This is a genomic window from Dechloromonas sp. H13, assembly GCF_009469615.1.
GTDB lineage: Bacteria > Pseudomonadota > Gammaproteobacteria > Burkholderiales > Rhodocyclaceae > Azonexus.
In genome coordinates this window covers 1-111088 of sequence record NZ_SSXX01000002.1, presented here as the reverse complement: position 1 = coordinate 111088, position 111088 = coordinate 1, and the positions used below count along the sequence as shown (strand labels likewise).

107 protein-coding genes and 1 other RNA gene (1 of these 108 cut by a window edge) are annotated in these 111088 nt (G+C 66.4%); 40 read left to right on the top strand and 68 right to left on the bottom strand.

All coding sequences use genetic code 11. The annotated features are described in order from the left end of the window. From GH660_RS04980 to rpe, 6 genes are all read right to left on the bottom strand, one after another. On the bottom strand, positions 1-482 hold the 5' portion of the coding sequence (locus GH660_RS04980) for an amino acid ABC transporter permease (protein ID WP_153145499.1). It extends 256 nt beyond the left edge of the window; the window shows 482 of its 738 coding nt (coding positions 1-482); the start codon lies at positions 480-482; its stop codon lies off the left edge, out of view. 70 nt (positions 483-552) lie between these two features. After that, positions 553-1617 (bottom strand): asparaginase, encoded by a 1065-nt coding sequence (locus tag GH660_RS04975; protein ID WP_153145498.1) that lies wholly within the window; start codon positions 1615-1617, stop codon positions 553-555. Positions 1618-1648: 31 nt separating this feature from the next. Beyond that, positions 1649-2548: a glutamate/aspartate ABC transporter substrate-binding protein gene (locus GH660_RS04970; protein ID WP_153145497.1), complete on the bottom strand. Its 900-nt coding sequence runs from the start codon at positions 2546-2548 to the stop codon at positions 1649-1651. A gap of 270 nt (positions 2549-2818) precedes the next feature. Then, positions 2819-4306, bottom strand: coding sequence for an anthranilate synthase component I (gene trpE / locus GH660_RS04965; RefSeq protein ID WP_153145496.1), 1488 nt, complete (start codon positions 4304-4306; stop codon positions 2819-2821). Between the two features lie 123 nt (positions 4307-4429). Next, positions 4430-5110 carry a phosphoglycolate phosphatase gene (locus GH660_RS04960; protein WP_153145495.1) on the bottom strand — a complete coding sequence of 227 codons (681 nt, stop codon included), beginning with the start codon at positions 5108-5110 and terminating at the stop codon, positions 4430-4432. 3 nt (positions 5111-5113) lie between these two features. Then, positions 5114-5815, bottom strand: a complete 702-nt coding sequence (gene rpe / locus GH660_RS04955) for a ribulose-phosphate 3-epimerase (protein ID WP_153145494.1) — start codon at positions 5813-5815, stop codon at positions 5114-5116. Positions 5816-5851: 36 nt separating this feature from the next. On the opposite strand from rpe, the gene apaG reads away from it, so the two are divergent. Next, the gene (apaG, locus tag GH660_RS04950; protein WP_153145493.1) at positions 5852-6235 is read left to right on the top strand and encodes a Co2+/Mg2+ efflux protein ApaG; all 384 of its coding nucleotides are present in this window, start codon (positions 5852-5854) and stop codon (positions 6233-6235) included. Beyond that, entirely contained in the window at positions 6202-6828 is a 627-nt protein-coding gene (locus GH660_RS04945; protein ID WP_368666109.1) for a class I SAM-dependent methyltransferase, read from the top strand. Before apaG ends, GH660_RS04945 begins: the two co-directional genes overlap by 34 nt. Here the strand turns inward: GH660_RS04945 and ydiK are convergent. The 4 genes from ydiK to GH660_RS04925 form a co-directional block, all read right to left on the bottom strand. Further along, entirely contained in the window at positions 6825-7892 is a 1068-nt protein-coding gene (gene ydiK, locus GH660_RS04940) for an AI-2E family transporter YdiK (RefSeq protein ID WP_153145491.1), read from the bottom strand. The two genes, GH660_RS04945 and ydiK, sit on opposite strands and share 4 nt — an antisense overlap. A gap of 10 nt (positions 7893-7902) precedes the next feature. Beyond that, on the bottom strand, positions 7903-9129 hold the full coding sequence (gene argJ / locus GH660_RS04935; RefSeq protein ID WP_153145490.1) for a bifunctional glutamate N-acetyltransferase/amino-acid acetyltransferase ArgJ: 1227 nt from the start codon (positions 9127-9129) through the stop codon (positions 7903-7905). A gap of 52 nt (positions 9130-9181) precedes the next feature. Then, a complete protein-coding gene (gene secA, locus GH660_RS04930; RefSeq protein WP_153145489.1) occupies positions 9182-11893 on the bottom strand; it encodes a preprotein translocase subunit SecA in 2712 nt (903 codons plus the stop codon). 98 nt (positions 11894-11991) lie between these two features. Beyond that, the gene (locus GH660_RS04925; RefSeq protein ID WP_228276367.1) at positions 11992-12900 is read right to left on the bottom strand and encodes a M23 family metallopeptidase; all 909 of its coding nucleotides are present in this window, start codon (positions 12898-12900) and stop codon (positions 11992-11994) included. Positions 12901-12911: 11 nt separating this feature from the next. On the opposite strand from GH660_RS04925, the gene GH660_RS04920 reads away from it, so the two are divergent. Next, positions 12912-13346 carry a DciA family protein gene (locus tag GH660_RS04920; protein ID WP_153145488.1) on the top strand — a complete coding sequence of 145 codons (435 nt, stop codon included), beginning with the start codon at positions 12912-12914 and terminating at the stop codon, positions 13344-13346. Here GH660_RS04920 and GH660_RS04915 read toward each other — a convergent pair. From GH660_RS04915 to GH660_RS04795, 25 genes are all read right to left on the bottom strand, one after another. Further along, positions 13333-13521 (bottom strand): hypothetical protein, encoded by a 189-nt coding sequence (locus tag GH660_RS04915; protein WP_153145487.1) that lies wholly within the window; start codon positions 13519-13521, stop codon positions 13333-13335. The two genes, GH660_RS04920 and GH660_RS04915, sit on opposite strands and share 14 nt — an antisense overlap. Before the next feature lie 4 nt (positions 13522-13525). Next, complete coding sequence (gene lpxC, locus GH660_RS04910; RefSeq protein ID WP_153145486.1) at positions 13526-14440, bottom strand: UDP-3-O-acyl-N-acetylglucosamine deacetylase; 915 nt, start codon at positions 14438-14440, stop codon at positions 13526-13528. A gap of 80 nt (positions 14441-14520) precedes the next feature. Continuing rightward, positions 14521-15705: a cell division protein FtsZ gene (ftsZ, locus tag GH660_RS04905; protein WP_153145485.1), complete on the bottom strand. Its 1185-nt coding sequence runs from the start codon at positions 15703-15705 to the stop codon at positions 14521-14523. Positions 15706-15742: 37 nt separating this feature from the next. Next, positions 15743-16972 carry a cell division protein FtsA gene (gene ftsA, locus GH660_RS04900; protein WP_153145484.1) on the bottom strand — a complete coding sequence of 410 codons (1230 nt, stop codon included), beginning with the start codon at positions 16970-16972 and terminating at the stop codon, positions 15743-15745. Positions 16973-16976: 4 nt separating this feature from the next. After that, on the bottom strand, positions 16977-17717 hold the full coding sequence (locus GH660_RS04895) for a cell division protein FtsQ/DivIB (RefSeq protein ID WP_153145483.1): 741 nt from the start codon (positions 17715-17717) through the stop codon (positions 16977-16979). A gap of 8 nt (positions 17718-17725) precedes the next feature. Beyond that, positions 17726-18643, bottom strand: coding sequence for a D-alanine--D-alanine ligase (locus GH660_RS04890; RefSeq protein WP_153145482.1), 918 nt, complete (start codon positions 18641-18643; stop codon positions 17726-17728). Beyond that, the gene (gene murC / locus GH660_RS04885; RefSeq protein WP_153145481.1) at positions 18640-20031 is read right to left on the bottom strand and encodes a UDP-N-acetylmuramate--L-alanine ligase; all 1392 of its coding nucleotides are present in this window, start codon (positions 20029-20031) and stop codon (positions 18640-18642) included. Before murC ends, GH660_RS04890 begins: the two co-directional genes overlap by 4 nt. Continuing rightward, the gene (gene murG / locus GH660_RS04880) at positions 20028-21086 is read right to left on the bottom strand and encodes an undecaprenyldiphospho-muramoylpentapeptide beta-N-acetylglucosaminyltransferase (protein ID WP_153145480.1); all 1059 of its coding nucleotides are present in this window, start codon (positions 21084-21086) and stop codon (positions 20028-20030) included. Before murG ends, murC begins: the two co-directional genes overlap by 4 nt. Continuing rightward, positions 21083-22246 (bottom strand): putative lipid II flippase FtsW, encoded by a 1164-nt coding sequence (ftsW, locus tag GH660_RS04875; protein ID WP_153145479.1) that lies wholly within the window; start codon positions 22244-22246, stop codon positions 21083-21085. The genes murG and ftsW overlap by 4 nt, the downstream gene beginning before the upstream one ends. Further along, the gene (gene murD / locus GH660_RS04870) at positions 22243-23595 is read right to left on the bottom strand and encodes a UDP-N-acetylmuramoyl-L-alanine--D-glutamate ligase (RefSeq protein WP_153145478.1); all 1353 of its coding nucleotides are present in this window, start codon (positions 23593-23595) and stop codon (positions 22243-22245) included. Before murD ends, ftsW begins: the two co-directional genes overlap by 4 nt. A gap of 3 nt (positions 23596-23598) precedes the next feature. Continuing rightward, positions 23599-24702 carry a phospho-N-acetylmuramoyl-pentapeptide-transferase gene (gene mraY, locus GH660_RS04865; RefSeq protein ID WP_153145477.1) on the bottom strand — a complete coding sequence of 368 codons (1104 nt, stop codon included), beginning with the start codon at positions 24700-24702 and terminating at the stop codon, positions 23599-23601. After that, a complete protein-coding gene (gene murF / locus GH660_RS04860; protein WP_153146175.1) occupies positions 24702-26060 on the bottom strand; it encodes a UDP-N-acetylmuramoyl-tripeptide--D-alanyl-D-alanine ligase in 1359 nt (452 codons plus the stop codon). The genes mraY and murF overlap by 1 nt, the downstream gene beginning before the upstream one ends. Next, positions 26060-27526: a UDP-N-acetylmuramoyl-L-alanyl-D-glutamate--2,6-diaminopimelate ligase gene (locus GH660_RS04855; protein WP_153145476.1), complete on the bottom strand. Its 1467-nt coding sequence runs from the start codon at positions 27524-27526 to the stop codon at positions 26060-26062. Before GH660_RS04855 ends, murF begins: the two co-directional genes overlap by 1 nt. Further along, positions 27523-29271, bottom strand: a complete 1749-nt coding sequence (locus tag GH660_RS04850; RefSeq protein WP_153145475.1) for a penicillin-binding protein 2 — start codon at positions 29269-29271, stop codon at positions 27523-27525. The genes GH660_RS04855 and GH660_RS04850 overlap by 4 nt, the downstream gene beginning before the upstream one ends. Next, positions 29271-29564: a cell division protein FtsL gene (gene ftsL / locus GH660_RS04845; protein ID WP_153145474.1), complete on the bottom strand. Its 294-nt coding sequence runs from the start codon at positions 29562-29564 to the stop codon at positions 29271-29273. Before ftsL ends, GH660_RS04850 begins: the two co-directional genes overlap by 1 nt. After that, complete coding sequence (gene rsmH, locus GH660_RS04840) at positions 29564-30490, bottom strand: 16S rRNA (cytosine(1402)-N(4))-methyltransferase RsmH (protein ID WP_153145473.1); 927 nt, start codon at positions 30488-30490, stop codon at positions 29564-29566. The genes ftsL and rsmH overlap by 1 nt, the downstream gene beginning before the upstream one ends. Continuing rightward, on the bottom strand, positions 30487-30933 hold the full coding sequence (mraZ, locus tag GH660_RS04835; protein WP_153145472.1) for a division/cell wall cluster transcriptional repressor MraZ: 447 nt from the start codon (positions 30931-30933) through the stop codon (positions 30487-30489). The genes rsmH and mraZ overlap by 4 nt, the downstream gene beginning before the upstream one ends. A 409-nt stretch (positions 30934-31342) precedes the next feature. After that, positions 31343-32047, bottom strand: coding sequence for a DsbC family protein (locus GH660_RS04830; protein ID WP_153145471.1), 705 nt, complete (start codon positions 32045-32047; stop codon positions 31343-31345). A gap of 9 nt (positions 32048-32056) precedes the next feature. Further along, the gene (locus GH660_RS04825) at positions 32057-33220 is read right to left on the bottom strand and encodes a UbiH/UbiF family hydroxylase (RefSeq protein ID WP_153145470.1); all 1164 of its coding nucleotides are present in this window, start codon (positions 33218-33220) and stop codon (positions 32057-32059) included. A 42-nt stretch (positions 33221-33262) separates the two neighbouring features. Beyond that, positions 33263-33577 carry a hypothetical protein gene (locus GH660_RS04820; RefSeq protein ID WP_153145469.1) on the bottom strand — a complete coding sequence of 105 codons (315 nt, stop codon included), beginning with the start codon at positions 33575-33577 and terminating at the stop codon, positions 33263-33265. 53 nt (positions 33578-33630) lie between these two features. Beyond that, positions 33631-33927 (bottom strand): HU family DNA-binding protein, encoded by a 297-nt coding sequence (locus tag GH660_RS04815; RefSeq protein WP_153145468.1) that lies wholly within the window; start codon positions 33925-33927, stop codon positions 33631-33633. A gap of 217 nt (positions 33928-34144) precedes the next feature. Continuing rightward, on the bottom strand, positions 34145-34765 hold the full coding sequence (locus GH660_RS04810; protein WP_228276366.1) for a NapC/NirT family cytochrome c: 621 nt from the start codon (positions 34763-34765) through the stop codon (positions 34145-34147). A gap of 17 nt (positions 34766-34782) precedes the next feature. Next, the gene (locus GH660_RS04805) at positions 34783-35229 is read right to left on the bottom strand and encodes a nitrate reductase cytochrome c-type subunit (protein ID WP_153145467.1); all 447 of its coding nucleotides are present in this window, start codon (positions 35227-35229) and stop codon (positions 34783-34785) included. A gap of 71 nt (positions 35230-35300) precedes the next feature. Further along, a complete protein-coding gene (gene napA, locus GH660_RS04800) occupies positions 35301-37814 on the bottom strand; it encodes a nitrate reductase catalytic subunit NapA (RefSeq protein ID WP_153145466.1) in 2514 nt (837 codons plus the stop codon). Further along, on the bottom strand, positions 37811-38068 hold the full coding sequence (locus GH660_RS04795) for a chaperone NapD (protein WP_153145465.1): 258 nt from the start codon (positions 38066-38068) through the stop codon (positions 37811-37813). The genes napA and GH660_RS04795 overlap by 4 nt, the downstream gene beginning before the upstream one ends. A gap of 286 nt (positions 38069-38354) precedes the next feature. Between GH660_RS04795 and ahpC the strand changes: the two genes are divergently transcribed. Then, complete coding sequence (ahpC, locus tag GH660_RS04790; protein ID WP_153145464.1) at positions 38355-38918, top strand: alkyl hydroperoxide reductase subunit C; 564 nt, start codon at positions 38355-38357, stop codon at positions 38916-38918. Between the two features lie 108 nt (positions 38919-39026). Beyond that, the gene (gene ahpF / locus GH660_RS04785) at positions 39027-40580 is read left to right on the top strand and encodes an alkyl hydroperoxide reductase subunit F (RefSeq protein WP_153145463.1); all 1554 of its coding nucleotides are present in this window, start codon (positions 39027-39029) and stop codon (positions 40578-40580) included. Between the two features lie 55 nt (positions 40581-40635). Here ahpF and GH660_RS04780 read toward each other — a convergent pair whose 3' ends face one another. The 5 genes from GH660_RS04780 to GH660_RS04760 all read right to left on the bottom strand — a co-directional run bounded on the left by GH660_RS04780 (position 40636) and on the right by GH660_RS04760 (position 44603). Beyond that, a complete protein-coding gene (locus tag GH660_RS04780) occupies positions 40636-41637 on the bottom strand; it encodes a catalase family peroxidase (protein WP_153145462.1) in 1002 nt (333 codons plus the stop codon). Positions 41638-41666: 29 nt separating this feature from the next. Beyond that, entirely contained in the window at positions 41667-42470 is an 804-nt protein-coding gene (locus tag GH660_RS04775) for an anti-sigma factor (RefSeq protein ID WP_153145461.1), read from the bottom strand. Next, positions 42467-42967, bottom strand: coding sequence for an RNA polymerase sigma factor (locus GH660_RS04770; RefSeq protein WP_153145460.1), 501 nt, complete (start codon positions 42965-42967; stop codon positions 42467-42469). The genes GH660_RS04775 and GH660_RS04770 overlap by 4 nt, the downstream gene beginning before the upstream one ends. A 6-nt stretch (positions 42968-42973) precedes the next feature. Then, entirely contained in the window at positions 42974-43369 is a 396-nt protein-coding gene (locus GH660_RS04765; RefSeq protein ID WP_153145459.1) for a hypothetical protein, read from the bottom strand. Positions 43370-43451: 82 nt separating this feature from the next. Further along, positions 43452-44603, bottom strand: coding sequence for a class I SAM-dependent methyltransferase (locus GH660_RS04760; RefSeq protein ID WP_153145458.1), 1152 nt, complete (start codon positions 44601-44603; stop codon positions 43452-43454). Positions 44604-44746: 143 nt separating this feature from the next. On the opposite strand from GH660_RS04760, the gene GH660_RS04755 reads away from it, so the two are divergent. Beyond that, on the top strand, positions 44747-45268 hold the full coding sequence (locus GH660_RS04755) for a DsrE family protein (protein WP_153145457.1): 522 nt from the start codon (positions 44747-44749) through the stop codon (positions 45266-45268). Between the two features lie 29 nt (positions 45269-45297). Here GH660_RS04755 and rnpB read toward each other — a convergent pair. Further along, an RNA gene (gene rnpB, locus GH660_RS04750) (RNase P RNA component class A) lies at positions 45298-45675 on the bottom strand. Between the two features lie 284 nt (positions 45676-45959). Here rnpB and GH660_RS04745 point away from each other — a divergent pair. Continuing rightward, the gene (locus tag GH660_RS04745) at positions 45960-46844 is read left to right on the top strand and encodes a transglutaminase family protein (RefSeq protein WP_153145456.1); all 885 of its coding nucleotides are present in this window, start codon (positions 45960-45962) and stop codon (positions 46842-46844) included. 28 nt (positions 46845-46872) lie between these two features. Beyond that, positions 46873-47133, top strand: a complete 261-nt coding sequence (gene infA / locus GH660_RS04740) for a translation initiation factor IF-1 (protein ID WP_153145455.1) — start codon at positions 46873-46875, stop codon at positions 47131-47133. A gap of 55 nt (positions 47134-47188) precedes the next feature. Here infA and GH660_RS04735 read toward each other — a convergent pair whose 3' ends face one another. Next, entirely contained in the window at positions 47189-47659 is a 471-nt protein-coding gene (locus GH660_RS04735; RefSeq protein ID WP_153145454.1) for an Lrp/AsnC family transcriptional regulator, read from the bottom strand. A 133-nt stretch (positions 47660-47792) separates the two neighbouring features. Here GH660_RS04735 and leuA point away from each other — a divergent pair, with 133 nt between their 5' ends. From leuA to GH660_RS04710, 5 genes are all read left to right on the top strand, one after another. After that, positions 47793-49487: a 2-isopropylmalate synthase gene (gene leuA, locus GH660_RS04730; RefSeq protein WP_153145453.1), complete on the top strand. Its 1695-nt coding sequence runs from the start codon at positions 47793-47795 to the stop codon at positions 49485-49487. A gap of 120 nt (positions 49488-49607) precedes the next feature. After that, positions 49608-49949 carry a hypothetical protein gene (locus tag GH660_RS04725; RefSeq protein WP_153145452.1) on the top strand — a complete coding sequence of 114 codons (342 nt, stop codon included), beginning with the start codon at positions 49608-49610 and terminating at the stop codon, positions 49947-49949. 110 nt (positions 49950-50059) lie between these two features. Then, positions 50060-50500 carry a glycine zipper 2TM domain-containing protein gene (locus GH660_RS04720; protein WP_153145451.1) on the top strand — a complete coding sequence of 147 codons (441 nt, stop codon included), beginning with the start codon at positions 50060-50062 and terminating at the stop codon, positions 50498-50500. An 83-nt stretch (positions 50501-50583) separates the two neighbouring features. Continuing rightward, positions 50584-50949 carry a hypothetical protein gene (locus tag GH660_RS04715; RefSeq protein WP_153145450.1) on the top strand — a complete coding sequence of 122 codons (366 nt, stop codon included), beginning with the start codon at positions 50584-50586 and terminating at the stop codon, positions 50947-50949. A gap of 57 nt (positions 50950-51006) precedes the next feature. After that, on the top strand, positions 51007-51585 hold the full coding sequence (locus GH660_RS04710; RefSeq protein ID WP_153145449.1) for a hypothetical protein: 579 nt from the start codon (positions 51007-51009) through the stop codon (positions 51583-51585). Between the two features lie 47 nt (positions 51586-51632). On the opposite strand, the gene GH660_RS04705 is transcribed toward GH660_RS04710, so the two are convergent. After that, positions 51633-52418, bottom strand: a complete 786-nt coding sequence (locus tag GH660_RS04705; protein ID WP_153145448.1) for a DUF3025 domain-containing protein — start codon at positions 52416-52418, stop codon at positions 51633-51635. A gap of 13 nt (positions 52419-52431) precedes the next feature. Next, complete coding sequence (pyrC, locus tag GH660_RS04700; protein ID WP_228276407.1) at positions 52432-53466, bottom strand: dihydroorotase; 1035 nt, start codon at positions 53464-53466, stop codon at positions 52432-52434. Positions 53467-53554: 88 nt separating this feature from the next. On the opposite strand from pyrC, the gene GH660_RS04695 reads away from it, so the two are divergent. After that, positions 53555-54046, top strand: a complete 492-nt coding sequence (locus GH660_RS04695) for a heme-binding protein (protein ID WP_153145446.1) — start codon at positions 53555-53557, stop codon at positions 54044-54046. A gap of 38 nt (positions 54047-54084) precedes the next feature. On the opposite strand, the gene rsmI is transcribed toward GH660_RS04695, so the two are convergent. Continuing rightward, positions 54085-54921 (bottom strand): 16S rRNA (cytidine(1402)-2'-O)-methyltransferase, encoded by an 837-nt coding sequence (gene rsmI, locus GH660_RS04690; protein WP_153145445.1) that lies wholly within the window; start codon positions 54919-54921, stop codon positions 54085-54087. Positions 54922-54931: 10 nt separating this feature from the next. On the opposite strand from rsmI, the gene GH660_RS04685 reads away from it, so the two are divergent. From GH660_RS04685 to GH660_RS04655, 7 genes are read left to right on the top strand one after another with little or no spacing between them, the layout of a single operon-like run. Continuing rightward, a complete protein-coding gene (locus GH660_RS04685; RefSeq protein ID WP_153145444.1) occupies positions 54932-55294 on the top strand; it encodes a YraN family protein in 363 nt (120 codons plus the stop codon). Then, a complete protein-coding gene (locus GH660_RS04680) occupies positions 55272-55637 on the top strand; it encodes an HIRAN domain-containing protein (RefSeq protein ID WP_153145443.1) in 366 nt (121 codons plus the stop codon). The genes GH660_RS04685 and GH660_RS04680 overlap by 23 nt, the downstream gene beginning before the upstream one ends. A 41-nt stretch (positions 55638-55678) precedes the next feature. After that, positions 55679-56269 (top strand): phosphoheptose isomerase, encoded by a 591-nt coding sequence (locus GH660_RS04675; RefSeq protein ID WP_153145442.1) that lies wholly within the window; start codon positions 55679-55681, stop codon positions 56267-56269. Then, positions 56266-56931 carry a BON domain-containing protein gene (locus GH660_RS04670; RefSeq protein WP_153145441.1) on the top strand — a complete coding sequence of 222 codons (666 nt, stop codon included), beginning with the start codon at positions 56266-56268 and terminating at the stop codon, positions 56929-56931. Before GH660_RS04675 ends, GH660_RS04670 begins: the two co-directional genes overlap by 4 nt. A 33-nt stretch (positions 56932-56964) precedes the next feature. Further along, a complete protein-coding gene (locus tag GH660_RS04665; protein ID WP_153145440.1) occupies positions 56965-57348 on the top strand; it encodes a DUF6394 family protein in 384 nt (127 codons plus the stop codon). Between the two features lie 13 nt (positions 57349-57361). Further along, a complete protein-coding gene (locus tag GH660_RS04660; protein WP_153145439.1) occupies positions 57362-59083 on the top strand; it encodes a TrkA family potassium uptake protein in 1722 nt (573 codons plus the stop codon). 60 nt (positions 59084-59143) lie between these two features. Further along, positions 59144-59692, top strand: coding sequence for an NADPH-dependent FMN reductase (locus tag GH660_RS04655; RefSeq protein ID WP_153145438.1), 549 nt, complete (start codon positions 59144-59146; stop codon positions 59690-59692). 24 nt (positions 59693-59716) lie between these two features. Here GH660_RS04655 and GH660_RS04650 read toward each other — a convergent pair whose 3' ends face one another. From GH660_RS04650 to GH660_RS04605, 10 genes are read right to left on the bottom strand one after another with little or no spacing between them, the layout of a single operon-like run. Then, positions 59717-60139, bottom strand: a complete 423-nt coding sequence (locus tag GH660_RS04650; protein WP_153145437.1) for a nuclear transport factor 2 family protein — start codon at positions 60137-60139, stop codon at positions 59717-59719. 1 nt (position 60140) lies between these two features. Continuing rightward, complete coding sequence (locus GH660_RS04645; RefSeq protein WP_153145436.1) at positions 60141-60896, bottom strand: SDR family oxidoreductase; 756 nt, start codon at positions 60894-60896, stop codon at positions 60141-60143. After that, positions 60893-61414 (bottom strand): DUF3833 domain-containing protein, encoded by a 522-nt coding sequence (locus GH660_RS04640; protein WP_153145435.1) that lies wholly within the window; start codon positions 61412-61414, stop codon positions 60893-60895. The genes GH660_RS04645 and GH660_RS04640 overlap by 4 nt, the downstream gene beginning before the upstream one ends. Beyond that, on the bottom strand, positions 61411-62634 hold the full coding sequence (locus GH660_RS04635; protein ID WP_153145434.1) for an MFS transporter: 1224 nt from the start codon (positions 62632-62634) through the stop codon (positions 61411-61413). Before GH660_RS04635 ends, GH660_RS04640 begins: the two co-directional genes overlap by 4 nt. Position 62635: 1 nt before the next feature. Beyond that, on the bottom strand, positions 62636-63172 hold the full coding sequence (locus GH660_RS04630) for a chalcone isomerase family protein (protein WP_153145433.1): 537 nt from the start codon (positions 63170-63172) through the stop codon (positions 62636-62638). After that, positions 63141-64325 carry a cyclopropane-fatty-acyl-phospholipid synthase family protein gene (locus tag GH660_RS04625; RefSeq protein ID WP_153145432.1) on the bottom strand — a complete coding sequence of 395 codons (1185 nt, stop codon included), beginning with the start codon at positions 64323-64325 and terminating at the stop codon, positions 63141-63143. The genes GH660_RS04630 and GH660_RS04625 overlap by 32 nt, the downstream gene beginning before the upstream one ends. Then, positions 64322-65089: a DUF1365 domain-containing protein gene (locus GH660_RS04620; RefSeq protein ID WP_153145431.1), complete on the bottom strand. Its 768-nt coding sequence runs from the start codon at positions 65087-65089 to the stop codon at positions 64322-64324. Before GH660_RS04620 ends, GH660_RS04625 begins: the two co-directional genes overlap by 4 nt. Before the next feature lie 7 nt (positions 65090-65096). Next, positions 65097-66407, bottom strand: a complete 1311-nt coding sequence (locus tag GH660_RS04615) for an NAD(P)/FAD-dependent oxidoreductase (RefSeq protein ID WP_153145430.1) — start codon at positions 66405-66407, stop codon at positions 65097-65099. A gap of 10 nt (positions 66408-66417) precedes the next feature. Then, positions 66418-67218: a GTP cyclohydrolase FolE2 gene (gene folE2 / locus GH660_RS04610; protein ID WP_153145429.1), complete on the bottom strand. Its 801-nt coding sequence runs from the start codon at positions 67216-67218 to the stop codon at positions 66418-66420. Between the two features lie 27 nt (positions 67219-67245). Continuing rightward, the gene (locus GH660_RS04605; protein WP_153145428.1) at positions 67246-67803 is read right to left on the bottom strand and encodes a glutathione peroxidase; all 558 of its coding nucleotides are present in this window, start codon (positions 67801-67803) and stop codon (positions 67246-67248) included. Between the two features lie 107 nt (positions 67804-67910). On the opposite strand from GH660_RS04605, the gene GH660_RS04600 reads away from it, so the two are divergent. The 3 genes from GH660_RS04600 (at position 67911) to GH660_RS04590 (ending at position 70600) form a co-directional block, all read left to right on the top strand. Continuing rightward, positions 67911-68816 (top strand): MerR family transcriptional regulator, encoded by a 906-nt coding sequence (locus GH660_RS04600; protein WP_153145427.1) that lies wholly within the window; start codon positions 67911-67913, stop codon positions 68814-68816. 161 nt (positions 68817-68977) lie between these two features. Next, positions 68978-69466 carry a D-glycero-beta-D-manno-heptose 1-phosphate adenylyltransferase gene (rfaE2, locus tag GH660_RS04595; RefSeq protein ID WP_153145426.1) on the top strand — a complete coding sequence of 163 codons (489 nt, stop codon included), beginning with the start codon at positions 68978-68980 and terminating at the stop codon, positions 69464-69466. Positions 69467-69487: 21 nt separating this feature from the next. Continuing rightward, positions 69488-70600 (top strand): GGDEF domain-containing protein, encoded by a 1113-nt coding sequence (locus tag GH660_RS04590; RefSeq protein ID WP_153145425.1) that lies wholly within the window; start codon positions 69488-69490, stop codon positions 70598-70600. Between the two features lie 6 nt (positions 70601-70606). On the opposite strand, the gene GH660_RS04585 is transcribed toward GH660_RS04590, so the two are convergent. The 3 genes from GH660_RS04585 to GH660_RS04575 form a co-directional block, all read right to left on the bottom strand. Then, positions 70607-72502, bottom strand: coding sequence for a potassium transporter Kup (locus GH660_RS04585; RefSeq protein WP_153145424.1), 1896 nt, complete (start codon positions 72500-72502; stop codon positions 70607-70609). A gap of 105 nt (positions 72503-72607) precedes the next feature. Next, positions 72608-73069 (bottom strand): single-stranded DNA-binding protein, encoded by a 462-nt coding sequence (gene ssb / locus GH660_RS04580; RefSeq protein ID WP_153145423.1) that lies wholly within the window; start codon positions 73067-73069, stop codon positions 72608-72610. A gap of 12 nt (positions 73070-73081) precedes the next feature. Next, positions 73082-74293, bottom strand: coding sequence for an MFS transporter (locus GH660_RS04575; protein ID WP_153145422.1), 1212 nt, complete (start codon positions 74291-74293; stop codon positions 73082-73084). A gap of 156 nt (positions 74294-74449) precedes the next feature. On the opposite strand from GH660_RS04575, the gene GH660_RS04570 reads away from it, so the two are divergent. Next, entirely contained in the window at positions 74450-76795 is a 2346-nt protein-coding gene (locus tag GH660_RS04570) for a fatty acid cis/trans isomerase (protein WP_153145421.1), read from the top strand. Here the strand turns inward: GH660_RS04570 and GH660_RS04565 are convergent, their stop codons facing one another. Then, positions 76796-77752, bottom strand: a complete 957-nt coding sequence (locus tag GH660_RS04565) for a TerC family protein (protein WP_153145420.1) — start codon at positions 77750-77752, stop codon at positions 76796-76798. A 325-nt stretch (positions 77753-78077) separates the two neighbouring features. Between GH660_RS04565 and GH660_RS04560 the strand changes: the two genes are divergently transcribed. The 4 genes from GH660_RS04560 to GH660_RS04545 are packed head-to-tail and all read left to right on the top strand — an operon-like array spanning position 78078 to position 81878. Next, entirely contained in the window at positions 78078-79076 is a 999-nt protein-coding gene (locus tag GH660_RS04560) for a sulfate ABC transporter substrate-binding protein (RefSeq protein WP_153145419.1), read from the top strand. Further along, entirely contained in the window at positions 79076-79951 is an 876-nt protein-coding gene (gene cysT, locus GH660_RS04555; RefSeq protein ID WP_153145418.1) for a sulfate ABC transporter permease subunit CysT, read from the top strand. Before GH660_RS04560 ends, cysT begins: the two co-directional genes overlap by 1 nt. Then, positions 79948-80811, top strand: coding sequence for a sulfate ABC transporter permease subunit CysW (gene cysW / locus GH660_RS04550; RefSeq protein ID WP_153145417.1), 864 nt, complete (start codon positions 79948-79950; stop codon positions 80809-80811). Before cysT ends, cysW begins: the two co-directional genes overlap by 4 nt. Further along, a complete protein-coding gene (locus GH660_RS04545; protein ID WP_153145416.1) occupies positions 80811-81878 on the top strand; it encodes a sulfate/molybdate ABC transporter ATP-binding protein in 1068 nt (355 codons plus the stop codon). Before cysW ends, GH660_RS04545 begins: the two co-directional genes overlap by 1 nt. A 12-nt stretch (positions 81879-81890) precedes the next feature. On the opposite strand, the gene GH660_RS04540 is transcribed toward GH660_RS04545, so the two are convergent. Further along, positions 81891-82319 (bottom strand): CZB domain-containing protein, encoded by a 429-nt coding sequence (locus tag GH660_RS04540; RefSeq protein ID WP_194266230.1) that lies wholly within the window; start codon positions 82317-82319, stop codon positions 81891-81893. 166 nt (positions 82320-82485) lie between these two features. Here GH660_RS04540 and hemA point away from each other — a divergent pair, with 166 nt between their 5' ends. The 4 genes from hemA to grxD are packed head-to-tail and all read left to right on the top strand — an operon-like array spanning position 82486 to position 86027. Next, complete coding sequence (gene hemA, locus GH660_RS04535) at positions 82486-83736, top strand: glutamyl-tRNA reductase (protein ID WP_153145414.1); 1251 nt, start codon at positions 82486-82488, stop codon at positions 83734-83736. A 36-nt stretch (positions 83737-83772) separates the two neighbouring features. Then, a complete protein-coding gene (gene prfA, locus GH660_RS04530) occupies positions 83773-84867 on the top strand; it encodes a peptide chain release factor 1 (protein WP_153145413.1) in 1095 nt (364 codons plus the stop codon). Positions 84868-84869: 2 nt separating this feature from the next. Further along, positions 84870-85691, top strand: a complete 822-nt coding sequence (gene prmC, locus GH660_RS04525; RefSeq protein ID WP_153145412.1) for a peptide chain release factor N(5)-glutamine methyltransferase — start codon at positions 84870-84872, stop codon at positions 85689-85691. Positions 85692-85703: 12 nt separating this feature from the next. Beyond that, complete coding sequence (gene grxD / locus GH660_RS04520; RefSeq protein ID WP_153145411.1) at positions 85704-86027, top strand: Grx4 family monothiol glutaredoxin; 324 nt, start codon at positions 85704-85706, stop codon at positions 86025-86027. 65 nt (positions 86028-86092) lie between these two features. Here the strand turns inward: grxD and GH660_RS04515 are convergent, their stop codons facing one another. Then, the gene (locus GH660_RS04515) at positions 86093-86443 is read right to left on the bottom strand and encodes a carboxymuconolactone decarboxylase family protein (protein ID WP_153145410.1); all 351 of its coding nucleotides are present in this window, start codon (positions 86441-86443) and stop codon (positions 86093-86095) included. A 252-nt stretch (positions 86444-86695) separates the two neighbouring features. Between GH660_RS04515 and GH660_RS04510 the strand changes: the two genes are divergently transcribed. Genes GH660_RS04510 through GH660_RS04495 form a run of 4 tightly spaced genes read left to right on the top strand, consistent with a single transcriptional unit; the run spans position 86696 to position 94872 of the window. Then, a complete protein-coding gene (locus GH660_RS04510) occupies positions 86696-87889 on the top strand; it encodes an efflux RND transporter periplasmic adaptor subunit (protein ID WP_153145409.1) in 1194 nt (397 codons plus the stop codon). 6 nt (positions 87890-87895) lie between these two features. Beyond that, on the top strand, positions 87896-91084 hold the full coding sequence (locus tag GH660_RS04505) for an efflux RND transporter permease subunit (RefSeq protein WP_153145408.1): 3189 nt from the start codon (positions 87896-87898) through the stop codon (positions 91082-91084). After that, positions 91077-92495: an efflux transporter outer membrane subunit gene (locus GH660_RS04500; protein WP_153145407.1), complete on the top strand. Its 1419-nt coding sequence runs from the start codon at positions 91077-91079 to the stop codon at positions 92493-92495. Before GH660_RS04505 ends, GH660_RS04500 begins: the two co-directional genes overlap by 8 nt. A gap of 4 nt (positions 92496-92499) precedes the next feature. Next, positions 92500-94872 (top strand): mechanosensitive ion channel family protein, encoded by a 2373-nt coding sequence (locus tag GH660_RS04495; RefSeq protein ID WP_153145406.1) that lies wholly within the window; start codon positions 92500-92502, stop codon positions 94870-94872. Here GH660_RS04495 and GH660_RS04490 read toward each other — a convergent pair. The 5 genes from GH660_RS04490 to GH660_RS04470 all read right to left on the bottom strand — a co-directional run bounded on the left by GH660_RS04490 (position 94861) and on the right by GH660_RS04470 (position 105537). Beyond that, a complete protein-coding gene (locus GH660_RS04490) occupies positions 94861-98508 on the bottom strand; it encodes a translocation/assembly module TamB domain-containing protein (RefSeq protein ID WP_153145405.1) in 3648 nt (1215 codons plus the stop codon). The genes GH660_RS04495 and GH660_RS04490 overlap by 12 nt on opposite strands. A 1-nt stretch (position 98509) precedes the next feature. Next, positions 98510-100144 (bottom strand): autotransporter assembly complex family protein, encoded by a 1635-nt coding sequence (locus GH660_RS04485; RefSeq protein ID WP_153145404.1) that lies wholly within the window; start codon positions 100142-100144, stop codon positions 98510-98512. A gap of 146 nt (positions 100145-100290) precedes the next feature. After that, the gene (locus tag GH660_RS04480; RefSeq protein ID WP_153145403.1) at positions 100291-100857 is read right to left on the bottom strand and encodes a YSC84-related protein; all 567 of its coding nucleotides are present in this window, start codon (positions 100855-100857) and stop codon (positions 100291-100293) included. A gap of 115 nt (positions 100858-100972) precedes the next feature. Next, a complete protein-coding gene (locus tag GH660_RS04475; protein ID WP_153145402.1) occupies positions 100973-103018 on the bottom strand; it encodes a site-specific recombinase in 2046 nt (681 codons plus the stop codon). A gap of 11 nt (positions 103019-103029) precedes the next feature. Then, entirely contained in the window at positions 103030-105537 is a 2508-nt protein-coding gene (locus GH660_RS04470; protein ID WP_228276365.1) for a DUF3141 domain-containing protein, read from the bottom strand. A 113-nt stretch (positions 105538-105650) separates the two neighbouring features. Here GH660_RS04470 and GH660_RS04465 point away from each other — a divergent pair, with 113 nt between their 5' ends. Continuing rightward, the gene (locus GH660_RS04465) at positions 105651-106637 is read left to right on the top strand and encodes a phosphate acetyltransferase (protein ID WP_153145401.1); all 987 of its coding nucleotides are present in this window, start codon (positions 105651-105653) and stop codon (positions 106635-106637) included. 70 nt (positions 106638-106707) lie between these two features. Here the strand turns inward: GH660_RS04465 and ppk2 are convergent, their stop codons facing one another. After that, complete coding sequence (gene ppk2, locus GH660_RS04460) at positions 106708-107523, bottom strand: polyphosphate kinase 2 (RefSeq protein ID WP_153145400.1); 816 nt, start codon at positions 107521-107523, stop codon at positions 106708-106710. 62 nt (positions 107524-107585) lie between these two features. Continuing rightward, the gene (gene fabI / locus GH660_RS04455; RefSeq protein ID WP_153145399.1) at positions 107586-108368 is read right to left on the bottom strand and encodes an enoyl-ACP reductase FabI; all 783 of its coding nucleotides are present in this window, start codon (positions 108366-108368) and stop codon (positions 107586-107588) included. 241 nt (positions 108369-108609) lie between these two features. Here fabI and GH660_RS04450 point away from each other — a divergent pair, with 241 nt between their 5' ends. Then, positions 108610-109989, top strand: coding sequence for a DUF3300 domain-containing protein (locus GH660_RS04450; RefSeq protein WP_153145398.1), 1380 nt, complete (start codon positions 108610-108612; stop codon positions 109987-109989). Between the two features lie 12 nt (positions 109990-110001). Continuing rightward, positions 110002-110898, top strand: a complete 897-nt coding sequence (locus GH660_RS04445) for a DUF2950 domain-containing protein (protein WP_153145397.1) — start codon at positions 110002-110004, stop codon at positions 110896-110898. The last annotated feature ends 190 nt before the right edge of the window (positions 110899-111088 follow it).

Genomic DNA, 111088 nt, shown 5'->3' with positions numbered 1-111088 from the left:
GGCAGCAGGACGAAGCGGTAGGTCTGCGGCAGCGTGAAGCCGAGGGCCAGGCCAGCGTTCTTCTGGCCCTTGGGCAGCGAGTTGATGCCGGCGCGCACCTGCTCGGCGACCCGGGCACTGGTAAACAGCGCGAGGCAGATCATCGAGGCGAGGAATTGCTGCAGCAGCGGATTCGACTGCTTGTAGAGGTTGCCGAGGCTTTCCGGCAGCAGTTCCGGCAACACGAAATACCAGATGAACAACTGCACCAGCAGCGGTATGTTGCGGAACAGTTCGACGTAGCCGGTGGCAAAACCGGCCAGCGCCCTGTTCGGCACCGTGCGCAGCACGCCGATCAGCGCGCCGAGCAGCAGCGCCAGCACCCAGGCGGTCAACGACAGCCCGATGGTCATTTTGAAGCCGGCCAGCATCCAGCCCAGATAGGTGTCGTCGCCGCTCGCGCTAGGCTGCAGGAAGACGCCCCAGTTCCATTGATAGCTCATGGAGGGATCCCTCGATTGTTGTGATCGGTCCGGGGCGCGCCGCTGGCCCGCCCCGGCGTTGCGTTTGCGCTCAGTATTCCCAAAAGATGCGCTGGAGTTCCTTGCTGTCCTGCGTTTTCGTCATCGCCACGGCGGCCAGGATGCGCGCCTTCTGCGGATTGAGGTCGTGCGCCACCACCCAGTCGTACTGGTCGTCCGGTTGCTCGGCATTGCGGATGACGAAGCCGCCGGCATTGACGTGCGAGGAGCGGATGATCTGCACGCCCTGGCCGCGCAGGTCGCGCAGCGCCGGCACGACGCGGTTGCTCACCGAGCCGTTGCCGGTCCCGGCGTGGATGATCGCCTTGGCGCCCTTCTCGGCGAAGGCGCGGTAGGCGGTGTCGGTCACGTTGCCGTAGCCGTAGGCGATCTCGACCGGCGCCAGGACGTCGATCTTCTCGATGTCGAACTCGGAATTCACAGTGTGGCGCTTGGCCGGCAGGCGGAACCAGTAGTTCTTCCCTTCGACGACCATGCCGAGCGGCCCCCACGGACTCTTGAAGGCCTCGGTGCGGATGTTGACCATCTTGGAAACGTCGCGCCCGCTGTTCAGCTCATCGTTCATCGCCACCAGCACGCCCTTGCCGCGCGCATCCTGGCTGGCGGCGACGCCGACCGCGTTGAACAGGTTGAGCGTGCCGTCGGCCGACATCGCCGTGCCGGGCCGCATCGAGCCGACGATGACGATCGGCTTGTCGGTGCGCACCACCAGGTTGAGGAAGTAGGCGGTTTCCTCCAGCGTGTCGGTGCCGTGGGTGACGACGATGCCGTCGACGTCGCCCTGCTTGGCCAGCGCCGCGACGCGCTTGCCGAGGGTGACGAGGTGCTCGTTGGTGAAGCTCTCGGAAGCGATCTGGAAGACCTGCTCGCCGCGCACCTGGGCGACGTCGGCGAGCGTCGGAATGCCGGCGATCAGCTTGTCGACCGGCACCTTGGCGGCCTGGTAAGTGGCGCTCTTGGCGGCATCGGCGCCGGCCCCGGCGATCGTGCCGCCGGTGGCCAGGATGACGACGTTGGGCTTGTCGGCGAAGGCCGGGACGGCTGCCAGGAAGCCGGCGGCGGCCAGCAGGCAGCGTGCAATGAAACGATTCAGCATGACTGTTCTCCTTGGGGAAGGGGTGCGTTGTTTACTCGAACGCCTTGTCGTTAGGTGCCTTGTACAGGGCCTTCATCTCGTCCGACAGCGGCATGCTCAGGTTCAGCCCCTTGGGCGGGATCGGGTTCATGAACCACTTGGCGTAGATCTTCTCGGCATCGCCCGAGGTCATCGCCTTGCTCAGCGCGGCATCGATGATCTTCTTGAATTCCGGGTCGTCCTTCCGGAGCATGCAGCCGTAGGCTTCCTTGGACTGGGCGGTGCCGGTGACGATCCAGTCGCCCGGCTTCTTGGCCTTGGCCATTTCGCCGTAGAGCAGCGCGTCGTCCATCATGAAGGCGACGGCACGCCCGGTTTCCAGCGTCAGGAAGGCTTCGCCGTGGTCCTTGGCGGAAATGATGTTCATCTTCAGCTGCTTCTCTTCGTTCATCTTCCGGAGCAGCCGCTCGGAGGTGGTGCCGGCGGTGGTGACGACGTTCTTGCCGGCGAGGTCGGGGAAGTCCTTGATGCCGGAGTCCTTCTTGGTCATCAGCTTGGTGCCGATGACGAAGATGGTGGTCGAGAAGCCGACCTGCTTCTGGCGTTCGAGGTTGTTGGTGGTCGAACCGCATTCGATGTCGATGGTGCCGTTCTGGACCAGGGTGATGCGATTGGCCGAGGTGACCGGCATCAGCTTGGTGTCGAGCTTGGCGAGCTTCAACTGTTCCTTGACGCCGTCGACGGCTTTCAGCATCAGTTCCTGCGAGTAGCCGATGACCTGCTGCTGGTCGTTGTAGTACGAGAACGGAATCGAGGATTCGCGGTGACCCAGCGTGATCGTGCCGGTGTCCTTGATTTTCTTGACGGTGAGGGATTCCTGGGCATGCGCCGGCACGACGGCGGCAGTCCCGAGGATGGCAGCGAATGCAGCGGCAAAGGCGAGGCGGTTCATGTCATCTCCAGTCAGTAAGGAAGCCGGCGGTCGGCTTCGACGGGAAATACATTGCAGGGGGCATGCCAGGAAAATCGGCCGCACAAAAAAACCCAGGCGATTGATTTTTCAACGATTTATTTCGACCACCCGGCGCAAGGCGCCGGATTTCCGACTGCCGGCCGGATCCTGCCCTCGGATTTCCGACACCTGCCGCCTGCTGCGGTCGACGTAAAAAAACCGCCCATTTTCACGGGCGGTTCTTCATTTACGCGCGGCGCTGGTTGGGGATCAGTCGATCCGAGTATCCAGCCCCTGCTCGGCGAGTTCGGCGGCCCGCAGGACGGCACGGGCCTTGTTCTGGGTTTCGGTCCATTCCGAATTGGGGTCGGAGTCGGCGACGATGCCGGCGCCGGCCTGGACGTGCAGCTTGCGGTCCTTGACGACGGCGGTGCGGATGGCGATCGCCAGGTCCATGTCGCCGTTGAACCCCAGGTAGCCGACGGCGCCGGCGTAGATGCCGCGCTTGACCGGCTCCAGCTCGTCGATGATCTCCATCGCCCGCACCTTCGGCGCGCCGGACACGGTGCCGGCCGGGAAGGTCGCCTTCAGCACGTCGAGCGCGTCGAGCCCCGGCTGCAGCTTGCCTTCGACGTTGGAGACGATGTGCATCACGTGCGAGTAACGCTCGACGATCATGTTCTCGGTCAGCTTGACCGTGCCGACCCGCGCGACGCGGCCGCAGTCGTTGCGCCCGAGGTCGAGCAGCTGAGTGTGCTCGGCACGCTCCTTCTCGTCGGCCAGCAGTTCGGCGGCCAGCGCCGCATCTTCTTCCGGCGAGGCGCCGCGCTTGCGGGTGCCGGCGATCGGCCGGACGGTGACGCGCTCGCCTTCGAGGCGGACCAGGATCTCCGGCGAGGCGCCGACGACGTGGAAATCCTCGAAGTCGAAATAGAACATGTAGGGCGACGGGTTGAGGCTGCGCAGCGTCCGGTAGAGCGCCAGCGGGCTGGCGTTGAACGGCTTGGTCATGCGCTGCGACAGGACGACCTGCATGATGTCGCCCTCGGTGATGTACTCCTTGGCCTTCCTGACCGCCTGCTTGAAGGCGCCTTCACCGAAGATGGAGACGGCGGCTTCCGACGGCACCGGCTGTTCGGCCTGGATGACGACCGGCGTGCGCAGCTTGCCGAGCAATTCCTTGAGCCGCGCCCGCGCCTTGTGCCAGGCGCCGGGGAAGCCGGGTTCGGCATAGACGATCAGCGTCAGCTTGCCGGACAGGTTGTCGACGACGGCGATTTCCTCGGACAGCAGGAGGCCGATGTCGGGCGTGCCGATTTCGTCCGGCTTGTGGGTGCGGGTCAGCCGCGTCTCGACGTAGCGCACGGTGTCGTAGCCGAAGCAGCCGACCAGGCCACCGCAGAAGCGTGGCAGGCCCGACGTCGGCGGCGCCCGGAAGCGCTGCATGAACTTGCCGATGAAGTCGAGCGGATTGGTGTCGTCCTCGCGCTCGGCGATGCGGTTGCCGGTCAGCACCAGTACCTGGTGGCCATTGACGACGATGCGCGTCGACGCGGCGAGGCCGATGATCGAGTAGCGGCCGAAGCGTTCGCCGCCCTGCACCGATTCGAGCAGGTAGGAATAGTGGCCGCCGTTGGCGCCGCTGGTCAGCTTGAGGTAGATGGAAAGCGGCGTGTCGAGGTCGGCGAACGTTTCCAGCGTGACGGGAATACGGTTGTAGCCTTGCGCGGCAAGCGCGTTGAATTCGGTTTCGGTCATGGGGAAGCCTCGAAAATGACGGGGGTGTCGCGGTCTGGTGCGTTGCGCCGGGCGGGCGCGCGAAGGGAGATCAGGGGCGCCAGCGACGCCAACCTTGCCATTCGTTCCAGAGTCGCAGCGTTGTCATTTGTGCTTGAGGTCTTTGAAGGTGAGGGCCTGCCGGTAGGCGGCAAGCAGATCGGATACTAGCGCATCGCAATCGGCACTGTCCACCGGCTTGCCCTCGTTGTAGCCGTAGGGCACGCAGAAGGCCGGACAGCCGGCGGCGCGGGCGGCGTGGATGTCGTTTTCCGAATCGCCGACATGCAGGTTGCGGTCGGGCCGCACGTTGAAGATGCGGCAGGCATGGAGGATGGGCTCCGGATGCGGCTTCTTGTTCGGCGTGGTGTCGCCGGAGACGACGAGGTCGAAATAGTCGGCGAGGCCCATGCGCTCGAGCAGCGCCTCGGTAAACATGCCCGGCTTGTTGGTGACGACGCCCATCTTCACGCCACTGGCCTGCCACGCCTGCAGGCCTTCGCGGACGCCGGGGTAAATCAGGGTGAATTTGCCGTTGACCGCAGCATAGTGGCGCTTGAATGATTCGATGGCGGCGTGCAGCTTTTCGGCGCTCGGTGGCTGCTCGTGGGTCAGGCAACGTTCGACGAGGACGGCCATGCCCTTGCCGACGAAGCTGTGGACTTCGGCCTGCGTGCGCGGCGGCGCGCCGACTTCTTCGAGCATCAGGCGACAGCCCTCGGCGAGGTCGGCAATGGTGTCGAGCAGCGTGCCGTCGAGATCGAAGGTGACGGACTGGAAGTGCATGGCTCAGACTTTCGCCAGTTCAGCGCGCAGGGCATCGATGATGCTGTTGTAGCGCTGCGGATCGCTGTCCTTGCCGGCGCCGTAGACGGCCGAACCGGCAACGAAGGCATCGACCCCGGCGCGGGCGATCTCGGCAATGTTCGCCGTATTCACGCCGCCATCGATCTCCAGGCGGATGCGCCGGCCGCTTTCCTTCTCGTAGGCATCCAGTTTCGCCCTTGCCTGGCGCGCCTTGGCCAGCGTGCCGGGAATGAATTTCTGGCCGCCGAAGCCGGGGTTGACGCTCATCAGGAGCACGACGTCGATCTTGTCGAGGACATAGTCCATGTAATCGAGCGGGGTGGCCGGGTTGAAGACGAGGCCGCCCTGGCAGCCGTGGTCGCGGATCAGCGCCAGGCTGCGGTCGATGTGCTCGCTGGCTTCGGGGTGGAAGGTGATGATGTTGGCGCCGGCCTTGGCGAAGTCGGGGATGATGCGGTCGAGCGGCTTGACCATCAGGTGCACATCGATCGGGGCGGCGGTGCACGGGCGAATGGCTTCGCAGACGAGGGGGCCGATGGTTAGGTTGGGAACATAATGGTTGTCCATCACGTCGAAGTGGATCCAGTCGGCCCCCGAGGCGATGACGTTGCTGACTTCCTCGCCCAGCTTCGCAAAATTCGCGGACAGGATGCTCGGGGCGATGATGTAATCTCTGGCTGACATGATGCTTCCCTCAACAAGAACAGACGAAATTATCCCATGCCCGACGCCAACAAATACCAGATCGAAGTCCTGCCGGTGGCGCAGTTCATTCCCGACCAGTCCGACCCGGACGAGAACCGCTACCTGTTCGCCTACACCATCACCATCAGGAACGTCGGCGCAGTGCCGGCGCAACTGATTTCGCGCCACTGGATCATCACCGACGCCCACGACGAGGTGCAGGAAGTGCGCGGCCTCGGCGTCGTCGGCAAGCAGCCGCTGCTCAAGCCCGGCGAAAGCTTCCAGTACACCAGCGGTTCGGCGCTGAGCACGCCGGTCGGCACCATGAAGGGCAGCTACCAGATGGTGGCCGAGGACGGCACCCACTTCGACGCCGAGATTCCCGAATTCACGCTGGCCATGCCGCGGGTGCTGCACTGAGCCTCAAGCACAGCTACACGCTGATCGCCCCCTTCTACGACGCGGCGATCGCCCGGGCGACGCTGGCGGCACGCCGGCGAAGCCTGGCCACCCTGCCCGCCGAACCCGGCCGCGTGCTGCTGGCCGGCGTCGGCACCGGACTCGACCTGCCGCATCTACCGCCGCAACATCACTACGTCGGACTCGACCTCAACCGGGCCATGCTGCGCCGCGCCCTGCCGCGCGCCGGGGATGTCGACTTCGCGCCGGTGCAGGGCGATGCCCAGCGCCTGCCGTTCGCCGATGCCAGCTTCGACCTGGCGGTGCTGCACCTGATTCTCGCTGTCGTGCCCGAGCCGGCCGACTGCTTCGCCGAGGTCGCGCGGATCTTGCGGCCGGGCGGGCAGGTGCTGGTGTTCGACAAGTTCCTGCGCCACGGCCAGACCGCATTGCTGCGACGCCTGGCCAACCCGCTGCTGCGCCGGGTGGCGACGCGGCTCGACGTCGTCTTCGAGGCCCTGCTGGCCTCGGCGCCTGCCCTGCAAGTGGAGCACGACCAGCCGGCACTGGTCGGCGGCTGGTTCCGGATGATCCGGCTGCGTAAAATCGCCTAGTCGGCGTCAGCCTTGCCCAGCGCGTCCTCGATCCAGGCTTCGAGCAGCGTGTAGGTCACGGCCAGCACGACCGGGCCGACGAAGATGCCGATCAGGCCGAAGCCCAGCATGCCGCCGATGACGCCTGCAAAGATCAGGAGCAGCGGCAGGTCGGCGCCCTTCTTGATCAGCACCGGACGCAGGAAATTGTCGAGGCTGCCGACGATCAGGCTCCACACCAGCAGGAAGGTCGCCCAGGCGTTGTCGCCCGTCCAGTACATCCAGCCGACGGCCGGGAACAGCACCAGCGCCGGCCCGAGCTGGGCGATGCACAGCATCAGCATGACCGCCGACAGCAGCGAGGCGAAGGGCACGCCGGCGATGGCCAGGCCGAGGCCGCCGAGCACCGTCTGGACGATGGCGGTCACGCCCACGCCGAGCGCGACGCCGCGGATCGCCTGCCCGGCGAGGATGACCGAGTTTTCGCCGCGTTCGCCGGCAAGACGGCGGCCGAAGCGGCGCACGCTGCGTGCCGCCCCCTCGCCGCTGCTGTACATGATCGCCGAAAGAATCACAATCAGCAGGAACTGGACCAGCATGCCGCCGAGGCTGCCGGCTTGGCCGAGCACCCACTTGGCGGCACCGGTCACGTAGGGGGAGGCGCGCGACATCAGCCCCGCCGTTCCGTCCTCCGCCACCTGGCGCCAGTTCGCCGCCAGCTTCTCGCCGACCAGCGGCACGGTGGCGACCCAATCCGGCGGCTGCGGCACCGCGGTGACGGCGACCTTCTTCACCGCCTCGGTCAGCTGATCGGCGTGATCGGCGATGGTTTCGATCGCCCCCCACAGCGGGAGGATCAGCAGGAGCAGCATGGCCAGCGTCATCACCGCGACCGCCGGGCCGCGGCGGCCGCCGAAGCGCGCCTCGAGCGATTTCAGCAGCGGCCAGGTGGCAACCACCAGCATGGTCGCCCACACCGTCGCCGCCAGGAAGGGGCGCAGCACCCAGAACGAGGCGGCGATCAGCGCGAAAATGCAGACGACGGCCAGCGTGGTGCGGGTCAGATCCTGACGGACGGCGCTCATTTGGAAATCCTCAACTGCGGTAGTCGGCGTTTATCTTGACATAGTCATAGGAAAAGTCGCAGGTGTAAACCTTGGCCGCCGCGTCGCCGCGCCCGAGATTGACGCGCACCGTGATTTCCGCCTGGCGCATGACACGCGCGCCATCATCTTCCCGATAGGCTGCCGCCCGGCCACCACGCTCGGCGACCAGCACGTCGTCGAGCCAGACCTTGACGCCGTCGACGTCGAGGTTGGCGATGCCGGCATAGCCGACCGCCGCCAGGATGCGGCCGAGGTTGGGGTCGGAGGCGAAGAAGGCGGTCTTGACCAGTGGCGAATGGCCGATGGCGTAGCCGACCTTGCGGCATTCCTCCGCATCCCGGCCGCCCTCCACGGCGATGGTGATGAATTTGGTGGCGCCCTCGCCGTCGCGCACGATGGCCTGCGCCAGCTCGACGGATACGGCGACGATGGCGGCCCTGACCTCGGCCCAGCCGGCATCGGACTCGCCGGTGAAAACGACGCCGGACTGGCCGCTGGCGATCATCACGAAGGAGTCGTTGGTCGAGGTGTCGCCATCGACGGTGATGCAGTTGAACGACTGGTCGGCCGCCTCCCTGACCAGCCGGTCGAGCAGCGGCTGGGCGATGCCGGCATCGGTGGCGAGGAAGCCGAGCATGGTCGCCATGTTAGGTTTGATCATGCCGGCGCCCTTGGAGATGCCGGAAATGGTCACTTTTTTGCCGTCGACCGCAACCGTCCGCGACGCGGCCTTGGCGACGGTGTCGGTGGTCATGATGGCGTGTGCTGCGGCATGCCAGTTGTCGGCCTTGAGGTCAGCCTGGGCGGCCGGCAGGCCGTCGCGGATACGGTCGACGGGCAGCGGTTCGAGGATGACGCCGGTCGAGAACGGCAATACCTGTTCGGCGGCGATGCCGAGCCGGGCCGCCACCGCGTCGCAGGTGGCCTGCGCCGCCTGGCGGCCCGGCTCGCCGGTGCCGGCATTGGCGATGCCGGTATTGATGACCAGCGCGCGGATTTCCCGGCCGCCGGCGAGATGGTTGCGGCACAGCTGCACCGGCGCCGCGCAGAAGCGGTTCTGCGTAAATACGCCGGCGACCGTGCAGCCGGGGTCGAGCGCGAGCAGGGTCAGGTCGCGGCGGTTCTTCTTGCGGATCTCGGCTTCGGCGGTGCCGAGGCGGACACCGGCCACCGGCAGGAGTTGGTCGGCAGCGGGCGTGGCGTAATTGACAGGCATTCTCGTGGCTCCAAAAGCATCAAGGCACCGCGTCGGGTGCCTTGGGATCAGATCAGGAAAGTTTTCCGTGGCAGTGTTTGTATTTCTTGCCGCTGCCGCAGGGACAGGGGTCGTTGCGTCCGACCTTCGGCCCGGCGTCGGCCGGCAGTTGCTGCGCCGCCGCGCCGTCGCCGCCGGCCAGCGCTTCGTCGAAGCCGGCGTGCTGGTACTGGACGTTGTGCACCTCGGCGTGCGGTGCGGTTTCCTCGACATCCTCCTGCGAGCGGATCTGCACGGTGAAGACGACGCGGGTGACTTCCTTGCGCACCTGATCAAGCAGTCCCTCGAACAGCTCGAAGGCCTCGCGCTTGTATTCCTGCTTCGGGTTCTTCTGCGCGTAGCCGCGCAGGTGGATGCCCTGGCGCAGGTGGTCGAGCGCCGACAGGTGCTCGCGCCAGTGCGAGTCGAGGCTCTGCAGCATCACGTTGCGCTCGAACTGGTGGAAATTTTCGGCGCCGACCAGGTCGACCTTGGCACGATAGGCTTCGTCGGCACCATGCTGGATGCGGGCGAGGATCTCGTCATCGGACAGCGTCGGCTCGCTCCTGAACCACTCGACGACCGGCGCGTTGATCTGCAGCTCAGCGGCCAGGGCGCGTTCGAGGCCGGCGAGGTCCCACTGCTCCTCGACCGAATCGGCAGGCACGTGGGTGCGGAAGATCTCGGCGACGACGCTTTGCCGCATGGCGTCGATCGTCTCCGAAATGTCCCCGGTTTCCAGCAGTTCGTTGCGCTGCTGGTAGATCACCTTGCGCTGGTCGTTGGAAACGTCGTCGTACTCAAGCAACTGCTTGCGGATGTCGAAGTTGCGGGCCTCGACCTTGCGCTGCGCCGACTCCAGCGAGCGGGTGACGAGCGGATGCTCGATCGCCTCGCCTTCCGGCATCTTCAGCTTGTCCATGATGGCACGCAGGCGCTCGCCGGCGAAGATGCGCAGGAGCGGATCGTCGAGCGACAGGTAGAAGCGCGAGGAACCGGCATCACCCTGACGGCCGGCACGGCCGCGCAGCTGGTTATCGATACGGCGCGACTCGTGGCGTTCGGAGCCGATGATATGCAGGCCGCCGGCACGCAGCACCTGGTTGTGCAGCGTCTGCCATTCTTCGCGCATCGCCGCCATCTTCGCCTCGCGCTCGGCTTCCGGCAGCGCTTCGTCGTGCTTGATCGCGGAAATCGCCTTCTCGATACTGCCACCGAGCACGATGTCGGTGCCACGACCGGCCATGTTGGTGGCGATGGTGATCTGCCCCGGCCGACCGGCCTCGATGACGATTTCTGCCTCGCGGGCATGCTGCTTGGCATTGAGCACCTGGTGCGGCAGCTTTTCCCTGTCGAGCAGGCCGGAGAGCAGTTCCGAGGCCTCGATCGAGGTCGTGCCGACCAGCACCGGCTGGCCGCGATCGGCGCAGTCCTTGATGTCGGCGATGATTGCAGCGTGCTTCTCGTCGGCCGTCTTGAAGACGAGATCGTTCATGTCCTTGCGCACCATCGGGCGGTGGGTCGGGATGACGACGGTTTCAAGGCCGTAGATCTGCTGGAACTCGTAGGCCTCGGTGTCGGCGGTGCCAGTCATGCCGGCCAGCTTGCCGTACATGCGGAAGTAGTTCTGGAAGGTGATCGAGGCCAGGGTCTGGTTCTCGGCCTGGATCGCCACGCCTTCCTTGGCCTCGACCGCCTGGTGCAGGCCGTCCGACCAGCGGCGGCCGGCCATCAGGCGACCGGTGAATTCGTCGACGATCACCACCTCGCCGTTCTGCACGACGTACTGCTGGTCGCGGTTGAACAGGGTCAGCGCACGCAGGGCCGCGTTAAGGTGATGCATCAGCAGGATATTGGCCGCATCGTAGAGGCTGCGCCCCTCCTGCAGCAGGCCGTGCTCCACCAGCAGGTCCTCGGCGTGCTCGTAGCCGGCCTCCGACAGGTGCACCTGATGCCCCTTCTCGTCGACCCAGTAGTCGCCCTCGCCGTTTTCTTCCATGGCGCGCGTCAGTTGTGGCACGACGTCCTTCATGCGCAGGTAGAGGTCGGTGTGATCCTCGGCCTGGCCGGAAATGATCAGCGGCGTGCGCGCCTCGTCGATCAGGATGGAGTCGACCTCGTCGACGATGGCGAAATTCAGGCCGCGCTGCACGCGCTGGCCGGCCTCGTAGACCATGTTGTCACGCAGGTAGTCGAAGCCGAACTCGTTGTTGGTGCCGTAGGTGATGTCCGCCAGGTAAGCCTGCTGCTTGGCCTCGTGGTCCATCTGCGACAGGTTGACGCCGACGCTGAGGCCGAGGAAGCGATGCAGGCGCCCCATCCATTCGGCATCGCGGCTGGCCAGGTAGTCGTTGACCGTGATTACATGGACGCCCTTGCCGGAAATGGCGTTGAGGTAGGCCGGCAGCGTACCGACCAGAGTCTTGCCCTCGCCGGTACGCATTTCGGCGATCTTGCCGTAGTGCAGGACCATGCCGCCGATCAGCTGGACGTCGAAATGACGCATCCCGAGCTCGCGCTTGCCGGCTTCGCGAACGACGGCGAAGGCTTCCGGCAGCAGGTCGTCGAGCGATTCGCCATGGGCGTGACGCTGGCGGAACTCGTCCGTCTTGTCCCGCAACTGCTCGTCGGAGAGCGCCTGGATCTGCGGCTCGAACGCATTGATGCGCTTGACGGTCTGGGCGTATTGCTTGATCAGCCGCTCGTTGCGGCTGCCGAAAATCTTTTTGAGTAGGCCGGAAATCATCGCGATCTATAGTGGTGGCGCAAGGCGCGGCAAAGGGCGGATTCTAGCATGCCGCCCTGAAGCGACGATGGCGACCTGGATCAAGCTTTCGGCATCGCCTAGCGCCGCTTGACGAAGGCGTATTCCTCGCCCTGCTTCAGGAACTGCGCCGGGTTCTGGGCGACGCCCAGCATGCGCACCTCGAAATGCAGGTGCGGGCCGGTCGAGCGTCCGGTGCTCCCGACCGCGCCGAGCGCTTCGCCGCGCTTGACGAGGGCGCCGGGCTTGACGTCCATGCGCGACAGGTGGGCGTAGCGGGTGGTCAGGCCGGCGCCGTGGTCGACCTCGATCATGTTGCCGAAATCGCTGCGATAGGCGGCTGTCAGCACTACGCCATCGGACGCGGCGACGACCGGGGTGCCAGTTTCGGCGTTGAAATCGATCCCCTCGTGCATTGCGCGCAGGCCGGCAATCGGATCGCTGCGCTGGCCGAAGGGCGAGCCGAGAAAGGCCTCCTTGACCGGCAGCGTCGTCGGCAGCAGGCGCTCCTTGACCCGCTGCTCCAGGAAGCGCGACTCGAGCACCGCCAACTCGTCGGTTCGGACATCGACTTCGAGCGCCAGACGGTCGATTTCGCGTTGCAGTTCGCCGGCCGTCAACGGCGCCGGCACGAAGGCACCACCCTGCCCGGCTGGCTTGTCGCGCGCCGGCGCTTCGCGCTTGACGCCGGCGAGGCCGGCCAGCCGCTCGCCGAGGCTGTCGAGGTGCAGCACCTGCGCCTGCAGTGCGCCGAGGCGGGTCGCCATCAGTTGCAGGTTGTTGCTGACGTACTGCTGGCTCGCCGCATGCTGCGACAGCGCGTCGTCGCGTTTGCCGAAGGCGCCCAGCTGGCCGGACAGCCAGGAAAGCGTGGCCGAGCTGCCGACGACCAGCGCCAGAAAGACGAAGCCCGCGATCATCAGATGGCGAGGCATAATGGTGATCGTCCGTGCCGCCTTGAGGTGGCGCGAAACCAGAATAATCTGCACAAAAATCTCCTATGACCAACGGGCTTGAGCACTACCTCGACAACGATGCCGCGGCCGGCCGGGTGATGGCCCATGCCCGGCTGTTGCTCAAGCTGGCGCGCCGCTTCGAAGCGGTGGCTCCGGCGGCTTTTCGCCACGCGGCGCGGGTTGCCAACTACAAGTCGGGGAAAGTCGTTATCCACGCCGACAACGGCGCAGTCGCCGCCAAGATTCGCCAGATGAGCCGGCGCCTGTGCGACGAGTTATCGAAGGGCGGACCGGAGTGTAACGACATCGAGGTCAAAGTTCAACCCCGCCAAATCCCTTGCCAATCAATGAGTTCACTCCAGAAGCCGCTCTCAGCAAGGGCTTGCGGGGTGTTGCGGTCGACCTCGGAAAACCTGCCGAAAGGCCCCCTGCGGGACGCCCTGGAAACGCTGCTTGAGCGCGTCGCTAGGCAGGAATGACGGCGACGCGCTCGATGATCATCAGCGCAAAGATGATCAGCGCGAAGACGATTCCGTAGCGGAAAAGCCGCCAGGCGAAGGCGAGGTAGTTGCGGTTGCCGGTGACGACGTGGAGCAGCAGGCCGGCGCCGATGGCGACGACCAGCAGGACCGCCAGCAGGCGCAACAGCCACATCGTGTTACGCCGGCTGTTCGAGCCAGCGCGTGACGCCGAGCGGCGCCCGGTCGGCTTCCTCGAAGGTGACCAGTTCCCAGGCGTCCTGGCGGGTCAGCAGTTCGCGGGCCAACTGATTGTTCAGCGCGTGGCCGCCCTTGTGCGACGAGTAGGCGGCGAGCAGCGGATGACCGAGCAGGTAGAGGTCGCCGACCGCGTCGAGGATCTTGTGTTTGACGAATTCGTCGCCGTAGCGCAGACCGTCCTGGTTGAGGACGCGGAACTCGTCGAGGACGATGGCGTTTTCCAGCCCGCCGCCGAGGGCGAGACCGTTCTCGCGCAGGTATTCCACTTCCTGCATGAAGCCGAAGGTGCGGGCGCGGGAAATTTCGCGCACGTAGGAGTGTTCGGCAAAATCCATCTCGGCCATTTGCGCCGATTTGTCGATGGCCGGGTGATTGAAGACGATCGAGAACGACAGCCGATAGCCGTCGTAGGGCTCGAAACGCGCCCACTTGTCGCCGTCGCGAACCTCGACCGGCTTGGTGACGCGGATGAATTTCTTGGCCGCGTTCTGTTCCTCGATCCCGGCCGACTGGATCAGGAAGATGAACGGTGCCGCCGAACCGTCGAGGATGGGCACTTCCGGCGCATCCAGGTCGACCCAGGCGTTGTCGATGCCGAGACCGGCGAAGGCCGACATCAGGTGCTCGATGGTGCCGACCTTGACCCCGTCCTTTTCCAGACAGGAACACATGCGGGTGTCGCCGACCATGAAGGCGGCAGCGGGAATGTCCAGCGGCTCGGGCAGGTCGACGCGACGGAAGACGATGCCGGTATCGGGAGCGGCCGGGCGCAGGATCATGTTGACCTTGATGCCGCCATGCAGCCCGACGCCGGAGGCGCGGATGACAGTCTTGAGCGTGCGTTGCTTGAGCATGCAAGTGCTTGAATAATCGGGGGAGCGTCACATTATAACACAACGTGACGCCGCCCTTTTTCAGAGAGGTGAAGCGCCGGTCAATCCGCCTGTTTGCGCAGGAAGGCCGGGATGTCGTAGCGATCGACGCCGCTGTTGGCCAGTGCCTCGACCGTCACGTTGCGCTGCCCGCGACGGACGACCGACGGCACCTCGAGATCCGCGTAGTTAACCGCCGAGGTCGGTGCAAACGCCACGGCGTCACTGGTGCCGGTCGCCATCGCCTGAACGACCGGCGTATTGACCACCTCGAAGGTCTGGCGGGCGCGTGCCACCTGGCCGAGGCCGGTCGCCACCACCGTCACGCGCAGGGCGTCACCCATCGACTCGTCGTAAACGGCACCGAAGATGATATGGGCGTCTTCGGCGGCGAACGCCTTGACGGTGTTCATCACCTCGTTGACTTCCTTCATCTTGAGGCCGCTGCGTGCTGCCGTGATATTGACTAGCACGCCCTTGGCGCCGGACAGGTTGACGCCTTCAAGCAGCGGCGAGGCGACGGCCTGTTCGGCGGCGATGCGCGCGCGGTCGACGCCGGCGGCCGACGACGAGCCCATCATGGCGCGGCCCATCTCGCCCATCACCGTGCGCACGTCCTCGAAGTCGACGTTGACCAGGCCCGGGTAGGTGATGATTTCGGCGATGCCGCCGACGGCGTTCTTCAGCACGTCGTCGGCCGCCTTGAAGCAATGGTCGACATCGGCGTCGTCGCCCATGACTTCCATCAGCTTGTCGTTGAGGATGACGATCAGCGAATCGACGTGCTTGGAGAACTCGGCGATGCCGGCTTCGGCCGCCTTCATCCGCTTGCCGCCCTCGAAGCCGAACGGCTTGGTGACGACGCCGACGGTCAGGATGCCCATTTCGCGGGCGATTTCGGCGACCACAGGGGCGGCGCCGGTACCCGTGCCGCCGCCCATTCCGGCGGTGATGAAGGCCATGTGGGCGCCTTCCAGCGAGGCTCGGATGTCCTCGCGGTGCGACTCGGCCGCGGCCTGGCCAGCTTCCGGCTTGGCACCGGCGCCGAGGCCGGTCTTGCCGAGCGACAGCTTGGACGGTGCCGCGTTGCGCTTGAGTGCTTGGGCGTCGGTGTTGGCGGCGATGAATTCGACGCCGTTAACGCCCTCGTTGATCATGTGCTCGATGGCATTGCCGCCCGCACCGCCGACACCAAACACCTTGATGATCGTGCCGCACTCTTCTTCCTTCTCGATGATCTCAAACATGGTGACTACCTCCTCTGAAAAACCGTTGGACTAACAATCAAAAATTCTTGGAGAACCAGGATTTCATGCCGTCGAAGACATCCTTGACGCCCTGTTTTTCCTTGATCTTCTGGCCCCGCTTGCGCTGCGCCTGGGCTTCCAGCAGCAGGCCGAACGACGTTGAAAAGCGCGGACTCTGGACGACGTCCGCCAGACTGCCGGTGTATTTCGGACTCCCCAGACGGACCGGCATGTGGAAGATTTCCTCGCCCAGCTCGACCATGCCAGGCATGACGCTGGCGCCGCCGGTCAGCACGATGCCGGACGACAGCACCTCCTCGAAACCGGCACGGCGCAGCTCGTGCTGGATCAGTTCGTAGAGTTCCTCGACGCGCGGCTGGATGACGTCGGCCAGCGCGCGGCGGCTCAATTTGCGGCTCGGACGGTCGTCGACCCCGGCGACCTCCATGCTCGCCGAAGCATCGGCCAGTTGCGCCAGCGCGCAGCCGTACTTGCACTTGATGTCCTCGGCCTCGCGGGTCGGCGTGCGCAGCGCCATGGCGATGTCGTTGGTGATCTGGTCGCCGGCGATGGGGATCACCGAGGTATGGCGGATCGCCCCCTGCGTCCAGACCGCGAGGTCGGTCGTGCCACCGCCGATGTCGATCAGGCAGACGCCGAGATCCTTCTCGTCCTCCGACAGCACGGCGTAGCTCGAAGCCAGCGGCTGCAGCACCAGGTCGTTCACCTCCAGCCCGCAGCGGCGCACGCACTTGACGATGTTCTGGGCGGCCGAGACGGCGCCAGTGACGATGTGCGTCTTCACTTCTAGGCGCATGCCGCTCATGCCGATCGGCTCGCGAATGCCGTCCTGGCCGTCGATGACGAATTCCTGGGTGAGGATGTGCAGGATTTCCTGGTCGGCCGGGATCGGCATCGCCTTGGCCGTCTCGATGACGCGCTCGACGTCGGAAGGCGTCACTTCCTTGTCCTTGATCGCCACCATGCCGTTCGAATTGAAGCTCTTGATGTGGCTGCCGGCGATCCCCGTGTACACGTCCTTCACCTTGCAGTCGGCCATCAGCTCTACCTCCTGCACGACGCGGCTGATGGTATGTACCGTTTCCTCGATGTTGACCACGACGCCCTTCTTCAAGCCTCGCGAATCCTGCGAGCCCATGCCGATGACGTTAAGCCGCCCCTCCTGGTTGATCTCGGCGACCAGCGCGACGATTTTCGACGTCCCGATGTCGAGCCCGACGACCAGATCCTTGTTATCCCTGCTCATATGCCTACTTTCCCTTCCCTTCCCCAGCGACTCGCATCGCAAAGCCGTTCGGATACCGCAAATCGACCACCGCCGGCCTGACCGTCCGTTTGCCGATCAGCTCCGGATAAACCTCGATGAAACGCGCCAGACGCACCCCCACCGGCGACTTGGGCTGTTCGCGGCCGATGTCCACGAGCATCCCGTTGTCCAGTTTCAGCTGCCAGGCCAGGCGCGGCGACAGCGCGACCTGCACCGGCTTCTGCGCCAGCGGCTGAAAGTTGCCGACGAACTCGGCGTAGCGCTTGAGCACTTCCGGCGCCGTGCCCGGCGGGCCGTACAGCAAGGGCAGGGCCGCCAGCTCCGCTTCCGGCGGCGTCGCGGCGAAGACCTCGCCGAAGCTGTTGACCAGTTCGCCGCGCCCCTCGCCCCAACGCGCCACCGGACGGTGTTCCTCGATCTTCACTTCCAGGCGCGCCGGCCAGACGCGGCGCAGCTCCACCTTGCGCACCCAGGGCATCTTCTCCAGCGCCCCGCGCACCGCTTCCAGGTCGAGGCTGAAGAAGTTGCCGCGCAAGGCACCCGCCAGCGTCTGCTCGATATCGGCCCGCTGCGTATGGGGCAGTTCCTGCAGGAACTCCACGTGCCGCACCGGCAAGGTCGGCACGCGCACCAGCCAGACGGCGCCGGCGGCGAGCAGCGCCGCCGCTGCGACCAGCATCAGCAGATCGGCCAAGGCGTTGAGCAGGTGCGGTTTGTTCCACATTCATCGTCTCAGTCGTTGGCGGCCAGTTCGAGCACGCGACGCACCAGCGTCGGGTAGTCCATGCCGGCCACGCGCGCCGCCATCGGCACCAGCGAGTGGTCGGTCATGCCGGGCGCTGTGTTCACCTCGAGGAAATAATGATTGCCCTCCTCGTCCATCAGGAAATCGACCCGCCCCCAGCCGCGCCCGCCGAGAATGCGGAAGGCCTCCAGCGCGCCCTGGCGGATCTCCATCTCCTTGGCTTCCGGCAGGCCGCACGGGCACAGGTAGCGCGTGTCGTCGCGGTTGTACTTGGCCTCGTAGTCGTAGAACTCGGTCGCCGGTTCAATCTTGATGATCGGCAGGGCCACCATGTCGTCGCCGCGGCCGATGATGCCGACCGTGTATTCGCCGCCCATGACGCCCCGTTCGGCGATCACCAGTGGGTCGTATTTCGCCGCTTCGGCGTAGGCGAGTTGCAGGGCGCCGTGTTCCTTGACCTTGCTGATGCCGATCGACGACCCCTCGTGCGCCGGCTTGACGAAGAGCGGCAGGCCGAGTTCGTCCTCGACGTCGGCGAAGTCGGAATCGGCCGTCAGCAGGGCGTATTCGGGAATCGGCAGACCCGCCGCCTGCCACATCAGCTTGGTGCGGAACTTGTCCATCGCCAGTGCCGAGGCCAGCACGCCGGAGCCGGTGTAGGGAATGTGCATGACCTCCAGCGCGCCCTGGATCGTGCCGTCCTCGCCATGCCGGCCGTGCAGTGCGATGAAGGCGCGGTCGTAGCCCTTCAGCGCGTCGAGCGGCTGCTCGGCGGGATCGAAGGGATGGGCGTCGATGCCCTGTCCCTGCAGCGCGGCCAGCACCCGCGAGCCGCTGTTGAGGGAAACCTCACGTTCGGCGGACGTGCCGCCGAAGAGGACTGCCACCTTGCCGAAGCCGCTCATTTGAACTCCACCACCTTGCCCGGCACGGCGCCGATCGAACCGGCGCCCATGCACAACACCACGTCGCCGTCGCGGGCGACCTCCATGATCGTTTGCGGCATCACCGCAATGTCCTCGACGAACACCGGCTCCACCTTGCCGGCGACGCGCAGCGCGCGGGCCAGCGATCGGCCGTCGGCGGCGACGATGGGCGCCTCGCCGGCGGCATAGATCTCGGCCAGCAACAGTGCGTCGACCGTGGACAACACCTTGACGAAGTCCTCGAAGCAGTCGCGCGTCCGCGTGTAGCGGTGCGGCTGGAAGGCGAGCACCAGGCGGCGGCCGGGGAAGGCACCGCGAGCGGCGGCCAGCGTCGCCGCCATCTCGACCGGATGGTGGCCGTAGTCGTCGACCAGCGTGAAGCTGCCGCCGGCTGGCAGGACCACTTCTCCATAGCGCTGGAATCGGCGGCCGACGCCCTTGAACTCGGCCAGCGCCTTGACGATGGCGGCATCGGCGACCTGCAGTTCGGTCGCCACGGCGATCGCCGCCAGCGCGTTGAGGACGTTGTGCAGGCCCGGCGTGTTAAGCGTGATCGACAGCCGCGTCGTCGTGCCGTTGACGCGCACGCAGTCGAAGCGCATCTGGCCTTCGGCGGCGACGATGTTCTCGGCGTAGAAATTGCATCCCGGCGTCAGGCCGTAGGTGACGATCTGCCGTGATACCTGCGGCATGATGGCGCGCACGTTGGGATCGTCGGCACAGAGCACGGCGACGCCGTAGAACGGCAGTCGGCTGAGGAAATCGACGAAGGCCCCCTTCAGCCGCTCGAAATCGTGGCCGTAGGTTTCCATGTGGTCGGCGTCGATGTTGGTGACCACCGAGATGACCGGCGACAGGAAGAGGAAGGAGGCGTCGGATTCGTCGGCTTCGGCCACCAGGAAATCGCCGCTACCCAGGCGGGCGTTGGCGCCGGCGGCGTTCAGCCGGCCGCCGATGACGAAGGTCGGATCGATGCCGCCCTCGGCCAGGATGCTGGTGACCAGGCTGGTCGTCGTCGTCTTGCCGTGCGTGCCCGCGATGGCGATGCCGCGTTTGAGGCGCATCAGCTCGGCCAGCATCTGGGCGCGCGGAACGACCGGGATCTTGCCCTCGCGGGCGGCGACGACTTCCGGATTGTCGGCCCTGACGGCGGTAGACACGACGACCGCCTGGGCACCTGTGATATTGGCGGCGGCATGGCCGATCATCACGCTGACCCCCTCGCCTTCGAGGCGGCGCGTCGTCGCGCTCGCCGCGAGATCGGAACCGCTGACCGTGTAACCGAGGTGGACCAGCACTTCGGCGATGCCGCTCATCCCCGAGCCGCCGACGCCGACGAAGTGGATGTGTTTGACCTTGTGTTTCATTTCGCACTCTCCGCGCAGATGTTCGCCACTTCTTCGGTGGCATCGGGCTTGGCCAGGCTGCGGGCTTTTTCGGCCATTTCCAGCAGTTGACCGCGGCTGTAGTTGCGGATTAGCGCGATGGCCTCCGGCGTAAGTTCGCCCTGCGGCAGCAGGAAGGCGCCGCCGGCATGGACCAGGAAGCGTGCGTTCCCGGTCTGGTGGTCGTCGACCGCGTGCGGGAACGGCACCAGGATGCTCGCGACGCCGGCCGCCGCCAGTTCCGCCACGGTCAACGCGCCGGCCCGGCAGATGACCAGATCGGCCCATTCGTAGGCGCCGGCCATGTCCTCGATGAAGGCAACGCAATGCGCCGGCACGCCGGCCGCCGCGTAGTTGGCCTTGAGCGCCTCGAGATGCTTCTCGCCGGCCTGATGGACGATTTGCGGCAACTCGTTCTCGCCGAGCAAGGCCATGCCCTGCGGGATAACTTCGTTGAGCGCCTGCGCGCCCAGGCTGCCGCCGATGACCAGCAGGCGCAGGGCGCCGCCGCGCCCGGCGAGGCGTTCGGCCGGCGGCGCCAGACGGGCGATCTCCGGACGCACCGGGTTGCCGGCCCAGACACCCTTTTTCAGCACCTCCGGGAAACCGGTCGCGATACGGTCGGCGACGCCGGCCAGCACGCGGTTGGCCAGCCCGGCGACCGAATTCTGCTCATGCACCACCAGCGGCCTGCCGAGCAGCGCCGCCATCATGCCGCCGGGGAAGGTGATGTAGCCGCCCATGCCGAGCACGACGTTCGGCTGCACATGGCGGATGGCCTTCTGCGCCTGCCAGAACCCGCGCAGCAGGTTGAGCGGCAACAACAGCTTGCGCAGGAGGCCTTTGCCGCGCAGCGCGGCGAACTTGACCCAGACCATCTCGAAGCCGTGCTGTGGCACCAGACGGGCCTCCATGCCCTCCGGATTGCCCAGCCAGACGACGCGCCAGCCGCGTTCGCGCATTTTCTCTGCGACGGCGAGGGCCGGGAAAATGTGGCCGCCGGTGCCGCCGGCCATGATCAGGATGGTCCGGCTCATAGCTTCCCACCCCGCATCAACTGCCTATTCTCCCAGTCGACCCGCAGCAGGATCGCCAGCGCCACGCAGTTGGCCAGGATCCCCGACCCGCCGAAGCTCATCAGCGGCAGCGTCAGCCCCTTGGTGGGCAGCAGGCCCATATTGACGCCCATGTTGATGAAGGACTGGACGCCGATCCAGATGCCGATGCCCATGGCGACCAGTGCCGGGTAGAGGCGGTCGAGTTGCACCGACTGGCGGCCGATGGCGAAGGCGCGCTGGACGACCAGCGCGAACAGCGCGATGACCGCCAGCACGCCGAAGAAGCCTAGTTCCTCGGCGATCACCGCGAGCAGGAAGTCGGTATGCGCTTCCGGCAGGTAGAAGAGCTTTTCGACGCTGGCGCCGAGCCCGACGCCGAACAGTTCGCCGCGCCCGAAGGCGATCAGCGAATGCGAGAGCTGGTAGCCGCGGCCGAAGGCATCGGCCCACGGGTCCATGAAGCCGAACACGCGGTCGCGGCGGTAGGGCGAGACGATGATCAGCACCGCGAAGGCCGCCAGCAGGCCGACGATGAGCAGCGCGAACAGGCGCGCCTTGAGGCCGCCGAGGAAGAGGATGCCCATGGCGATCGCGATGATGACGACGAAGGCGCCGAAGTCCGGCTCCTTGAGCAGCAGCATGCCGACCACGGCCATGGCGCCGAACATCGGCAGGAATGCCTGCTTGAGGTCGTGCATGACGTTGATCTTGCGCACCGTGTAGTCGGCGGCGTAAAGCACGGCGAACAGCTTCATCAGTTCCGACGGCTGCAGGTTGGCGAAGCCGAGCGGCAGCCAGCGGCGGGCGCCGTTCACGTCCTTGCCGATACCGGGAATCAGCACGATCGCCAGCAGCGCGACGCCGACCATGAAGAGCAGCGGCGCGTAGCGCTGCCACAGGCTGAGCGGCACCTGGAAGGCGACCGCGGCGGCGATCAGGCCGATGCTCAGGAACACCGCATGGCGCGTCAGGTAGTAGGTCGGCTGGTAGCCGGTGGTGCGTCCAGCCTCGGCGATGGCGATCGACGCCGAATAGACCATGACCATGCCGGTGAACAGCAGCAGCAGCACACTCCACAACAGCGCGTAGTCGATTTCGGCCAGCTGGCGGCGCGGGGTTTCGAGGGCGTTGAGCATCATGCCGACAGACTCCTGACCGCGACGATGAACGCCTCGGCCCGCTGCGCGTAGTCACGGTACATGTCGAGACTGGCGCAGGCCGGCGACAACAGCACGCAGTCGCCTGCCTTGGCCTGGCCGGCCAGCCAGCGCACGGCGGCGTCCATGTTGGCGGCGCGCTCGACCGGCAGGCCGCAGCCGGCGATCGCCCGTGCAATGGAGTCGGCATCGCGGCCGATCAGCGCCACGGCGCGGCCGTGTTCCTTGAGCGCGGCCTGCAGCGGTGCGAAATCCTGGCCCTTGCCGTCGCCGCCGAGCACGATGGCGACCTTGCGTCCCATGCCGCGGATGGCGGCCAGCGTGGCGCCGACGTTGGTGCCCTTGGAGTCGTCGACGTAGAGTACGCCGGCAATCTCGGCCACCGTCTCGACCCGGTGCGGCAGGCCGGCGAACGACTTCAGCGGGGCGACCAGACGTTCCGGGGCGACGCCGATGGCGTCGCACAGGGCGAGCGCCGCCATCGCGTTGGCGGCATTGTGCAATCCGGCCAGTTGCAGGGCGTCGACCGCAACCAGCGGCCGGCTGCCCTTGCAGATCGCCCCGCCGGCCAGCCCGTAATCGACCCCGCGCGGCGCAGCGTCGAGGCCGAAGGTCAGCATCTTGCGCCCGCAACGGCCGTTGGCCATCGACCAGTCGTCGTCGCGATTGAGGATCATCGCACCCTTGCCCTGGAAGACGCGCGACTTGGCGGCGGCGTAGTTGGCCAGGCTGCCGTCATAGCGGTCGAGGTGGTCCTCCGAGACGTTGAGTACGGTCGCCGCGTCGGCCTTCAGGTGATGTGTCGTTTCGAGCTGGAAGCTCGACAGCTCGACCACCCAGACCTGCGGTAGCGTGCCGGCATCCAGCGCATCCATCAGCGCGTCGAGGGCCGACGGCGAGATGTTGCCGCAGGCGATCGCCGGCACCCCGGCGCCGTTCAGCAGATGGGCGGTCAGCGCGGTGGTCGTCGTCTTGCCGTTGCTGCCGGTGATGGCGACGATCTTCGAGGCAGGCGCCAGCTCGCGCACGCCGGCGGCGAACAATTCGATTTCCGAGATCACCGGCACGTCGACCGCAGCGATCGCCGGCGTCGCCTTCGGCACGCCCGGCGACAGCGCGACGAAATCGCTACCGGCGAAGGTCGCGGCGACGAACGGTCCGGCGACCAATTCGGCATCCGGCGCGGCATCACGCAGCGCCTCGACGTTCGGCGGGTTGTCGCGCGAATCGGCGACGCGCACCCTGGCGCCCTGGCGCTGCAGCCACCTGGCCATCGCCAGCCCGGACTCCCCGAGCCCGACGACCACAACGCGTTTGCCCCGAAGTTCCATGTTTTAGCGCAGCTTCAGCGAAGACAGCCCGATCAGCACGAGCATGATGGTGATTATCCAGAAGCGGACGACGACCTGCGTCTCCTTCCAGCCCGTTTGTTCGAAGTGGTGGTGCAGCGGCGCCATGCGCAGGATGCGCCGGCCCTCGCCGAACTTCTTCTTGGTGTATTTGAAGTAGCTGACCTGCAGCATCACCGACAGCGTCTCGACGACGAAAACGCCGCCCATGATCAGCAGGACGATTTCCTGGCGCAGGATCACCGCCACGGTACCGAGCGCGGCCCCGAGCGCCAGCGCGCCGACATCACCCATGAAGACCTCGGCCGGATAGGCGTTGAACCACAGGAAGCCGAGCCCGGCCCCGGCGATGGCGCCGAGCAGGATGCACAGCTCGCCGGCCCCCGGCACGTAGGGGATGAACAAATACTTGGCGTAGACCGCGTGGCCGGTCACGTAGGCGAAGACGACGAAGGCGGAGGCGATCATCACCGTCGGCATGATCGCCAGGCCGTCGAGGCCGTCGGTCAGGTTGACCGCATTGCTGGTGCCGACGATGACGAAATAGGTCAGGGTGATGAAGCCGACGACGCCCAGCGGATAGGCGACGGTCTTGAAGAAGGGCACGATCAGTTCGGTCTGCGCCCCGGACTTGGCCGAGAAGGCGAGGAACAGTGCGGCACCGAGACCGAGCAGCGACTGCCAGAAATACTTCCAGCCGGCCGACAACCCCTTCGGGTCGCGATAGACGACCTTCTTCCAGTCGTCGTACCAGCCGACGATGCCGAAGCCGAGGGTGACGACCAGCACCGTCCACACGTACTTGTTGGTCAGGTCGCCCCAGAGCAGCGTCGTGATGCCGATGGCGATGAGGATCAGCACGCCGCCCATGGTCGGCGTGCCGGACTTGACCAGATGGGTCTGAGGGCCGTCGGTGCGCACCGCCTGACCGATCTTCTTTTCTGCCAGCCAGCGGATGACGCGCGGCCCGATGGCGAACGAAAGCAGCAGCGCCGTCATCGCCGCCAGCACGGTGCGCAGCGTGATGTAATTGAAGACGTTGAAGAAGCGCACGTCCTGGGCGAGCCACTGTGCCAATGCGAGCAGCATCAGATTTCCTCCTCGGTGCTGATGGCGTCGGCCACCCGCTCCATCTTCATGAAGCGGGATCCCTTCACCAGCACGGTGGTTTCCGGCCCCAGTTCCTTGTTGACCGCAGCGATCAGCTTGTCGACATTGCAGAAATGCCGCGCGCCGTCGCCGAAGTTGCGCACCGCCTGCTGGCTGGCGTCGCCGAGCGCGAACAGGCGATCGATGCCCTGGCTCTTGGCGTAGCCGCCGATCTCGTCGTGGTACTGGCCGCTGGCTTCGCCGATCTCGCCCATGTCGCCGAGCACCAGCACCTTGTGGCCGATGGTCGCGGCCAGCACATCGATGCCGGCACGCACCGAGTCCGGATTGGCGTTGTAGGTATCGTCGAGCACCACGGCGCCGGCAACGCCGCGGCGTTTCTGCAAGCGCCCCTTGACGCCGGCGAACCCTTCCAGCCCGGCGACCACCGCCGCCAGCGGGACGCCGGCAGCCAGACAGGAAGCCGCAGCGGCGACCGCGTTGCGGGCGTTATGGCGGCCGGGCACCGGCAGCCGGAACTCCGCGCTGCCTTCGGGCGCCGTCAGCGCCAGCCGTGTTTCCAGCCCGTGCTGGTGGACCGCCGCATGCACGTCGGCGGCCTGCTCGATGCCGAAGCTGCGCACCGCATGCGCACCGGCCATCTGCCGCCAGAGCGCCGCATAGCGGTCGTCGGCATTGACCACGGCGACGCCGTCGGCCGCCAGGCCGCTGAAGATGCTGCCCTTCTCGCGCGCCACCTCGTCCATGGCGCCCATGCCTTCGAGATGAGCGCGCTGGGCGTTGGTGATCACCGCCACGGTCGGCGCGCCGAGGGGCGCCAGATAGGCGATCTCGCCGGGATGGTTCATGCCCATCTCGATGACCGCCGCACGATGGCCGGCGTGGAGGCCGAGCAGGGTCAGCGGCAGGCCGATATCGTTGTTCAGGTTGCCGCGGGTAGCCAGCACGGCGTCGCCGAAATGCGCCCGGAGAATGGTGGCGATCATTTCCTTGGTCGTCGTCTTGCCGTTCGAGCCGGTGACGGCGATCACCGGTACGGCGAAACGGGCGCGCCAGGCGGCGGCCAGCCTGCCGAGGGCGAGCCGCGTATCATCGACCACCAGCGCCGGGACACCGGCCGGCAGGCGGGCCGCATCGCTGACCAGCAATGCGGCGGCACCCGCCGCGGCCGCCTGATCGAGGAAATCATGGGCATCGAAGCGCTCGCCGCGCAGCGCGACGAACAACTGCCCGGCCCCGATGGCGCGCGTATCGGTCGACACGCCGGCGATCGCCAGGTCGGCGCCGACCAGCCGGCCGCCGATGGCGTCGCGAATATCGGAGAGCAGCCAGTTCATCATGCGACCTCCCGCTTGCCGTGACGGCGCAGATCAAGTGCGAGCCGCGCCTGTTCGAGATCGGAAAACGGCGTCCGCACGCCGGCGCGCTCCTGGTAGGCTTCGTGGCCCTTACCGGCCAGCAGCACGACGTCGGTAACCGCCGCCCGGCAGATGGCGCGGCGAATCGCCTCCGCGCGGTCGACTTCGGATTCCGCCGTGCCTGCACCGGCGCGGATGTCGGCGATTATCCGCTCGGGATCCTCGCCGCGCGGGTTGTCGCTGGTCAGCAGCACACGATCGGCAAGGCGGACCGCCACTTCGCCCATCTGCGGCCGCTTGCCCGGGTCGCGGTCGCCGCCGCAACCGAAGACGACCTCGAGGCGGCCGCCCCGTGCATTCGCGACGGCGCGAAGGGTGAGCAGCACGTTCTCCAGGGCATCCGGCGTATGCGCGTAGTCGACGACGACCAGCGGTTCGCCGACGCAACCCAGACGCTCCAGGCGACCGGCCGGTGCATGCACGTTGGACAGCCGGCGCGCCACATCGTCCGCGACAACGCCGGCATCATGCAGCACCGCGGCAACGGCGAGCAGGTTGGAGACGTTGTAGCGCCCGAGCAGCGGGGTCTCGACCACTGCACTGCCGTCCGGCAGGACCAGCGTGAAGCGCTGCCCTTGCGGCGTCTCGCACAACTGCTCGGCGCGTACCGCCGCGCCCGTGTCGCCAATCGCGTAGCCGAGCACCGTGGCGGCGGTCGTCGCGCCGGCCAGCTGGCGGCCGAGCGCGTCGTCGAGATTGACGATCGCCGTGCGCAGCCCCGGCCAGATGAACAGTTTTCGCTTGGCCGCCGCGTAGGCTTCCATGCTGCCGTGGTAGTCGAGATGGTCGCGGGTGAAATTGGTGAACACCGCGACATCGACGCGGGCGCCGTTCATGCGCCCCTCCTCGATGCCGATCGAACTGGCTTCGAGCGCGCAGGCTTCGGCGCCGGCGCGCCGGAAACCGGCGAGCAGGCGCATCAGCGTCGTCGCCTCCGGGGTCGTGAACCCGGTTTCGGCCAGCGCCCCGGGGAAGCCGGCGCCCAGCGTCCCGATCACCGCGCAGCGGCGCACGTGTACCTGGGCGATGAACTGGCTGACCGTCGTCTTGCCGTTGGTGCCGGTGATGGCGATCAGCGACAGCCCCTCACTCGGCGCACCATGCACGGCATGGGCGAGCGGGCCGGCCAGCGCGCGCAGAGCGTCGACCTGCAGGTTGGCTGCGGTCCACGCCGGGTTCCAGGCAAAATCGCCGCCCGCCTGCCAGAGGACGGCCGCCGCCCCGCGCGCCAGCGCATCGCCGATGTAGCGGCGGCCATCGGCGAGATCGCCGGGATAGGCGAGGAAGAGGTCGCCGGGCGCGACCTGGCGGCTGTCGTCGGCGACGCCGGCGGCCTTCACGCCGAGTGCTGCCAGGCGGTCGAGAATCTCGCGCGGCGTATTCACAGCGGACCCTTCCTGACCGACGCCTCGGCCACCTGGACCGGCGCGTCCGGAACGATGCCGAGGGTGCGCAGCGAGGCGCCCATCACCTGCGAAAACACCGGCGCTGCGACCTCGCCGCCGTAGTGCTTGCCCGCGCTGGGTTCGTCGATCATCACCGCGACGATCAGCCGCGGGTCCGAAACCGGCGCGAAGCCGACGAAGGCCGACACGTACTTGTTGGCATAGGCACCGCCGACCAGCTTGTGCGCGGTACCCGTCTTGCCGCCGACGCGGTAGCCCGGCACGCGCGCCTTGGGCGCCGTGCCCTCCGGACCGGCCGCCATTTCCAGCATGGCGCGCATCTCGCGCGCCGTCTGCGCAGTGAACACCGGCACGCCGTGCACGGCTGGCTGATCGACCTTGAGCAGGGTCAGCGGAATCAGGTCGCCGTCACGCGCAAAGACCGAGTAGGCGCGCGCCAGCTGGATCAAACTCACTGAAATGCCGTGGCCGTAGGACATCGTCGCCTGCTCGATCGGCCGCCAGTTCTTCCACGGCCGCAGGCGGCCGGTGACCTCGCCCGGGAAGCCGAGCTGCGGCACCTGCCCGAAGCCGACGGCATCGAACATCTGCCACATTTCCTGCGGCGGAATGGTGAGCGCCATCTTGGTGACGCCGACGTTGGAGGATTTCTGGATCACCTGGGCGACGGTCAGGGCGCCATGCGGATGGGCGTCGGAGATCGTCGCGTTGCCGATCGTCAGACGCCCCGGCGCGCAGTTGATCACGCTGTCGGGGCGGAACTTGCCCTTTTCCAGCGCCAGCGCGGCCGTAAACGGCTTCAACGTGGAACCCGGCTCGAAGGTGTCGGTAAAGGCGCGGTTGCGCAACTGGGCACCCGACAGGTTTTCGCGATTGTTGGGGTTGTAGGTCGGCCAGTTCGCCAGCGCCAGAACCTCGCCGCTCTGGACGTCGAGCACCACGATGCCGCCGGCCTTGGCGTTGTTGCTTTCGACCGCCGCCTTGAGCTGGCTGAACGCGATGTACTGGATCTTCGAATCGAGCGCCAGGCGGATTTCCTTGCCATCCTGCGGCGGCTTCAGGGCGCCGACGTCCTCGATGATATTGCCGCGGCGGTCGCGGATCACGCTGCGGCTCCCCGGATGACCCAGCAAGCTTTGCTGGAAGGCGAGCTCGACCCCTTCCAGCCCCTTGTCGTCCACGCCGGTGAAGCCGACGATATGCGCCGTCATGTCGCCGGTCGGGTAGTAGCGGCGGTACTCCTTCTCCTGGTGCACGCCCGGCAGCTTGAGGGCGGCGATGCGGTCGGCAGTTTCCGGCGGCACCTGACGCTTGATGAAGACGAAGGTCTTTTCCGGGGCGATCTTGCCGTCCAGTTCGCGCACGCTCATGTCGAGCAGGGCGGCCAGCTGCTGCTTCTGCACCGCGCTCATCGTCCGCGCGTCGCCGGGAATCGCCCAGACCGACTTCATCGGCGTCGACACGGCCAGCATGTCGCCGTTGCGGTCGATGATCTTGCCGCGCGAGGCCGACACCTCGATATCGCGGCGGTAGCGCGATTCGCCCTTCTCCTGCAGAAAATCGTTGTTGATCACCTGCAGGTAGAAGCCGCGCCCGACCAGCGCCGCGAAGGCGCCCATCAGCAACAGTCCGACGGTGCGTGAACGCCAGCCCTGCAGGGCCAGTTGCAGCACCGGGCTTTCGGCGAAGCGATGGCCGCGTTGCGGACGACGACGGACGACCATCAGCGCACCGCCTTCTTTTTGGCCGCGCCGGCGGCCGGTTTGTCGACCACGCGCCCCACCGCATCCGGGGTCACCATGTGCAGCCGGCTGCGGGCGATCTGCTCGATGCGCGGATGCGTCGCCCAGGTGGACAATTCGAGCTGCAGCTGGCCGTACTCGATATCCAGCTTGCGCACCCGCTCCTGCTCGCCCTCCAGATCCTGGAACAGCTTGCGCGCGCGGTGCTGGGAGGTCACCACACCCAGCGCACAAACGACGGCGACGAGAAGGAGGATCATGTTGAAGCGAACCATTACAGTTTTTCGGCGACCCGCATCACGGCGCTGCGCGCCCGCGGATTGGCGGCGATCTCGGCGGCCGACGGCTTGACCGCCCGGCCGACCAGGCGCAGCTTCGGCTTCGGCAACTGATCGGCGCGCAGCGGCAGGTTCTTCGGCAGGTCGTCGGCAGTCGATTGCGCGCGCATGAAGTTCTTGACGATGCGGTCCTCGAGGGAGTGAAAGGAAATCACCACCAGCCGGCCGCCCGGCCTGAGCAGTTCGGCCGCCTGCGGCAGCGCTACTTCCAGCTGGCCGAGTTCCTGATTGATATGAATCCGTAGAGCTTGAAAGCTGCGCGTCGCCGCGTCCTGCCCTGGCTCACGGGTGCGCACGGCCGCGCGTACGAGGGCCGCGAATTGCGCTGTGGTGACAATGGGCTGTTCGAGCCGAGCAGCCACAACCTTCTTTGCAATCTGGAAAGCAAACCGTTCTTCGCCATAATCCCTGATGACCTCCGTTATTTCCCTTGTTTCGGCGCGCGCCAGCCACTCGGCCGCCGTTTCCCCCCGCGTGGTATCCATGCGCATGTCGAGCGGCGCATCGTGGCGAAAGCTGAAGCCGCGTTCGGCATCGTCGAGCTGTGGCGATGAAACGCCGATATCGAAGAGGATGCCGTCCACCTCCTGGACGCCGGCATCGTGCGCCGCCTCGGCGATTTCGCCGAAGGCGCGATGCACCAGCCGGAAACGCGGATCGTTGATTGCCGCCCCCGCGACAATCGCCTGCGGGTCGCGGTCGACCGCCACCAGCCGCCCCTTTTCGCCGAGCGCCGCGAGAATGCGCCGGCTATGCCCGCCGCGACCGAAGGTGGCGTCCATATAAACGCCATCCGCCTTGATCGCCAGGGAACCTACCGCCTCCTCGAGCAGCACCGTGACGTGGGTGCCACCGGCGGTCACAGCACGAGATCTCCAAAGCCTGGCGGCAGATCGCCGGACAGCGCCTCCACGGCCAGATCGTTCTGCTGTTTCCAGCCGGCTTCGCTCCAGATTTCGAAATGGCTGCCCATCCCGACCAGGTAGACAGTCTTTTCGAACTGAGCGTAGTCGCGCAGCTCGGGCGCCACCAGCAGGCGCCCGGCGGAATCCAGCGCCTCGGTGCGCGCATTGCCGACCAGCACGCGCTTGATCGACGCCGCCCGCGGGTCGAGGCTGGAGGCCTTGAGTATCTGGTCGCGGATCGGCTGCCAGGCCGGTGACGGGTAGAGCAGCAGGCAGCGGTGCGGGTGGGCGGTCAGGACCAGCGAGCCCTCGCCGGCGGCGAGCAGGGTCTCGCGGTGCCTTGCCGGTATGGCAAGCCGCCCCTTCGCATCCAGACTGAGTGCCGCAGCCCCCTCGAACATCCCCGCCTCGCTCCTCGTTTACCCACAATTCAACACGTTTTCCCACTTTAAGACATGATTTGTCACCCGTCAATATAAAAATCGGGAATTTTTCTTACGCAACAAGGACTTAGGCGCGAATCCGCAGAGGATTTTAGAAGAAAATAAGCCTTAATAATCAATGCGCGAAATACGACTCTTAAAGTGACTTGTCAGGATTTGGAGAAAATCGGAGCGTCACCGCCAGGCCATGCCGCCGGGGTAAAAACAGAGGAGGGTTTTGGGCCGCGGCGCGTGGTCGACCGCAGCAGGCCGCAGAGCCGCAGGAGCCGCCCGGATCCAAATCCGGGGTTGGCACGGGCCGGCCAGGGAACTACAGCAGCCTGCCCGGGCAAGCCCCCCGGGCAGGCGCAAACGGCGAGCGCCGACGTTACTTCAACTGGCTGAGCTTTTGCTCGATCTTGGGCAAGGGCACAGCGCCCGGGACGCGTTCGCCGTCGGCAAAGAAGATGGTCGGCGTGCCGCTGATGTTGAGGCGGCGCCCGAACTCCTGGTTCTTGACGATCGCCGAGGTATCGCAATCATCCTTGCCGGCCGGCGCACGCCCGTCGACCATCCAGTCATTCCAGGCCCTGGAACGGTCGGCGGCGCACCAGATCTGCTTCGATTTGCGGATCGAATCCTCGGACAGGATAGGATAAAGGAAGGTATAGATGGTCACGTTGTCAAGCTTCTGCAGGTCCTTGGCCAGCCGCTTGCAGTAGCCGCAGTTGGGATCCTCGAAGGTCGCCAGCACGCGCTTGCCGTCGCCACGCACCTGCTTGATCGCCCGGTCGAGCGGCAGTTCCGAGAACTTGATCGCCGTCAGCTTGCGCATGCGCTCCTCGGTGACGTTCTTCATCGTCTTGCCTTCGATCAACTGGCCGCCGGCGATGAAGGCCGTCATCTTTTCATCGGTGTAGAGGATGTTGCCGTCGGCGTAGATCTCGTAGAGCCCGAGATAGCCCGACTTGGTGACGCTTTCGACCTTGGCGCCGAGCTTGGCTTCCATCGCCTTCTTGATCTCGGCCTCGTCGGCGCTCGCCAGCGTGGTCCACAGCGCGGCCAGCGCCAGCGGGACGGTTCTTTTCAGCATGCAGTTCTCCTAGAGGGCACCCAGCGCGTAACGCACCAGGGCATTTTTTACAAAGGGTAATCCGTCGGTGGCGCTCAGGCCGAGGTTGCGCAGCGTGCGCAACCCGGGCGGCGAGGCCTTGAACAGGCGGCGCAGGCCGTCGGTGGTGGTCTGCATCAGCGCCGTTTCCTCGCGGCGGGCGCGCTGGTAGCGCTGCAGGAAGCGCTCGCTGCCGATGTCCTGCCACTGCGGCGCGCCAGCCAGCAACGCAGCGAGTTCGCTGGCATCCTGAAAGCCGAGGTTGATGCCGTGCCCCGACAGAGGGTGGATGCCGTGCGCGGCATCCCCGACCAGCGCCAGGCGCGGCGCGACGGTTTGCGGAACGCGCATCAGGCGCAAGGGGAAGGCGGCCGCCGGCGTCAGCAAGTCGAGCCGCCCGAGAGCGTGGCCCCCGGCCTCGGCGACGCGTTCGCAGAAAGTCGCTGCCGGCAGGGCACAGAGTTCATCTGCATGATCATCGGAAGTCGACCACACGATCGAGATGCGGTTCCCCGGCAGCGGCAGGTAGGCGAGCACGCCATCGTCGCGGAACCACTGGAAGGCGACGTTGCGGTGCGGCTTTTCGCTGGCGAGATTGGCGACCACGCCCTTCTCGTCATAGGGCGTATTGACTGCCGACAGCCCGGCCGCCTGGCGCACCCAGGAATCGCGCCCGTCGGCACCGACCACGAGGCGCGCGGAAAGTGCACTGCCGTCGGCCAGCACAAGTTGTGCGGCGTCGGGCCCGAAAGTCAGTTGCTGCGGCGCTGCCGGACAGTGCAGAGTGAGATTGCCCTGCCGCTTGGCGCTTTCCCAGAACTCGCAGGCCATCAGCGACGATTCGAGTATCCAGCCCAGTTCCGGCACGCCCGAGTCGTAGGCCGAGAAGGCCAGCCGGCCGCCGGCATCGCCGCTGATTTCCATGCCGCGAATCGGCGCGATGCGCTCGGTCGCCAGGTGCTTCCAGGCGCCGATCCGCTCGAGGAAGGCGACATTGGCCGGGCTGATCGCGTAGACGCGGGCATCCCAACCCTCCGGGCGGCGCGGCGCCTGGTGTTCGACCAGCGCGATGCGCAGCGGCGCGTCGCGCAGTGCGACGGCAAGGCTCGCGCCGGCGAGGCCGCCGCCGACGATGATCAGGTCAAAATGCTGCATTGCGGCAGAAGCGCCGATGGGGTCCGGCGAAAAACAGGGGAATCAGGACGGATTGCCCGAAGGTTTGTTGGGCCGCGGCCGGCGGTTGTTGTTGCTGCGCGGCCGGTGTTTCTTGGACGCGCCTGAAGGCTTGCCGTGCCCGCCTCCGGCGTTGCCCTGCCCGCTGCCATGCTCCGATGGCGAAGCGCGATTGCCCGGCGCCAGCTGGATCTCCAGCTCGATGATTTCATCCCACTGCTCGTCCGAGCGATCCCGCTCGGGAACGGACAGTAATTCTCGCAGGCGGCGACGGTTGTCGTTGGGCGGCGGCGCCGACGGCGGCGTGACGGGGGGATTTTCTGGATTCTGATCGTTCATTGGAAACTAAAAGCGGAGCCCGGTTGCCGCGGGCCCCGCATTGGATGGTGCCATTATTTCTTCTTGGCCGGCTTCTTGGCGGCAACGGATGCCTTGAACGCCGTACCGGCGGTGAACTTCGGCACCGTGGTGGCCGGAATCTTCAGGGTGGCACCGGTCTTGGGATTTTTGCCCGTGCGCGCGGCGCGCTTGGCAGACTTGAACGTACCGAAACCAACCAGCGTAACCGACTCGCCTTTCGCTACAGTCGCGACGACCGCACCGATGATGGCCGACAAGGCCTTGTCGGCAGCGGCCTTGGTGATACCAGCTTCTTTTGCAGCAACTTCGACCAGCTCGGATTTATTCATCTAAGTGCCTCCTGTTAACTACTTGTGTTAAAGAAAACTGGCCGTTGGCACGGCAGCACAACAAAAGTAGCACATTTTCCGGATAAGTGCTGATGCCAACAGGGATATTTGTACGCCGACGCCCTGATTTTGTGCCTTTCACGCACGTCGACCGCAACCACCGCCGACAAGCAAAGACCCCGGCCGCAGCCGGGGTCTTTCGTTTGCTCAGGAGCACTTACTTCTTCTCTTCGGCCTTGCCGTTTTCCGCCGGCTTTTCGCCGTGCGAGATCTCGACCGCCCCTTCGTTCTGCTTGCCAATATGCTGGTCGATCGCCGGCAGCTGGTGGGCGATGCCCTTGTGGCAGTCGATACAGGTCTTGCCTTCGGTGAAAGCCTGCGGATGCTGCTTGGCTGCACGGTTGCCCTGTTCGGTGTAGTCCATGTAGTCGTAGCGGTGGCAGTTGCGGCACTCCTTGGAGTCGTTCGCCTTCATGCGCTTCCACTCGTTCTGGGCGAGTTGGGCGCGCTTGGCATTGAACTTCTCGGGGGTATCGACGCTGCCCAGCAGCTTGTGCCACACCTCGTTGGAGGCCTGGATCTTGCGGACCATCTTCGGCCCCCACTCCTTGGGCACGTGGCAATCCGGGCAGGTGGCACGCACGCCGGTGCGGTTGGTGTAGTGGATCGTGTTCTGATATTCCTTGAACACGTTTTCCTTCATTTCATGGCACGAAATGCAGAATTCCTCCTTGTTGGTCGCTTCCAGCGCCCAGTTGAATCCCCCCCAGAAGACGATGCCGGCCACGAACAACAGCAGCACCGTCACCATGCCGACACGCTTGACCCAGGCAGGCATATATTTTTCGAGACTCATCATTCCCCCTTCTTGGCAGCCGGTTTATAGGTATTTTCCACCAGAGGCTTGGCGTCGAACTGCGGCACATGGCACTGCATGCAGAAATAGCGACGCGGCGAGATGTTGCTCAGCTTCTTGTCTTCGCGGTCCAGATAGTGCGACTTGGCCACCTTGGTGGCGCCGGTTTCCTCGGCCCGCTCCCTGGAATGGCAGTCCATGCACTTGTTGAAGTTCTGCGTGATGTTGTAGCCCTTGATGCTGTGCGGAATCAGCGGCGGCTGCTTCTGGAAATTGCGCGGAATCAGGTCCTGGTCCTTCTCCGGACGGAACATGGCATCGAGCCGGGAAGTTTCCGTGATCGGCGCGCCACCGCGTAGCGACTCGACGACCTCCTGCGCACCGGCGCTACCCGCCCCCGACAGGAGCATGGCGCCCGTCAGGAGCAGAGCGGGGATGAATCTCATGGTTTTTCCCTCCAAATGTACGGCTAGGCAGCCACCTGGCCGTTTTTCATGGTGACGGTTATCCGGCGAATCTACGCCCGGGTAACCTTGACGGCACATTTCTTGTAGTCGGTTTCCTTGGAAATCGGGCAGGTCGCGTCCAGCGTCAGCTTGTTGGCCAGGCGCCCGGCGTCGAAGAACGGGATGAAGACCAGCCCGCGCGGCGGCTTGTTGCGGCCCCGCGTTTCGACGCGCAGGATGATCTCGCCACGCCGCGACGCCACCTTGCACTCCATGCCGCGCTGCAGGCCGCGCGCCTTGGCGTCGTCCGGATGCATGAAGACGACCGCGTCCGGGAACGACTTGTAGAGCTCCGGGACGCGCCGGGTCATGGTGCCGGTATGCCAGTGCTCGAGGACACGCCCGGTGCACAGCCACATGTCGAATTCCTTGTCCGGCGATTCCGCCGGCGGCTGGTAGGGCAAGGCGAAAATCACCGCCTTGCGATCCTTGTGGCCGTAGAAGGCGACGCCCTCGCCCTTCTTGACGTAAGGGTCGAAGCCTTCGCGGAAACGCCACAGGGTTTCCTTGCCATCGACCACCGGCCAGCGCAGGCCACGGGCCTGATGGTAGGTTTCGAACGGCGCCAGATCGTGGCCATGCCCGCGTCCGAACTGGGCGTATTCCTCGAACAACCCCTTCTGGACGTAAAAGCCGAAATACTTGGACTCGTCGTTGTCGAAGCCGGCGGCGATTTCGCTGACCTTGTACTTGTCGGCAACACCGTTGGCGTAGAGCACCTCGTAGAGGGTCTTGCCCTTCAGCTTGGGCGCCTTGGCCAGCAGTTCCGCCGGCCACACCTCATCGACCTTAAAGCGCTTCGAGAACTCCATGACCTGCCACAGGTCGGAACGCGCCTCGCCCGGCGCCTTGACCTGCTGGCGCCAGAACTGGGTACGCCGCTCGGCGTTGCCATAGGCGCCTTCCTTCTCCACCCACATCGCGGTCGGGAGGACGAGGTCGGCGTAGGAGGCGGACAGCGTCGGATAGGGATCGGAGATGACGATGAAGGTTTCCGGGTTGCGCCAGCCGGGGTAAAGCTCTTCATTGATGTTGGGACCGGCCTGCAGGTTGTTGTTGCACTGCTGCCAATAGAAATTGACCTTGCCGTCCTTGAGCGCGCGCGCCATCGCGACGGCGTGGAGACCCGGCTTGTCGGGAATCGTCCCGTCGGGCAGCCCCCACAGCTCCTCGGTATGCTTGCGGTGCTCGGGATTGGTCACCACCATGTCGGCCGGCAGGCGATGCGAGAAGGTGCCCACTTCCCGTGCCGTGCCGCAGGCCGAGGGCTGACCGGTCAGCGAGAAGGGACTGTTGCCCGGCTCGGAAATCTTGCCGACCAGCAGGTGCACGTTGTAGATCATGTTGTTGACCCAGGTGCCGCGCGTGTGCTGGTTGAAGCCCATCGTCCAGTACGAGGTCACCTTGATCTTCGGATCGGCGTACAACTCGGCGAGGGCGTTGAGATCCTTGACCGAAACACCGGAGAGCTTGGAAACCTTCTCGGCCGTGTATTCGGAAACGAACTTCTTGAACTCGTCGAAGGTGATCGGCTCGGACTTGCCGGTATCGCCCTTCGGCTTGCCGTCGGCACCCGGATAGCCGTTGCTGGTCGCATCCTTTTCCAGCGCGTGCGTCGGACGCAGGCCATAGCCGATGTCGGTCACACTCTTCTTGAAGTTGACGTGCTTGCCGACGAAGTCCTGATTGACCTTGCCCTTCTCGATGATGTAGTTGCAGATGAAGTTCAGGATCGCCAGGTCGGTCTGCGGCGTGAAGATGATCGGGATGTCGGCCAGCTCGTAGGAACGATGCTCGAAGGTCGACAGTACCGCCACCTTGACGTGCTTGCTCGACAGCTTGCGGTCGGTGATGCGCGTCCACAGGATGGGGTGCATCTCCGCCATGTTCGAACCCCACAGAACGAAGGCGTCGGCATGCTCGATGTCATCGTAGCAACCCGCCGGCTCGTCGATGCCGAAGGTGCGCATGAAGCCGGCGACGGCCGAAGCCATGCAGTGGCGGGCATTGGGGTCGATGTTGTTGGTCCGGAAGCCGGCCTTCATCAGCTTGGCGGCCGCGTAGCCCTCCCAGACCGTCCATTGGCCGGAACCGAACATCGCGAGGCCGTTCGGCCCTTTCTTCTTCATGGTCTCGCGGGCCTGCGCTTCCATGATGTCGAACGCCTGCTTCCAGGAAATCGGCGTGAATTCGCCAGTCTTGTCGTACTTGCCGTTCTTCATGCGCAGCATCGGCGTCTTGACGCGGTCGCCGCCATACATGATCTTGGAGAGGAAATAGCCCTTGATGCAATTCAGGCCACGGTTGACCGGCGCATCCGGGTCGCCCTGGGTGGCGACCACGCGCCCGTCCTGGGTGCCGACCAGCACGCCGCAGCCGGTGCCGCAAAAGCGGCATGCCGCCTTGTCCCAGCGAATGTCGTCCTTGCCGGCCGCTACCGCGCCCGTCGGGGCCGACAACCCCGCGACCGACATGGCCGCCGCGGCCGCGTTGGCCTTGATGAAGTCCCGTCGATTGAGTTTCACGCCTCTACCTCCTCGCTATCTGACTCTTCGTCGCTATATTGATAAACCATGGCCACCGCCGCGACTCCGGGAACGCCATGGAGAGCCACGTATCGATTTGCGGCCGATTCCGTATCGTCGTCCTCGAGCGTGACGACGACCTTGCCTTCCGGGGTGCGCGCATGAATTTCCACGCCGTCCATCCCGGCCAGGATTGCGCAGGCTTCGTCGAGACGCGCTGGAACGATGTGCACGATGGCACTGGAAATATTCATCTGGTCCAATCCTCAAAACGTATAGATCGCCCGGAACAGGCGCCATATCGGTTGCAATGATCCTGATCCGGAGGGCGATTCCGTTGATTTGAGTCAATTAGTGCAGACCTAGCTCCCCGGGCACTACCAATGCATGATGCCAACTACTACTTTTAGACTATGTTGCGGATCATGCAAGGCAATAGCAGTTGCCTATGAAAGATATTTCCCGATTCAATTGGCTCAATGAATGGCGACGATCTATCATTCATACGTTGTCTTCAACCTCAACCAAGGAGAAAACCCCATGTCGCTCATCAACACCCAGATCCAGCCGTTCAAGACCCAGGCCTTCCACAATGGCAAGTTCGTCGAAGTGACCGAAGCCAACCTGAAGGGCAAGTGGTCCGTCCTGATCTTCATGCCAGCCGCCTTCACCTTCAACTGCCCGACCGAAATCGAGGATGCCGCCGACAACTACGCCGAGTTCCAGAAGGCCGGTGCCGAGGTCTACATCGTGACGACCGACACCCACTTCTCCCACAAGGTCTGGCACGAAACCTCGCCGGCCGTCGGCAAGGCCCAGTTCCCGCTGGTCGGCGACCCGACGCACCAGCTGACCCGCGCCTTCGACGTGCATATCGACGACGCCGGCCTGGCCCTGCGCGGCACCTTCGTTATCAACCCGGACGGCATCATCAAGACCATGGAAGTCCATGACAACGCGATCGCCCGCGACGTCAAGGAAACCCTGCGCAAGCTGAAGGCCGCCCAGTACGTGGCCGCACACCCGAACGAAGTGTGCCCGGCCAAGTGGCAGGAAGGCGCCAAGACCCTGGCCCCGTCGATCGACCTGGTCGGCAAGATCTAAGCGCCACGCCAACCCCAAACCGCTCCCGGCACGGGAGCGGTGCGGATTTCAGCGCAAAGGGGCCGGCGAGCCCCTTTTCACTGAAATTCTCAATCACCGGAGAACAGCATGCTCGACGCAAACATCAAGACCCAACTCAAGGCCTACCTCGAAAAGCTGCAGACGCCGATCGAACTCGTCGCCTCGCTCGACGACAGCGCCGCGGCGCAGGAGATGCACGGCCTGCTGACCGATATCGCCGGCCTGTCGGACAAGGTCAGCCTGCGCGACGACGGCGACGCCGCACGGCGTCCCTCCTTCGCCATCGGCCGCCCCGGCGAAGCGGCCCGGATCAGCTTCGCCGGCCTGCCGATGGGCCACGAATTCACCTCGCTGATCCTCGCCCTGCTGCAGACCGGTGGCCACCCGCCCAAGGTCGACGCGGCCGTGATCGAGCAGATCAGGGCGCTGCCCGGCGAGTTCCGTTTCGAGACCTACATCTCGCTGTCCTGCCACAACTGCCCGGACGTCGTGCAGGCGCTCAACCTGATGGCCGTGCTCAACCCCGGCGTCAGCCACACGATGGTCGACGGTGGACTGTTCCAGGCCGAAGTCGAACGGCTCCAGATCATGGCCGTGCCCACCGTCTTCCTGAACGGCGTCGAGTTCGGCGCCGGGCGGATGAGCGTCGAGGAAATCGTCGCCAAGCTCGACACCGGGGCCGCCGCACGCGACGCCGCGAAACTGGGCGCCAAGGAAGCCTTCGACGTCCTCGTCGTCGGCGGCGGCCCGGCCGGCGCCGCGGCCGCCATCTACGCGGCGCGCAAGGGAATCCGCACCGGCCTGCTGGCCGAGCGTTTCGGCGGCCAGGTGATGGACACGCTGGCCATCGAGAACTTCATCTCGGTCAGGGAAACCGACGGTCCGAAACTGGTCGCCGGCCTGGAGGAACACGTCAAGGACTACGACGTCGACATCATGAATCTGCAGCGCGCCACGCAACTCAAGGCGGGTGACCAGATCGAGGTGACGCTGGAGAACGGCGCCGTGCTCAGGAGCAAGTCGGTCATCCTCGCCACCGGCGCCCGCTGGCGCGAAATGAACGTGCCCGGCGAGAAGGAATACCGCGGCAAGGGCGTCGCCTACTGCCCGCACTGCGACGGCCCGCTGTTCAAGGGCAAGCGCGTGGCGGTGATCGGCGGCGGCAACTCGGGCGTCGAGGCGGCGATCGACCTCGCCGGCATCGTCGGCCACGTGACGCTGCTCGAATTCGACAGCAAGCTGCGCGCTGACGCCGTACTGCAGCGCAAGCTGGCCAGCCTGCCGAACGTCGAGGTGCACACCATGGCGTTGACCACCGAAGTCACCGGCGACGGCAACAAGGTCAACGGCCTGCTGTACAAGGATCGCAATACCGACGAGATCAAGCGCATCGACCTCGAAGGCATCTTCGTCCAGATCGGCCTGCTGCCCAACACCGACTGGCTGAAGGGTGCGGTCAACCTGTCGAAATTCGGCGAAATCGAGATCGACGCCAAGGGCCAGACCTCGGTACCCGGGGTCTTCGCCGCCGGCGACTGCACGACGGTGCCCTACAAGCAGATCGTCATCGCCATGGGCGCCGGCGCCACCGCCGCGCTCAGCGCCTTCGACCACCTGATCCGCACCTCGGCCCCGGCCTGACGCCACCCCGCGAACCCCGCCTGCCGATGCCACACATCGGCAGGCGTCCCTGCGATTACTGGCCGCTCAGGCGCTTGCCGAACGACACCGCGTAGGCCGGCGAGCGGAACTTCAGCACCGGGTCGTTGGTCGCGGCGATGCCGTCGGCCATCACCAGCGGATCGAAATTGATCCCTTCACACGCCGCCCCCTTCTGCGGCATGGCGGCCGTGATGGTCAACGTGCCGACCTTCACCTCCCGGCGCTCCGCCGGCCAGCTCAGGGTCGGGTTGTCTTCCGGGTCGCCCGGCTGGCCGATGGTCAGCAGCATGTCCCAGCGCACCGGCCCCTGCTGGGTGCGGGCGATCAGCGTCGGCTCGAGGAAATTCGCGCCCGCCGTTTTCAGTTCGTCGTCGCTCAGGCGCTTCTCCCCGTCCTGCGGCACGAAGCGCCAGCGCACGAGGGTCACCTTGTCCTGGCGGTCGATGAACCGGAAGGTATGGATGCCCCAGAAGGCGCTGCTGGCATAGCTGGCCGGCGGGTTGTGGCTGGCCAGGTACTGCGCCTGCGCCAGGTTGTCCGGATGGCTGGCCTTGAAGGCCTTCATCTTTTCCGGGTCGGGCTTGCCGGTCGCCGGATCGGGTTGCAGCGCGAGCATCAGGTCGAGGAAGGTCTGCGGGCTGGCGGCGCCGAACATCGGCGTGTTGAGCATCGCCATCTGGTGCAGCTGGCCGTCCGGCAGCTTGAACTGCAGCGCCATGCCGCGCACGTTCTTCGCCGTGTCCGGCACCTTGGGGTTGCCACCGGTGACCGAGAAGCGGGCGACGACCGGCACCGGCTTGCCGGAAAACAGCGCCGAACGGCTGTAGACCGCAGCCTCCTTGCTGCCGACGAATTCGCCGACGGCGCAAGTGCCCTTGATATGGTTGCGCCGTTCGCCGGGGGTGACGCCGAACACCCCCTCGATGGCGCCGACCACCTGCGGCGCAGTGACTTCCGGCTCGGCGGCGCCGGCAAGCTGGGGGGCGAGGCCGAGCAGGCCGGCGAAAGCGAAATACGGCAACGTCTTCGTGCGCATGATGGGGTTTCCTTGTGGGGTTGGGAAAGCTATTGGTGTTCGAGCTGGTCGTAGACTGCGCTCGCGACGCGCGCCAGTTCGCCCTTGTCGATGCCGGCCGACAGGGCGTAGCCGAAGCGGCCGTCGATCCAGTAGAAGACATTGACCGGGCCTTCCCGGGCGAAGCGGAAACCGGTGTCGCGGTTGGCCGCGTTCTCGGTCGTCACGTAGAGGGTCAGGCGCTGGCCGCTGGCGTCGTGATACATGAACTGGGCGACCGGGCCGCTGTTGCCCGGCAGCAGGCGGCCGCCGATCAGCTCGTAGCCGAGCGCCCCCAGCCGCGGCGGGCGCACCGGCGTGCCGAGGCGCTTGGAGAGCCAGGCGACGAGCTGGTCTTCCTGCTCGGCGCTGATCTCGACCGGGCGCCGCACGTCGGGGCTGAAGACGACGTGTGCCACCGCCGCCTGGCGCGGCAACGGCATCATCTGCGCCTGGCGGTCGGCGGCCTCGAAGCGGGCATGGACGAACCAGCCGCCGACGCCGCCGAGCAGCGCGACGAGCAGGCCGGCTGCCAGGCGCTGCAGCGACCAGCCCGGCAAAAACGGCCGTTTTTGCACGTCGACCGCAGCTGGCGGCGGCGCGGCCAGGGCGCGCAGGTTTTCCGGCAGCGGCTCGTCGAGGACCGGGGCGAACAGGGCAGCGAGTTCCAGCTTCTGGGCCTGCCAGGCGCGCACGCGCTCGGCTTCCGCCGGATTGGCCGCCAGGTAGTCCTCGACCTCGGCCCGCCGCGCCGCGGGCAGCTCGGCATCGAGATAGGCGTGCAGGTCGGCTTCGGTGATCGGCAGTTTGCTCATCGCACGACTCTCAGGTTGGCCCCCGGCTGCCGGCCGTCCAGCAGCAGGCGCAGGCGCTCCCGCCCGCGCGCCAGGCGCGACATGACGGTGCCGGTGGGAATGCCGAGCGCCGCGGCGATTTCGGCATAGCTGCTGCCCTCCAGCGCGACCAGCAGCAGCACCTCGCGCTGTTCTTCCGGCAGCTGGCGCAGGGCGGCTTCGAGATCACGCACCTCGAGGCGGTCGCTTTGCGTGGCGCGCGTCGGCAACTCGGCTTCGTCCGCGGCGATGGCGCGGGTCGCCACCTCCGGCCGGCGCAACTGGTCGACGCGCAGGTTGTGCATGATGCTGAACAGCCAGGCGCGCAGGTCGCTGCCGGCCTGCCACAGCGAAGCGCGCGACCACGCGCGCTCCAGCGTGTCCTGCACGAGATCGTCGGCCGCCGCGCGATCGCCGAGCAGCGCCCGCGCATAGCGGCGCAGGCGGGGAATCTCGGCCAGGATCGCCGCGCTGTCCACGCTGGCTCAGGGCTTGGCGACGTGCCAGGCGTTGTTGAGGAAGCCGTCACCGGTCCTGTCGCCCGGCTTCTGGTCCTTGGTCCAGTAGTACAGCGGCTTGCCCTTGAACGCCCACTGCTTCTTGCCGTCGTCGCGGTTGATCACGCTGTAGTCGCCGCTGCCGCTGTCGCCGTCCGCCGCGTAGAGCGGCGGCCAGTTGGTAGCGCAGGGGCCGTTGCAATTGCTCTTGCCGGGCGCATCCTTGTCGAAGGTATAGAGTGTCATGCCGTTGGCGCCGGTGAGTACGCCGCCGGACTCCGTCGCCGGCGCCGCGGCGCGGGTTGAGTAGGAGGAACAAGCGGCGAGGGTCGTCGACACGAGCAGGGCGAGCGCGAGTTTTGGCGCGTATCTGGGTGCATTCATGGTGATCTCCGTTGGTGTTATTCGGGTGCTACACCGGAATGAACGGAAGGCGACCCGCCTTTATTCCATCCGCCGCAAAAATTTATTTCGGCGCCGCGCCGAGCCGCCACAACGACGTCACCTCGGCCGCCCGCGCCACGTGCAGCGGGTCGCCGGCATCGCGCGCCTTCGGGTGCTGTGGCCGGGTGTCGAGGCGCCCCAGCACCTGCAGGCCGCCCGCCGCGATCCAGCCCAGCAGTTCGGCCCGCGAACGCAGGCCGAGGTGTTCGGCGAAGTCGGAAATGATCAGCCAGCCCTCGCCGCCGGCTTCCAGATGCGCCGCCAGGCCGCCGAGAAAGCCGCGCAGCATGCGTGAATCGGGATCATAGACCGCGTATTCGACCGGCGAACTCGGCTGCGCCGGCACCCACGGCGGATTGCACACCACCAGCGGCGCCCGGCCGTGCGGAAAGAGGTCGGCGGCGATCACCTCGATCGCTGCGGTCAACCCGAGATTTCGGGCATTTTCCGTGGCGCAGGCCAGCGCCCGCGGATCCTGGTCGGTGGCGACGACCCGGCGGACGCCGCGCCGCGCCAGCACGGCGGCGAGGATGCCGGAACCGGTGCCGATATCGAACGCCAGTTCACAATCCGCCGGTAGCGGCGCCGTGGCCACCAGATCGACATATTCGCCGCGCACCGGTGAAAACACGCCGTAATGCGGATGGATGCGCCCCGCGACCGCCGGCACCGGCACGCCCTTCTTGCGCCACTCGTGGGCGCTGACCACGGCCAGCAGTTCGCGCAGGGCGACGACGGCATCCTCGCCGTCCGGCGCCCCCCAGGCCTCCACGCAAGCCTGGCGGACGTCCTGCGCGCGGCGCAGCGGCAGCGCGTAATCGGCACGCACCGGCACCAGTAGGCGGCCGAGCAGCGCGGCGCGCCGGCCCTGGCGTTCGCGATGGCGGGCGAAGGCCGCGGCCGGCGTCGCCGGCGGCTTGCCGCGCTCCGCCCCGAAGCGGCGGTCGGCGCGCCGGGTCAGCGCCTGCAGCAGGTGACGGGCATTGACCCAGTCGCCGCGCCAGAGCAGCGCCGTGCCGGATTCCAGCAGGCGCCAGGCGGCGTCGGCGGAAATCCGGTCATCAACGACGTCGACCGCAACCGGCGGCGCGACGCCGGCTTCGGAGCGCCAGCGGGCGACATGCCCGGCAGCTGCCTCCTGCCAGCGGATGGTGGGGTGCGGTGCGATGGTCATGCGGCATTGTAGGGGAGAAGGGACTGGCAACTTCACTGCCGGCAATTACCCCGGACTCGGTTAGCATCCATGATTTTTCTAATATAGTGTCGCGTGCCACTTCCGCTCATGACGACAGACGACACTTCCCCTAGGAGACGAAAATGCAACGATTGCTGTTGGGTGCCCTGCTGTGCGCCGGTGTCGCCTGGGCCGGCCCGGACGATCCGTCGAAATTCGACGGCACGCCACTTGGCGCCCAGAAGGCCGTTTACCAGTTCAATCTGGAGAAACCCGAGGATCTCTACCAGGCCCTCGGCTATCTGAACAACCACCTGAACAGCCTGAAGGAATTCGGCAACGTCAGACAGTCGCACATCGTCATGGTGGCCCACGGCAACGAGTTGCACATGCTTTCGCGACTGAATCGCGCCGCCTACCCCGACATCTACGAGCGCCTCAAGGCATTGACCGACCAGGGCGTCTCCCTGCGCGTCTGTCGCAATGCCGCCAACTTCCGCGGCTACAAGCCCGGGGATTTCTACGATCTGGTAACGGTCGTACCGGCCGCGATGACCGATCTCGCAAAATGGCAGCAGAACGGCTATGCCTACATTTCGGGCGACGTCATCAATCGGACCAAGCGCGCCGATTTCCTGCAGAAGCACCCGGAAATCATCGAGTGACCGGCGAGTCGCCGGAAAGTGGAGATCGGTTGGAAAGCCGGCCGATAAGCCGGGTTCTGTTCCCCCCTCGCGGGGTTCGGCAATCATTCCTCTAGGCCTGCCGTCACCGGCAGGCTCAAGCAACCTACCCGGAAGCAGCGCGGGCCACGCCCATGCTTCCCTATTTGGTCTTGCTCCGGATGGGGTTTAGCGTGCCGTCGAACGTTGCCGCCGACGCGGTGAGCTCTTACCTCGCCGTTTCACCCTTACCGACCGGGTTGCCCCGACCGGCGGTCTACTCTCTGTTCCACTTTCCGTCGCCTTCGCCTTGCGGCTTATAGCGCCCAGCCGTTAGCTGGCATCCTGCCCTGCGGAGCCCGGACTTTCCTCCCGATACTCGCGTATCCGGCGATTGCCTGGCCGACTTTCCGCTGCGGATTATACGCACGGCAGCGGTCACCCCGGCCATTTCGAATCAGGATCGCCTTGCCGGCCGGCAGCCGGGGGCGTAAAATTCGCCTGCTGCACCGCACAAAACAAGCGCAGCACCATCGTTTTGCCCCGCGTAAATGCCCTTCTTCCCTGCCGCGCCCCTGACCGGGCCGGCGGCATGCTGATCCAAACATTTCCCGCCGCATAGCGCCGTTCGACTGGTCGCCCGACCGCGTCCAGGGTTTGCCCGCAGGCCGGGCGCCATCAACTTGGGAATTTCATGGTCCGCATCCGGTTTGCGATCGATCTCCATTACGAACTTGCCGGCCCGGGTGCCGATTTCGTCTTCAACATCCACGCGGCCAGGACCCCCTGCCAGACGGTCGTCGACGAGCAGTTGCAGATCAGCCAGCCGGTGCAGCCGACGATCCAGACCGATCCGCTCACCAGCGCACGCTACCTGCGCCTTTCGGCGGCTGGCGGCCCGTTGCACATCAGCTACCAGGCGACGCTGGACATCGACCACCATGTCGCGCTGGCCGACGGCATCGGCGAAACCCCGGTCGCCAGCCTGCCGCTGTCGGCCCTGACCTACATCTACCCGAGCCGCTACTGCCAGTCGGACCGCCTGAGCCTGCTGGCGATGAACGAATTCGGCCGCCTGCCGAAAGGCTATCGCCGCGTCGAGGCCATCCAGGACTGGGTGCGCCGGCAGGTCACCTTCAAGAGCGCGACCAGCAGTTCGGCCACCTCGGCGCTCGACACCCTGACCGACCGCGTCGGCGTCTGCCGCGACTTCGCCCACCTGATGATCGCCATCTGCCGCGCCCTGAACATTCCGGCGCGCTTCACCACCGGCATCGACTACGGCGCCGACCCGGCGCTCGGCCCGAGTGACTTTCACGCCTACGTCGAGGTCTTTCTCGACCACCGCTGGTATCTCTTCGACCCGTCCGGTACCGCCATCCCGATGGGCTTCGTGCGGCTCGGCACCGGGCGCGATGCCGCCGACGTCTCGTACGCAACCATTTTCGGCAGCGTGGTGGCGCCGCCGCCACCCCCGCTCATTTCCGTCCGCGCCCTGTCCGAACCTGGTCACCCCTGGCAACTGCCCCACCACCGGCCGGAAGCGCTATCGACCGATGCTGCGGTCGACATCGCCTGACCCCCTATTTTTATCTGGAGAACACCCCTTGGCCAAAGAAGAACTGATTGAAATGCAGGGCGTCGTCAATGACGTCCTTCCCGACACCCGCTTCCGCGTCACGCTGGAAAACGGCCACAATCTGGTTGCCTACACCTCCGGCAAGATGAAGAAAAACCACATCCGCATTCTGGTCGGCGACAAGGTCACACTGGAACTCTCGCCCTACGACCTGAGCAAGGGCCGCATCACTTTCCGCCATCTCGAAACCCGCAGCGGCGGCCCGGCGCCGCAACGACGCCGCCACTGAGCCTTCCGCCCCTGGTCGCACTGCCGCCGGATACGGAAAGCCGGTGTCTGCCGCCTCAGTTTCCGCCGAGCGGCAGCGCCGTCCGGTCGACCACCTTGCGCAGCACGAAACTGGTATGCACCCCGGTCACGCCCTGGATGCGCGTGATCTTGTTGAGCAGCAGATCCTGGTAGGCATCCATGTCGCCGACCACGACCTTGAGCTGGTAATCCGACTGCTGGCCGGTGATCAGCAGGCATTCGAGCACCTCCGGGATGTCGGCGATGGCGCTTTCGAGATTGGCGAAGCGTTCCGGCGTGTGCTGGTCCATCGAGATGCCAATCAGCGCCATCAGGCTGAGACCGAGCTTTTTCGCGTCGAGCAGGGCGCGGTAGCCGGTGATCAGGCCCGACTCCTCCAGCGTGCGCACGCGGCGCAGGCAGGGCGACGGCGAGAGGCCGATGCGCTCGGCCAGATCCTGGTTGCTGATGCGGCCGTCCTGCTGCAGGACGGCGAGAATCTGCCGGTCGTAGCGGTCAAGTTCCATAAATTGCTCAATAGTTAAATTTATCAGAATAATCTGCCAAACATGGTAGCAATCGACCCATAAAACGCAAGCACCTGCTGGCCGCTTTTCCTTAATATTTCGTTCATCGAATCGAGTTCCAAGGAGCCGCGCCATGCCGCAAGCCACCCCCACCAAGTACCACGGTTTTGCCCCGGTCAACCTCGTCGACCGCAACTGGCCGAATCGCGTAATCGACCACGCGCCGACCTGGATGAGCACCGACCTCCGCGACGGCAACCAGGCGCTGTTCGAGCCGATGAACGGCGAACGCAAGATGCGCATGTTCCGGACGCTCTGCGCCATCGGCTTCAAGGAAATCGAGATCGCCTTCCCCTCCGCCTCGCAGACCGAGTTCGACTTCGTGCGCGGCCTCATCGAGGGCGGCCACATTCCCGACGACGTCACCATCGAGGTCCTTACCCAGGCCCGCGAGCACCTCATCCGCCGCACCTTCGAGTCGCTCCGCGGCGCCCGGCAGGCCATCGTGCATGTCTATAACGCGACCAGCCCGACCTTCCGCGAAACCGTCTTCAACATGAGCAAGGCCGAGGTCGTGGCCATGGCGGTCGATGCCGTGCGCCTCATCCGCACGCTCGCCGACGAAATGCCGGAAACCAGGATCACCCTCGAATACAGTCCCGAGCTGTTCACCGCCACCGAACTCGACTTCGCCAGGGAAGTCTGCGACGCGGTGACCGAGGCCTGGGGCGCGACGCCCGAGCGCAAGGTCATCCTCAACCTCCCGACCACGGTCGAGATCGCCACACCCAACATCTACGCCGACCAGATCGAGTGGATGCACAGAAACCTCGCACGTCGCGACAGCGTCATCATCAGCCTCCACCCGCACAACGACCGCGGTACCGCCGTCGCCGCCGCCGAACTCGGCTTGATGGCCGGCGCCGACCGCGTCGAAGGCTGCCTCTTCGGCAACGGCGAGCGCACCGGCAACGTCGACCTCGTCACCCTCGCCCTCAACATGCACACGCAGGGCGTCGATCCCGGCCTCGACTTCTCGGACATCAACGCCGTCGCCCGCACCTACGAACACTGTACCCAGCTCCCGATCCATCCGCGCCACCCGTACGTCGGGGATCTCGTTTTCACGGCCTTCTCCGGCTCCCACCAGGACGCCATCAGGAAGGGGTTTGCCGCTCAAAAGGCGGATGAGCCTTGGTCAGTGCCCTATCTTCCGATCGACCCGGCCGACGTCGGCCGCAGCTACGACTCGGTGATCCGCGTCAACAGCCAGTCGGGCAAGGGCGGCATCGCCTACCTCATGGAAAGCGAGCACGGCGTCGTCATGCCGCGCCGCCTCCAGGTCGAGTTCTCGGGCGTCGTCCAGAAGCACACCGACGCGCACGGCGGCGAAGTCAGCGCCGACGACATCTGGCGCCTCTTTTCCGACACCTACCTCGAGTCGACCGCACCCGTGCGTTACCGCGAACACCACCTGTTCGAACAGGGCAACGCCCAGGGCATCCGCCTCACGGTCGACATCGACGGCGCGCCGCACCTCCTCACCGGCACCGGCAACGGCCCCATCGACGCCGCGGTGCATGCCCTCCAGGGGGCCGGCATCAGCGTCCAGGTGCGCAGCTACGAGGAGCGCTCGATGGCGCCGAGCGGCGAGGCGGGCGACGCCCAGGCCTGTGCCTTCATGGAGATCGCCGCCACCGGGCGCGGCGAATGCTACGGCGTCGGCATCGACGACAACATCGTCACCGCCTCGATCAAGGCGCTCCTCAGCGGCGTCAATCGCGGCGGCATCCGGCCACAGGCCATGGCCGCCGAGCGGGCCGCCTGACGGACATGGCGACAGTCCGGGCGGCGTACTGAAGGCCGCCCCATGTCGCAGATTGCCAACAAATTTCGGCGCTCGTCGACTATTATTCGATAGTCATCATCACGCCCAGGAGCGCCGATCATGAAAGTCACCCCTACCATCTGGACGGCTGCCGTCACTGCCCTGCTCGTCGCGGCCTGCGCCACGCCGCCGGCCCAGGTGCTCGACAGCATGGAACCGCAAGCCATCCAAACGGCCCTGCAGCGCGGCCGCTTCGACCTGCAGTGCCAGAACGCACAGCCGACGGTGTTGTCGCGGGAACTGCGCCCACCGGCGATCGAAACCTTCCGCTTCTCCGGCGTACCGCACGGCGTATTCACGATCGGCGTCAGCGGCTGCGGCAAGCAGATGACCTTCCAGATCGCCTGTCCGGAAGGCGGTTACGGCTGCTTCTCGGCCGATGGTCTGGAAAACGTCCGCTGACATCCGGATCAGGCGAAGCGACCGCCCTGCGCTATGATGACGCTTGAATCGAGGCGTACCGCCAGCGATCCAAAGGGCAATAAAACCAGCTCAAACTTCAGGAGGCCACCATGTTCCAGAAAATCTCATCCTATCTCCTCGCCTGCACGCTGGCGCTGTTCCTGACCGCCTGCGCCAACACCGGCGGCCCGCAGGAAGTCGAAATCCGCAGCGGCGTCATCGAGCAGATCACCTCGGTCGAACTGAGCAACAGCCATCAGCCGGGTGTCGGCGCAGTGGTCGGCGGCCTCGCCGGCCTCGGCATCGGCAGCCTGATCGGCGGCGGCACCGGCCGCGATGTCGCCATGGTGCTCGGCACCGTAGGTGGCGCCTTCGCCGGCCATGCGGTTCAGCAGCACTATGAAAAGCCGGTCCCTGGACAGCAGATCATCGTCCGCACCACCAACGGCGTCCTGGTTTCGGTAACGCAACCGGCCAACGCGAACCTGCGCCAGGGCCAGAAGGTGTATATCGAAGGTAGCGGCTCGGACGCACGGGTCGTCGCCCGCTAACCCCATCCGGAACACCGGGCCACGGGCCGAAAATCGGCCCCGGCGCCCGGTCGACCGCAACCATCAACCCAAGGTCCCCAGCCATGCATTTTCCCCGGGTGCTCCTGGCACTTGCCCTTTCACTCCCGCTCGCCGCCTGCGCTCCCGATGCCTGGCGTCCCGACTCGCCCTACGACGCCTTCCTCGCCCAGGTGCAGAACAAGTGCTGGAACCTCGACATCGGCGGACGCGAAATCAACAGCCTGCTGAACGACCAGGGCGATGCGGCGACCGGCGCCTACTTCCTGGACCTGACCTCGCGCTACTTCAACGGCCGGATTTCCCGGGAGAACTACGTCGAGGCGCTGAGCACCAGCTACAACACCCGCCCGGATTCGCCGGGCATCCGCTGCGTACTCGAGCAGATGCCGAGCGACCCGCAACGTCTCGCGCCGCTCATCAAGCAGTGAGACGACGCAGCAGCGTCCCGCCTATTGCCCCTTCCCCAACCTGACAGGAGAATTCCGATGAAGCTCGTTTCAAAGTCCCTGCTGCTCGCCCTCGGCCTCGCCTTCGGCACCGCCTTCGCCGCCGATGCGCCGGCCCCGGCCGCCACCCCCGGCGCCATGATCGCCGATTCGACCCGCGTCGAAGCCGAGGTTCTCGCCGTCGACAAGAAGACGCGCACCGTCACCCTCAAGGGTCCGGAAGGCAACGTCTTCGATGTCCTCGTCGGCAAGGAAGTCAAGAATCTCCCGCAGGTCAAGGTCGGCGACCGCGTCATCGCCGAATACGCCGAAGCCCTGGCCCTCAAGTTGAAGAAGGGCGGCGGCCTGCGCGAAACGGTCGAGAGGACCGACATGCAAACCGCCAAGCCGGGCCAGAAGCCGGGCGCCGTCAAGACGCGCGAAGTCGACTTCGTCGCCGACGTCATGGACGTCGATACCAAGGCCAGCACGATCACCGTGCTCGGCGCCAAGGGTCGCGTCGTCAAACTCAAGATCAAGGATCCGGCGGTGCTGGCCGAAATCAAGAAGGGAGATCAGGTCGAGGGGACCTATGTGCAGGCGACCGGCATCATCGTCGTGCCGCCCAAGGCAAAATAGGTCTGTCTGTCACGGGCGCCGAGCCCGGCAATTTCCGGGGCTGCCCTTCAGGCAGCCCTTTTTGTTGCCTGGCGGCCGGGCCGGAACTGCCAAGTGTCGTCGTAGTAGGCCGGATCGGCATTGTCGGGCGTCACGCCGGGAATGCCGAGCAGCGGCAGGGGCTGGAAGTCGCGCGGCCGGGTGTAGCGGCCGCTCGTCAAATCCGCCGCCAGGATGGCGTCGACCGCAGCGATCTGTTCTTCCGCCGGCAAGCCTAGCCACGATGCGTCGACTGCGTGCAGCACTGCCTTGGCGGTCAGGCCGCGAAAGGGGTTGAGCAGACGTTCGTAGGTGGCGTGGCCGAAGACCACGAAGCGCATGGCGCGCTCGACTTCGGCCCGCCGTTCGACGAACAGGGCTTTCCACTGGAAAGCGCGCAGCAGGTCGAGCAGTTCCGGCTGCACCGAGAAAACGGCGATGCCGCATTCGTCGAAGTGGGTCAGCGCGTCGCGCTCGCTACCGCGCACCGCGCCCGTCGGCGCCATGGCCTGCACGTGACGGGCGCTGACGGCGATCTTGGTGCGCGGAAAGGTCAGCCAGACCAGGGCGTTGAACCAATCGTGCCAGTTGTCGGGCCGCGTCTCGACCTCGCCGCTCTCCCAGATCCGGCATTCGTAGGCCAGGCCATCGGAGCGCGGCGGCACGAAGCGGATGCGCCGGCCGTTGGCGGTGACGATCGGATGGCGTTCGGCGAGGGCGGCAAGCGCCGGCCCGTCCGGATGCGGCGGCAGTTGCCCGAGCCAGCGGCGCAGCGGAAAGTAGAGCGGCGACGCGAACGGTGCGCCGACGGTCACCGCGGGGGCCGGTTCAGCGCAGCTTCCACGCCAGCGTTTCGCCGGCACGCAGCGGCACGATGCGGTCGCCGCTGAGGTACGGATAGTCGGCCGGCACGGTCCAGCTTTCCCTGGCCAGCGTCACCGTGCCACTGTTGCGCGGCAGGCCGTACCAGTCCGCGCCGTGGAAGCTGGCGAAGCCTTCCAGCTTGTCCAGCGCGCCGGCCTGCTCGAAGGCTTCGGCGTAGAGCTCGAGCGCGGCATAGGCCGTGTAGCAGCCGGCGCAGCCGCAGGCGGCCTCCTTGGCGCCCCTGGCATGCGGTGCCGAATCGGTGCCGAGGAAAAATTTCGGGTTGCCGGAAATGGCCGCCGCGACCAGCGCCTCGCGGTGCGTCTCGCGCTTGAGCACCGGCAGGCAGTACCAGTGCGGCCGCACACCGCCGAGGAAGATGGCATTGCGGTTGTAGAGCAGGTGGTGCGCGGTGATCGTGGCGGCTACGGTCGACGGTGCGTTTTCCACGAATTCCGCGGCGTCCCGGGTCGTGATGTGCTCCATGACCACGCGCAGCTTCGGAAAGCGGGCGATCAGCGGCGCCAGCACGGTGTCGATGAAGACCTTCTCGCGGTCGAACAGGTCGACCGCCGGATCGGTCACCTCGCCATGCACCAGCAGCGGCAGGCCGACACGCTCCATCTCGGCGAGCGTGGCGTCGGCCTTCCGGATGTCGGTGAGGCCGGCGTCGGAATTGGTCGTCGCGCCGGCCGGATAGAGCTTGACCGCCTTGACGAAACCCGAGGCGGCGGCCTTGGTGACCTCGGCCGGTGGCGTGTTGTCGGTCAGGTAGAGCGTCATCAGCGGCTCGAAGCTGGCGCCGGCCGGCAGCACGGCGACGATGCGGTCGCGGTAGGCGGCGGCCTGGTCGACGGTGGTGACCGGCGGCTTCAGGTTGGGCATGACGATGGCCCGGGCGAACTGGGCGGCGGTGTGGGCGAGCACCGAGGCGAGGGCTTCGCCGTCGCGCAGGTGAAGGTGCCAGTCGTCTGGGCGGGTGATGGTGATTTGCATGATGGCTCTCGGGATGTTTTCGCGATTTTAACAGCGCCGGAAAACTGATCTATGCTTGGCGGGACGTTCCCGACAACAACGAGGAGACATCATGAATCCTGCATCCGTTCGCAGCCTGCTGCTGGCCACCACCCTGCTGCTCGGTGCCGGCCAGGCGCCGGCCCAGTCCCCGACCCCCTACGGCGCGCCGCTCACCCTGGAGCAGGCGCGCAAGGCCCTGGCCGCCGCCGAGACCGAGGCCCTGAAGAACAACTGGAACATGGTCATCGCCATCGTCGATTCCGGCGGCCACCTGGTCCTGCTCGAGCGCCTCGAGAACACGGCCTACGGATCAGTCGACGTGGCCCGCCAGAAGGCGCAGGGTGCGGTCGCCTTCCGCAGGCCGACCAGCGCCTTCCAGAATCTCATCGCGCAGGGCGGCGAACATGTCCGGCTGCTCAACCTGACCGGCGACGCCGGCGTCCTGGAGGGCGGCGTGCCCATCGTCGTGGGTGGCCGGATGGTCGGCGCCATCGGCGTCTCGGGCGGCAGTTCCAAGCAGGACGCGCAGGTCGCCCAGGCCGGCGCCGATGCGTTGAAATAGGCCGAGCCGCCAATCCGCCGGCGTCGCCCCCGCCGCCGTCAGCCTTTGAGCGCCAGCGCCTTGTCGTAGAGCGCGTTCTTCGCCGCGCCGGTGATCGCCGCCGCCAGCTTCGCCGCCTGTCTGACCGGCAGGCCGTCGTCCAGAAGCAGCTTCAGCACGCGCTCGCCCTCGCCGTCGTCGGCGCCGGGCGTCGCCCCGGACAGCAGGAGGACGAACTCGCCGCGCTGGCGGTTGGCGTCCGCCCGCAGCCAGTCGAGTGCTGCGGTCAACGGCCCGGCATGGATCGATTCGAACAGCTTGGTCAGTTCGCGGGCGATGACCAGCCTGCGCTCGCCGAACACGGCCGCCATATCGGCGACGGTCTCCAGCACCCGGTGCGGCGCCTCGTAGAAGACCAGGGCGCAGGGATAGGCGCGCAGCTCCTCCAGCGCCTGCCGGCGCTGGCCGCCCTTGCTCGGCAGAAAGCCGTAGAACAGGAAATGCTCGTCGGACAGGCCGGAAGCGGACAGCGCCGTGGTCGCCGCACAGGGCCCGGGCAGCGGCACGACGCGGCAGCCGGCGGCGCGCACGGCGGCGACGACCCGGGCGCCGGGGTCGGAAATCCCCGGCGTGCCGGCATCGGAAATCAGTGCCACGGATTCGCCGGCCTGCAGCTTGTCGACGATACGGGCGGCGGCTTCGTTCTCGTTGTGCCGGTGCGCCGGCAGCGTGCGCGCCGGCGAGCCGAGCTGCTTCAGCAAGGTGCCACTGTGCCGGGTGTCCTCGGCAGCGACCCACGGCACCGTGCGCAGCACCTCCTCGGCGCGCCGCGTCAGGTCGGCGAGATTCCCGAGCGGCGTCGGGACGACATACAATGCAGCGGATTCTTCCGTCATTTTCACGTGCATGCTGGCAAAGACCAACGATACCACCACGACCCGCGGCCGCGAAGCCGAAGCGCTGGCCGCCCGCCACCTGGAGGGCTGCGGTCAACGCGTCGTGGAACGCAATTTCCGCATCCGCGGCGGCGAGATCGACCTCATCTGCCGCGACGGCAAGACGCTTGTCTTCGTCGAGGTCCGCCAGCGCAGCCGCGGCGACTTCGGCGGCGCCGCGGCCAGCATCACGGCCGCCAAGCGCCGACGCATCGTCCTCGCCGCGCAGCACTACCTGCTGGGCAAGCCCGACTGCGACTGCCGCTTCGATTGCGTGCTGATCGACGGCAGCCGGCTGGAGTGGATCCGGAATGCGTTTTCTGCTGACGATTAGCCTGGCCTGCTGGTTGACGGCGGCGCAGGCCGACAGCGTCCGCCTGCTGGTGCAGAGTTCGCCGCTGGCCGGCAGCCAGTACTACGCCGTCGGCGCGCAATGGGCGGCGCTGCGGGTCGGCGACCCGCTCGCCCTGATCCGCGAGCCGGACAACCGCCACGACCGCAACGCGATCCGCGTCGAATGGCGCGGCCACAAGCTCGGCTACGTGCCGCGCGCCGAGAACCGCGCCGTCGCCGCCGCCATGGACCAGGGCGAGCGGCTGGTGGCGCGCATTTCGCGGCTGACCGAGCACCCCGACCCGTGGCGCCGGGTCGAGTTCGAGGTCTTCGTCGAGCTGTGATGTAGAATGCCCCGATCACCAGCCCCGAACCGCATAAAAATATGGATCTGATTGCCCGCGTCGCCAAGCATTTCGAAGACAGCGCGAATACCAAGCTGAATGCCGTCGAAGCGATGGCGGCGCCGATCGCCGCCGCCATCGAAACGATGACCAGTTGCCTGATCAACGGCGGCAAGATTCTCGCCTGCGGCAACGGCGGCTCGGCCGGCGACGCCCAGCATTTCGCCGCCGAACTGATCGGCCGCTTCGAGGCCGAGCGCCAGGAACTGGCAGCCATCGCGCTGACCACCGACAGTTCGATCCTGACCGCCGTCGCCAACGACTATTCCTTCAGCCAGATATTCTCCCGCCAGGTGCGCGGCCTCGGCCATGCCGGCGACGTGCTGCTGGCCATCTCGACCTCCGGCAATTCCGCCAACGTCATCGAGGCGATCAAGGCCGCCCACGAGCACGACATGCGCGTCGTCGCGCTGACCGGCAAGGGCGGCGGCCAGATCGGCGACCTGCTGCGCGACGACGACATTCATCTCTGCGTGCCGGCCGACCGCACGGCACGCATTCAGGAAACCCACCTGCTCGTCATCCATTGCCTGTGCGACGGTATCGACGCGCTGCTTCTGGGAGTCGAATGATGCAAAAACTCAAGCTCACCCTCGCCGCCGCGGCGCTGATCGCAGCCCTTCCCCTCCTGCAGGGCTGCGTTCCCGCCGTCGTCGGTGCCGGCGCGGCAGCCGGCGTGATGTCGGCGCACGACCGCCGCGCGACCGGCGCCCAAGCCGACGACGAGGCCGCCGAATGGAAGGCCGCGCAACAGGTGCCGGACGCCTACCGGGAAGCTTCGCACCTCAACTTCACCGCCTTCAACCGCCGCCTGCTGATCACCGGCGAGGTGCCGAGCGAGGAAGCACGCAACGTCATCGGCGAGCGGGTCGGCAAGCTCGACGGAATCAGGGAAGTCTTCAACGAGACCACAGTCGGCCCGGCCTCGTCGCTGACGACGCGCAGCAACGACAGCTACATCACGTCCAAGGTCAAGGCCCGCCTGGTCGACGAGAAATACCTGTCGGCCAACCACGTCAAGGTCGTCACCGAAGCCGGCGTCACCTACCTGATGGGCATTGTCAACGAACGCGAAGCCAAGGTCGCCGTCACCATCGCCCGCACCACCGACGGCGTGCGCAAGGTCGTCAATCTGTTCGAGGTGCTCAGCGACGCCGAGATCAAGCGCCTGAGCACGATCCCCGCCAGCAGCGGGACGGCGCCGGCGCAACCGGCGCCGGTCGAGAGCCGCTGAGGGCACCGGTAACCAGCACGGGGGAGCGTAGCCATGAACCTGGAAAAGGTCATCTTCGGTTTTTTCATCGTCCTCGCCGCCACGCTCAACTTCGGCTTCTTCATCGGCGACATCGAGCGCCCGGAACTGCACAACGTCTATGAACTGGCGGCGGCGCTGATCGTCAGCCTGATCGCCACCGCGCTGAAGTTCGGCGACCGCACGCAGATCGGCGCCATCCATCTCTCCACCAGCCTGGTCGCCGACCTGCAACTGATCGCCGCCGCCATCACCTGGGGCGTCGCCGTCCATGTCACCGGCGTTGGCATGACGCCGCACGTCACCTCCAGCGTCGTCTCGCTGTCCGGCGGGGCGCTCTTCGCCAACATCGTCTCGGTCGTCATCCTGATCGTCGAAACTGTCATGCTGCGCCGCTGAGACGGAGGCGGCGATGGTCAACAGCGCCTTCTTCCTCGTCCTCCGGCGCATGCGGGCGCCGATCATCGTGCTGACCGTCATCTACGGCATCGCGGTGATCGGCCTGACGCTGGTTCCCGGCGTCGATGCCGAAGGGCGGCCGGCGCCGCCCCTCAGCTTCTTCCACGCCTTCTATTTCATCAGCTACACGGCGACGACCATCGGCTTCGGCGAAATCCCCACCGCCTTCTCCGACGCCCAGCGGCTGTGGGTCACGATCTGCATCTACCTGACGGTGGTCGGCTGGTCGTACTCGGTCCTGACGCTGATCGCCCTGCTCCAGGACCGCGGCTTCCAGAAAACGCTCACCGTCAACCGCTTCGTGCGCCGCGTGCGCCGCCTGAAGGAGCCCTTCTACCTGGTCTGCGGCTGCGGCGAGACCGGCAACCTGATCTGCCACACGCTCGACCGCCTCGGCCATGCCTTCGTGGTCGTCGAAAAGGATGACCTGCGGGTACAGGAACTCGACCTCCAGGACTTCAAGACCGACACCCCGGCCCTTGCCGCCGATGCCCGCAAGCCGGACAACCTGCTGCTGGCCGGACTGAAGCACGCGAAATGCCGCGCCGTGCTGGCGGTGACCAACGACGAGGAGGCCAACCTCGCCATCGCCATCGCCGTGCGCCTGCTCAACCCCTGCATTCCGGTCATCGCCCGTGCCCGCACCCCTTCCGTCGCCGCCAACATGGCGTCGTTCGGCACCGACCACATCATCAACCCCTTCGCCCGCTTCGCCGAGCATCTGGCACTCGCCGTCGCCGCGCCCGAACGCTTCCGGCTGATCGAACTGCTGACCGCCCTGCCGCAAACGCCGATGCCCGAACCCCACCGGCCGCCCGCCGGGCGCTGGATACTCTGCGGCTACGGGCGCTTCGGCCACCTCCTCGCCAGCCATCTGCGGCCGGCCGGCATCGAACTGACCATCATCGAGCCGGAATCCGCCGACAGCGGCTCGCTGCCGACCATCCGCGGCTACGGCACCGAGGCGGAGACGCTGCTCCAGGCGGGCATCGCCGAGGCATCGGGGATCATCGCCGGCAGCAACGACGACGTGAACAACCTCTCCATCGCGGTCACCGCGAACGAACTGAAACCCTCTCTGTTCGTCGTCGCCCGCCAGAACCACAGCGTCAATACCCCGCTTTTCGCCGCCTACGGCGCCGATTTCACGATGGTGCCCGGGCGTATCGTGGCCCAGGAGTGCATCGCCATCCTGACCACGCCGCTGCTCGCCGCCTTCCTCGACCTGCTGCGCGAACGCGACGAGGCGTGGAGCGCCTGCCTGGTCGGTCGCCTGGAAGCGCAGGGCCGCGGGCGGACGCCGGCGGTGTGGAGCATCAAGCTGAACATCGCCGAATCGCAGGCGATCTACCGCCTGCTGATGCAGCATCGCGTGATTTCCCTGGGCGAAATCCTGCGCGACGGCACCGACCGCGGCACGCCGCTACGGGCGACGACGCTGCTCGTTCGCCGCGACAAGCAGCTGATCCTGCTGCCGCCCGACGATTTCCGCCTGCTGCCCGGCGACGAGCTGCTGCTGGCCAGTTCGCTGGCCGCCCGCCGCAACCTCGAACTGACCCTGCACAATCCCAACGAACTCGACTACGTGCTGACCGGCCGCGAAACCTCCGGCAGCTGGCTGTGGAACCGCGGCGCGGCACGCGCGAAAGCGGCCGGCCTCGGCAGCAGCGACTGATACCATCTCCCTGCCCGCGCCGTCCGGCGCGCCACTCCACCTCACCCGCGAGGATCCACCATGTCATCACTCAAGTTTCTCGGCATTTCCGGCAGCCTGCGCCGCGCCTCGACCAACAGCGGCCTGCTACGCGCCGCCGGCGCCCGCCTGCCGGCCGGCGTGACGATGGAGGTCGCCGACCTTTCCGACATTCCTTTCTACAACGCCGACATCGCGGAAAAACCCGCCGCCGTCGTGCGCGTGCTGGCGCAGATGGGCGCGGCCGACGCCTTCGTCTTCGCCTGCCCGGAATACAACTATTCGCTGGCGCCGGCGCTCAAGAACATCCTCGACTGGGCTTCGCGCGAACCGAACAACGCCCTGATTTCCGGCAAGACGGCGTCGATCATGGGGGCCGGCGGCGGCATGGGCACCTCGCGCTCGCAGTATCACCTGCGCCAGGTCTGCGTCTTCCTCAACCTGCACCTGCTCAACAAGCCGGAAGTCTTCTCCAATGCCTTCGCCGGCGCCTACGATGCCGAGGGCAACCTGACCGACGCGAAGATCTCCACCCTCGTCGGCGAGCAGATGCACGCGCTGGCGCATTGGACGCGGCGGATCAAGGGCTGATGCGAGCCGGCGCGGCGGCGCCAGTCAGGCCGCCAGCGCCCGCCTGAGGCCGCGCATCAGCATGCCGAGCGCCGGCAGCTTCATGTACAACTCCTCGGCCGTGTCCCAGTAGTCGCGGTGATAGGTAACCTTGCCGGCGGCGTCGAACCGGAGGTGCGAGACGCCGCGCATGACCTGCGCCGCGCCCCGGCCCCACAGGCGCACGCGGAAATGGAATTCCCAGACCAGCATGGCGCCGCCGGCGTCGACCACCTTTTCTGTGACGACGAAGCGCGGCTCGGCGACCTTGCGGAACATGTGGGTGAAGATATGCTGGATGGCGGCGACGCCGCGCACCTCGTTGAAAGGATCCTTGAACCAGGCGTCGTCGGCGTAGAACTCGGGAAAGCGGGCGACGCTTTCGCTGCTGAGGTCATGGTAGAAGCGGATCAGGGCATCGAGGTCCATCTCAGGCTCCGGTGAAGCGGCGGATCAGGGGAAAATACCAGCGATACGGCAGGTGCGCGAACAGCTTCATGACCAAGGTGAAGCGCTTCGGGAAATGAATCTCGAAATTTGCCTTGCGGAAGCCATCGACCGCAGCAGATGCCGCCTGTTCCGGGGTCAGCAACGCAGGCATCGCGAAATCGTTCTGCGCCGTCAGTTGCGTCGCGACGAAGCCGGGATTGATGACCCAGACGCCTATGCCCTGCGCCGCCAGGTCGAGGTGGAGGACTTCGGCAAAATGGATCAGCGCCGCCTTGCCCGGCCCGTAGCACAACGCCTTCGGCAGGCCGCGATAGCCGGCGACGCTGGCGACGAAGGCGATGCCGCCGCCCGGCTGCAGATCTTGCAGCACGGTCGCGGCAAGGCGCATGGCGCCGTTGAAATTGACGGCAAGGACCCGCTCAGCGACCGCCAGGTCGAAGTTTCCGGCACGCATCGGCACATAGTCGCCGGCGAGATAGACGACCAGGTCCACGCCACCCCAGGCGGCCAGCAATCCCTTGCGGGCCGCCGCCAGGCTCGCCGTGTCGGTCGCATCGCAAGGCAGCAGCAGCGCGTCGGCGATGGCGAGCGCCTTCAACTTGCCGGCGCTGCGTGCCGAGAGCGCCAGCCGGGCGCCGCGCCGGGCCAGTTCCTGCGCCATGGCCGCCCCGATGCCGGCCGAGGCACCGACCAGCCAGACGCGCTTGCCGTGCCAGTCGGTGATCTTCGGGTTCATCGCTTGACGAAGGTAAGCGTCACTTCGCCGAGATTGAAGCCCCATTTGGACATGTAGGAACGGTTCAGCATCACCTTGTCGTCCATCAGGAACATCCAGTCGTCGAAATCGACGTGATAGACCTTGCCATCCACCGGCAGCGCCAACACGTAGCGCCAGCGCAATGCATTGCCGGCGACTTCGCCGATCGCCTCGCCGACGACATCGTCGGCCGTGCCGCGGAAGGTGCCATCCGGCTGCCGGGTCAGCGTCCACACCCGGCGCGAGGTGCTGCCGTCGGACCACTTGAAGTGCTCGTCGAGGACGCCGGTGTCGCCCTCCCACCTGGCGTCGATGACGACGTGGAAGCGCTTCTTGACCTCGCCCGAGCGCCCCTGGAACATGCCCCAGGCGTCCAGTGTGCCGTTGAGATAGTGCTTCAGGTCGAGCGCCGGCTGTTCGGCCCGATATTGCTCGACGCCGGTTGCGGCGCAGCCGGCCAGGCCGAAGGTGAAGGCGGCGGCAAGCAGGAATTTCATCGATCGATCTCCAGAAAATGGCGCCAGCGCCAGAGCATCAGGCCGGCCAGCGCCTTGAAGGCGAGTGGCAGCAGCGCGTAGGCGAAGGTCAGGGCGGGCAGCCCGGCGGCGCTGCCGGGCACATAGCCAAGCAGCCCGAGCATGGGCAGCGCCAGGCCGGCGGCCAGTGCCAGGTTGAGTTTGGCGACGAAGTTCCAGACGCCGAAGCAGGCGCCGGCCTGCCCCTGACGCTCGCCGAGGTCGGCAGCGATGGCCGCCGGCAGCGCCAGGTCGGCCCCGAGCGCCAGCCCGGACACCAGGCAAATGGCGGCGAACGGCCACAGGTCGCCGGCGCCGAGCAGGCTGGCGCCGGCAAAGGCGACCATCGACAGGAGCATCGCCCCCAGCCAGGCCGCGATGCGACCGAAGCGCCCGGCCAGCCGGACCCACAGCGGAAGCGAGACGGCACCGGCGACGAAATAGAGGGCGAGCAGCGGGCCGCTGGCCCGCTCGAGGCGCAGCACATCGGCGACGAAAAAGAGAAACAGCGTTGCCGGCAACGCAGCGGCAATGCCGTTGGCGACGAAAACACCAATCAGGCGGCGGAAGGCGCCATCGGCCACGACGCGGCGCAGGCTCGGCAGCAAGGGCTGGCGCGCCGCTGCCACCGCCGTGCCGACCGCAGCCTGACTGAAGGTCGCCGCGGCGGCAAGCAACAGCAATGGCGGCAGGATCCAGCCCAGGCGCGCGATGCCGTCGCTGAGGTTGACCGCCAGCAGAGCCGGCAAGGCGGCAGCGAGAACGACGCCCAGCAGGCCGAAACCCTCCCGTGCTGCGGTCAACCGCGTGCGCAGGGCGGAATCGCCGCCGATGTCCGCCCCCCAGGCCTGGTAGGCAACGGTAGCAGCGGAGAAACCCACGTAGGTCAGCGCCAGCGAAGCACCCAGCCAGAGCGCGACCTGTTCGTCGGGCGGATTGAGCAGGGCGACGAAGCCGATGGCGAAGGGCAGCAGGGCGGCAGCGGTCATTGCCGGACGCGAGACACGATCGGCCAACCAGCCCAGCCATGGGTCGATGCCGGCATCGAGCAGGCGGGTGCCGAGGAGGATGGCGCCGAGCAGCGCCAGTTCCATCCCGGCCGTGTCGGCGTAATAGCGCGGCACATGGACGTAGATCGGCAGCGCCGCGAAGGCCAGCGGCAGCCCGAGCAGGCCGTAGGCGAGGATGCGGCTGGTGCTCATCTCAGGCGGCCGGGCGCTGCAGCAGGGCGCTGCGCAATTCCGGCGCACTGGTTCGGGCGTCGAGCCAGATGCCGAAGAAGGCGCGGGCGAACGCAGGGTCGTCGATGGTGCCGATCGGGCGCTCGTTGTGGAAGAAGCGGGCGCCTTCCGGCAGATGGACGCCGAGAATCTCGTCGCCCGGGCGCACATCCGGGAAGATGCGGCCCATCTGCTCGCCCCACTGCGTCAGCCTTGTCGCGTCGGCGACCCCGAGATTGCGGATTTCGGCGACGCTGGCATCGGTGATGCTCTTGCCGCTGATCGTGCGTCGGTAGGTCAGGCGCAAGGCCAGCGGCGGCCGCAGCGGGTCGTCGCCGCCGACCCACAGCGTCGCCTCATAGACAAGAAAGCCGAAGCGGCGGAATTCGCCGCTGCCCCAGCGCCGCAAGCCGGCGAGCGGGCTCTCCGGCCCGCCATTGGCCAGCCCGGCCAGCGGCCAGGCGGCCAGCGCCAGGCAGAAGCGCCGCCTAGCGATGCGCAAGCTCGAAATGCACGACATCGACGTTGCCGGCGAGGAAGCCGGCCTCGCAATAGCAGAGGTAGAGGCGCCACAGGCGGCAAAACTGCTCGTCGAAACCGAGGGCGGCGATCTGCGGCCAGTTGGCCTCGAACGCCTGACGCCACGCGGCCAGCGTCCGTGCGTAATCCTGCCCGAACGCATACTCGCCACGTACCGCCAGCCCCTGACGGGCGGCAGCACTGCGGAAGGCGCTGCGGGACGGCAGCATGCCGCCGGGAAAGACATATTGCTGGATGAAATCGGTGCCCTTCCGGTAGTCGGCGAACAGGTCGTCGCGGATGGTGATGCTCTGGATCAGCGCCCGGCCGCCCGGCTTCAATGCCTTGGCGATGGTCCTGAAGTAGGTCGGCCACCAGCGCTCGCCAACCGCCTCGAACATCTCGATGGAAACGATGTGATCGAACTGCTCCGTCGTATCCCGGTAATCCTGCAGGCGCAGGTCGGCGCCCGGCACACGCTGCTGCGCCCAGACGAGCTGGGCCGGCGAAAGGGTCAGGCCCGTCACCTTCAAGCCTTCCTGCACCGCCAGTTCGGCGAAGCCGCCCCAGCCGCAGCCGATTTCGAGGACGCTCTGCCCTGCTCCAGCGTTCAGGCGGCGCAGGATACGGCGATACTTGGCACGCTGGGCCGTTGCCAGATCGCCATCATCGACGGCGCGGTAGAGGGCGCTGGAATAGCTCATCGACGGGTCGAGCCACAGCTTGTAGAAATCGTTGCCGAGATCGTAGTGGGCCATGATGTTGCGCTTGCTGCCGGCCCGGCTGTTGCGGTTGAGCCAGTGGCGCACGCGCGCCGCCAGCAGATTGCGCCAGGATCCGTACACTGCCTTTTTCAGCACCTCGCGGTTGCTCGCCAGCAGCGTCAGCAAGCCGGTGATGTCCGAAGCATCCCAGGCGCCGTCGAGATAGGCTTCGGCCAGGCCGATGTCACCGCGCGCCAGCACCTGGCTGAACATCGCCTCGTCATGAACCTGCAGCGTCACGCCATGCTCGCCCTTGCCGAACAGCCGGCTGGTGCCGTCGGGCAGGCGGATTTCGAGACGGCCGCCGTGCAGCCTTTCCAGCAGTTCGAAAACCAGGCGGGTGTCGCGGGCGAGGCTTTCGGCACCGCGCAAGACCATGGTGTTGTTCATTTCGTCGATTCCCGGAGAGGTTGCTGGACAGACTGGGCGCCGCGGAAGGGCACGCCTTTCAGCCAGAGCTTGAGGGCTTGCCAGTGGATGCGAAACATCACGCCGGCGGTGAGGAAGGGCATGCGCAGGAAGGCGCCGAGCAGGGCGGCTGCGGTCCAGGCGCGCGGCTTGCCACCGATGGCGGTGCGCAGCAGTTCGCCGTCGGCATCGTCGTAGTCGATGCGGGCCAGTTGCGCCGGCCGGTCAAGGTGGAAACGGAAGCGGTAGCCGCCTTCGATCTCGTTGAATGGAGAAACGTGGAAGCGCTTGTCGGCGCGCAATTCCTGGCCGTCGCGCAGCGGCGAGGCATCCGCGTTGTGCAACAGGTAGCTGTGGCGGCCGCCGAAGGTGTTGTTGACCTCGGCCAGCACGGCGATCAGGGCCCCGCTGCGGTCGCGGCAGTACCAGAAGCTGACCGGATTGAAGACGTAGCCGAAGACGCGCGGAAAGGTCTGCAGCACGATTTCGCCATCGGCCGGCAGGCCGCGCTCGCGCAGCAGCCCTTCGATCCACGGCAGCAGCGGGCTGCCGTCGCGCGGACCGTGGTCTTCCTGGCGAAAAGCGAGCAGGTTGCTGCGGTCGACCGAAAAAATGCCGCAATTTCCGGCCGCCAGATCGCGCAGCGGCAACTGGATGTAGAAGACCGGATAGACGAAGGCATTGACCGCCGGCCGCAGCCGCCGGTGCATGACATGGCCGATGAAGAGTTGCGGGCGGAAGCTCATCGCGGCCTCAGGCGGTTTCCGTTTCGCGCAGTTGTTCGGCGACCCCGCCCTGCCACGGCGCCTTGACGCCGAGCGCATTGACCACGCGCAGCGCCGACTTCAATCCGTCTTCATGGAAGCCGTAGCTGCCCCACGCGCCGGCGAGCCAGATGCCGTTTTCGCCCTGCACGTCGGCCAGCCGGTGCTGGGCGGCGATGGCCGGGCCGTCGAAGATCGGATGGGCGTAGTCGAATTCGGCGATGACCCTGGCCGGGTCGGGCTCGCGCGCCGGGTTCAGGGTAACGACCACCGGCGTCGCAAAAGGCAGCGGCTGCAGCTTGTTGATCAGGTAGGAGACCGCCACGGGTTGCTCCCCCGGCGCACCGCTGCCGGCGAAGTAGTTCCACGCCGACCACAAGTTGGCGTCACGTGGCAGCAGCGCGCGGTCGGTGTGCAGGACGGCGCGGTTGGGCTGGTAGCGGATCGCGGCCAGCACCTCGCGCTGGCGGTCGCTCGCCGTGCAGCCGAGAATGGCCAGGGCCTGGTCGCTGTGGCAGGCCATCACGACCTGGTCGAAATGCTCGCTGCCGCCGGCGTAGGCAACACGCAGGCCACTGCCCTCGCGGGTCACGGCGCTGACTGGGCAGGCCAGACGGATGTCGTCGAGCTGGGCGGCGATTGTCCGCACGTACTCGCGGCCGCCGCCCTTGACGGTGCGCCACAGGGGGCGGTCGAAAATCTGCAACAGGCCGTGGTTCTGGCAGAAGCGGATGAAGGTGGCGAGCGGCATGTCGAGCATCTGGCCGGTCGGGCACGACCAGATGGCGGCAGCCATCGGCAGCAGGTACCAATCGGCGAAGGCGCTGGAATAGCGACCCTCGCGCAGGAAGTCGCGCAGGCTGCGCTGGCGGTCGGGATGGGTCGCCAGCCACGCCACGCTTTCGCGGTTGAAGCGCAGGATGTCGGAGAGCATGGCCCAGAACTGTCGGCGGACGAGATTGCGCTTTTGGCCGAACACGGTCGCGAGGTTGCTGCCAGCCCATTCGAGATCGGGGTTTTCCAGGCTGACGGCGAAGGACATCTCGGTTTCGACGCTATCGACGCCGAGCAGCGCGAACATGGCGATCAGGTTTGGATAGGTCTTTTCGTTGAAGACCAGGAAACCGGTATCGACCGGGTGCGTTTTCCCTTCCAGCGTCACGCCGACCGTATTGGTATGGCCGCCAAGATAGGCGCCGGCCTCGAACAGCGTCACCGCATGGCTGCGGCTGAGCAGCCAGGCGCTGGCGAGACCCGAGATGCCGGCGCCGACGACGGCGATGCGTTGCTTCCTGTCCATGCCGGTCTCCTTATTCGTTGCAGCCGTACAACTCGGCATAGGCCGAGTGGTTGTGGATCGATTCGAAGTTCTCCGAAGCCACCTTCCATTCGCAGATGCGCGGCTCGTTCATCAGGCGCAGGGCGATGTCGCGCACCAGGTCCTCGACGAACTTCGGGTTGTCGTAGGCGCGCTCGGTGACCCATTTCTCGTCCGGCCGCTTGAGCAGGCCGAAGACCTCGCAGGACGCTTCCTCCTCGGCCAGGCGCACCAGTTCCTCGATGCTCATCGGCGCACGTAGCCGGGCTTCTAGCGTGATGTGCGAGCGCTGATTGTGGGCGCCATATTCGGAAATCTTCTTCGAGCACGGGCACAGGCTGGTCACCGGCGCGACGACGCGCAGGCTCAGGCGGGCGACCTCGCCCTCCGGCTGCTCGACGACCAGCGTCGCGTCGTAGTCGAGCAGACTGTCGACGCCCGACACCGGCGCCGTCTTGCGGATGAAATAGGGAAAGGCTAGTTCGATGCGACCGCTGCGCGCATCCAGGCGCAACAGCATTTCCTCGAACATGCGGACAAGATCGTCCTGGGTCAGCACCCCGTGCCGCGCCTCGAGCAATTCGACGAAGCGCGACATGTGGGTGCCCTTGACCTCGGGCGGCAGGCCGACGGTCATCGCCAGCGTGGCGACGGTGCTTACGGTTTCGCCCCCGGCGGCGGCCAGTTGCAGGGGGTAACGCAGACCCTTGACGCCGACGTGCTGAATGGCCAGGCGGCGGGTGTCGGCGGTCGCCTGGACGTCAGGCAGGAAGATGTGTTCGGGTGCGTTCATGCTGGGCTCCAATCGGCTTGGGAATGCTTACTTGAGGAATTCGTCGATCTTCTTCAACAAGTCCTTGTCATCCGGCTTGGTGAAACTGGAATAGGCGACCACCTGCGTCGCATCGCGGTTGATCAGGTACTTGTGGAAGTTCCACTTCGGCTTGCTGTCGGTGATCTGAGCCAGCTTCACGTAGAAGGGATTGGCATCCTTGCCCTTGACCACCGTCTTGCCGACCATAGGGAACTCGACGCCATAGGTCAGCCGGCAGAAATCGGCGATTTCCTTCTCCGTGCCCGGCTCCTGCTCGCCGAAATCGTTGGACGGGAAGCCGATCACGACCAGACCCTTGTCCTTGAGCCGCGCGTAGAGCTTTTCCAGGCCGTCGTACTGCGAGGTGAAACCGCAGTAGCTGGCGGTATTGACGACCAGAATCACCTTGCCGGCGTACTGGCAGAGCGGCATCGGTTTGCCGTCCTGCAGGCTGCTGAAGGTATGGTCGAGCAGCGGCGGACAGGCTGCGGAAGCCGCCGTCGGCAGCAGGCCGGCAGTGACCAGGGCGGCAATGCCGAGCGAGCGTTTCAGGGTAGCGGTCATGTTCAACTCCTTCAATATTTGTCCTAGACAAATAGGACGTTTGTTCGTAAGATAGACATCAATGTCTGGATTGTCAACGGTTTGTCTAACATTTGTTCAGGACAAATATGAACCACCCAAGTTTCAACATTGCCGCAGTCGAACGCGACACCGGGCTCTCCAAGGATGTCCTGCGCATCTGGGAGCGTCGTTATGGCTTTCCCGTGCCGGACCGCGATGCCAATGGAGAGCGCCTCTACCCGGCAGACCAGGTGGAGCGCCTGCGTCTGATCAAGCGCCTGATGGATCAGGGCCACCGCCCGGGCAAGCTGATCGCCGCGCCCGCCGAAGAGCTGACCGCGCTGGCGCCACGGCGTTCCCCCCGCGCCGCCAGCGCGCCGCAAGTTGACGCCGCCGGCCTCGTCGAACTGCTGGCGCTGATCAAGCAGCACGACGCCGCCGGCTACCTGCAAGCCATGCAGCAACGCCTCGCCCGCCAGGGCCTGCAGCGTTTTGTCCAGGACACCGTGGCGCCACTGACCCATCGGGTCGGCGAAGCCTGGGAGGACGGCAGCTTCGAAGTCTTCGAGGAGCACCTGTTCACCGAACTGACCAAGCGCCTGCTGCGCCAGGCCATCGCCGCCCTGCCCGCCGGACCGCGCGGTCCGCGCGTGCTGCTGACCAGCGTGCCGGACGAACCGCACATTCTCGGGCTGCTGATGGTCGAATCCCTTTTGGCGCTGGAGGGTGCCGAATGCATTCCGCTCGGCACGCAGATGCCGCTGCTCGAAATCGGCCGTGCCGCCGAAGCGCATCGCACGGACATCGTCGCCCTGTCCTTTTCGATCGCCTTCCCGCAACGCCAGATTCCCGGCCTGCTGCAACAGTTGCGCCTGGTCTTGCCAGGCAGCATCGAACTCTGGGTCGGCGGCGGCGGCGTTGCCCGCGTGACCCCGCTTTCCGGCGTCCGGCTGCTGGGCACGCTGGACGACGCCCTCGCCGCTCTCGCCGAGTGGCACGCGGCGCATCCGTAGCGACCGACCTGCGCAGCAAGCAGGGCCCGTATCCTTGGTGCCGAAGAGTTTCACCGTCCAGCCGAGGCAGCGCGCCGGAACATCCCGCAGCATGCGGAAATGCTACGAGAAAACATCAAGGCGCTCTAAAATAGTGCGTTGCAATTTCGTCATAATCCGTCATGACCTACGCCGCGCCCGCCTTCGAAGCGAAAATCTGCCCGCCTGAACGGTTGACCGCAACTGCCGCCCGCCTGGCGCGGCCGCTGGTGTTCACCAATGGCTGCTTCGACATCCTGCATCGCGGCCATGTCACCTATCTGGCGCAAGCCGCCGCCCTCGGTACCAGCATGGTGGTGGCGCTCAACAGCGACGCCTCGGTCAAGCGTCAGGGCAAGGGCGACGATCGCCCGGTCAATTCGCTGGAGGATCGCCTGGCGGTGATGGCTGCGCTCGGCTGCGTCTCGCTGGTCACCTGGTTCGACGAAGACACGCCGCTGCAGCGCATTCTCGAGTGCCGGCCGGAAATCCTGGTCAAGGGTGGCGACTGGCCGGTGGACAGGATCGTCGGCGGCAGCGAGGTGCGCGACTGGGGTGGCTCGGTGCACTCGATCCCCTTCATCCACCAGAAATCGACGACCGCACTGCTGGAAAAGATCCGCCGCCTGTAGCGTCCCGCCCGAAGGTTCCCCATGCCCCCCGATCGCGCCGGCACCGCCGAACACCTGCTGCAGTCCCATCAGCGCGCCAAGGTTTTCGTCGGCATCGGCATCCCGCTCCTCGCCGTTTTCGGCACGCTGGCGATAACCAACCGCGAGTGGTCGCTGCTGTTGCTGATCGCCGCCAGCATCCTGACCATTTCCGGCAGTTACTTCGCCTTGCTGCGCGGCATCACCCGGATCCCCACAGTGTGGCCGGCGCTCGTCGCCTACACCCTGCTGCTGCTCTATCTGGTGGCGTTTTCCGGCCACGAGCATGGGCGGGCGCTGTGGTTCCTCTCGCTGCCGGTGGTCGCGATCATGATGCTGGCGCCGCGCCACGGCGCGACGTGGACCGGCATCAGCATCGCCGTAGCGGTCGCCATCATGCTGTTCGGCGCGCCCTGGCTCGGCACCAGTGCCTACTCGCCCGGCTTCGTCCTGCGTTTCGCCATCACCTGCGCCCTGATTTCGGTCGGCGTGTACTGGTCGGAAGTATCGCTGCGCCGCTATCGCGACGAGACCGAGGCGCAAAAGGCCGCCACCCTGGCCGAAAGCGCCCGCCTCAAGGCCGAAATCGCCCGCCGCATCGCCCTCGAGCAGGATCTGCGCGTACTGGCCAGCACCGACGCGCTGACCGGCCTGGTCAACCGGCGCGCCTTCATGGAGCGCTTCTCGCACGAACTGGCGCGCAGCCAGCGGCACGGGCCGTCGCCGACGCTGCTCATCCTCGACATCGACCACTTCAAGAAAATCAACGACCGCTACGGCCACCCGGCCGGCGACGCCGTGCTCGCCCATCTGGCGCAGCTGCTGCGGGCCAGCCTGCGCAACGTCGATATCGTCGGGCGCATCGGCGGCGAGGAATTCGCCGTCGTCCTCGTCGAAACCAATGCCGCCATGGCGGCGCCGGTCATCGACCGCCTGCTCGAACGGATCCGGGAAACGACGGTCACGCTGGCCGACGGCATGCCGCTGCAATTCACGGCGAGCATCGGCAGCACCGAGATCCTCTGGGGCGACACCATCGACACCGCCATCCAGCGCGCCGACGAGGCGCTGTACACGGCCAAGAACAGCGGCCGCAACCGCCACTGCCAGCGCTGACGCGCCCTACAGCACGACCTGGGTGCCGAGCTCGACGACGCGGTTGCTGGGAATCTTGAAGAAGGCGGTGGCCGACCCGGCATTGCGGAACATGGCGACGAAAATCTTCTCGCGCCAGAAGGCCATGTCGGAACCCAGCCGCGGGATCAGGGTTTCACGCCCGATGAAGTAGGAGGTGTCGAGCGGGTTGAACTCCAGTCCGACCTCCCCGCACATCGACAGAGCGAGCGGGATGTCCGGATCGTCCTTGAACCCGTACTGGATGATGACGCTCCAGAAATTCTCGCGCAGTTCCCGGACCTCGACGCGGTCGATGTCGGGCACGTAGGGCACGTCGTAGAACTGGGCGGAAACCAGCACCACCCGTTCGTGCAGCACCTTGTTGTGCATCAGGTTGTGCAGCAGGGCATGCGGCACGCCCTTGGGATCGGCATTGAGGAACACCGAGGTGCCGGCCACCCGGGTCGGCATCGAGGCGGCCAGCGATTCGAGGAACAGCGCCAGCTCCAGGCGCTCGCCCTGGAGGCGTTCGGAGAGCAGCTGGCGACCGCGCTTCCAGGTCGTCATCAGGACGAAGACGCCGACCCCGGCGACCAGCGGGAACCAGCCGCCGTCGGGAATCTTCAGGATGTTGGCGGCGAGGAAGACCAACTCGACGGTGAGGAAACAGGCGAACAGTGCGCTCGCCCGCCCCCAACCCCAACCCCAGGTGCGGGCGACGACCACGGTGGCCAGCAGCGAGGTGATGACCATGTCGCCGGTCACCGCGATGCCGTAGGCGGCTGCCAGGTTGTTCGACGAGCGGAAGCCGAGCACGAGGATCATCACCGCCGCCATCAGCCCCCAGTTCACCGCCGGCAGGTAGATCTGGCCCTGCTCCCGTTCCGAAGTGTGCTGCACCTCCATGCGCGGCACGAAGCCGAGCTGCATGGCCTGGCGCGTCACCGAAAAGGCGCCTGAAATGACTGCCTGCGAGGCGATCACCGTCGCCAGCGTCGCCAGCCCGACCAGCGGGTAGAGCGCCCAGTCCGGCGCCGAGAGGAAGAACGGGTTCTTCGCCGCCTCCGGCTCGGCGAGGATCAGCGCCCCCTGGCCAAAGTAATTGAGCACCAGCGCCGGCAGCACGAAGGCGAACCAGGCGCGCTGGATCGGTTTGCGGCCGAAATGCCCCATGTCGGCGTAGAGCGCCTCGGCGCCGGTCACCGCCAGCACGACGTTGCCCATGGCGACCAGCGCCATCGCCTTGTTGGCGAACAGGAATTCGATGCCGTAGAGCGGATTCAGCGCCGCCAGGATGGCCGGATGGTCGACGACGTTGTAGAGACCGAGTACTGCCAGCGTGCTGAACCAGACCAGCATGATCGGGCCGAAGAAGGTGCCGACCAGCGCCGTCCCGTGCCGCTGGACGTAGAACAGCGCGAACAGCACGAGCAGCGTGACCGGGATGACGAAGGACTTCAGCGCCGGCGTCGCCACCTCCAGGCCCTCGACCGCCGACAGCACGGAGATCGCCGGCGTCACCATGCCGTCGCCGTAGAACATCGCCGCCCCGAGAATGCCGACGATCATCACCGCCTTGGCCTGCTTCGGCTTGTTCTGGACGTCGTGCAGGGCCAGCGCGATCAGCGCCATGATGCCGCCCTCGCCGCGGTTGTCGGCGCGCATGATGAAGGTCACGTACTTGACCGAGACGACGACGATCAGCGCCCAGAAGAACAGCGACAGGCTGCCGAAGATGTTGGCTTCGTTGACCGGGATCGGATGGTTGCCGGCGAAGACTTCCTTCACCGCATAGAGCGGGCTGGTGCCGATGTCGCCATAGACGACACCGAGAGCCGCCAGGGCCAGGGCGGCCAGGCGTTTGCCGGTTGCGTTCCCGGACTGCGAATCGATGCTGCTCATTGAACCCCCAGAATCACCGGCGGCTTGGCGACCGCTCTGCTAATTTACCGGGCCGGGCCGCCTTCATGCTGACGGCCGGCCGGAAATCGGGTGCCGCGGTCGCGGTCAGAACGGAATGTCGTCGCCGAGGTCGTCGAAGGAGGGCTTCGGCTTGTTCCGCGCCGGCGCCGGCGCATAGTCGGCCGGCGCGCTGTCGTAGCCGCCGCCGGAAGACGCCGGCGCGCCCATGCCCTGGCGGGAACCCAGCATCTGCATTTCGGTCGCCTCGATTTCGGTCGTGTAGCGGTCCTGGCCGTCCTTGTCCTGCCACTTGCGTGTCTTGATGCGGCCTTCCAGGTAAACCTGCGAGCCCTTCTTCAGGTACTGGCCGGCGATCTCCGCCAGCTTGCGATAGAAGACCACGCGATGCCACTCGGTGATTTCGCGCTTCTCGCCGCTGTTCTTGTCCTTCCAGCTTTCGGTGGTCGCCAGGCGGATGTTGCAGACGGCGTCGCCGCTCGCCGTGTAACGGGTTTCCGGGTCGGCGCCCAGATTGCCTACGAGTATCACTTTATTGACCGATGCCATGCCCCACCTCTCCTAAGCTGTTTGAGCCGCCGCGGCATTGACGCGCCGCTGCGGGAAATTCATCGAATTCGCCACCGCCAGCCAGACCAGGACCAGCCCGGCGCAGACGGCAAAGACCGCATTATCGCCGAAATGCTGGGCGATATAGCCGCCCGCTGCGCCGCCGATGAACAGGCCCATCGCCTGTGTCGTGTTATATACGCCGAGCGCCGCCCCCTTGGCCGCCGGGGGCGCGGTGCGCGAGACCAGCGAGGGCAGCGTCGCCTCCAGGATGTTGAAGGCGACGAAGAAGAGCAGCAGCCAGAGGGCCAGCGTCCACAGGCTCTGGCCGAAAAACAGCAGGCCGAGCTGGACGACGACGAGCAGGGCGATGGCGGCACGGAAGATGATCCGCATCTTGTCCTTGCGCTCGGCGGCGATGATCGCCGGGACCATGATGGCGAACGAGACGAGCACCGCTGGCAGATAGACCTGCCAGTGCGCCGCCGCCGGCAGTCCGCCGTGATCGACCAGCGCGTGCGGCAGGACGACGAACATCGCCATCTGCACCATGTGCAGGACGAAGATGCCGATGTTCAGGCGCAGCAGGTCGGCGTCGAAGATCACCCGGCGCAGCGGCAGCTTCTCGTGGCCGTGCGGCGGCGGTGCCGGCGGCACCGCCTTGAGCAGCAGCCCGATGGCGGCCAGCGCCAGCACGCCGGTCATGACGAACAGGCCGCCCATGCCGATCCAGCCGTAGAGCACCGGCGCGCCGACCAGCGACAGTGCGAAGACGAGGCCGATCGACGAACCGATCATCGCCATCACCTTGGTCCGGTGCTCCTCGCGCGTCAGGTCGGCGGCCAGCGCCGTCACTGCGGCCGAAATCGCCCCCATGCCCTGCAATACGCGGCCGACGATGATCCAGTTCATGTCCGGCGCCCAGGCCGCGACGAAGCTACCGAGGGCGAAGATGAGCAGGCCGACGACGATGACCAGCTTGCGTCCCCAGAGGTCGGAAGCGATGCCGTAGGGAATCTGGAACACCGCCTGGGTCAGGCCGTAGGCCCCGAGCGCGAAGCCGACCAGCGCCAGGTTGTCGCCGCCGGGCAGGGTCTTGGCGTAGACCGAGAACACCGGCAGGATGAGGAACAGTCCCAGCATGCGCAGGGCGAAGATGGAAGCCAGGGAAGCACCGGCACGGCGCTCTTGCGGGCTCATGCGGTCGGCGGCGGGGATCGACATCGGGGAAAGCCTTTGGTGCAATGCAGCGAAAGTGGAAATATTAGCAGGTTTGCACACCATCCCGGCGACACCCCGGCACCCGGACGGCGGCCGTGACATGCAGGCGCCATGCCGGCTGCGCTACACTGGCGGCCGACATCACCCCGAGCCCCCGCCATGCGTCTCCTGCCCCCGCTTCTTCTGGCCTTCGTCGCCGGTTGTGCCACCATCGTCGGCACTCTGCAACTCGACGATCGCTACGGCCCACCGGATCCGGCGCGCTTCGATCATCCGCCGCAGCCGGTCGCCGGGGCGCCGGACTACTGGCAGGAGGTACGGCCCCTGCTCGACCAGCGCTGCGTCTCCTGCCACGCCTGCTACGACTCCCCGTGCCAGCTCAATCTGACCAGCTATGCCGGGCTGACCCGTGGCGCCAACCCGAAGATCATCTATTCCAGCGTGCGCCTGATCGCCGACGAGCCGACGCGGCTCGGCTTCGACGCCCTGACCAATGCCGGCTGGCGGGAAAAGGGCTTCCACCCGGTGCTCAACGAACGCGAACAGACACCGGAGGCCAACCGCGACGGTGGCGTCATGTACCGCATGCTCGCCCTCAAGCAGTCGCACCCGGGACCGGACCGTGGGCCGCTGACCAACCCCGATCTCGACTTCGCGCTGGATCGCGACCAGACCTGCGCCCGCGCCGAAAACTTCGACGACTACGCCGGCAAGCACCCGGAACGCGGCATGCCCTTCGGCCTGCCGCCGCTGACCCGGGCCGAGCACCAGACCCTGGCGCGCTGGCTGGAAGCCGGGGCGCCCTACACGCCGCCGGCGCCGCTGCCAGCCGACGTCCTCGCGCAGGTCGCCGACTGGGAGGGTTTCCTGAACGGCGACAGCCTGCGCGAGCAACTGGTCGCCCGTTACATCTACGAGCACTGGTACATCGGCCAGCTCCATTTCGCGGCGGCGCCGGGGCGCTACTTCCAGCTCGTCCGCAGCCGGACGCCGCCGGGACGGCCGATCGACCTGATCGCGACGCGCCGCCCCTACGACGACCCCGGGGTGCCGCGCGTTTACTACCGCCTGCGCTACACCGAGGCGACGCAGGTGGAAAAGACCTTCATGCCCCTGCAGCTCGACCCCGCCCGCATGGAGCGCGTGCGCCAGTGGTTCTTCGCCGCCGCCTACCCGGTCGACGCCCTGCCGGGCTATCTGCCGGCGCAGGCCTCCAACCCCTTCGCCACCTTCCGCGCGCTGCCGGTCGAGGCGCGCTATCGCTTCATGCTCGACGACGCGCAGTTCACCATGATGGGCTTCATGAAGGGGCCGGTCTGCCGCGGCCAGGTCGCGCTCAACGTGATCAACGACCTGTTCTGGGTCGCTTTCGTGGCGCCGGACAGCAGCGAAACCCGCATGGCCACCAGACTGATCGACAGCGACATCATCAACCTGCAGCTGCCGGCCGAGCACGAGAGCACGGCCGGGTTGCTGGCCTGGCGCGACTATTCCAAGCTGGAAAAGCGCTACCTCGAAACGAAGAGCCGGCTCATCGGCGAATTGAAGAAGAGTGATCTGCCGCAGGTTTCGGACTTGTGGGATGGCGACGGCCAGAATCCGAACGCCGCGCTGACCGTCTTCCGCCATTTCGACAACGCCTCGGTGACCCGCGGCTACGTCGGCGAACGGCCGCAGACCATGCTGGTCATCGGCTATCCCCTGTTCGAGCGCATGCACTACCTGCTGCTCGCCGGTTACGACGTCTACGGCAACATCGGCCACCAGCTGGCGACCCGGCTCTACATGGACTTCCTGCGCATGGAGGGCGAGCTCAATTTTCTCGCCTTCCTGCCACTCAAGGATCGCCAGCCGGTTCTCGACTTCTGGTACCGCGGCCGCAAGGAACAGACCGACCGCTACTTCACCGACGCCGCCGCCTATTTTCCGCGCGAAACCGGCATCCATTACCGCACCGGCGATCACCTCGGCGAGCTTTACCGGGCAGTGGCCCAGCGCATGGCGCCGCTGCGCGCCCCGGCGCTCGACTGGAAGAAGACCGGCCTGACCCCGGCGGAAGTCGACCAGATGCGGCGGCTCTCGAAGATCCACGGCATTCCGGCGTCGGTGATGCCCGAGATGAGCCTCCTGCTGCTGCGCCGGCCGGGCGAGCGCCTGCAGATCGTCTCACTGGTCCGCAACAGCGCGCACAGCAACGTCTCGCAGATGTTCGACGAGGAGGAACGGCGACTACCGAAGGAAGACACGCTGCTGGCCCTGGATGGTGTCGTCGGCGCCTATCCCAACGCCTTCTTTGCGGTCGACCCCGAAAAACTGCCCGAATTCGTCGATGCCGTCGCCCGCCTGGGCGACGAAGCCGGGCTGGTGAAGCTGACCGACCGCTTCGGCATCCGCCGCACCGACCCGCGCTTCTGGCCGCTGAGCGATGCCGTGCATGCCGAATGGCGGCGCACGGCGCCGCGCGAGGCGGCGATCCTCGACTACAGCCGCCTCGAAAACCGCTGATCAGCCCCGGCCGGCACGGGCCTCCTTGCGCAGGGAGGCCCACACCGAGGCGCCGATGATGACCGCCACCACGGCCAGCGAGAAGCCGACCGGGATCTTGTAGAGGTCGATCAGCAGCATCTTGACGCCGATGAACATGAGCACGATGGCCAGCCCGTACTTGAGCAGCGAGAAGCGGTCGGCTACGCCGGCAAGCAGGAAGTACATGGCGCGCAGGCCGAGGATGGCGAAAATGTTCGAGGTCAGCACGATGAACGGGTCGGTGGTGATCGCGAAGATGGCCGGGATCGAATCGACGGCGAAGATCAGGTCGGACACCTCGACCAGCACCAGCGCCAGGAACAGCGGCGTCGCGTAACGCACACCGTTCTTCCAGGTGAAGAAACGCTGGCCGTCGAACTCGGTGCTGATGTTCATGTGGCCGCGCAGCCATTTCACCAGCTTGTTGTTTTCAAGATCCGGCTTCTCGTCGGCGAACCAGTACATCTTGATGCCGGTGACCAGCAGGAAGGCACCGAAGATGTAGAGAATCCAGTGGAATTGGGAGATCAGCCAGGCGCCGGCGAAGATCATGACGGTACGCATGACGATGGCGCCGAGCACGCCGTAGAGCAGCACGCGCTTCTGCAGTTCGGCCGGCACCGCGAAGAAGCTGAACAGCATCAGCCAGATGAAGACGTTGTCGACCGCCAGCGCCTTCTCGATCAGGTAGCCGGTAATGAATTCGAGCGCCTTGGTGTTGGCGATCTCACGCCCCAGGGCGCCATCCAAGTGCAACCACAGCCCGCCGGCAAAGGCCAGCGTGATGGCGATCCACACCACCGACCACGTCGCGGCCTCCTTGAAGCTGACGCGGTGTTCCTTGCCGCCACCGACGACGAAGAGGTCGATCGCCAGCATGACGAGAACGATGGCTGCGAAGCCGGCCCACAAACCCAGACTGCCTACGGTTTCCATACAAAATTCCTTTCGTGCATTCCAAAAGCAAACGGCCCGCGCCGAAATGGACGAGAGCCGTGGAATGCCAAAGGAGCCTCGCCATCGCGGCAAAGGTCTTGCTCGCAGCGCTGTTCTGCTGCCCGGGCGCCGGAAGACTAGGCTTCGTGGTGACGACACGCCGGTTGGGAGCTACTCCCCCTTGGGATTGGGAGACTTTATTAAACCCGAGTCGGCCTGTCAACTTTTAGCTGACGCAAGCTATGGAATAAACAAATTCGTTTTTCGTCTTTGTTGTTATAACGCCCTCGGCTAGATTACGGGCGTCAATTTTCCGAGGTGCGCCATGAAAAAAATCTCCAAAGGCCTGTCCGCCCTGCTGCTCGGCCTGGTCGCCAGCGCCGCGCTGGCCGACGTCACCCTGCTCAACGCCTCCTACGACGTCGCCCGCGACGTGTACAAGGACTTCAACCCGCTGTTCCAGAAGCACTGGAAGGCGAAGACCGGCGAAAGCGTCGAGATCAAGCAGTCGCACGGCGGCTCGACCAAGCAGGTGCGCGCCGTCGCCGACGGCCTCGAAGCCGACGTGGTGACCATGAACCAGGCCAACGACATCGAGTTCCTCGCCGACAAGGGCCTGGTCGCCAAGGACTGGGCGAAGAAGTTCCCCAACAACGCCTCGCCCTACACCTCGGCAATGGTCTTCATCGTGCGCAAGGGCAACCCGAAGGGCATCAAGGACTGGAGCGACCTGGCGGCCCCCGGCACGCAGATCATCATCCCGCACCCCAAGAACACCGGCAACGGCCGCAACACCTACCTGTCGGCCTGGGCCTGGGCGCTCAGGCAGCCGGGCGGCAACGACCTCAAGGCGCAGGAATTCCTCGGCAAGCTGCTGAAGAACGCCCCGCTGTTCGCCGCCGGCGGCCGCGACGCGACGACGACCTTCATGCAGCGCCGGATGGGCGACGTATTGATCACCTTCGAATCGGAAGCCGAGATGATCGCCAAGGAGTTCGGCAAGGGCGAGTTCGAGGTCGTGTACCCGAGCCTGACGATGCAGACCGAATTCCCGGTCGCGCTGGTCGAGAAGGTGGTCGACAAAAAAGGCACGCGCACCCAGGCGACCGCCTACCTGGAATACCTGTGGTCGAAGGAAGGCCAGGAGAACGCCGCCCAGAACTACTTGCGTCCCCGTGACGCCGACATCCTCAAGAAATATTCGACCTTCTTCCCGCCGGTCAAAACCTTCACCGTCGATGAAGTGTTCGGCGGCGCCAACAAGGCTTTCGCGACCCACTTCAAGGACGGCGGCAGCTTCGACCAGATTTACCAAAGCAAGTAATGGCGGCAAAAACCCACCGCGTGCTGCCCGGCTTCGGTCTGGCGCTGGGCTACACGCTGGTCTATCTCTCGCTGTTGATCCTGCTGCCGCTCGGCGGCATGGTGCTCAAGGCGTCCGAACTCGGCTTCGCGCAAATCATCGACATCGCCCTCGGCGAACGGTCGCTGGCGGCCTTTCGCGTAACCTTCGGCGCCTCCTTCCTGGCGGCTGCGGTCAACGCCTTCTTCGGTCTGATTGTGGCGTGGATCCTGGTGCGCTACCCGTTTCCCGGCAAGCGCTTCGTCGATGCCCTGGTCGACCTGCCCTTCGCCCTGCCGACCGCCGTCGCCGGCATCACACTGGCGACGCTTTACGCCGGCAACGGCTGGCTTGGGCGTTTCATCGAACCGCTCGGCATCAAGGTCGCCTACACGCCGCTCGGCATCGTCGTCGCGCTGACCTTCATCACCCTGCCCTTCGTCGTGCGCACCCTGCAGCCGGTGATCGAGGACATCGAGACCGAAGTCGAGGAGGCCGCCGCCTCGCTCGGCGCCTCGCGCTGGCAGACCTTCGTCAAGGTCATCTTCCCGGCCATCTTCCCGGCGCTGCTGACCGGCTTCGCGCTGGCCTTCGCGCGCGCCGTCGGCGAGTACGGCTCGGTCATCTTCATCGCCGGCAACCTGCCGCTGATCTCGGAAATCGTGCCGCTGCTGATCATTTCCAAGCTCGAGCAGTACGACGTGCTCGGCGCCACGGCGCTGGCCGTGGTCATGCTGGCGCTCTCCTTCATCCTGCTGCTGGCGGTCAACCTGCTGCAGTGGTGGAGCGCCAACCGCCACAAGAACAGCGAGCCGCTCGAAGTCGCCGCCGCCCGGGCGAGCGGAGGCGCGGCATGAAATCTAACCGCGCAACCCAGGAGCCGCGCTGGGTCCGCTACGGCCTGCTGGCGGTCGGCCTCGGCTTCCTCTTCTTTTTCCTCGGCCTGCCGCTGGTCGCCGTCTTCGTCGAGGCACTGGCGCAGGGCGTGCCGCTCTACGTCGAGGCCCTGAAGGAGCCGGAAACGCGCTCCGCCATCGGCCTGACCATCGGCATCGCGCTCGCCGTGCTGCCTTTCAACATCGTCTTCGGCGTCGCCGCGGCCTGGGCCATCGCCAAGTTCGAGTTCCGCGGCAAGAGCGTGCTGATCACGCTGATCGACCTGCCGTTCGCGGTCAGCCCGGTGGTCGCCGGCCTCGTCTTCATCCTGCTCTTCGGCGCCCAGGGCACCTTCGGGCCATGGTTGAGCGAGCACGAGATCAAGATCATCTTCGCCGTCCCCGGCATGATTCTCGCCACGCTGTTCATCACCTTTCCCTTCATCGCCCGCGAGCTGATCCCGCTGATGCAGGCGCAGGGCAAGGACGAGGAGGAGGCGGCGGTATCGCTCGGCGCCTCCGGCTGGCAGATGTTCCGGCGCGTGACGCTGCCCAACATCAAGTGGGGCCTGCTTTATGGCGTCATCCTGGCGAACGCCCGGGCAATGGGAGAATTCGGCGCGGTCTCGGTGGTTTCCGGGCACATCCGCGGCGAGACCAACACGCTGCCGCTGCACGTCGAAATCCTCTACAACGAATACAACGCGGTCGGCGCCTTCGCCGCGGCTTCAATCCTCGCCCTGCTCGCGCTGGTCACGCTGGTCGCCAAGACCGTCGTCGAATGGCGGATGAAGAAGGAAACCGAAATGCTGAACACGGTGCTGGCCCCGGAGAAAACCTGATGAGTATCGAAATCCGCAACATCGCCAAGCGCTTCGGCAATTTCGTCGCGCTCGACGACATCAATCTCGACATCCCGACCGGCGAGCTGCTTGCCCTGCTCGGCCCCTCCGGCTGCGGCAAGACGACGCTGCTGCGCATCATCGCCGGCATGGAGACGCCGGACGGCGGCGACGTGCTGTTCTCTGGCGCCGAGGCCACCCACCTGCACGCCCGCGAGCGCCAGGTCGGCTTCGTCTTCCAGCACTACGCACTGTTCCGCCACATGACGGTGTTCGAGAACGTCGCCTTCGGCCTGCGCGTCAAGCCGCGCAGGGAACGTCCGTCCGACGCCGAGATCAAGCGCCGCGTCATGGAGTTGCTCGGCCTCGTCCAGCTCGACTGGCTGGCCGACCGCTACCCGTCGCAGCTCTCCGGCGGCCAGCGCCAGCGCATCGCCCTGGCCCGCGCGCTGGCGGTCGAACCCAAGGTGCTGCTGCTCGATGAGCCGTTCGGCGCGCTCGACACCAAGGTGCGCAAGGAATTGCGCCGCTGGCTGCGGCGCCTGCACGACGACATGCACATCTCGTCGGTGTTTGTGACCCACGACCAGGAAGAGGCGCTGGAAGTCGCCGACCGCGTCGTGGTGATGAACCACGGCAAGATCGAGCAGATCGGCTCGCCCGACGAGGTCTATTCCAACCCGGCCTCGCCCTTCGTCTATCAGTTCCTCGGCAACGTCAATGTCTTCCACAGCCGGGTGCAGGACGGCTATGCCGAAGTCGAACGCCACGAGGCGGCGGAGAAGGCCACCGCCTTCGTCCGTCCGCACGACATCGACATCGCCCACCAGCCGCTAGCCGACGGCCTGCAGGCCACTGTCCAGCACGTACACCCGATCGGTCCGCTGGTGCGTGTCGAATTGCAGCACGACAGCGAGGTCGTCGAGGTCGAACTGTCGCGCGAGCGGCACGAGGCACTGCAACTCGCAGTCGGCCAGACCGTCTGGTTCCGCCCGCGCCAGATGAAGGTGTTCGGCGGCGACGGCCTGTCGCGGTCGACGCCGGAAAAGCAGCCCTTTCTGTTCTGAGCGGCGCCCGCCCTACTGCCTGACCTGGCGCTCGAGCTGTTCGAGGCCGCCGATCACGCGCATCGAGCACAGGTCGAATTCGCCATTCAGAATGCGCCGGGCGTCCTTCTCGCCCCCCTGCTTGAACTGCCCGACCACTTCCGCGGCGGATCGGTGGAAGGCGGCGTGATCCTGGATCAGGCGCTGAAACACCGGCACATCGCCGTAGAACTTGTTGCCATTGCCGTGGATCCACTTGCCGAGATCGCAGCGGTTGTCGTGGCAGATGACGGATTCGTCCAGCGTTTCGCTGCTGCTGCCGTCGAGGTAGGCGACCAGGCGCTGGCGCCAGTTGCGATGGGCGGCGATCCATTTCTGGAAGTCGAGATCCTCTTCCAGCAGCCCTTCGGTCGAGCGCCCCTTGAAGAACGAAAATTTACGGAAAAAATCGAACAATGCCATGCGTATTCTCCTGATAGGGTTCCGGAATATTAGTTTTTGCTGCAATTCTAACACGCACGATACATGCCACGCCGGGGTTGCCGGCCTCCGGCACGCCCCCGACCCCGGAGGCCGGGGGCACGGGTGATATAATCTGCCCCCATTTCGTGCGCGCCCGCCCAATCCGGTGATCTTTACCCTCGGCATCAACCACCACTCCGCCCCGCTCGCCATCCGCGAACGGGTGGCGTTCGGCGCCGAAAAGCTGCACCACGCGCTGGCCGACCTGACGCGCAGCCAGCCGGTCAAGGAAGTGGCGATCCTGTCCACCTGCAACCGCACCGAAATCTACTGCGCCGCCGAGACGCCCGAGGTCGTCGTCGACTGGCTGGCGCAATACCACCAGGTGGCGCGCGACGAGATCGCCCCCTACCTCTACACCCACGACCAGCCGGAAGCCATCCGCCACGCCTTCCGCGTCGCGAGCGGACTCGACTCGATGGTCATCGGCGAGCCGCAGATCCTCGGCCAGATGAAGGATGCCGTGCGCGTCGCCGAAGAGAGCGGCACCCTCGGCACGCAGCTGCACAAGCTCTTCCAGCGCTCCTTCTCGGTCGCCAAGGAAGTGCGCAGCACGACGGCGATCGGCGCCAACATCGTCTCGATGGCCGCCGCCGGCGTCCATCTCGCCGAGCGCATCTTCGAATCGATCGACAGCCAGCGCATCCTCTTCATCGGCGCCGGCGAGATGATCGAGCTGTGCGCCGCCCACTTCTGCGCCCGCCAGCCGAAGCAGGTCACCGTCGCCAACCGCACGGTAGAGCGCGGCCGGGCACTCGCCGAGCGCTACAACGGCCACGCCATCCGCCTCGACGAACTGGGCGAGCACATGCCGCAGCACGACATCGTCGTCTCCTGCACCGCCAGCCCGCTGCCCATCATCGGGCTGGGCATGGCCGAACGGGCGATCAAGGCGCGCCGCCACCGGCCGATGTTCATGATCGACCTCGCCGTCCCGCGCGACATCGAGGAGGAGGTCGGCGACCTCGACGACGTCTTCCTGTACACCGTTGACGACCTCGCGCAGGTCGTCGAGAGCGGCCTCGAATCGCGCCAGGCCGCGGTGATCGAGGCCGAGGACATCATCGCCAGCCGCGTCCAGGATTTTCTCGGCTGGCTGCAGGCGCGCGACACCGTGCCGGTCATCCGCTCGCTGCGCGACGCGGCCGAGCGCGTGCGCCGGCACGAGATCGAGCACGCGCTGAAGCTGCTGGCCAAGGGCGAACCGGCGGACAAGGTGCTCGAACACCTGTCGCAGCGCCTGACCAACAAGCTGCTGCACGCGCCGACACAGACCCTCAACCTTGCCGAAGGCAGCGAACGCGCCGACCTGCAGGCCGCCGCCGCGCGTCTCTTCCATCTCCATTCCGGCGAGTAGCGGCAGCGCCGCCGCCCGCCCGATGTCCGCCCGCCCATGAAGCCATCCATCCGCCAGAAACTCGACCTGCTGGTCGACCGTCTCGACGAAATCGACCGCATGCTGTCCGCGCCCGACGCCGCCGGCAACATGGAGCAGTTCCGCAAGCTGTCGCGCGAACGTGCGGAAATCGAGCCGGTGGCCCTGCAGTTCAACGCCTTCCGCCAGGCCGAGAACGATCTGGCCGAAGCCGAGGCGATGCTCGCCGACCCCGACCTGCGGGAATTCGCCGAGGAGGAAATCGCCGCCGCCAAAGCCCGCCTGCCAGAACTCGAAATCGAGCTGCAGAAGCTGCTGCTGCCGAAAGACCCCAACGACGAAAAGAGCGTCCTGCTCGAAATCCGCGCCGGCACCGGCGGCGACGAATCGGCGCTGTTCGCCGGCGACCTCTTCCGCATGTATTCGCGCTACGCCGAGCGCCAGCGCTGGCAGGTCGAAGTGCTGTCGGCGAGCGAGTCGGACCTCGGCGGCTACCGCGAAATCATCTGCCGCATCGCCGGCCTCGGCGCCGGGTTTGGCGTGTACTCGCGGCTCAAGTTCGAGTCGGGCGGCCACCGCGTGCAGCGCGTGCCGGAAACCGAGACGCAGGGGCGCATCCACACCTCGGCGTGCACCGTAGCGATCATGCCGGAAGCCGACGAGGTCGAGGACGTCAACCTCAACCCGGCCGACCTGCGCATCGACACCTTCCGCGCCTCGGGCGCCGGCGGCCAGCACATCAACAAGACCGATTCGGCGGTGCGCATCACCCACCTGCCGACCGGCATCGTCGCCGAATGCCAGGACGGCCGCTCGCAGCACGCCAACAAGGCCTCGGCCATGCGCGTGCTGGCGGCGCGCATCAAGGACGTGCAGGTGCGCGAGCAGCAGAGCGCCATCGCCAGCACACGCAAGTCGCTGATCGGCTCTGGCGACCGCTCCGAGCGCATCCGCACCTACAACTTCCCGCAGGGCCGCGTCACCGACCACCGCATCAACCTGACGCTGTACAAGATCGCCGCCATCATGGACGGCGACATGGACGAACTGCTCGACGCCCTGGCAGCCGAACACCAGGCCGACCAGCTCGCCGAACTGGCCGAGCAGAACTGAAAATGACCCTTCTGGAGGCGTTGACCGCAGCAAGGCAGCGGATCGACCGGCTCGACGCCCGCCTGCTGCTGCAGCATGCCACCGGCTGCTCGCATGCCGACCTGCTGGCGCGCCCGGAAACGCCGGTGAGCGCCCCGGCCGGCGAACAGTTCATGGCCTGGGTCGAACGCCGCGCGACCGGCGAACCACTCGCCTACATCGTCGGCGAGGCGGAATTCCGCGGCCGCGTTTTCCAGGTCTCGCCCGCCGTGCTGATCCCGCGCCCGGAAACCGAGGTCCTGATCGACCTCGCGCTGGAAAGGCTGAACGGCCGCACCGCCCCGCGAATCCTCGACCTCGGGACCGGTTCCGGCATCGTCGCCATTTCGCTGGCGCTCGAATGCCCGGCGGCGACGATCGTTGCGGTCGACGTCGAAAAAGGGGCCATTTCCGTGGCACGCAACAACGCCGGGCGGCTGGGGGCGCAGATCGACATCCGCCAAGGCGACTGGTTCGCCCCGCTCGCCGGCGAGACCTTCGACCTGATCGTCTCGAACCCGCCCTACGTGGCGGAAGGTGACCCGCACCTGACGCGCGACGGCCTGCCCTTCGAGCCGCGCCTGGCGCTGAGCGACGGCGACGCCGGCGGCGACGGCCTCGCCTGCATCCGCCACATCGTCGCCACCGCCGCTGACCATCTGAATCCCGGCGGCTGGCTGCTGTTCGAGCACGGCTACGACCAGGGCGCCGCCAGCCGGAACTTATTGACCGCCGCCGGGTTCAAAACGGCGTTTACCCACCCCGACCTGGCCGGCATCGCCCGCGTTTCAGGCGGCCATCTGTAATCTGGAGAAATCATGTCCGACGTTCAGCAACGCATCCACGCCACCGTGACCGGCAACCCGGTCGTCCTCTATATGAAGGGCGACGCCCGCTTTCCGCAGTGCGGCTTCTCGGCGACCGCCGTACAGATTCTCAAGGTCTGCGGCGTCGACGACTTCGTCACGGTCAACGTGCTGGCCGACGAGGAAATCCGCAACGGCGTCAAGGAATACGCCAACTGGCCCACCATCCCGCAGCTCTACATCAAGGGCGAATTCATCGGCGGCTGCGACATCATGAAGGAGATGTACCAGACCGGCGAACTGCAGGAACTGCTCGGCGACATCGCCCGGGCCTGAGCGCCCCCCCGGCCACAAAAAAACCCGCCGTCTGGCGGGTTTTTCATTTCCGGCCCGGTTAACTTTTATTTCGGCGCCGTGAATTCGTCGTAGGCCCGCACCGCTTCGGCGGCGTACATCAGGGCCGGGCCACCCCCCATGTAGACGCAGACGCCCAGGGTTTCCATCAATTGTTCGCGGGTAACGCCGAGGCGGATCAGGGCCTTGACGTGAAAGCCGATGCAGCCGTCGCAGTGCTGGGTGACGCCGATGGCCAGCGCCAGTAGTTCCTTGTCCAGCTCGCTGAGGACGCCTGCCTGCATCGCACCCTTGTGCATGGCGCTGAAGCCCTGCATGGTGTCGGGAATCTCCTTGCGCATGGCACTCATGGCCTTGTTGAGGTCGGAGGTGATGGTGACGAAGGATTTGCTGTTCATGAACGTTCCTTTATATAAGATTTCTCTTATTCTATTGCGCCCGCAGCAGCAGTGCAAATGACATAAATCAATGCCGCACGGCAGCGGCTTGATCGGCAGGCAAGGCTCGGCCCCGGCGCGACGCGCGCTGCGCCGCAAACGGCGGCCCCGATACTGGATTAGTCGTCATACTTGAACGATAATCTGTCACTATCCGTTACAAACTCCGGCAGTTCCACTGCCAGACATCCATTCAGACCGGCAGGATCCCTCATGACCCCCATGCTCAAAAACATCACTGTCGGCAAGCGCGGTCGGCGCACCGCCCTCGGACTCGCCAGCCTCGCCCTGTTGCTCACCGCCTGCGAAAAACACCAGGCGCCGCCGCCCGCGCCCCCCGTCGTTCAGGTCATCGACGTAGCGCAACGCGACGTGCCGATCTACATGGAATGGGTCGGCGCAATGGACGGCAACGTCAATGCCGTCATTCGCCCGCAGGTGACCGGCTACCTGATCAAGCAGAACTACCGCGAAGGCGACCTGGTCAAGAAGGGGCAACTGCTGTTCGAGATCGACCCGCGCACTTTCGAGGCAGCGCTCGACGAGGCCAAGGGTGTGCGCGCCCAGAAGCTGGCGCGCTACGAAACCACTGCCGCCAACCTGGCCCGCATCAAGCCGCTGGCGGCGAAGAACGCCGTCAGCCAGAAGGACCTCGACGATGCCACCGGCGCCAACCAGTCGGCCAAGGCCGAACTCGAAGCCGCCGACGCCAACCTCAAGACGGCGAAGCTCAACCTCGGCTTCACCAAGATCACCTCACCGGTCACCGGCATCGCCGGCATCGCCAAGGCGCAGATCGGCGACCTGCTCAGCCCGAGCATGCCAACCGAGCTGACCACGGTATCGACCGTCGATCCGATCAAGGTCTATTTCAACATCAGCGAACGCGAATACCTGAAGGTCGCCAACGCCGCGCAGGCTTCCGGCAGAAAGACGGAGAACGTCCCGCTCGAACTGATCCTGGTCGATGGTTCGACCTACCCACATGAAGGCAAGGTCGCCGTACTCAACCGCCAGGTCGACGTGACGACCGGCACCTTCAAGGTCGCCGCCCTCTTCCCCAACCCGAACAACCTGCTGCGCCCAGGCCAGTACGGCAAGGTGCGGGCGACCATGTCCACGATCAAGGGCGGGCTGCTCGTGCCGCAACGGGCGGTCACCGAAATGCAGGGCAAGTACCTGGTCGCCGTCGTCGGCGCCGACAACAAGGTTGACATCCGGCCGGTGCGCGTCGGCGAACGCGTCGGCACCGAATGGCTGGTCGCCGAGGGGCTCAAGCCGGAAGAGAAGGTGATCGCCGAAGGCACGCAGAAGGTGCGGCCGGGCATGACGGTGGAAACCAAGCCCTTCGTCACGCCCGCAGCCCCTGCCGCTGGCGGCGAGGCCAAGCCGGCAGCCAAGGGGTAAGCCGCCATGTCGAAATTCTTCATCAACCGGCCGATCGTCGCCATGGTCATCTCGATCCTGATGACCATCGTCGGCCTGGTCGCCATGTCGGGACTGCCGATCGCCCAGTTCCCGAACATCGTGCCGCCGCAGATCCAGGTCAACAGCACCTACACCGGCGCCGACGCCCTGACCGTCGAGCAGGCGGTGGCCACCCCGATTGAGCAGCAGATGTCCGGCGTCGACAACATGGACTACATGTACTCGATCAACGCCAACAACGGCCAATCGACGTTGTACGTGAACTTCGCGCTGGGCACCGACGCCAACACCGACCAGCTGCTCGCCCAGATGCGCGAGGGGCAGGCCGAGTCGCAACTGCCCTCGGACGTGCGCAACTACGGCGTGACGGTCCAGAAATCGACCTCGTCGCCGCTGGTCATGTTCGCGCTCTATTCGCCGAACGGCACCTACGACAACATCTTTCTCGCCAACTACTCGTACATCAACATCAACGACCAGATGACGCGGGTCAAGGGGATCGCCAGCGTCACCGTCTTCGGCGCCGGCCAGTACGCGATGCGCCTGTGGGTACGTCCCGACGTCCTCGCCAAGCTGAACATCACCGTTCCCGAGATCATCAGCGCAGTCCAGAACCAGAACACCGTCAACCCGGCCGGCCAGGTCGGTGCCGAGCCGGTGCCGGCCGGCCAGGAATTCACCTACGCCGTCCGCGCCCAGGGCCGGCTGGTGACTGAGGAAGACTTCGGCAAGGTCGTCCTGCGCGCCAACCCGGACGGCTCGATCGTCCGCGTTGCCGATGTCGCCCGGATCGAACTCGGCGCCCAGACCTACAACATGGAAGGGCGGCTGAACGGCAAGCCGGCGGCGCTGATCGCCCTCTACCAGATCCCCGGCGCCAACGCCCTCGATGCCGCGAACGGCGCCAAGGCGCTGATGGAGAAGATCAAGCAGGGTTTCCCGCCCGATCTCGACTATGTCATCGCCCTCGACACGACCCTCTCGGTCACCGAGGGCATCAAGGAAATCCAGCACACGCTGTTCGAGGCACTGGTGCTGGTCATCATCGTCGTCTTCGTCTTCCTGCAGGGCTGGCGCGCGACGCTGATCCCCCTGCTGGCGGTGCCGGTCTCGCTGGTCGGCACCTTCATGCTGTTTCCGCTGTTCGGCTTCTCGATCAACACGCTGTCGCTGTTCGGCCTGGTGCTGGCGATCGGCCTCGTGGTCGACGACGCCATCGTCGTCGTCGAGGCGGTCGAGCACCACATCGAGCATGGCCTGTCGCCGAAGGAGGCGACCCTCAAGGCGATGAGCGAGGTGACCGGCCCGGTCATCGCCATCGCCGTCATCCTCGCCGCGGTCTTCGTGCCGACCGCCTTCATCCCCGGCATCACCGGCCAGCTCTACCAGCAGTTCGCCGTGACCATCGCGATTTCCGTCATCATCTCGGCCTTCAACGCGCTGACCCTGAGCCCGGCGCTGTGCGCCCTCCTGCTCCGCCCCAAGGTCAAGGGAACCGGACTCCTGCAGAAGTTCTACGATCGCTTCAACGAGCTTTTCGGTCGCCTCACCGGCGGCTATGTCGGCGTCTGCCGCCTGGCGATCCGCAAGAGCCTGATCAGCCTCATCTTCATCGTCGGCATCGCCGCCCTTGCCGGGCTGTTCGGCAAGACGCTGCCGGCCGGCTTCCTGCCCGACGAGGACCAGGGCTACGTCTTCGCCGGCGTCCAGCTTCCGGATGCCGGGTCGCTGCAGCGCACCTCGGAGATCGCCCGCCAGGCCGAAGATCTGATCAAGGATGTTCCCGGCGTCAAGTACGTCACCACCGTCGTCGGCTACAGCATGCTGAGCCAGGTGCAGAACACGTACAGCGCCTTCTTCTTCATCACCTTCGAAGACTGGTCGAAGCGCACGAAGCCGGAGGAACAGTACGGCGCAATCAAGGCTGAACTCTCGAAGCGGCTGGCCGGGATCAGCGGGGCCATCGGCTTCGCCTTCCCGCCGCCGGCCATCCAGGGGGTCGGTGTCTCGGGCGGTGCCACCTTCATCCTGCAGGACCGCGCGGGCAAGGACATCGATTTCCTCTCCGAGCAGACAAACCGGTTCCTCGAAGCGGCGCGCAAACGTCCCGAACTGGCCAGCGTGACATCGACATTCCGCCCGGTCGTGCCGCAACTGTTCATCGACGTCGACCGCGACAAGGTGCTCAAGCAGGGAGTCAACATCAAGGAGGTCTACCAGACGCTGCAGTCCTTCCTCGGTAGCGGCTTCATCAACTATTTCAATCGTTTCGGCCGCCAGTGGCAGGTCTATATCCAGGCCGAGGGCGAGTTCCGCAGCGACATCGAAAATGTCGGCCAGTTCTTCGTGCGCAACAAGGACGGCCAGGCGGTTCCGCTGTCGGCGCTGACGTCGGTGCGCAGCATCGCCGGCCCCGAGTTCACGATGCGCTTCAACCTGTATCGCAGCGCACAGATCAACGCCTCGGCAGCGCCCGGCTACAGCTCGGCGCAGGTCATGCGCGCGCTGGAGGAGGTCTTCCACGAAACCATGCCCAGCGAAATGGGCTTCGACTACTCGGGCATGTCCTTCCAGGAACAGAAAGCCGCCAAGGGCGTCTCGCCGATCGCCATCTTCGCCTTCTCGCTGCTCTGCGTCTTCCTGATCCTGGCCGCCCAGTACGAGAGCTGGTCGTTGCCGTTCTCGGTGCTGCTCGGGACGCCGATCGCCGTCGCCGGCGCTTTCGCGGCGCTGCTGTTCCGCGGGCAGGAACTCAATGTCTACGCGCAGATCGGCCTCGTCATGCTGATCGGCCTCGCGGCCAAGAACGCGATCCTGATCGTCGAATTCGCCAAGATGGAATACGAAAAGGGCGAACTGTCCCTGGCGGACGCGACCCTGAAGGGCGCGCAATTGCGCCTGCGGCCGATCCTGATGACCTCCTTCGCCTTCATCCTCGGCTGCGTGCCCCTGGCGCTGGCCAGCGGTTCCGGCGCCATTTCCCGTCAGGTGATGGGCGGCGCCGTCATCGGCGGCATGCTGGCGGCAACCGGCATCGCGATATTCATGATCCCGGTCACCTTCTACGTCGTCGAGAAGCTCAACCGCCGCGGCCAGACCGGCCCGGCCGGCGAAGCCACGGCCGGCACGGACGACAAGCCGGCTGCCGGCAAGGAAGGAGACGGCCATGCGTAAGCCCGTTGTCGCAGCACTGATCGCCCTGCTCGCCGGCGGCTGCATGGTCGGCCCCGACTACGTTCGCCCGCCGGTCGACGCGCCGGCGGCCTGGCGCCTCGACGAGAAGGACGTCCGCGACCTGGCCAATACGGCGTGGTGGGAACAGTTCGGCGATCCGGTACTCAACGACCTGGTCGCCACGGCCCTGCGTGAAAACAAGGACCTGATGATCGCCAGCGCGCGGGTCGACGAATTCGCCGGGCGCTACGGCTTCGTCCGCGCCGAACTCTTCCCGCAGGTCGGTGCCGGCTACGATGCCAGCCGGCAACGGGTCAATTCGTCGGTCATTTCCGGCAGCGGCGGCGAGTCCACGTTCAACTCCTACTCGGCGGCGCTCAACGCCGGCTGGGAAATCGACCTCTGGGGCCGCATCCGCCGCCAGACGGAAGCCGCCCGCGCCCAGTTGCTGGCCAGTGAGGAGGCACGGCGTGCGGTCGTCATGACGCTGGTCGGCAGCGCCGCCGGTGGCTACATCAACCTGCGCGACCTCGATCGCCAACTGGAGATCGCCCAGGCGACTGCCAAGGCACGTGGCGAATCGTACGAAATTTTCAAGCTGCGCTACGAGGGCGGTATCATTTCGCTGCTCGAACTCAGCCAGAACCGCTCGCAATACGAAGAGGCGCTGGCGACCATCCCGGTCTTCGAGAAGGCCATCGCGCAGCAGGAAAACGGCCTGAGCGTATTGCTCGGCAAGAACCCCGGCCCGATCGCGCGCGGCAAGACGATCGACGAACTGCTGCTGCCCGGCATCCCGGCCGGCCTGCCGTCGGAGCTCCTGGCGCGCCGTCCGGACATCCTCGAAGCCGAGCAGAAGCTGATTGCCGCCAATGCGCTGATCGGCGCCGCCAAGGCGCAATACTTCCCGACCATCTCGCTGACCGGCCTGTTCGGTTACAGCAGCACCAGCCTCGGCAACCTCTTCGACAGCCAGTCCAAGGCCTGGCAGTACGGCGGCGGGATCGCCATGCCGATCTTTACCGCCGGCGCCATCGCCGGCCAGGTCCAGGCCGCCGAAGCCAGCCAGCAACAGGCGCTGTTCGCCTACCAGAAGGCGATCCAGCAGGGCTTCCGCGAAGTCAACGATGCGTTGATCGACCAGGACCGGACGCGCGAACAGCTGCAGGCGCAGAATCGTCAGGTCGCCGCCCTACAGGAGTATGCCGATACGGCGCGCCTGCGCTACGAGAACGGCTACACCAGCTTCATCGAGGTGCTGGATGCCGAACGCAGCCTGTTCAACGCCCAACTGCAATACACCCAGACCCAGCAGGTCCAGTTCCAGGCAATGATCAACCTGTACAAGGCGATGGGCGGCGGCTGGGACGTCGCGGCGGAGAAGACGGCTGCCGCGCCCGGCGGACGCTGATGCCGTGACCGGCGGCCCGCGGCGTCAGGCACCTGCCGGGATAAGCGGGGTTCTGACCGCGTTGCGGCGCGGCGCGACCCGCCTGATTCCGGCGGTGGCGCTACTGCTGTTCGCCGGGCACGCGCTGGCACAGCTCCCCTTCAAACCGGCCAAGCCGCCGGCAACTGCACCGGCTGCCGAGGCCGGGGCAGCGGAACCCGTCGACCCGCGTGGCCGGGTAGAGAAGCAGCTTGCCGATGCGCGCCGCCTGCTGGAAGCGAGCGGGCCGGTCGGCGCGGGCGGCGCGCTGACCAGCGAGCGCCAGCGCCTGCTCGAACGCCTCGTCGTCTCCTACGGCGAACGCCTCAAGCTTTTCGACGAACTCGATGCATTTCGCGACGGCCGTACCGACCAAGCCAGGCGACAGGCCCTGTACGCCGAATTCGCCGGTCCGCCCCCCTACTCCGCCCTGCGTGTCGATGCCTTGCGCCAGGAATACGATGCCGACCGCGAGCGCCTGCAGACCCTCGCCTCCGGCGAGCGTGCCCTGGAGGCCCAGAAGCGCACACAGCTCGAAATGCAGCGGCGCGCCCAGGAAGCGGTACGCCTCGCCGAGGACCGCGTGGCCCGCGCGCGCAACGACGCCGACGCCGAGAAGGAGCGGCAGGCGGTCGAGCTGGCCACCCTGCGCCGCCAGCTCACCGATGCCGAACTGGCCAACATGCTGGCCGGCGAGGAGCGCATCCAGGCCGAACGCAAGCTCCTGCAGGCCGCGGCCGGCGAACTGCAGGACCTGATCAGCCGCGTCCTGCCGCAGCAACGGCTGACGAAGGACGAGGCCGAGCAGCAGCAGGCCCGCCTGCGCGACACCCTCAACAAGCTGGCGGCGGAAACCGACCGCCGGCTGGCCGATAATACGCGGCACGCCGCCGATCGCGAGCGCCTGACGAAGGAGACGGCATCCGGCGAACCGTCGCTCGCCGACATCCGGCGCCTCAAGCTGCTCGATGAAACGCTGGAAACGGACCGCGTCGTGCTGATGACGCTGAACTGGATGCAGAACCTCGGCCAGGCAGTCAGCGAGGCCTGGAAGCAGCGTTTCTCCGGGCTATCGACCAGCGATGCCGGCGTCCGCCAGAAGGTCGTGGCGACCCTCAGCAAAATCAGGGAAGAAATGCGCACCCGCAAGCCGCTGTTCGAGGAACTCGCCGCCGGCGCCCGGGTCGCCGTGCGCGACCAGGAACTGCGCGTCGACGGCGCCGCCCTCGACGCCGCGGCGGCTGCCCACGAAGCCGCCCTCCTCGAGGTGCTGCGCCAGCGCCTGGCGGCCTACGAGCGGCTGATCCTCGCCGCCGAGCGCTTCGACCGCCAGCTCGACCGCTGGCTTTCCGGCGACTTCGGCATTGCCGGCGAAGCCGCCAGCAGCTACTGGAAGGTCGGCACGCTGGAACTCCTGCAGAAGCTGAAGCATGTCTGGGACTTCGAGATGTTCGCCGTCGAGGACTCGACCGTCGTTGACGGCAAGACGGTCACCGTGACCTACGGCGTCACCATCGGCAAGAGCATCGGCTCGCTGCTGCTCTTCCTCCTCGGCTACTGGCTGTTCTCGCGCGTGGCGCGCCGCCTGCAGCGCATCATGGTCGACCGTTTCGGTGTCAACCAGCAGCTGGCCAGCGTCATCCGCCGCTGGGTGATGATTTCGCTGGGCCTCGTGCTGCTCGTCTTCATCCTCAACCTGGCGCGCATTCCGCTGACCGCCTTCGCCTTCATGGGCGGCGCACTGGCCATCGGCATCGGCTTCGGCACCCAGACCATCATCAAGAACGTCATCAGCGGCATCATCATCCTCTTCGAGCGCAAGATCCGCGTCGGCGACATCGTTGCCATCGGCGGCACAACCGGCCACGTCACCGCCGTCGACCTGCGCGCCTCGACAGTGCGCAGCTTCGACGGCGTCGAGGCGCTGGTGCCCAATTCCATCTTCCTGGAAAACCAGGTGGTCAACTGGACCTATTCCAATTCGCAGATTCGCCGCGAAATCCGCATCGGCATCGCCTACGGCTCGCCGGTGCACGAGGCCGCCGACATCATCGCCGGTTGCGCCGAGGACCACGGCCAGGTGCTGAAGGACCCGCCGCCCGCCGTCTTCTTCGAGGATTTCGGCGACAACGCCCTGGTCATGGCGCTGGTGTTCTGGGTCGAACTCAACGCCAGCGTGCCGGGGCGGCGGATCGACAGCGACCTGCGCTTCGCTATCGAGAAACGGCTGCGCACGGCCGGCATCGACATTCCCTTCCCACAGCGCGACATCCGGCTCAACATCGGCGACGCCTTGCCGGTGCAAGTCATTCCTGCCGCCGGCCCGCCGCCCGATGCCGGCGCCAGCCTACCGGGCTGAGCGCTCCCCGCGCTCCCTGCGGCGCGACGGCGGTTCGCCGAAGACGAAGGTGTAGAGCACGTCGAGCGCATTGTCGGTGCCGGCGCGGGCAATCAGCGACACCTGGCGGCTGAGCGCCATGCTGAGCTTGACCACGCTCCCGGCACGGCCCAGCGACTGGTCGTAGGAGAGCAGCACATTGTTCGACAGGCGGCGGCCGACGCTGAGGATCTGGTTGCCGGTGCCTGCCGTCGTGTCGAAGGTGCTGCCGACGACCCGGCTGCCCATCTGGCGCCCGCCGCTGTCGCCGATCTCGCCCTGGCGCACACTGAATTCGTCGATGCCGAAGCCCTGCTTGATCTGGCGCACGATGCCGCCCGATTCGTTGCCGAACAGGCTGCCGGCCGCCGACAGCAGGAGTCCGGCGGCGCCGGCCCCGCCCTGCTCCGGCCCGTGGCCGAGGACAAGCCAGCTCAGTTTCTCGACGTCCGGCAGGTCGGGGTCGGAGACCAGCCGCACCACCGGCCGCTGGACCGTGCCACTGATCTGCACCCCGGGCTCGACGGCCAGCCCGCGGCGCACCGCGCGGGCGTCGATCGCCGGGTTGTCGACCAGCCCCTGGAAGGTCAGGATGCCGCGCTCGATCTCCAGTTGCTGGCCGAAGGCCTCGAAACGTCCGCCCTGGGTGCGGATGCGACCGCTGGCCCGCGGCAGGTCACGCCCCTTGGCGGTGAATCGGACGCTGCCGGCCAGGCGGGTTTCCAGGCCGAGGCCGCTGAACATGAAATGGCGGCCGAGGTCGGTTTCCAGCTCGAGGTCGAGGCTAGGCCGGAAACCGCCCGGCTGCGCCGTGCCGTCGGCGGCCAGGATGACCACGTCGTCGGACAGGCGCGGCGCGCCCATCGGCGCCATCTGCCAATAGGCGGCGTCGACCGCGACCCGCCCACGGACCGCAAGCGTCCCGGCCTGCCAGGCGATGCGCCCGTCGCCGGAAACCGTCAGCCAGCGATCGGGCAACTGGTAGACGCCGATCCGGTCCAGGCGTAGTTCTAGCGCCGCGCTCTCGTTGCTGCGGTCGACCCGCATTTCACCGCTGATTTCAAGCTGCCCCGGCCGCCCCGCGAGTTCCGCCAGGCGCTCGCCGGCGGCGCGCTGCAGCGGCCGCGGCGCCGGCTGCAGCGGACTGTCGAAGGCCAGCTTGCCGACGCGCAGCAGGTTGTCGTCGAGCCGCGCGTCGAGCACGCCGCCGCTCAGGCGCATCCCGGATTCCGGCACCGTCAGCGCCAGCGCCTCGCCGCGGAACAACCCGGAGAGCAGCGGATGTTCCGGCGTGCCGGCGAGCTTCAGCTCGCTGTTCAGGCGGCCGCCGGTCTGGGCGCGTTCGTCGAGCAACTCGGCCAGCCAGGCGAGATCGGGCGTATCGCCGCGCACGAAGCCCTGCCACGCCGCCTGGCGGTCGAGCGTCCATGCGTCGCGCATGCCGGCGTCGAACTGCCCGGTAATGTGGCCGAGGCGCGGGCCGCGCACGTCGGCCTCGACATGCAGTTGCCGCCCGCCGGCCTTTGCCGCCAGGCGCAGCTGCCAGGGATCGCCGGCGAGGAGCAGCGGACCGAGCGACCACGCATCGCCGCCGATAACGAGCGCCGCCGGTTCCTTCAGCGCGAACGAGCGGAAGCGCTCGCCGGCGACCAGCCGCGCCTCGTCGAGCCGGCCGGACCAGCGCCAGTGCTGCAGGTCGTCGGCGAAACCGCCCGCGGCCGCCAGGGTCAGCACGTTGTTGCCGGCGATCTCGCCGCCCGCCTTCAGGCTGTGCTGGCGGCGTGTCCCGGCGACCTGCACGTCCAGCTTGCGGAGCAGGCCCGGCTGGTCGACGCCGTCCACGGTCGCCACCCGCAAATCGAGGCGCAGCGGGCTGTCCGGCTGGCTGCCGAGATCGGCGGCCAGGCTCGCGCCCTTGAGGCGCCCGATGCCGGGCAGGCCGAGGCGCGGCGTCGCCAGCTGGCCGGCCAGGCTCGGCTGTGCCGCCGTGCCGGCGAGCGTGATCTGCCCGGCGAGGCTACCGTCGATCCCGTAGGGCGCCAGTTCCGGCGCCTCGATGTCGACGCGCAGGCTGTCGCCGGGCTGCCCGAAGGCGCCGCGCGCGCTCAGCCGGTTCGGCCCGGCCGTCAGCTGGATGTCGGCGCGCGGAATACGCGGCCAGTCGATGACCAGTTCGCCGCGTCCGCCCAGTGGCTGGCCGGCGAGGCGGCTGTCGCGCAATGCGAACTGCGCCTCGACGACCGGGCGCGGCTGCAGGCGGCCGCTGGCGGCCAGCGTGCCGTTGAGCGCCGCCGCCGGCACACGGGCGAAACGGCTGGGGTCGAAGCGCAGCAGTTCGCCGCTCGCCGAAAAATTCATGTCGCCGCCGCTTTCCAGTTCACCGCTCGCCCGCAGCAGGGCATCGCCGGCCCCCAGTTCGAGGCGCGCCAGGCTGAGCTTGCCGTCGGCGTGGCTGGCCTCGGCGCTCAGCGTGAAACGTGCGTCGGCAAGGCGGAAGGCGACCTGCTGCCGCGCGCCGCCGAGCGTTGCCGAAATCGGGCCGTTGAGGCGGGTCGACCGCAACACGCTGGCCAGTTTCTCGGCATCGAGCGCCTGCGCGGCAAGGTCGAGGGTCAGGCTGCCGTCCTGCCAGTGCCCCTCGCCGCTGAGCCGGCCCGTGCCCGGCAGACGCGCCATCAGGGCGCTCAAACGGGCGCCGTCGTCGGCCCAGGCGAAGCGGCCGCTCAGGGTTTCCAGCGGCAGGCGCTGGCGGTCGAGCGGGCCGGCCAGCGCGTTGCGCAGCTCGAATTTGCCCGCGACGGCGCCGGCCCGCCCTTCGTCCGGCCGCAGTTCGGCCTGCAATTGCAGGCGGGCAGTCGGCGCGCCGGCGAGCCACGCGGCCGGGTCGACGTCGGCCAGTTCCAGCCGCGCCTCGGCGAAGGGCTGGCGGGCGAAGGGGGTGAGCAGCGCCTGGCCGCTGCCGCGCACGCCCTCTTTGGCGGCAATGGCGAGCACGATGCGGTCAAGCGGCCCGGCGGCGCTGGCGGTCAGCCGCAGCGGCTGTTCATCGAGTTGGCCGGCGATGCTCAGTTCGGCGTTCAGCGGCAGCGGCGCATCGCCGCCAAGTTCCGCCGTGCCGGCGATCTTCGCCAGGCCGAGTTCGCCGCTGAAATCGCGCAGGCGATGGCTTCGCCCGTCGCTGGCGATGACGGCGCGCAGGTTGCCGGCGCTCAGGGTATCTCCGTAGTCGAGGCGGGAAATGAGCACTTTTTCGACGTCGACCGCAACCGGCAGGCGCAGGCTGGCCGGCGGCGTGCTGGCCTGGTCCGAACTGGCGATGTCGAGCCTGACGCGCGCCGCGGCGAGTTCGTGGATGACCAGGCGCCGGTCGAGCAGGGCCCCCGGCGACCAGTCGAGGCGCAGGCCCTCGATGTCGACCGCCAGCCCGGGTTCGCGCCAGCCCAGGCGGGCGACGCTCAGCGGACCGAGCAGCCGGCCGCCGGCCGCCTCGATCTGCAACCGGCCGCCGCTGGCCGCCCCGGCCAGCCGGGCGAGCGCGACGAGTCCGCTTTCGCTGAGGCCGAACCAGGCGCCGGCGGCCAGCAGGAGGGCGATGAGCAGGACGACGAGGCGCTTCATGTCAGAACGGGATGGCCAGCGAGAAATGCAGGTGGACCGCCTCGCTCTGCTCGCCGTAGGCGAGGTCGACGGCGATCGGCCCGGCCACCGTGCGCCAGCGGACGCCGAGGCCGTAGCCGTAGGCGAGGTCGACATGGCTGAGGTCGTCGACGGCGTTGCCGGCATCGACGAAGGCGGCGATGCCCCATTGCTCGTCGAGCCAGTGGGTGTATTCGACGGTGGCGTTGGCCATGTAGCGGCCGCCGACGATGGCCGAGCCCTCGCTGACGCCAAGGCTCTGGTAGCTGTAGCCGCGCACCGAGCCGGTGCCGCCGGTGCGGAACACGTATTCCTGCGGGATGCCGTTGCGCGAATCGGCGATGGTGTAGCCGATTTCGCCGCTCAGCATCAGCGTGTCGCGCTGGCCGACCGGGAAGAACTGCTGGTAGCGGCCGAGCAGGCGGATGAAGTTCTGGTCCGACAGCACCGCCTTGGCGGCGCCGCCGACCTGGCCATGGAGGACGATGCCCTCGCGCGTGTCGAGCGGGTTGTCGACATGGCGCCAGGTCCATGCGACGTTGGGGACCAACGCCCGGCTGATGCTGTCCGGCGCGCCTTCCGGTTCCAGGCGTTCGTCCTGCCAGGTCAGCGACAGGCGGGTCTCGAACGGGCCGTCGCGCCATGCCTGCTGGCCGCCGATGGCGATCCGCTCGGTGCGCAGGCCCTGGATGTCGGTCGCCTGGACCATGGCGCCGACGCTGTTGCGCCGCTGCGATTCGCTCGGCGGGAAGAAGATGTCGGCGTAGGCGGTCTGCTTCTTCTGCTCGATCCGCAGGCCGGTGTTCAGCTCCCAGGCCTGGCCGAAGAGGTCGGCGGTCTGGAAATTGGTCTCGACACGCGCCCCGGTATTGGAACTGATGCCGGCGCCGAACGACAGACGGTGCGCCGGGCGTTCGCTCAGGCGCACGATGACCGGCGCGGTGACGACGCCGTCGGCGCCCGGCGGCGCGTCGCGGTCGATGCTGACGTGCACCGAGCGGAACTGCGGCGTCGCCTGCAGCGCCGTCTGCAGCGCGTTGAGGTCGGCCTCGCGGTAGGGCGCGCCGGGCCGCACGCTGCGGTTGTGGCGGTCGACCAGGGTCGCCGGGTAGCGCTCGAGGCCCTCGATCCGCAGTTCGCCGAAACGGAATGCCGGGCCGCTGTCGTAACGCGCCATCAGGCGCGCCTCGCGGGTGGCCGGGTCGATCGTCGCCTGGCTGTCGACCAGGCGCGCCGCGGCGAAATCCTCGGCCAGCAGGCGCGAGAGGAGCTGCTGCTTGGCGGTGTTCCAGTCCTGCTGGCGAAACGGCTGGCCGACCGCCAGCGCCCAGCCGGCGATCAGTTCCTGCCGCATTTTTGCCGGCAGCGGGCCGTCGACCGCAACATCGACCGCCGCGATCAGCGTCCGCGGGCCGGGCTCGACGACGAGCCGCGGCAAGCCGTCCGCCTCGGTGAATTCGATCTGCGGCGAAAAATAGCCCTCGGTGGCGAGGATTTCGCGCACCATGCCCTGCAGGCGCCGCTGGCCGCCGGCCCCGGGCGCCGGATCATCCGGCAGGAAGGGGGCGATCAGTTCACCGATCTCGTCCGGCGCCTGGACATCGATGCCGCCCGCCATCACGCCTGAAGTGCACGCGAGCAGAAGGAACGGGACAAGGCACCGGCGGAAAACGGATCTGGCTATCACCCCGGCATTTTAGTGGCTTTTGCCGCAGCCGGCCGCGCGCCGCGGGCAAATCGCCGGCCGCGCGCAGGAAAAGGCGTTCAGTTGAGCGCGTCGTCCTTGTAATACTTGGTGCCCTTGACCGTCGCCTCGGCCGCCAGGCCCTTGTCGGTCAGCTGGAAGAGCCAGACGCCGGGGGCAACAGAGACGGCCCCTTGGTAGGCCTTGCCGTGGCTACCTTCGGTCGCCGCGAGCGTCGCCTGGGCGCCGGCCTCCCAGCCGGAACGAACGAACTGGTTCATCGCTTCCTTGTTCTCGAATACGAAGACCAGACGGAACTTCTTGGCGCCGAAGCCGAGTCCGCCCTGCACCTCGACCATTTTCATGAAAACTTCGCGGTGCGTGTCGTTGGCGACGACGACGCCCTGGCCGGTGCCGCCGCCAAGCACCAGGATCTTCATCCCGAAATTGCTGAAGGTCGCGTAGCCGGCCGCCGATTCGACGAGCTTGCGGGTTCCCGGATTGGTCTTGTAGAGCTGATTGAGTGTGGCCGCCGAGTTCTTGCGGATTTCGGCGCGCTGTGCCTCCTTGTCGGCCGCCGTGGCCAGCCCCGGAAGCCCGGCGAAAAGCACGAAGATGACGCCAATGACGCTGATGAGCCGCTTCATGGAAAGCCTCCCTCTTTTTGACGTTGGGCAATTGGCCGGCGCCGGGCGCGACCACGTTTTTATGGTGCGCCAAATGACAGGGCCGGGCAAGGCCAGGCGAAAACCGCCGGGGCGTTCAGGCGTTTCCGGGCGGCAGCAGGAAGCTGCGCGGCTCGCGCCGGAAACGGCGCCAGATGGCGCGCAGCAACGCCCCCCAGTGTTCGAAGCGAATGCCGCGCGCGCCGAGCGCGGTGCGCAGGGCCAGCGCGAAGCTTACCGCCAGGTTGGTCATGCCGATCAGCGCGATGCCGAGCGCGGCCCAGAACACGACCTTGAGCGGCAGCTCGAACTGGAAGCCGATGAAGGCATAGCCCAGATTGGCCGAGGCGAAGGCGATGTGCCGGATATCGAGCGGCAGGCCGATCATCTTGCCGATGTCGCCGGTCGAGCCGAGCATGCAGCCGAACAGGAAGTTGCCCATGATGCCGCCCAGGCGGTCCTGGATGTAGGCGCCGATGCGCGCCGCGCGCGCCCGGCCGAAGATGCCCTGCAGCCAGCGCAGGCGGGCGATGCGGGTGCCGACGTCGCTGTAGGCGGCCTTGTTGTCGAAATAGCCGGTGATCAGGCCGGACAGGAACAGGAAGAAGCCGGCGATCGCCGCATGCGGAATCGCCCAGCTCAGCGGATCGAGGTCGGCCAGCAGGTGGGCGCCCTTTTCCAGCGGAATGACCGGGCGCCCGAGCCACTGGCTGAGCCCGAAGCCGAGCAGGATGGCGACCGGCAGCGCGACCATGACGTTGCCGGCGATGGCGGCGAGCTGGCTGCGGCAGACGGCGGCGACCACGTCGACCAGGCGCTCCAGCTCGGCCTGGCGCGTCGCCCGCACGTCGCCGAGCAGGCCGGCGAGCGTCTGCGCGGTCATCGCCGGCTGCTTGGTGGCGACCGTCATGCCGAGCAGGTAGATGGTGACGAAGCCGAGGCCGTAGATCAGACTGAACAGGATGGCCTCGACGATCAGCGGCGCGTGCAGCCCGGCGGCGAAGATCTTGAGCAGCGCCATGCCGCCGATCAGCACCCCGGCGCCGGCCGCCGAACGCCACATCTGCCCGTAGTCGCTGCGCGTCTCGCAGATGTAGTGCTCGCCGGAGCGCGCCGCGTTCTCGGTCACCCGCACGGCGAGCAGGCGCGACAGCTGGCTCATGTAATGGCTCAGGCTGTTGCGCCGGTTCTCGGCGAGATAGGCGGCACGCGTGAACTCGGCCCAGGCGCCGATCGCCTTGCCGCGTGCGGTCGACGCCTGCGAAGCGGTCAAAATGGTGACCAGCTCGCGCAGGCGCTCCAGGCATTGCTCGCTGCGCGTCAGCAGATAGCTGAGATGCAGGCTGGTGCCGACCGTCTGCGCCCGCTTGCGGACGCGCTGCAGCGTGCTTTCGCACTGGTCGACGATGACCAGCAGCTGGCTGCCGTCGTCGGCCGGGCGGGCGGGATCGTCGAGCGCCGCGCGCAGGGCGTTGACGAACTCCAGCGCTTCGGCCGACAGGGCGACGAAACACGGCAGGTCGTCGTCGAAGCTGGGCGAGGCGCGCATCAGCTCGCCCTCGACCCCGAGACCGCTAACGCGGTGCGCCAGCAACAGCACTGCATCGAGAATCTGCTCCTGGATGCCGCGCCAGTCGACGCTGTGCAGCTCCTCCTCGGGCGCCAGCAACTCCCAGAAGCGCTGCGAATGGCCGGGCTGGATCAGTTCCAGCCAGCGCCAGTCGTCGGAACGGTCATAGACGACGTGCATGCAGTCCTTCAGCCGCCGCTCGTCGGGCACTTCCGGCAGCAGCCGGTCGCCGAGGATGCGCCACCATTCCGAGAAGAAGCCGGTGCCGGGCAGGATGCCGCTGTCGGTGAAGAAGGTGACGAGGCGGCGGGTGGCGATGAAATGGACGACGCGGGTGCGGAAGATCGCCAGCAACTCGGCATCTGCCTCGAGGCAGGCAAGCATGAACTCGTAGCGCTCCGCCGCCCCGGTGTCACGCCGGTTCTGCGGACGGATTTCGGCCACCAGCCGACGCACCAGCTCCAGCGTATCGGCCGCCGGATCGCGGAAGGCCTCCACGGCCGCCCGCAGCCGGTCTTCAGGGGGTTGCGCGCGGTGGGCCAGCCAGCGGGAGATCCTTGCGAAAAGGGACATGCAGCGGCGAATCAGCTTTCAGTCGGCTTGGTGGCCGTCTTCCGGGCAGTTTTGGGCGTCGCCGCCTTTGGCTTGGCGGCTGCCGCCTTCGGCTTGGCGGGCTTCGCGGCCCCAGTCGCAGCCTTGCTGACTGCAGCCCTGCTGACTGCAGCCTTGGTGACCACAGCCTTGCTAACCGTAGCCGGCTTGGCAACGGCCGGGGCTGCCGCGCGGCGCACCGGCTTTTTCGCCGCCGGCGGCGCCAGGCGCGGGTGGCCGAGCGATTCGCGGATGCGCGCCAGCATCGCCTTCTGCGCCGCCGTTGGCCGAGCGGCCAGAATCCGTTCGTCGGCGAACAATTTCGTCATCAGCGTTTCCAGGCGCGCGGCGTCGGCTGGATCGGTCAACAGTTGCGGCAGGGTGGCGAGTGCCGCCGCCGGCGACTCGTTGACGATGATTTCCTGCGTCCCGCGGATGCGGCGCTGCTCGTCCGGCTCTGTTTCCGGCAACAGGTCGGCATAGTCCTGGATCAGCTCGGCCTTCAGGTGCAGGCGCGAAAGGGGCAGCGGCTTGTCGCCCTTGTCCTTGAGCAGGAAGGCGATGCGCGCGACGGCAGCCGGATAGCCGCCTTCGGCGATCTGCGCCAGCGCCGCGCGCACCGTTTCCGCCTGGCGCGTGTCGGCGGCCTGCTCGCGGGCCAGCGACGGGCTGCGGTCGGCCATCAGGTTGGCGAACATGTGGCCGTAGAGCTGGAAGAAGGCGGCCTCGCTGATCGCATCCTGCACGGCGCGGTAGTAGGTCAAGGTCGCCGAGAGGATGCCCGAACCGGCGTTTTCCAGCTGGCGCAGCGGGTTCTCGGGGCCGGCCGCCTTGCGGTGGCTTTTCACGAAGGCGGCGGCCGGCGCCAGCCAGCCGAGCCACGGGTTGATATCCGAAATCGCCCAGCGCTGCATGCGCAAGGGGTGGAATACACGGCCCAGCTTGGCGGTCGTCTCGTTGGACATCTGCTGCACCAGCGGCTGGGCGAACAGCTCGTAGGCCTTCTGGTTGAACTCGGACACCTTGGCGACCGCCTCGAAGGCCTTTTCATCCTTGCGCTCGAAGCGGTTGAGGCGCTTGGTAACCTCTTCCAGCGTGTGCTCGACGAATTCGACGTCGTAGCTCACCGCACCGTCCCGGCTTTGGTGCTCGATGATGTTCATGCCGTAGAGGCCGGGCGGCAGCGCCTCGATCGATTTCAGCACGGAGACGATCTGCGCGTGTTCCTTGCGGGCGACGGCGCCCGAGACGAAGATGCCGAGGTGGCCGACATTCTTGTGCAGCAGGCCGACGATGACCTGGCAGTTGGCCTTGATCTCCGCGGTCGAGCCATAGGTATCGGCAACCCAGTTGAAGGCCTGTTCCGGCGGCGTGATGTCGTCGCCCATCGAGGCGAAGAGGACGATCGGCGAGCGGATCGCCTTGAGGTCGAAGAGCTTGCCCTGCTTCGACGTCGTTTCGCTCCACAGCTTGTTACCGACGAAGAGGTTCTGCGTGATCCACTCGATCTCCTCGCGGTTGAGCAGGAACATGCCGCCCCACCAGCGTTCGAATTCGAGGAAGCGCGGCGGCTCGGTGTCGACGTTCTTGAAGACGTGGTAGTACTTGTCGAAGAAGGTGTTGGCCGGATGCAAGCTTTCGAAGTTCTGGACCAGCCAGGCGCCGTCGAAGACGCCGTTGGACAGATCAGCCACCAGCGACGACAGCCAGGTGCCGCCGAGCAGGCCGCCCGAGTAGCGCATCGGGTTGTCGCCCGCGCCCTCTTCCCAGGCGCCGCCCCAGTAGGACATCGGCGCGCCGTTGATCACGATCGGGCCGGTGTCGTCGGGATCGGACGCGGCCAGCATCATCGCCGCCCAGCCGCCCTGGCAGTTACCGATGATGACCGGCTTCGGACTCTCGGGGTGCAGCTCGCGCACCTTGTGCACGAAGGCGGTTTCGGCCTCGCAGACGTCGAGCAGCGTCTGGCCGGGTTCCGGCTCGGGGAAGAAGGAGACGAAATAGACCGGATGCCCGTCGCGCAGGGCGACGCCGACCTGCGAATCGTCCTTGAAGCCGCCGATGCCCGGGCCGTGCCCGGCGCGTGGGTCGATGACGATATACGGCCGGCGTTTCATGTCGACCGTGACACCCTTGGGCGGCACGATGCGCAACAGCGCGTAATTGACCGGGCGCGCGAACTTGCGCGCGTCGAGCACGGTTTCGTACTCGAAGTGCAGCAGCGGCGGCAGCCCCTTCTTCTGGTGCTCGCGGAAATCGTTGCCGCGCTGGCGCATGGTATCCCAGAACAGGATCGCCCGTTGCGCAAAGTCGACCGCGTAATCGTTCCAGGCGCTACCGGACTGCAGGAGCGACGGCAGCGTCGCCGCGCTTTTCGCCTGCGCCTCGCGCAGGGCCTTCGAGAAGTCGCTCTGGGCGTGTTGCAGGCGCTTCTTCAGCAGCTCGGCGACGTTGCGATCGATCTTCGTATTCTGGGACAGGGTATTCATGAGCGATTTCATCGATGTTCTCCCGGCAGATGGCGGCACCTGCACCGCAGACCGTCATGGTAAAGCACTCCCCCTCGCCGGCATAGCCGTCGGCCAGTCATCCGGCATTGCCCGGCGCCGCGGCAATGCCTATGATGGCATCACTAAAACATACACGGAGACTCGCCATGGAACAGAAGCACGCCAAATACGAACGCCTGCTCGCCCACTGCCGGGAACTACCCCCGGTGCCGACCGCCGTTGCCCATCCGTGCGACGAGAGTTCGCTGCGCGGCGCCGTCGAGGCGGCCGAAATGGGGATCATCCGGCCGCTGCTGGTCGGTCCGCGCGACAGGATACTGGAGGTGGCGAAAGCGGCCGGCCTCGACGTCGCACCCTATGAAATCGTCGATGCCGAACACAGCCACGCGGCGGCCGACGAAGCCGTGCGCCTGACGCGCGAGGGACGCGCCGAACTGCTGATGAAGGGCAGCCTGCACACCGACGAGCTGATGGGCGCCGTCGTGCGCAGCGGCACCGGCCTGCGCACCAACCGCCGCATCAGCCACTGCTTCATCATGGACGTGCCGAGCCTCGACCGCGCCATCTTCGTCACCGACGCGGCGATCAACATCTTCCCGACCATGGAAGACAAGATGCACATCATCCAGAACGCCATCGACCTCGCCCATGCGCTGGGCAACGAAAAGCCGAAGGTAGCGATCCTCTCGGCCATGGAAACCATCAACCCGAAGCTGCAGTCGACCATCGAGGCCGGCGCCCTGTGCAAGATGGCCGATCGCGGGCAAATCACCGGCGGCATCCTCGACGGCCCGCTGGCCCTCGACAACGCCATCGACCTCGACGCCGCGAAAATCAAGAAGATCGAATCGCCGGTCGCCGGCCGTGCCGACATCCTGGTCGTCCCCGATCTCGAGGCCGGCAACATGCTGGCCAAGAGCCTCAGCTTCATGGCCGACGCCGATGCCGCCGGCATCGTGCTCGGCGCCCGCGTGCCGATCATCCTGACCAGCCGCGCCGACTCCGTCCTCACCCGCCTCGCCTCGTGCGCCGTCGCGGCACTGGTCGCCGCCAACCGTCGCCAGCAGGCCGGCAAGGCCGTCACCGGCTGAAGTTGACAACACGCAAAAGACCGGGGCCGGCATGCGCCGGCCCCGGTATGGATCTCACCTGCCCAGCCGTTCAGAAGACGGCGGGCACGTACTTGTACGGGTAATCCGGCTCCTTGTAGCCCTCAGGCTTCTGGCGCTTGGGCAGCACGACCTTGGCGCGCTTGATTTCCTCGTAGGGAATCTTGCTCAGGAAGTGGGTGATGATGTTCAGGCGCACCCGCTTCTTGTCGTTCGACTGCCCGACATACCATGGCGCCCACGGCGTGTCGGTCTTCTCAAACATCTCGTCGCGCGCCCGCGAGTAGTCGTACCAGCGGCTGTAGGACTTGAGGTCCATCGGCGACAGCTTCCAGATCTTGCGGCCGTCGTCGATGCGCTGGGTCAGCCGGCGCGTCTGTTCCTCCGGACTCACCTCGAGCCAGTACTTGAGCAGGATGATCCCGGATTCGATCATGACCTTCTCGAAGGCAGGCACCATGTTGAGGAAGCGCTGCGCCTGCTCGTCGGTGCAGAAGCCCATGACGCGCTCGACGCCGGCGCGGTTGTACCAGCTGCGGTCGAAGATGACGACTTCGCCGGCCGCCGGGAAATGCTGCAGGTAGCGCTGGGCGTACATCTGCGACTTTTCGCGCTCGGTCGGCGACGGCAGCGCGACGACCCGGAACACCCGCGGGCTGACCCGCTCGGTGATCGCCTTGATCGTGCCACCCTTGCCGGCGCCGTCGCGTCCCTCGAAGACGACGCACACCTTCAGCCCCTTGGCGACGACCCATTCCTGCAGCTTCACTAGTTCGACGTGGAGTTTTTCCAGCTCACGCTCGTATTCCCGGGCGCCCAGCTTTTCGTCCGGGGCGGCGGCTTTCTTGCCATCCTTCTTCTTGCTCATCGTTCTCTCCTCAAAATCGATCGTTTTTCGGGGTCGACCGCAACCGGGCTGCGGATCCCTGGTCAGGCCATGATGTTCACGCCGCCATCGACATACATCGTCTCGCCGGTCAGGCGGCGGGCGTAGGGCGTCGCCAGGTAGGCGCAGGTGAAGCCGACGTCCATGATGTCCACCAGTTCGCCGACCGGCGCACGCTTGCCTGCCTTGTTGAGCATCAGGTCGAAGTCCTTGAGCCCCGACGCGGCACGCGTCTTGAGCGGCCCCGGCGAAATGGCATGGACCCGGATATGCTGCGGGCCGAGCTCGTAGGCAAGGTAGCGACATGCCGCCTCGAGCGCCGCCTTAACCGGCCCCATGACGTTGTAGTTGGGCTCGACCTTCATCGCGCCGTGGTAGGTCATCGCGAACATCGTGCCGCCGTCCTTCATCAGCGGCGCCGCCAGTTTGGCCATGCGAATGAAGGAATGTACCGAGATGTCCATCGCCAGGGCGAAGCCGTCGGCCGAGCAGTTCAGCAAACCACCCTTGATATCCTCCTTCTTGGCCGAGGCGATCGAATGGACCATGATGTCCAGCTGACCCCATTCCTTCTCGATGCGCGCGAACAGCGCCTCCAGTTCGCCCGGCTTCGCAACGTCGAGCGGCGCGAAGATCGATGCCTCCAGTTCCCGGGCCAGCGGCTCGACATGCGGCTTCGCCTTCTCGTTGAGATAGGTGATGGCGACATCGGCGCCAACCGCGCGAAACGCCTTGGCGCAACCATAGGCGATCGAGTCGCCATTGGCGATGCCGACGACCAGGGCTTTCTTGCCGGCCAGGATGGGACGAGGATTCTCGATGGACATGTATGTCTCCAGTCTTGTGATTATTGGATTGACCACTTTCGCTGCGACGAGTGGCGAGTGGAACAAGGCATCGCGCCCGCCCCTGCATGCCGACATGCTTGCAGTATGGCTCCCCTGAAAACAGGACTCAAGCATCCTGCAAAAAAAATGCTTTTCGGGCTGTATGGCCCTTATAACCTCCATCTTCAACGTGCTATTCTGATTTTTGTCATCGCCGGATCCGACATCAGAGGAGAACATAATGAAAACGATTCGCTCCTTCGTGCTGTGGTGGCTGGCTGCCAGCGTCCTGCTGGTTTCGGCCGCCCAGGCACAAAGCAACACCGCATCGGCAGCTCCCCCGCCGTTCAAGGCCGAGGAACTCGATGCCCTGCTGGCACCGATCGCGCTCTATCCGGACTCGCTGCTCTCGCAGATCCTGATGGCCTCGACCTATCCGCTCGAAGTCGTACAGGCGGCGCGCTGGTCCAAGGCCAACCCCAAGCTCAGCGGCGACGCGGCGGTCAAGAAGGTCGAGGGTGAAAGCTGGGATGTCAGCGTCAAGTCGCTGGTCGCCTTCCCCAACGTGCTGGAGATGATGAACGAGAAGCTCGACTGGACGCAGAAGCTTGGCGACGCCTTCATCGGCCAGCAGAAGGACGTCATGGCCTCGATTCAGCGCCTGCGCCAGTTGGCAAAGAACAGTGGCAACCTGGAATCGAACCAGCAGCAGGTGGTGCGCACCGAAGCGCAGTCCATCATCATCGAGCCGGCGCAGCCGCAGACGATCTACGTGCCGGCCTACAACCCGACCGTGGTCTACGGCGCCTGGCCCTACCCCGCCTACCAGCCCTACTACTACCCCGGTGTCGCGGCCTGGTACCCGGGAGGCGCCCTGGTCAGCGGCTTCGCCTGGGGCCTCGGTTTCGCCGCCGCCGGCGCCATGTTCGGCGGCTGGAACTGGGGCCACGGCGATGTCAATGTCAACGTCAACCGGGCGACCAACATCGACCGCAACTACAACCGCAACAACGTCAATGCCGGCAATAACTGGCAGCACAACCCGCAGCACCGCGGCAACGTCGGTTATCGCGACCAGGCCTCGCGCGAGCGTTATGCCGGCAACCGGGGCGCAGATCGTGGCGAATTTCGTGGACGTGACGGCGAGCGCGGCGGGGATCGCGATGGTTTGGGCGGCGACCGCGGCGGCCGTGACGGGATCGGTAGCGACCGTGGTGGCCGCGACGGAATCGGTGGCGACCGCGGCAAGGACCGTGACGGTATCGGCGGTGGTGATCGGGGAGGCAATCGTGACGGTCTTGGCGGCGGCGACCGCGGCGGCAGTCGCGACGGCGTGGGTGGTGGTGGTCATCGGGACGGACTGCCCAGCCATAGTCAGTTTGAACGCGGCGGCAGCGGTAGTCGCCCCACCACCAGCAACCGCGCCAGCGCCTTCGACGGTGTTGGCGGCGGCAACCGCGACCTGGACCGCGGCCGGGCCAGCACTTCGCAGATGCAGCGCGGCGGCGGCCAGAGCTTTGGCGGCGGTGGTGGCGGCGGCGGTAGCCGCAGCTTCAGTGGCGGCGGCGGTGGTGGCGGCCGCGCGGGTGGCGGCGGCGGTGGTCGCGGCGGACGGCGATAAGGAGAGCAGACCATGAAAACGAATACCCATTCGCGTCTCCTGGCAGCACTTCTCCTTGCCGCCACGCTGGCCATGCCGGCGCATGCCGCCAAGTCCTTCGCAACGCCGGAAGCCGCCATGGAGGCCTTCGGCGCGGCGATCAGGGACAATGACGAAGCGGCCAAACAGGCCATTCTCGGCAAGAACTACCGCGCGGTCATTCCGCCCGTCGGCGCCGAGATCCGCGACGCGTTCCTCGTCAACTGGGCGCAATCGCACACCGTGCAGATGGACGACGACGGCCACGCCCGGATTGCCGTCGGGGATTCCGGCTGGACCCTGCCCCTGCCACTGGTCAAGACCAAGGCCGGCTGGGTTTTCGACCTGAAGGCGGGCAAGGAGGAGATGGTCATCCGCGAGATCGGCCGCAACGAACTGGCCGCCATCCGGGTAGCGCAGGCTTTCGTCGATGCCCAGCGGGAATACGCGGCAAAGGACCGCAACGGCGACGGCGTCACGGAGTACGCGGGAAGGATCGTCAGCACACCCGGCCGGAAGGACGGCCTCTACTGGCCCGACGAGCCCGGACAGGAAGCGAGCCCGTTCGGCCCCTTGCTGGCAAAGGCCGCGGCCGAGGGCGGCATCAAGCACAAGGGCAGCTACCACGGCTACCGCTACCGGATTCTCGTGGCCCAGGGCGCCGGGGCTGCCGGCGGCGCCCGCGACTATGTCGTCGACGGCCGCATGACGGGCGGCTTCGGACTCCTGATGTGGCCGGCCAAACATGGCCAGACCGGCATCATGACCTTCATGGTCAATCAGGATGGTCAGGTCTTCGAGAAAAACCTCGGCCCCGACACCGCGGAAAAGGCGGCGCGGCTGAAAAGTTTCAACCCCGACAGTTCGTGGCGGAAAGTCGACGCACCATGAAAAAACGCCATTTTTTGAATTACAATACGCCGTCTAAATTTTTTTGACAGGGAATTTCTCATGAACAACATTGCCAAGAAGTCGCTTGTTCTGGCTCTGCTGGCCGGTATCGGCTTCGGTGCCACCGTCGCTCAGGCTCAGGAGCGCGTTTATGTCATCGACCAGCGTGACGTCGTCGCCAAGAGCGGTT

Excerpts from the sequence above, each read along its gene's own strand:
- GH660_RS04680 (WP_153145443.1), top strand. The coding sequence starts at position 55,272 with ATGCGTTTTCTGCTGACGATTAGCCTGGCCTGCTGGTTGACGGCGGCG.
- fabI (WP_153145399.1), bottom strand. The coding sequence starts at position 108,368 with ATGTCCATCGAGAATCCTCGTCCCATCCTGGCCGGCAAGAAAGCCCTG.
- GH660_RS04970 (WP_153145497.1), bottom strand. The coding sequence starts at position 2,548 with ATGAACCGCCTCGCCTTTGCCGCTGCATTCGCTGCCATCCTCGGGACT.
- GH660_RS04975 (WP_153145498.1), bottom strand. The coding sequence starts at position 1,617 with ATGCTGAATCGTTTCATTGCACGCTGCCTGCTGGCCGCCGCCGGCTTC.
- GH660_RS04665 (WP_153145440.1), top strand. The coding sequence starts at position 56,965 with ATGAACCTGGAAAAGGTCATCTTCGGTTTTTTCATCGTCCTCGCCGCC.
- GH660_RS04815 (WP_153145468.1), bottom strand. The coding sequence starts at position 33,927 with ATGAATAAATCCGAGCTGGTCGAAGTTGCTGCAAAAGAAGCTGGTATC.
- GH660_RS04830 (WP_153145471.1), bottom strand. The coding sequence starts at position 32,047 with ATGCTGAAAAGAACCGTCCCGCTGGCGCTGGCCGCGCTGTGGACCACG.
- apaG (WP_153145493.1), top strand. The coding sequence starts at position 5,852 with ATGCCCGACGCCAACAAATACCAGATCGAAGTCCTGCCGGTGGCGCAG.
- argJ (WP_153145490.1), bottom strand. The coding sequence starts at position 9,129 with ATGCCTGTCAATTACGCCACGCCCGCTGCCGACCAACTCCTGCCGGTG.
- GH660_RS04480 (WP_153145403.1), bottom strand. The coding sequence starts at position 100,857 with ATGAAGCGGCTCATCAGCGTCATTGGCGTCATCTTCGTGCTTTTCGCC.
- ahpC (WP_153145464.1), top strand. The coding sequence starts at position 38,355 with ATGTCGCTCATCAACACCCAGATCCAGCCGTTCAAGACCCAGGCCTTC.
- rfaE2 (WP_153145426.1), top strand. The coding sequence starts at position 68,978 with ATGACCTACGCCGCGCCCGCCTTCGAAGCGAAAATCTGCCCGCCTGAA.
- GH660_RS04560 (WP_153145419.1), top strand. The coding sequence starts at position 78,078 with ATGAAAAAAATCTCCAAAGGCCTGTCCGCCCTGCTGCTCGGCCTGGTC.
- lpxC (WP_153145486.1), bottom strand. The coding sequence starts at position 14,440 with ATGCTCAAGCAACGCACGCTCAAGACTGTCATCCGCGCCTCCGGCGTC.
- GH660_RS04505 (WP_153145408.1), top strand. The coding sequence starts at position 87,896 with ATGTCGAAATTCTTCATCAACCGGCCGATCGTCGCCATGGTCATCTCG.
- GH660_RS04810 (WP_228276366.1), bottom strand. The coding sequence starts at position 34,765 with ATGCCTGCCTGGGTCAAGCGTGTCGGCATGGTGACGGTGCTGCTGTTG.
- ahpF (WP_153145463.1), top strand. The coding sequence starts at position 39,027 with ATGCTCGACGCAAACATCAAGACCCAACTCAAGGCCTACCTCGAAAAG.
- ftsA (WP_153145484.1), bottom strand. The coding sequence starts at position 16,972 with ATGAGCAGGGATAACAAGGATCTGGTCGTCGGGCTCGACATCGGGACG.
- GH660_RS04915 (WP_153145487.1), bottom strand. The coding sequence starts at position 13,521 with ATGTGGCTGTTGCGCCTGCTGGCGGTCCTGCTGGTCGTCGCCATCGGC.
- GH660_RS04675 (WP_153145442.1), top strand. The coding sequence starts at position 55,679 with ATGGATCTGATTGCCCGCGTCGCCAAGCATTTCGAAGACAGCGCGAAT.
- GH660_RS04605 (WP_153145428.1), bottom strand. The coding sequence starts at position 67,803 with ATGACCGCTACCCTGAAACGCTCGCTCGGCATTGCCGCCCTGGTCACT.
- grxD (WP_153145411.1), top strand. The coding sequence starts at position 85,704 with ATGTCCGACGTTCAGCAACGCATCCACGCCACCGTGACCGGCAACCCG.
- trpE (WP_153145496.1), bottom strand. The coding sequence starts at position 4,306 with ATGACCGAAACCGAATTCAACGCGCTTGCCGCGCAAGGCTACAACCGT.
- murC (WP_153145481.1), bottom strand. The coding sequence starts at position 20,031 with ATGAAACACAAGGTCAAACACATCCACTTCGTCGGCGTCGGCGGCTCG.
- GH660_RS04510 (WP_153145409.1), top strand. The coding sequence starts at position 86,696 with ATGACCCCCATGCTCAAAAACATCACTGTCGGCAAGCGCGGTCGGCGC.
- GH660_RS04775 (WP_153145461.1), bottom strand. The coding sequence starts at position 42,470 with ATGAGCAAACTGCCGATCACCGAAGCCGACCTGCACGCCTATCTCGAT.
- GH660_RS04760 (WP_153145458.1), bottom strand. The coding sequence starts at position 44,603 with ATGACCATCGCACCGCACCCCACCATCCGCTGGCAGGAGGCAGCTGCC.
- GH660_RS04755 (WP_153145457.1), top strand. The coding sequence starts at position 44,747 with ATGCAACGATTGCTGTTGGGTGCCCTGCTGTGCGCCGGTGTCGCCTGG.
- prfA (WP_153145413.1), top strand. The coding sequence starts at position 83,773 with ATGAAGCCATCCATCCGCCAGAAACTCGACCTGCTGGTCGACCGTCTC.
- GH660_RS04585 (WP_153145424.1), bottom strand. The coding sequence starts at position 72,502 with ATGAGCAGCATCGATTCGCAGTCCGGGAACGCAACCGGCAAACGCCTG.
- GH660_RS04565 (WP_153145420.1), bottom strand. The coding sequence starts at position 77,752 with ATGGAAACCGTAGGCAGTCTGGGTTTGTGGGCCGGCTTCGCAGCCATC.
- GH660_RS04820 (WP_153145469.1), bottom strand. The coding sequence starts at position 33,577 with ATGAACGATCAGAATCCAGAAAATCCCCCCGTCACGCCGCCGTCGGCG.
- GH660_RS04650 (WP_153145437.1), bottom strand. The coding sequence starts at position 60,139 with ATGGACCTCGATGCCCTGATCCGCTTCTACCATGACCTCAGCAGCGAA.
- GH660_RS04710 (WP_153145449.1), top strand. The coding sequence starts at position 51,007 with ATGAAGCTCGTTTCAAAGTCCCTGCTGCTCGCCCTCGGCCTCGCCTTC.
- GH660_RS04615 (WP_153145430.1), bottom strand. The coding sequence starts at position 66,407 with ATGGACAGGAAGCAACGCATCGCCGTCGTCGGCGCCGGCATCTCGGGT.
- GH660_RS04625 (WP_153145432.1), bottom strand. The coding sequence starts at position 64,325 with ATGAACAACACCATGGTCTTGCGCGGTGCCGAAAGCCTCGCCCGCGAC.
- GH660_RS04795 (WP_153145465.1), bottom strand. The coding sequence starts at position 38,068 with ATGAATATTTCCAGTGCCATCGTGCACATCGTTCCAGCGCGTCTCGAC.
- GH660_RS04635 (WP_153145434.1), bottom strand. The coding sequence starts at position 62,634 with ATGAGCACCAGCCGCATCCTCGCCTACGGCCTGCTCGGGCTGCCGCTG.
- secA (WP_153145489.1), bottom strand. The coding sequence starts at position 11,893 with ATGATTTCCGGCCTACTCAAAAAGATTTTCGGCAGCCGCAACGAGCGG.
- ssb (WP_153145423.1), bottom strand. The coding sequence starts at position 73,069 with ATGGCATCGGTCAATAAAGTGATACTCGTAGGCAATCTGGGCGCCGAC.
- GH660_RS04570 (WP_153145421.1), top strand. The coding sequence starts at position 74,450 with ATGCGTCTCCTGCCCCCGCTTCTTCTGGCCTTCGTCGCCGGTTGTGCC.
- GH660_RS04630 (WP_153145433.1), bottom strand. The coding sequence starts at position 63,172 with ATGTCGTGCATTTCGAGCTTGCGCATCGCTAGGCGGCGCTTCTGCCTG.
- GH660_RS04655 (WP_153145438.1), top strand. The coding sequence starts at position 59,144 with ATGTCATCACTCAAGTTTCTCGGCATTTCCGGCAGCCTGCGCCGCGCC.
- ydiK (WP_153145491.1), bottom strand. The coding sequence starts at position 7,892 with ATGAGCGCCGTCCGTCAGGATCTGACCCGCACCACGCTGGCCGTCGTC.
- GH660_RS04485 (WP_153145404.1), bottom strand. The coding sequence starts at position 100,144 with ATGGCGGGCGGCATCGATGTCCAGGCGCCGGACGAGATCGGTGAACTG.
- GH660_RS04640 (WP_153145435.1), bottom strand. The coding sequence starts at position 61,414 with ATGAAATTCCTGCTTGCCGCCGCCTTCACCTTCGGCCTGGCCGGCTGC.
- GH660_RS04490 (WP_153145405.1), bottom strand. The coding sequence starts at position 98,508 with ATGAAGCGCCTCGTCGTCCTGCTCATCGCCCTCCTGCTGGCCGCCGGC.
- GH660_RS04465 (WP_153145401.1), top strand. The coding sequence starts at position 105,651 with ATGCCTATGATGGCATCACTAAAACATACACGGAGACTCGCCATGGAA.
- ppk2 (WP_153145400.1), bottom strand. The coding sequence starts at position 107,523 with ATGAGCAAGAAGAAGGATGGCAAGAAAGCCGCCGCCCCGGACGAAAAG.
- GH660_RS04960 (WP_153145495.1), bottom strand. The coding sequence starts at position 5,110 with ATGCACTTCCAGTCCGTCACCTTCGATCTCGACGGCACGCTGCTCGAC.
- GH660_RS04545 (WP_153145416.1), top strand. The coding sequence starts at position 80,811 with ATGAGTATCGAAATCCGCAACATCGCCAAGCGCTTCGGCAATTTCGTC.
- GH660_RS04540 (WP_194266230.1), bottom strand. The coding sequence starts at position 82,319 with ATGGCATTGTTCGATTTTTTCCGTAAATTTTCGTTCTTCAAGGGGCGC.
- GH660_RS04600 (WP_153145427.1), top strand. The coding sequence starts at position 67,911 with ATGAACCACCCAAGTTTCAACATTGCCGCAGTCGAACGCGACACCGGG.
- murD (WP_153145478.1), bottom strand. The coding sequence starts at position 23,595 with ATGGAACTTCGGGGCAAACGCGTTGTGGTCGTCGGGCTCGGGGAGTCC.
- murF (WP_153146175.1), bottom strand. The coding sequence starts at position 26,060 with ATGAACTGGCTGCTCTCCGATATTCGCGACGCCATCGGCGGCCGGCTG.
- folE2 (WP_153145429.1), bottom strand. The coding sequence starts at position 67,218 with ATGAACGCACCCGAACACATCTTCCTGCCTGACGTCCAGGCGACCGCC.
- GH660_RS04500 (WP_153145407.1), top strand. The coding sequence starts at position 91,077 with ATGCGTAAGCCCGTTGTCGCAGCACTGATCGCCCTGCTCGCCGGCGGC.
- cysW (WP_153145417.1), top strand. The coding sequence starts at position 79,948 with ATGAAATCTAACCGCGCAACCCAGGAGCCGCGCTGGGTCCGCTACGGC.
- GH660_RS04725 (WP_153145452.1), top strand. The coding sequence starts at position 49,608 with ATGAAAGTCACCCCTACCATCTGGACGGCTGCCGTCACTGCCCTGCTC.
- GH660_RS04590 (WP_153145425.1), top strand. The coding sequence starts at position 69,488 with ATGCCCCCCGATCGCGCCGGCACCGCCGAACACCTGCTGCAGTCCCAT.
- ftsZ (WP_153145485.1), bottom strand. The coding sequence starts at position 15,705 with ATGTTTGAGATCATCGAGAAGGAAGAAGAGTGCGGCACGATCATCAAG.
- rpe (WP_153145494.1), bottom strand. The coding sequence starts at position 5,815 with ATGTCAGCCAGAGATTACATCATCGCCCCGAGCATCCTGTCCGCGAAT.
- mraY (WP_153145477.1), bottom strand. The coding sequence starts at position 24,702 with ATGCTGCTCGCATTGGCACAGTGGCTCGCCCAGGACGTGCGCTTCTTC.
- GH660_RS04895 (WP_153145483.1), bottom strand. The coding sequence starts at position 17,717 with ATGTGGAACAAACCGCACCTGCTCAACGCCTTGGCCGATCTGCTGATG.
- GH660_RS04850 (WP_153145475.1), bottom strand. The coding sequence starts at position 29,271 with ATGGTCGTCCGTCGTCGTCCGCAACGCGGCCATCGCTTCGCCGAAAGC.
- GH660_RS04745 (WP_153145456.1), top strand. The coding sequence starts at position 45,960 with ATGGTCCGCATCCGGTTTGCGATCGATCTCCATTACGAACTTGCCGGC.
- GH660_RS04645 (WP_153145436.1), bottom strand. The coding sequence starts at position 60,896 with ATGAACCCGAAGATCACCGACTGGCACGGCAAGCGCGTCTGGCTGGTC.
- GH660_RS04450 (WP_153145398.1), top strand. The coding sequence starts at position 108,610 with ATGAAAACGATTCGCTCCTTCGTGCTGTGGTGGCTGGCTGCCAGCGTC.
- ftsL (WP_153145474.1), bottom strand. The coding sequence starts at position 29,564 with ATGGTTCGCTTCAACATGATCCTCCTTCTCGTCGCCGTCGTTTGTGCG.
- GH660_RS04920 (WP_153145488.1), top strand. The coding sequence starts at position 12,912 with ATGACCAACGGGCTTGAGCACTACCTCGACAACGATGCCGCGGCCGGC.
- GH660_RS04475 (WP_153145402.1), bottom strand. The coding sequence starts at position 103,018 with ATGTCCCTTTTCGCAAGGATCTCCCGCTGGCTGGCCCACCGCGCGCAA.
- GH660_RS04765 (WP_153145459.1), bottom strand. The coding sequence starts at position 43,369 with ATGAATGCACCCAGATACGCGCCAAAACTCGCGCTCGCCCTGCTCGTG.
- rsmI (WP_153145445.1), bottom strand. The coding sequence starts at position 54,921 with ATGACGGAAGAATCCGCTGCATTGTATGTCGTCCCGACGCCGCTCGGG.
- GH660_RS04720 (WP_153145451.1), top strand. The coding sequence starts at position 50,060 with ATGTTCCAGAAAATCTCATCCTATCTCCTCGCCTGCACGCTGGCGCTG.
- leuA (WP_153145453.1), top strand. The coding sequence starts at position 47,793 with ATGCCGCAAGCCACCCCCACCAAGTACCACGGTTTTGCCCCGGTCAAC.
- GH660_RS04825 (WP_153145470.1), bottom strand. The coding sequence starts at position 33,220 with ATGCAGCATTTTGACCTGATCATCGTCGGCGGCGGCCTCGCCGGCGCG.
- ftsW (WP_153145479.1), bottom strand. The coding sequence starts at position 22,246 with ATGATGCTCAACGCCCTCGAAACCCCGCGCCGCCAGCTGGCCGAAATC.
- GH660_RS04780 (WP_153145462.1), bottom strand. The coding sequence starts at position 41,637 with ATGCGCACGAAGACGTTGCCGTATTTCGCTTTCGCCGGCCTGCTCGGC.
- murG (WP_153145480.1), bottom strand. The coding sequence starts at position 21,086 with ATGAGCCGGACCATCCTGATCATGGCCGGCGGCACCGGCGGCCACATT.
- cysT (WP_153145418.1), top strand. The coding sequence starts at position 79,076 with ATGGCGGCAAAAACCCACCGCGTGCTGCCCGGCTTCGGTCTGGCGCTG.
- GH660_RS04715 (WP_153145450.1), top strand. The coding sequence starts at position 50,584 with ATGCATTTTCCCCGGGTGCTCCTGGCACTTGCCCTTTCACTCCCGCTC.
- GH660_RS04890 (WP_153145482.1), bottom strand. The coding sequence starts at position 18,643 with ATGAGCGGCTTCGGCAAGGTGGCAGTCCTCTTCGGCGGCACGTCCGCC.
- GH660_RS04470 (WP_228276365.1), bottom strand. The coding sequence starts at position 105,537 with ATGAAATCGCTCATGAATACCCTGTCCCAGAATACGAAGATCGATCGC.
- prmC (WP_153145412.1), top strand. The coding sequence starts at position 84,870 with ATGACCCTTCTGGAGGCGTTGACCGCAGCAAGGCAGCGGATCGACCGG.
- GH660_RS04445 (WP_153145397.1), top strand. The coding sequence starts at position 110,002 with ATGAAAACGAATACCCATTCGCGTCTCCTGGCAGCACTTCTCCTTGCC.
- GH660_RS04695 (WP_153145446.1), top strand. The coding sequence starts at position 53,555 with ATGAATCCTGCATCCGTTCGCAGCCTGCTGCTGGCCACCACCCTGCTG.
- GH660_RS04660 (WP_153145439.1), top strand. The coding sequence starts at position 57,362 with ATGGTCAACAGCGCCTTCTTCCTCGTCCTCCGGCGCATGCGGGCGCCG.
- mraZ (WP_153145472.1), bottom strand. The coding sequence starts at position 30,933 with ATGTTCGAGGGGGCTGCGGCACTCAGTCTGGATGCGAAGGGGCGGCTT.
- GH660_RS04515 (WP_153145410.1), bottom strand. The coding sequence starts at position 86,443 with ATGAACAGCAAATCCTTCGTCACCATCACCTCCGACCTCAACAAGGCC.
- GH660_RS04735 (WP_153145454.1), bottom strand. The coding sequence starts at position 47,659 with ATGGAACTTGACCGCTACGACCGGCAGATTCTCGCCGTCCTGCAGCAG.
- GH660_RS04670 (WP_153145441.1), top strand. The coding sequence starts at position 56,266 with ATGATGCAAAAACTCAAGCTCACCCTCGCCGCCGCGGCGCTGATCGCA.
- GH660_RS04805 (WP_153145467.1), bottom strand. The coding sequence starts at position 35,229 with ATGAGATTCATCCCCGCTCTGCTCCTGACGGGCGCCATGCTCCTGTCG.
- GH660_RS04620 (WP_153145431.1), bottom strand. The coding sequence starts at position 65,089 with ATGAGCTTCCGCCCGCAACTCTTCATCGGCCATGTCATGCACCGGCGG.
- GH660_RS04575 (WP_153145422.1), bottom strand. The coding sequence starts at position 74,293 with ATGTCGATCCCCGCCGCCGACCGCATGAGCCCGCAAGAGCGCCGTGCC.
- GH660_RS04685 (WP_153145444.1), top strand. The coding sequence starts at position 54,932 with ATGCTGGCAAAGACCAACGATACCACCACGACCCGCGGCCGCGAAGCC.